The organism is Nocardioides zhouii, assembly GCF_004137345.1.
Classification (GTDB): Bacteria; Actinomycetota; Actinomycetes; order Propionibacteriales; family Nocardioidaceae; genus Nocardioides; species Nocardioides zhouii.
In genome coordinates, this window is record NZ_SDWV01000001.1 from 1 (window position 1) to 112056 (window position 112056).

Here is a 112056-nt window from a genome sequence, read left to right on the forward strand (position 1 = left end):
GCCAGCGTTCGTCCTGAGCCAGGATCAAACTCTCCATCGAAAACAAACCCCAACCCACCAAAGTGAGCCAAGGAATACCAATAAGAGCCACATCCCCTGACAAAAAACAAAACTGACACCAACCACCCCAAAAGGTGGCTGTTATACAGAATCATTGTCAAAGAAACCGCGACAACCACAACAACCCCCACCCAAAAGCAGAAGCCACCATGACCGTCAACGGGGCAAAACAAACTAATTCGTCGACTAATCAAACACACTGTTGAGTTCTCAAAAATCAGACGCACCCACATCGCGATCCGGTGAGGATCTCGGTTGCGTGAGGCAACTGGTGAAACCTAGCGAGCGACTTTCTGTCGTGGCAAATCCCCGACTGTTTCGCTCTGCCCGGTGGTGTCACCGTGACCGGTGACCGCTTCGGGCTGTCCGCCTGGGGCCGAGAGCCCGACCTGACCGGTCTTGCTCCCCGCCGCTCCCTGGCGACAAAGAGAACAGTATGCGTACTCTCGACACCGCGCAAATCGAGATGGTGTGACCGCGAGCACATCGACGTTTTCGCAGGTCAGAGGCCTGTTGTGACGCGTGGGGCGATCCGGGGTGCGTGTCGGGTGCCCGGTCAGGCCACCTCGACGCCGGCGAAGTTCTTCTTCCCGCGGCGCAGCACGAGCCACGAGCCGGCCACCAGATCGGCCTCGGTCGGGCGCAGGTCGGGATCCTCGACGCGCACGTTGTTGAGGTACGCGCCGCCCTCGGCGACCGTACGGCGGGCATCACCCTTGCTCTTCACCAGGCCCGCGGCCACGAGCAGGTCGAGGATGCCGGGGAGCTCGCCGGCCGGGACCGACGTACCTCCTGCCTCGCGCAGAGCAGAGGCCAGCGTCGCGGGCGCGATGGTGGCGAGGTCTCCCCCACCGAACAGCGCTGCCGCGGCCGCCTTCGCCTGCTCGACCTCGTCGTGACCGTGGACGAGCGCGGTCACCTCGTCGGCCAGGCGCTTCTGGGCGGCGCGGAGGAACGGCTTCTCGGCGGTCTGTTGCTCGAGGTCCTCGATCTCCTCGCGCGTGAGGAACGTGAAGACCCTGAGCAGCTCGCCGACCTTGGCGTCCTCGGCGTTGAGCCAGAACTGGTGGAAGGCGTACGGCGAGAGCATCTCCGGGTCGAGCCACAGGGCCCCGCCCTCGGTCTTGCCGTACTTGGTGCCGTCGGCCTTCGTCATCAGCGGCGTGGCGATGGCGTGCGCATGGGCGCCGTCCGCGCGCCGGATGAGCTCGACCCCCGCCGTCAGGTTGCCCCACTGGTCGGAGCCGCCGAACTGCAGGGTGACGCCGTGGTCGCGGTGGAGATTGAGGTAGTCCATCGACTGCATGAGGACGTAGGAGAACTCGGTGTAGCTGATCCCCGCCTCGAGCCGGCTCTTGACGACGTCGCGGGCGAGCATCCGGTTGACCGGGAAGTGCTTGCCGATGTCGCGCAGGAAGTCGATCACCGACATCGACGCGGTCCAGTCGTAGTTGTTCACCATCGTCGCGGCGTTGTCGCCCTCGAAGGAGAGGAAGGGCTCGATCTGGCCGCGGACGCGGTCGACCCAGTCCTTGACCGTGTCGAGGCTGTTGAGCGTGCGCTCCCCCGAGTCCCGCGGGTCGCCGATCATCCCGGTGGCGCCGCCGACCAGGGCGTACGGCGTGTGGCCCGCGTCCTGGAGCCGCTTCGCGGTGAGTACCTGCACCAGGTGGCCCATGTGGAGGCTCGGTGCCGTCGGGTCGAAGCCCACGTAGAACCTGACGCTCCCCTCGCCCAGCGCCGCACGGAGCGCGTCGCGGTCGGTGGAATGTGCGACGAGGCCGCGCCACTCCAGCTCGTCGAGGACATTCGGGCTCGTCACGGGGATTCCTTCGGGTGGGGTCGGGCTGGTGGTCGGCTACTAGCCTAGGGCGAGCACGGAGGAAGGACGGCACGTGATCGCAGGCAGGTACAGGCTCGGGCGGGAGATCGGCCGCGGAGGGTCCGGCACGGTCCACCTCGCGGTGGACGAGGTGCTCGGCCGGCAGGTGGCGATCAAGCGCATCGGCATGATCGCCGGCTCCGACGACGTCGAGCGGGAGCGGGCCGAGCGCGAGGCCCGGTTGGCCGCGGCGCTCAACCACCCGCACGTCGTCTCGGTCTTCGACCTCGTCGACGAGGCCGACGTCCGCTGGTTGGTGATGGAGTACGTCGACGGCCAGACGCTCGGCGAACGCGTGCGCTCGACCGGGCCCCTCGACGCCGCCGAGGCGGCGGCACTCCTCGGTCAGACCGCCGACGCGCTGGTCGAGGCCCACGCCCACGGGATCGTGCACCGCGACGTCAAGCCCAGCAACATCCTGATCGCCGGTGCCAACGCCAAGCTCAACGACTTCGGCATCGCCCGCTCGGCGGACGACGCCTCGCTCACCCAGACCGGCCTCGTGACGGGATCGCCGGCCTACCTCGCGCCCGAGGTCGCCTCCGGTTCCTCGGCGACGCCGGCGAGCGACGTGTGGTCCCTCGGCGCGACGCTCTACCACGCCGTCACCGGCGCGCCGCCGTACGACGTCGGCGACAACCTGCTCGGTGCGCTCTACAAGATCGTCCACGAGGACCCGCCGCGGCTACCCGACGACCACCCGATGGCCGGACTGCTGACGGTGATGATGACGCACGACCCCGAGCAGCGGTGGTCGATGCGGCAGGTACGCGACGAGCTCGGCAGGATCTCCCGCGGCGGGCGCTCCACCGTGGCAGCCGGCGCCTCGCCGTCCGTACGCGCGGTGGAGCAGGAGCCGACCGGGGTGCTGCCCGCCGTGCGACCCTCGCCCCTCCCGAAGGCAGCGCGGCCGCCGCGTCGGCACTGGGGCTGGATCGCGGTCGCGGCCGTGGCGGCTGTGGCTGCGATTGTGGCGGCGTACGTCCTGGCCGGGCGCGGTGCACCGGAGGCGAGCGGCGAGGATCCGTCGGAGTCGTCGCAGACGAGCAGCACCGACGAGCCGACCGACGCCACCCCGGCGGAGCCGTCCCCCGAGGAGGTCCGCCAGCAGATGGACGCCTTCATCACCTCCTACCTCTCGACCGTGACCAGCGACCCGCGCGCCGCCTTCGACCAGTTGACGCCGGGTTTCCAGGAGGCCAGTGACGGCTACGACGGCTACATCGCCTGGTGGAGCAAGGTGCAGTCGGCAGAGCTGACGAGCATCGACAGCAACCCGTCGGACAGCACGGTCGCCTACACCGTCAACTACCTGATGAAGACGGGCCGCACCACCACGTCGCGCGTACGGCTCCAGCTCCAGGCCGACGGCGACGGCTTCCTCATCGCGGGCGAGGGCTGAGCACAGGTCCCAACGGGTGAGGGCGCTTCGACCTGTCCTCATTACTGTGGAGCGGAGCCACGGGAAGGGTCCGAACACGTGATCGCAGGCAGGTACACCCTCGGCCGGGAGATCGGCCGTGGGGGCGCCGGCATCGTCCACCTCGCACACGACGAGGTGCTCGGACGGTCCGTCGCCATCAAGCGCATCGGGCTCGTGCCTGGCACGACGGGGCAGGACATCGCCCGCGCCGAGCGGGAGGCCCGGATCGCCGCGGGCATCAACCACCCCCACGTCGTGTCGATCCTCGACCTCGTCAAGGACGTCGACTGCTACTGGCTCGTGATGGAGCACGTCCAGGGCCGCACGCTCTCCGAGGTCGTCGCCGCGGACGGGCCGCTGAGCCCCGCCCGCGCGGCAGGCATCCTCGCCCAGGTCGCGGACGGCCTGGTCCAGGCCGCCCGGGCCGGCATCGTCCACCGCGACGTGAAGCCCAGCAACATCATGGTCGGCGACGACGACCACGCGAAGCTCGGCGACTTCGGCATCGCCCGCGGGTCCGGCGACTCCGCGCTCACCGTGACCGGTCAGGTCACCGGCTCACCCGCCTACCTCGCGCCCGAGGTCGCGTCGGGCTCGCCCGCGGAGGCCGCCAGCGACGTGTGGTCACTCGGTGCGAGCCTCTACCACGCAGTCGTCGGACGCGCTCCCTACGACGTGGGCGGCAACGTCATGGGCGGGATGTACCGGATCGTCCACGACGAAGCCCCGCGGCTGCCCGGCGACCATCCCCTGGCCGGGATGCTCGCCCGGACGATGGTGAAGGACCCCGAACGGCGGTGGTCCGCCGAGCGCGTACGCGACGAGCTCCGCCGCGTCGCCACGGGAGGTGCCCTGTCCGGGGTGGACACGACCACGGCTCCGCACCCGCCGCCTGCCCCGCCCGCACCGGCCAGCACCTCGACGATGCCCGAGGTCTCGCCCGACGCAACCGAGCGACCTCCCGCACCTCCTACGACGACCTCCCCGGCGCGACGCTCGTACTTGGGCTGGATCGCTGCGGTCGCCGTCCTCGTGCTGCTCGCCGGCCTCGGCGCCTGGCTCCTGTGGCCGGGGGACGGTCAACGCCCGGCCGGCACCGACGCGCAGACCGGGCAGTCGGACGAGCCTTCTGCCTCCGAGGAGCCGTCCGACGAGCCGTCCGACGAGCCGTCCGAGGAACCGTCCGAGAGCGCGACCGAGGAGCCCAGCGCCGAGCCGAGCCCGCCGGCAGGCGGGACGGAGGCGGAGGTGCGCACCTTCGTCCAGGACTACTTCTCCCTCGTGACGTCCGCCCCCGAGTCGTCGTACGTCATGCTCACGCCGGAGTTCCAGGCCGCGAGCGGCGGCTTCGAGCGCTACTCCGGGTTCTGGAGCACGATCAGCTCGGCGCGTCCGTACGACATCACGGTCGATCCCGACACCCTCGTCACGACGTACACGATCGACTACGTCACCACGTCGGGCCGGACCTCGACCGAGCGGAAGCAGCTGCAGCTGGTGCAGGACGGCGAGGACTACCTCATCGCCGGCGAGGGCTGAGCAGCGCCGGAACTGCCTGCGTGGGGCGGGTGGGGCTCGAACCCACGGCCCGAGTCACCTCCGTCCAGCACGGAGGGAGTCGCGGGCATAATGCCGGGGTGCGAAGCCCGCGAGACACAGTTGCGCGAGCACGTTGCCCCGTGCACCCAGGACCGTCGGTGTTCGTAGATCCGAGTGCGCACACCCTGCACAACACCGGGGACGCCGCCATGCTTCAGGTGGCACTCATGCGCATACGTGCCCAGTGGGCCGGCGCCTGTGTCACCGTTCACTTCTCGGACGCACCAGCACTGGCGCGATTGGACGGTCAGGCACATGTCCTGTCTCCGAAAGGGGTGCGCGCGTGGGCGCCGGACGCCGGACTCGCAGCGCCGGGACGGCCGCTCGCTCGCGCCCGGGCTCTGCTCGCCCGCGCTGGTCGAACCATGCGTCGCCGTTGGCCCGGCTACTGGCGCGTCGTCGCCCGCATGGTTGACCGCACCTCGGTGGACGCCTACCTCCGGACGGTGCAAGGTGCCGACCTCGTCCTGTTGACCGGAGCGGGCGCGTTGACGGACGCGTTTGCCCGCCACGCTGTCCAGCTGCTCGAGACGCTTGAGGTCGGTCAGGCGGCCGGGGCCGTCACGGCCGCGACGGGGCAGGGCCTCGGCCCACTCCACGAGCCGCTGCTCGTCGAGCGGGCCGCAGGTGCCGTGCGCGGCGCGGACCTGTTGGCATTGCGGGAGCCGCTCCTCGGTGTCCAGCTCCTGGCCGCCTGGGGGGTCGCTCCGCAGCAGTGGACCGTCACCGGGGACGACGCCTTGGCGCTCCTGGACGCGGGACTCGGTCCGGCAGCGGGGCCGGCGTTGGGCGTGTGCCTGCGGCGAGCGCCCTACGCCCGGATCGATGACGCGACACTGCACGAGACGCGAGAAGTCGTCCGCTCGTTCGCCGCCGCGGTGGCCGCGCCCGTCACGGGGCTCCCCGTCAGTCGCCATCTCCTCGAGGACGACGCGGATGCACTGGGCGGACTGGTGCAGCGCGATGACGGCCCGCGTTCGCCAGACGCGTTGATCGAGCGCGTCCGCGGCTGCCGCACCGTCCTGACCGGCAGCTACCACGCCGCAGTCTTCGCCCTGGGCTCCGGCGTGCCGGTGGTGGCGCTCGCAGGCAGTCCCTATTACCTGCACAAGTTCGCTGGTCTGGCAGCCCTATTTGGCGACGCCTGCCAGACCGTGGTCCCCGGACCGCTCCTGGCACGGGACCTTCGCGCAGCCCTGCTGGAGGCGTGGGAGCTCGCACCACCCGCGCGAGAAGAGTTGTGCGCCACCGCCCGGCGCCAGGTGGTGGCCGGCGACGCCGCCTACGCCGAGATCTTCCAGCTCGTCGAAGCCCGGGTTCGGCCGCGGTGAGCAGCCGTCCACGCAACACCACCCAGCTTCAGGGCCGCATGCGGAAGAGTGGCGGCAATCAGGACGGCGTACGGCAGCGCCGCCACCGGAGCGCCCTGCATGGCTTCACGCGCATGCCGCCTAGCCGCAGCGCGGTTGCCGCATCGCAGGGCAAGCTTGGCGCAGGCGAGGTGGTAGAGCGTCACCGAGGCCCACTTCGCGGGCGGTGACGCGAGCGGTGCAGGGGGGAGACCGTGACGCCGCCTCTCGGCGCTCACCAGCTGGTGGGTACGACGCGCCTGCTCCTCGGCGTGGGTGAAGCTGACCGCGGACCCATGTCGGCGATAGCGAAGCAGCGGGATCGGCAGGTTGGCGAGCAGGCCCTCCCTGCTCAGCCTCATCCACAGGTCCAGGTCCTCCGCCGGGTAGGACCCGACGCGGTAACCGCCGATACGGACGATGGCGTCATGACGCAGGACCACCGTCGGGTGGCACATGGCAGTCCGGCCCGAGAGCAGTGCTCGGCGGATGGCTTCGTCCTGCTGCGGCATCCGCACCCGCCCGACAGGCGCGCCGTTCTCGTCCACCACGTCCACGGCGCCGCCGACAGCGACCACGTCCGGGTGCCGGTCCAGGTAGGACATCTGAAGGCGCAGGCGACTCGGCAAGGAGACGTCGTCAGCGTCCATGCGCGCCACGAAAGCTCCGCGGGCGGCAGCGAGGCCGGCGTTGAGGGCTGCCACCAGGTCCGGAGCGGGCAGGCGCAACACCGTGACCCGCGAGTCATGCTCGGCCGCCGCGCGGCAGATCTCACCAGTGCGGTCGACTGAGCCGTTGTCGATCACCACCAGCTCCCAGTCGGGCAGATCCTGGTGGATAATGCTGTCGATCGCCTCCTGCAGATAGCGCTCGCCGTCGTGGACCGGGAGAATCACCGTCACGGCAGGGGAAGGCACGACGTGCATTATGCAGCAGCCGTCGCGCGCAGCCGGGTCGATGACGTTGTGGCCGTGGGTGACGTGTCCAGCGCCTCAGGGGTGCGCACATGAGGGGAGCCGGGATCCCACCCGTGACCCTGAGAGGCCAGGTCGCCACGGGGTTGGCGTGGACAGCCTGCGAGCGCTGGCTCACGCGGTTGGCGGGGTTGGCGACCCTTGTCGTGCTCGCGCGACTGCTCGACGTCTCTGACTTCGGCTTGATCGCTCTGGCGAGCGCCTCGACAGGTGTTCTCCAGGTGCTGGCGGAAGGAGGCTTCGGCGCCTACCTCATCCACGCGAGACGGGCCGATCAACGGATCACGAGCTCGGTCCACTGGTGGGCGCTCGGCATCGCGGCCGCCCTGGCGGCGATGCTCGTGGCTTCAGCGCCTCTCCTCGCCCAGGCGTTCAACAAGCCCCAGCTGAGTCTGATCGTGATGGCGATGAGTCCTCTCCTCGTGCTGAACGCGGCGTCGATCGTGCCCGTGGCGCTGCTCCAGCGCGATCTGCAGTTCAAGGTCCTGGCGATCCGGCAGGTCGCGGGAGTGCTTGCGGGCGGCACGGTCGGGGTCTCCACAGCGCTGGCAGGGTGGGGCGTCTGGGCGCTGGTTGCTCAGTTGCTCGTGGGTACGACGACGAGTTCCGCCATCCTCTGGATCCGATCTGCGTGGCGCCCCTCGCCGGTCTTCGACTGGAGAACCGCCAACGAGGCGACCCGCTACGGATCCAGGATCGTTGCCATCAATCTGGCTACTGCGTTGCGCGATCAGGGCGAGGCCTACCTGATCGGTGGCTTCGCTGGTACGACCGCCCTCGGCGCGTGGACGATCGCCAAGCGGCTCCTCTTGTTAGTGGTTGACCTGTGTGGCACGGTCATCTCGACCGTGGCGCTCCCGGCTTTCGCGCAGCTGCGCCACGACCGACCGCGACTCGTCCGCGCCTACACGACAGCTGTTGGTTCCTCGGCCCTGCTGATGCTCCCGACCATCGCCTTCCTCAGCGTCACCAGCTCTGCACTGGTCCCCCTGCTCTTCGGCGGTCAGTGGTCTGGCAGTGGAGACCTGGCGGCAATCCTGATGCTGGCGGGCGTATTCAGCGTCCTCGGCACGCTGGACAGGTCCGTCTACCTCGCGATCGGACGTCCGGGCGTCGAGCTGGGCCTGGTCACCATGATCGTTGCGCTCCACATCGTGACCATCGCGGTGTTCGTGGACTCCGGCCTGGTGGTGCTCGCCTGGGCGACGCTGATCCGCGCGGCCCTGCTGTGGCCGGTCCGAGCCGTCGTGCTGCGCCGGGTGGCCGCCGTGCCGGTCAATGCCTATGCGGTCGTGCTACCGCCCGTGGTGGCGGCCGCCGCCCAGGCCGCGGTCATGTACTACGTCGGCCGTGCCGTGCCCGTCGGCTGGGCTGCCCTGTCGTTGCAAGCGCTTGCGGGGGGCCTTGTCTACGTCGCAGCCATGACTGCGATCTCGCGCGACTTCAGGGTCCTGGCGAGACGAGCACCGGGGGTCGCCCGCCGCCATTGGTCAGCCCGTCCCTGACCCTGCGGGAGTGGCTGAATAGACAGGGTAGTACCTGTACCAGTCGCGGCCGGTCAGCACCTCGACCGCGAACTCATACCCACGTCCCACCAGCAGACGCTCCCATTCGCCGGCCGAGAGAAGGACATTGCGCCCGTTGAAGACGTAGCGGCTGATGAGGACGCGCTCTGCGTCCGTCAGCGCCTGGTCGCTGTCGATCTCTGCGAACAACCTCACATTGTCCAGGTGCTTCCCGTCCCAGCAACACCGCAGGTGCCCGAGCAGGCGCATGCCGAAACCGAACTCCGCCGGGTCGAGGCTCCCTTCCCGGTAGCGTGCCACGAGCCTAGGATGGGACTCAGCGTCGAGGTCGAGGCCTTCGGGGACCACCGGGTGACGAGTGACCAACCGTCCGCCGGGCCGTAGGACGTCGCGCACGCACGTGAGCAGCTCACCCATGCCGTCCACGTCGGAGCTGTTGGGAAAGCCCCCGTCGGTGAGCACGGCGTCGACTCCTCGGGCGTATCGCGGGAGATCCCGCCAGTCGGCCTGGACGATCTCTTCACGCTCACGTCCTTCAGGCCACTCCCCGAACGCGGCCACCGCCTCGGGGCTCATGTCGATGGAGACCACCCGTTCGAAACGAGAGAGAGCCAGCGTCCGCAGCTCGGGGGTCATGCCGAGGACGACCGCCGACTCACGGCGCCCGTCCGGGAGAGCGCGCGCATATGCCGCGATCTCGGGCGGGCACGGGCTACCCGCCTCGTGGCGGATGCGGCGTGCGGCGTCGTCGATGCGCGCGAGCAGGGTTTCCTTGTCCCAGCTCACGAGCTGGATCTCAACCGCCGCCGCACGGCACCACCCCATGACGTGCTGGCGCGGAGACTGCGACCGCGCCAAGATCGGCTTCGACGCAGCAGACGCTGCACGGCAGGGCCCAGGTCGTCGGGCAGCCCGTCGGCGGCCATCTCCTCCCAGACCACCGCAACTCCCGCAGGGAGGTGACGCAGAGCGTCCACCCGCCTGGGCAGATCGCGTCCATCGAAGGTCTTGAACTGGGCCAGCTTCTCGGCCTGCGCGAGGTAGCACATGGTCCGCAGGCACTTCTCGCACGCTGAGCAGTTTTGTCCCGGGCGGCGGTGTTCCCAGCACACCCGGAGGTGCTCCTGGACGAGGGGTTCGTCCGCGATGACACGCAGCTTCTCGCGCTTCCACAGCTCGGCCCCGATGTGCTGGACAGCGAGAGCACGCGAGGACCACAGGGGATCCAATGTCGGGTGCGTGCCCCAAGGGACGTCCAGCGCGGCGGCGTAGGAGGCAGAGATCCCGAACTTCCCCACGTGATCGATCAGCGTGTGACCGACCGCGGCGAGAGCGGCGCCGTGGGTGCGCCTCCAGTCCAGGGGCGCCCAGAGCGGGTGCGCCCGGAGGTTCGTGCTGACCACCACGGCGCGAGCCTCCAGCTTCGCCGCGATCGCGCGCACGGACGCCTCGGCGTGGTCCCCCCGCTCGACATCGGTGAGGGCAATGTCGAAGCCGCGCACGAATACCAGGTCGTCCCACGGACCGCTGCGCAGCAGCGACCAGAACGAGTCGACCCCAGCGCTGAAGCAGAGTGCGCGACCCGACTGCGGACCAGGGGCGTCCTCCCCTGCCTCGGGACGCGAGAGCTCGATCCCCCACCAGTCGCGGACCGTCTCGGCAATGACACCCACGCCCGCCGCAAACTGTGGGTCGACTCGTATACCGGCACCTGCGGCTCGTCCGCCGAAGGCGACGGCGGCCGCGTGCGCCTCGGGTGACGCCCGCAGCGTGAGATCCGGTGAGGTGAACCACAGCCCCTCGCCGAGGACGTCGAATTCGACCCTGCTCCAACGGTCGCCACACGGACCAGCGGCCCGACTCTCCGTCGCCATCCGCGCACCCTATCCACCGCGGGGCCGGCCTGACCTGGCGCAAGGACTTCGTGGTGGGGCGGGTGGGGCTCGAACCCACGACCCAAGGATTATGAGGACTGAGCCTCAAAACCCTTGTGCTACTAGGCAATTCACGTGGGAGGCTCCATCCCTCACACGTCGAATCCCCCTCTGTTTAGCGGGGTCCGCTGGCCGGTTGCAACGTCAGAGACAACCATCCCGCGAGAGGAACCACCATGACCACCACCGCAGTACCGATCACCCAGCGCCAGCCCTTGACGCCCGTCCGGTGTGCCTCCTGGTGCGCAGACGGATCTGGGCACGCACACCAGACGCACGTCGAGGATCAGTACTGCCACTCGATCATGCTCGACATGGCGGCCTCGCTGCACGTTCCCCAGGACGCCGAGCCGGTGACCGTCTATGCCCGCAAGGAACCGGGCGAGGACACGGCCTACGTAGTCGTCCGGACGCCCGACGACCGGGAGATGCGTTTAACCGTCGACGAGGTGCAGCGGCTGAGGGAATGCCTCGAACACATGGCGTGGGTGGCCGAACAGGACGCCGGCGCGCGCAACGCCTTCGAGATTGGTCGCGACGTCGGCCGGGACCGGGACGGGGCGTGACGCGCCGAGAGTGGATCGCGGCGACCTGGGCCGAATGGGCGCCGTCCTACCGCTCGGGGCGACTGGACATCGGCCAATTCGTGATCGTGAGCCGCAAGGAGCTGTCGCGGTGGTCCTGGGAGCACCACGCGAGCGGCGCGAATATGCAACGGGAAGATCCTGCCCATGCCGACCGCATTGCGCCGCTGGCAGAGCGTGAGTCCCAGCAGGCCGAACCAGTGGCCGTCGTCAGGCATCTTCACGCGGTGCGGGCCTGACCCTCAGCGCAAACAGCAGACCATCCCCGGCGCGGATATCGCCGGGGATGGTCTTGTCAGCCCTTCTGTCGCTCGAAGGTGATGAGAAGCCCATCGGTGCCGCCCGGACCGATGCGGCCCTTCACGTCAACGGCCGCCGTCGACTTGAGCTGCCAGCCCTTCGCCGCCCACTCGTTCAGCACGCGCTCCAGCTTGTCGCCCGAAAGGGCTCCGCCGAACATCTTGGATCGAAGCTCCACACACTTGTATTCGTACATGACAGCGACGCTATCGCGCGCGGACCGAACGCACCCCCATCGGACGGCCGAACCTGGTTCTTACGACGACACCGGGCGCGCGTGGACGTAGAGCGGCCAGTAGGACACAGACACGCTCGTGGTCGACGCCATGGCGCCCTGGGCGAGCAGCCAGATCAAGACGTTGGTCTTGCCGGGAACCAGCAGCGGGAAGCCGCCGACGTGCCCGAGCATCCCGGTCTTGCCGTCAACGTTCGCGGTGAACGGCGGTGAGCTGTCGACGTAGTAGGCGGAGTCTTGGACTGCGTCGATCACGCGGGTCGCGCCGACGCTGCCAACGGGCGGATTGATCACTGCCGTGCTGTCGGGCAGGCAGGTCATCAGCCAGTCCACGACGACGGTGGCCGTCCCGGATACCCGCTGAAGCTGGATGATTAGCTCGGGACCTGCCGATAACGCCGTGTCGAATCCGACCCCACCACCCGCTACGTGGACGAATCCGAGGTCGACGACCTGCGCTGTCGAGGTGTCCGAGAGTGTCGCATAGGCCGCGCCAGAGGGCGTCGGTACGGGCGTGCCGTTCACAAGCAGCCGCGCGCGCACGGTGCTGCCTGTCGTGGAGAGCTTCATCCGGGCCAGGGCGCGGTGCCTGCCCGCTGTGATGGGGTTCTGCTGCCCGAGGAAGTCGGAGAGGCGGGTCGTCATCGCGGCGTTGGTGGCGAACGAGACGCTGACACCGGCCCCGCTTGAGTACTCGGCGTTGGACACGTCGGCGGCGTCGGTGCCGTTGACGGCCAACTCGGCCTCGTAGAAGCGCACGGGGTTGGTCGTGGCGAGAAGCCACTGTTGGCTCGTGATGGCGGTTGTTCCTGTGAAGAGCACGGGCGGGGTTGCCACGTCGCCCTTCACCGTCGAGATGGTCACGCCGTAGGCCGTGGAGGAGGGCGCGACCGTTGCGGCCGCGATGTCCTCCCGCAGCCCCAGCGCGAACGGCTCGGCCAGTACCTCGACGGTGAAGGTCCGCATCGCAGCTTGAGCCATCACGTCCACCAACTGAGAGGTGTCCGAGCGGTAGGTGCGGAAGAAGACCGGCTTCGTCAGCCCGTTCGGCTGATACATCAGGAAGTTGCTCGCCCGGTCGAGCTCGCGCCACAGCTTCTGCATCTCGACGGCTGCAAGATCCTGCGTCGACTTGCGGCACTCGATCTCCATCGTCAGCGTCCGCGAGTCATACGACGACGACCCCACGTGGATCCCGTCGCGCATCGCATTGGACGCCACCGACCGACGCAGCCGCGGCGGAGGTGCCGAGAACGACTTCACCCAGAACGACGTCTCGTCGTTGAGGTCGAGGCGCGTGGTCGGGGAGGCGACGATGGAGTCCACGAATCGGATCAAGTCAGCCGGCATGCTCAGCCTCCTCGAGCCAGGCCAGAGCGTCAGCCAGGGAGTCCTCGAGCTGGGTCCGGCGCCAGTCTTCGGTCGCGGGGTCGTCGAGGGCCTTGCGGAAGCTCGCTACGTGCCCGCGGACCTCGGTCACGCGTTCGGGGGTGTAGATGGTGCTGGTGGTCACGGCGCTGTCCCTTCTGGGGAGGTTGTGCTGTGGCGGCGGCGCTGGGGTGTCTCAGCGTAAGAAGGGAACAAAGAGCGCTCGGCCCCATCCATCCCGTCCGCGGAGCGTGTCCGCGCGGGTGAGGTTCACGCCGCCTGCCACAGCGGTCAGTGGGTCAGATCACGGCCGGACGCCGGTGACGACGTCGAAAGCCTTCGGGCGGGCCGGGACCATGTCGCCGCGCCACCATGCGACGAAGCCGTACTGGCCGTTGTCGGGCATGAAGCGCTCGGTGAGCAGCGTGATCTGCAGCTCGGTGCGCACGCCGATCATCAGCTGGTTCCAATCAGCCGTGAACACGTCCGAGGTGTCGCTGCTCGTGCCGACCGTCAGGTTCGAGGGCACCTGGTTGGTGGTGTACCGCTCGATGTCGTCGAGGTAGGCCGGCGGCTGGACGTAGGAGCCGTCCGTCGCCGTGATGAGCGACAGGGTGCGCAGCGTGCGATCCGCGAGGATCTGCGCGTTGGGCTCCTCGTTGTTGTCCCGGATCCGTCCGACCGAGTTCACCAGGGCGGCCCACGTCGGGGTCGCGCCGTTGGTGGCGAGCGGGGTCTTGGTGACATTCGGGTCGGTCTTGATCCCCCGGGGCTGGACCGCGGTGGCGGTGCCGTCGCCAGTGCCGTAGAGCGCGGCGAGGTCGACGCTCAGCGCCAGAGCCGAGCCGAACGCGGCCTCGAGCTGGCCCTCGATGTCAGTGTCCTCGACGAGCTCGCGCGAGACCTTCGTGTAGGCAGCCAGGCTCTTGGCGATCAGCGTGACCTTGTCCATCGTGGGGTCGGTCTCAGCGATGGCCGCGTTCTCCGCACGCCAGGCGAGCGTCGGGTCAGTGAGCCAGCGGGCGACGTCGAGCGTCCTGCTCTCCATCGGGACGGTGGTCGCACCGGCCTGCATCACGCGGGTCTTCTTGCGGGCCAGGTCGATGATGCGCGTGGACAGCACCGTGGGCAGCATGACGCCGCCGGCACCGGCGGAGCCACCGGACAGAGCCATCTGGATGCGCTCAGCGTCCGCATCCCGCCAGTCGCCGGTGAAGGCGCCTCGCAGGTACTTGGTCAGGCTCAGGTCGGCACGCCCCGAATCCTCAAGCGCATTGCGGACCTCAGGCGGGTGCTCAAACCCGCGGGCCTGTGCGTAGCCAGCGAACGTCTGGCCCTTCGCCAGTGGGGCACCCTCGCGGTACTTCGCAGAGGCGGGGTCGTGCGTCGGAGCCATGACGCCAGTCCGGTTCACGGTGTTCGCCGCGATGATGTCGGTCAGCTCGTCGTAGACCGACTCGGCCTTCGAGTAAGCGCGCATGTCGGCCGCGCGCATCTTCTCGCCTTCCGGCGTCCGCTTCATGATTGTGTTCATGACGTCCCAGCAGTCCGCGCGCAGCGCCGTGGCGGAGTCGGCGGCGTTGAGACCGGACCAGCCCTGGCCGTTGCGCAGGGCGTTCATCTCGTCGTCGGTGGGCAGCTTCGGCGTGGTGGCCTTCGGCTGGTTCGGGTTGCTCGGTGTGGTGCTCATGTGGGCCTCCTAGAGGCAACGCAGTGGCAGAGGGGATGGTGCTTCTCTCCACCGCGGTGCGGGGCACTCACACGGGGCTTCGACGCATCCGCGGTGCGGGGCACTCGCACGGAACTACAACACGTCTCGAAGAGAATCCTACTCGGGATCACGGACATTCGCCTCGCAACTCGCGCAGGGCATCAGCGACAGGGTCATCGCCAGGACCGAGCAGCTTGCCCGGGCGGTCGTCGTTCATCAGCTCGGCCTCGGCCGTCAGCTCGAGAGAGCGTCGCTCCCGGATCACCCCGACCAGCGCGCGAGACATCAGGCCGGCGAACGCGGTCAGCTCGGAGTCCTCGAGCGCCACCTCGTCATACATCACGGCCAGCCGCTTCAGGGTCACGGTGTCGACCTGGGCGACGTCGTGCTGGGTGATGTTCACAAGGTGTCCGGATCGAACGGTGCGTCCGGGCCGACGCCCTCGATAGGCAGGTTCGTGCCGAATTCGGCCTCGAACTCCTCCCGCCGCGACCACCACTCGCCAGCCGCGGCGAGGTCGTCGACGGGATGCCAGTCCCGTGGCTCAAAAGAAACCAACCTGGACACGTCCGTGTTGGCATTCGGGTTCGGCTGCGACAGCTGGCGACCATCCGGAGCGGTGATCCCGTAGCCCAACAAGCGCAGCAGCCTGCGGCTTCTGATCTCCTCGACCGGGGTGCGGTCCACCGCGCTACCGAGATACGTCTTCTCGAGCTCGGTCAACAGTCGCCCAAGCTCTCGCGCGTGTTGGGCGCCGTTGCTCGGGTCCACGTCGAGTCGTCGAGCCAACTCGAGGGCAACCGCCGCCCGCAAGTCACCTTGCAAGTCTTCTGACAGCCGATCGAGCTGATCGCGTGTCGCCGTCTCGACGGCGCCCACAATCACCCCGCTCTCCTCGGCCAGCGCTCTCTCCAAAGCAATGCGGAGGTACTGCGAGGCGGTCACCTTCCGAGCCTTCGCGGCCGCGTCTATGCGCCCAGCTAGGACGACTGGGACTTTGGTGGAGATGACGGTCGTGTTCGTGCTCATTTGCGCTCCATGCTTGAGGTAGACCGAAGTCGAGGGTCAGTGGATGTATGGCGGCTGACTGAAGGGGTCACCTGCTCAGACGGGGGACTTCGTAGGGCCATACCCCCAGGGCCATCCGAGACTTGGTGGTCGACCGAGATGACCCCAACAGTCAATCTCGTCGCGGTGCGGGGCGATCTGGGACTTGATTCCGAACGCGTGGTGCGCATCCGGCAGGCGTCGCTGCACCATCGGCGCGCCCTTCCTCGGCGCCTGTTGCCGGCAGGTTGTCGCTCGACTTCGACGCCGCATCCATCGCATGACGTCACAAGCTCGAAGGTGGGGGCGACTGCGCGGCTCACCGGCTGTCCCTTTCGTCATGGCCGTAGAGGACGGCGACGACGGACACCACAGCAGACACCCGACTCAGGCGCATACTCATCACATCGGTCGGGATCAGGAGCATGTCGTCGGCCTGGGTGCGCAGCTCGTCGACCTCGGCCTTGATCCAGGCAAGCGCCTCGATGTCGTCGGCGAAGTGCAGCGGCTCGCGCCCGCGTCGTGCCCGGACGGTGACCAGGTCGTGCAGAGTGGCGCTCATGCGCTCGCCTCTCGGTCTCGAGAGGCACCGCGCCGCACGGTGCGTACGACCGGAGGTGCTGCCACCTTCTCGTCTATGCCGACGTCACGGTGGTCAGTGGCTCCGGGGAGGTCCGCTGTAGTAATGGTGGGACCCCCGTGTGTCCCGCTGAACGCCCGATTCGGCCCGTTCAGGGGGCGGGTTTCAGCATCATTCAGGGGGCTAGTAGGCGTCCCGCTGAACTTGCCCGGCTTCCTCCGATTCAGGGGGCGGGCATCCGTCCCGCTGACCGACTCGGGGAAGAGCCCCTGATAGACGGCCGTGATGCCCTTCTGACCTCGGACCTGGGTCCACAGCCAGCCACTGTCGTGCGCCTCGGTGATGCGCTCGGTGATCCTCCGTTCGGATCTTCCGAGCCCGGCGGCGATCTTGTGGCGCGGGATGCTGACACGTCGGTCCTGGCCCATGTGGTCGGCCAGGAACAGCAGCAGGACCTTCGTGCGGTCCGTCAGGGTGGTCGACCGGTAGACCGCACGCCGCCAGTCGGACAGGGTGTGACGGCTCATGCGACGTCACCCAGCTCGAGGGCCAGCAGCTCGGCCCACTCGTCGGCGTACTCCTCGCGGCAGCGAGTCGCCTTTGCATGGCACGCCGCGGCGATGATGTCGCAGCGCGCGTTGCCGACCTTGGCGAAGTCGTCGGCCCGCTTGAGCCAGTACGACTCCTGGGCGTTCAGCAGGATCTCGATGATCATGCTCGTGGCGAGTCGGTCGATCAGTTCGGGGCTCACAGCAGCATCCCATGGACCGCGGCGTGCGCAGCCTTGACCGCGGCGACCTCGTGACCGGCCAACCTCAAGAGGTGGACCTCGTCTACGACCTCAGTCGGCCACCGGCGCGACTCAGCAAGCGCCAGGGCCTCCGAGACGACTTCGGGGGTGCCGTACCAAGCGCGCAGACGAGAGCCGAACAGCGGGGGTCGTCCGCCGTTGCACTCCATCAGGAGATCGCGGGAGCCATGTCCCCGAAGGTAGGCGGCCGAGCGGTTGATGAACGCGGCCTGAATCAGGCGGGTGCTCATCAGGACACCGCCAGGGCGAGTCGACGGATGCGGCGGCGGCAATCCCAGCCGAGGCCCGCCCTGATGGACGATTCGGCCGTGATGAGGTGACCACACCGAAGACAGGTCGGCTCCGCGCGGCGGTCGGACGCTCCGCCTACACTGACAGGAGCAGTCTTGATCGCCGTCGAGATGCTTTCAGCCGGTCCGCTAGCCACGGACCGGCTTTCTCGTCCTTCAGGCAGCATCGCCACCACCGGCCCTCGCGACGCGGGCAGCCTTGGCCGCTCGCGTCATCCGGAGCATGTGGGCGCGCTGTAGATAGTCGACGCGGCGCTCGAGCTCAGCGGGGTTCGTTGCTGCGAGATGACCGTTGGGATCGATCTCGCGGGCGAACTTGGCACGAAGGCCAGCTCTAGCCGGCTCGGTTGCGGCCGTGCGGTCTGGGGTTCGGCCCCACCGTTCGGCCGCGGCGATCTGGGCGACAATGGAGCGGGATTCTGGGTCCCTGGCGGGCATGGCGCTTCTCCTTGGCAGGAGTGATCCGCCGGGTGATTACCCCGGCTTGGATCGCACGCCGTGATGCCCTGTGCGCAGACAGACGCCTTACGCGTCGTTCGTTAGCATAGTGGACCGAGCGGACACATCGATGCGAGACACACCATTGGCACAGAGGTCGTGGATAAGGCTGCGCATGCGGGGGCCGGAGATGGTGGGGACCCTCAGTCCGCAACTAGGGCAGGGGTCCAGTGTCCAGGTCGATTCGGCGGGATCCGCGCCCGGTGGGATCTCCTCGCCCCTCAACCTCTCTCGTCGTGCTCCTCCGCGCCGATCCAGCCCTCGAAGGTGTCCAGGCACGGTGTGGCTCATCCGAGACTGGTCGTAGAGAACCTGCCCTCGGTCATCCCCGTGACTGGCCCGCAGCGCGGCTAAGAGTTCGGGGTCGTGCGGACGCAGGAAGGCGTCGAGCAGCACCCTGGAGGCGTGTGTCCCGCGGCCGGTGCAGACCCACTTGACCTCCCACTCAACCCCGGAAACGGTCACAGCCGGTCCCCGATCGCCATGCGCCGGTGGGCGTCCCGTGCTCGTTCGTCAGCAGCACTGGCGGCATACCGCCCGACCATCTCGCGGGAGCGCCAGCCAGCTAGCCGCATGAGGTCGTTCTCCTGCCCGCCGTTGGCGAGCCACAGGTGGGCGAAGGTGTGCCGGAACATGTGCGGATGGATCGGGTCGAGGCCGGCATCCTTGCAACGACGTTCCAACATCTGCCGTACGCCCGAGTCCGTCATCGGGCCCTTCTTGCCGATCCACAGCCGCTCGGAGGTGCGGGCCATGGGATTGCGACCGCGGTCGCGGATGTAACGGCGAAGGGCGTCAGCCGTCTTGGCTCCGTAGGGGCAGGCGCGACCCCTGCCACCCTTGCCCATCACGAACGCCATCGACTGCTCGCGGTCGACGTCCTCAAGCTTGAGCCCAGCCAACTCGCCCGCCCGCATACCGGTGTCCAGGAAGAGTCGGATGATCGCGGTGTCCCGCCGGTTCTCGAACGTGTTGCCGCCGCAGGACTTGAGGAGCCTGGCGAGCTGCTCGAGGTCGAGCACCGGCACCGGCTGCTCTGGCACGCTCGGCGGACTCATCGTCTCCATGGGGGTGCGGTCGAGCTCGCCGTCGACCACGAGCCACCGGAAGAGCTGCTGGAGCGACCGGTAGTGCTTGGCGACCGTGGCGGGTGCGACCCGGGTGTGCATCTCAGCCAGGTACCGCTCAAGGATGGGTCGTGTGATCGCGGTGTGCCGGCTGTCGAGCCCCTTCTGGTCGAGCCAAGTGCATAGCGCCTCGCCCACGGTCAGGTACGACTCGATGGTGCCGCGCGCGCGATTTCTGGCACGCAGGTGCGTGCGCCAGTCGTCGAGGAAGCCGCGCAGCGGCTCACTTGGAGGGGGTTGACGATTACTCACAACGAGGACAATACTCCTCTGTGCAACCGTTGTGCGGGATCGAATCCCAATGTTTTGGCTGGTGGTGGGGCGGGTGGGGCTCGAACCCACGACCCAAGGATTATGAGTCCTCTGCTCTGACCGACTGAGCTACCGCCCCTCGGGCGGCACCCTATCCGCGAGAAGCGCGAGGTCGGCCTCCATCTCGTGCATGTGCTCCACGACGCGGAATCCCAGCGCGGTGTTGGTGCGGTGCATGGCCGTGTTCGACGGGGCGGTCCACGTGTGGACGAGGCCGATGCTCGCGGGGAGCTCGGCGTAGTTGACCGCCTTGAGCGCAGCCCCCAGTCGGTGGCCGCGGTGATCGGGCATGACGAGCGTGTCGTCCTGCCACGCGATGTCGGCCCCGTGCGGGACGAACAGCAGCGAGTAGCCGCCGAATGCTCCGTCGACCCGACGACGGGCCGTGGCCACACGCACGTCGTACGACCTCATCAGGCGCTCCTCCGACGAGGCGAGCCGGGCGTCGTCCAGCACCGTCGGCTCCAGGTCGAGCTCACCGGTCGGCACATCGGCGTTCATCTGGTTGCGCATCTCGAGGTACGCCTCGCGGTGCTCGTCGGGACAGCGGCCGCGCCAGGTGACGACCTCGTACGCCGGATCGACCACGGCCTGTGCAGCAGGGCCCAGCGGGAGGCCCAGGAGGAGGTGGTCCTCGCGGTGCTTCTCGACCGCCCCCACCGATGCGGCGAAGAGCATCCCGGGACCACCGTCGACCGGGGCCACGGACACCTCTCCCCCGACGCGGGCGCGTCCAGCCGCGCGGGCCTCCGCCACGACCGAGTCCCACAGCAGGCGACCCACACCGCGGCGGCGGTGCTCCGGCAGCACGTTGACCTCGCACCAGCCCACGTCGAGGTTCTCGGTCAGCGGCAGCTCGAGTTCCGCCACCCCGACCAGGGCGTCGCCGTCGCGGGCCTCGAACCGGATGCGGCGGGCGTGCTCCCCCGGCTCCGTGACGGTGAGCTCGAACGCGTCGAACGCCTCGAGCAGGGCGTGCGGGCGATCGGCCCGTGCGGAGCGGTCCATCACCTCGAACCACGCGCGTCGGGCGGCCGGGTCTGAGGCGTCGAGCTCGCGGATGTGCACACCGCATCCGACACCTGCACCGTCTTCCGATCAACCCGATTTCCCCTCCGGGCGCCCCGTGCGCGTGGGACAGTGATGCGCCTCGGGATGGGAGGACATCGTGGGCAAGGATCGTGCAGCGCTGCTGACCCCGTCGCAGCGGCACCTGGTGACGCGCTTCGGCTACGGCATCGACGCGACGCTCGCCCAGGACGTACGCCGTGCCGGTGGCGCGCAGGCGTGGTTCGAGCAGCAGCTCACCCGACCCGGCGCATTCCCCGACAACGCCGCCGACGAGGTGCGCCGGTGGTGGCCCGACCTCGACCGCAGGCCGACCGACCTCTGGCAGGGCCAGATCCAGGAGGTGCGCGGCGGCTGGGAGGTCATGGAGGACTACGGCCGCTGGCTGCTCGTCCGACGGATCCGTACGCGGCGCCCGGTGCTCGAGAAGATGACCGAGTTCTGGGAGGGCATGCTCCATGTGCCGGTGAGCGGCGACGCGCACTTCACCTGGCGTGCCGACTACGGCGAGACCATCCGCCGGCACGCGCTCGGCCGCTTCGACCACCTGCTCGCCGCGACCACGACCCACCCGGCGATGCTGATCTTCCTGTCGGCGGCGACGTCGACGAAGCGGGCGCCCAACGAGAACCTCGGCCGCGAGCTGCTGGAGCTGCACACCCTGGGCGCGGGCAACTTCAGCGAGGACGACGTGAAGGCCTCGTCGCGGATCCTCACCGGCTGGCACGTCGACCTCTGGGAGACGTGGGCGGCGTCGTACGTCAAGGAGGACCACTGGACCGGCACCGTGCAGGTCAAGGGCTTCAAGGACCGGAACCGCAAGGGCGACGGCCGCGAGGTCACCCAGGACTACCTCCGCTACCTCGCCCACCACCCGCTCACCGCCCACCACGTGTGCGAGCGGCTGGCGACCAAGTTCGTCCGCGACGACCCGCCGCAGTCCCTCGTACGTCGGCTCGCAAAGGTCTACCTGAAGCACGACACCGAGATCGCGCCGGTGCTGCGGGCGCTCGTGGCCAGCAAGGAGTTCCGGACTGCCGGCGGCCGCAAGCTGCGTGACCCGAGCGAGGACGTCGTGGCGACCTACCGTGCCCTCGGCGTCCAGGTCGGTCGCCCCAGCCAGGGCGACTCGGGTGCCAACGCGATGCTCTGGCAGGCCTCCGGGCTGGGCCTCTCGCCGCACGCCTGGCCACGACCCGACGGGACGCCGGTCCGCGACGACATCTGGGCCTCGCCCTCGCGCGCGCTCGGATCGATGAGCATGCACTGGGCGATGGCGGGCGGCTGGTGGCCCACCGCCGACCTGCGCTACCGCGAGCCGAGCACCTGGGTACCGGCGAAGAAGCCGATCCGCTTCAAGGACCTCGTCGACGCGGTCAGCCGCGACCTGCTCCACCGCCCCGCGTCGAAGCACCTCCTCGAGACCGCGTGCCTGGCCACCGGCTGCCGCGCCAAGGAGCAGATCGACCGCGACCACGGCCTCTACCAGTGGGGCTTCGCGCGGCTGCTGGCCGCGGTCCTCGACTCCCCCGACCACCTGGCGTGCTGACATGACCTCCCACGACACTCCCCCGCGCCCCACCACCGCGTGCGGCTGCCCCGACTACGACGAGGCGCGCCTTGCGCTCAGCCGCAGGGCCCTGCTCGGCACCGCCCTCGCCGGCGGCGCACTGGCGCTCGGGCCTGGTCTGGCCGGCAACGGTCCGCGGGCGTACGCCGTCACCGGCCGGACCGCGAACCGGCTGTCCACACCGCTCGGCTCGGTGCTCGTGCTGCTGTCTCTCCGTGGCGCCGCCGACGGGCTCTCGCTCGTCGTGCCGCACGGCGACCCGGCCTACTACGCCGCGCGCCCGCGCATCGGCGTACCCCACACGGCGCTGCTGGCGCCCGACACCATGTTCGGCCTGCACCCGGCGCTCGCGCCGCTGCTGCCGATGTGGACCGCCGGCTCGCTGGCCGCCGTGCACGCCACGGGGATGGCGGTCCCGAACCGCTCGCACTTCGCGGCGATGGAGGCCATCGAGGACGCGGCACCGGGGTCCACCGAGCGCAACGGCTGGCTCAACCGGCTGCTCGGCGAGCTGCCCGGCACCTCGCCCCTGCAGGGCACCGCGATGGGCAACCAGGTGCCGACCTCGCTCTTCGGGATCAACCCCGCGTTCGTGGTCGAGGACGTCGACCGGGCCGAGGTGGCCGGCACCGACGACGACGGCCGGCGCCTCCTCGCCCTCCAGCACGCGTGGAAGAACGGTGGCCTGATGGGCCGGGCCGTGCGCGACGCGATCTCGGGAGCGCAGACCTTCGGGGCTGCCCGCGACCTCCCCGCCCAGGAGTCGGCCACCACCCCCTACCCGCAGACCGACCTGGGCCGGGCGCTGTCGGACGTGTCGCGGATCGTGCGCTCGGGCGTCGGTGCCGAGGTCGTCACGGTCGACCAGGGTGGCTGGGACATGCACACCGATCTCGGCACGGTCGAGTGGGGCGACATGCGGCGCAACGCCGGCGACCTGGCCGCCTCGATCGCCGCCTTCTTCGCCGACCTGGGTCCTGCTGCCGACCGGGTCACGCTGGTGACGCTCAGCGAGTTCGGGCGGCGGGTCAAGGAGAACGACGGCTACGGCACCGACCACGGCTACGGCAACGTGATGTTCGTGGCCGGGGCCGGCGTCCGCGGCGGTCAGTACTACGGCTCCTGGCCCGGCCTCGCCGACTCGCTCGACGCCGACCTGCTGGTCACCACCGACTACCGCAGCGTGCTGACCGAGGTCGTGACGCGGCGGTTCGGGGTCTCGGTCGGCCAGGTGTTCCCGGGCTTCGCGCCGACGGCCGTCGGCGTGATGGCTTGACGCGCGACCGGACCAGTCAGGCGACCGTCACCGGGTGGCGTACGACGGCGTCGAAGAAGTAGCCCTGGCTGTTGACCGCCGCCACGAGGGGCTGCGTACGTCCCCGGTCGTCGGTGGCACGGGCCAGCAGCTCGTAGCGCCCGGGGCGCGGGTTGCCCCAGCGCACGGACCACTGCGTCCAGCCCTGGTCCTCGCGGGAGCGACGGTCGAGGACGGCGGGACGCCACGACTCGCCGCCGTCGAGGCTGACGGAGACCTTGCTGATCTGACCGGCGCCGCTCCACGAGCGGCCGGTGAGGGTGACCGGCCGGGCCGGGAGGACGGCACCGCTCGCGAGCTCCCAGGCCGAGCGCACCGGGTTGACGGTCAGCGGCGGTGAGTCGCCGGGCCAGCCGGTTTCGGTCATCCGGTAGAACGTGGTGTTCCACGGGGAGAAGAGCTGGGTCTTCGACACCTCGAGCGAGCCGAGCCACTTGATGCTGGCGATCCCGACCCATCCGGGCAGGACCAGGCGGAGCGGGTAGCCGTGGTCGGGCAGCAGGTCCTCCCCGTTGATGCCCCACGCGAGGAGCGCGTCGTCGAGCGCCTTCTCGATCGGGAACGGCCGGCGGACGCGGCCGTACGTGCTGAAGGGGTCGTCGAGCCCGGTGGCCTGGATCGAGAACGCGTCGGCCGACAGGCCGAGCGAGGCGAGCACGTCGCGCAGCAGCACGCCGCTCCACCGCACCGTGCCAACGGCACCCAGGGTCCACGCGGTGCCCGACACCGTCTGGTCCTGCTGCGACTTGAAGAAGCTGCGGCCGTTGCCCGTGCACTCGATGACCGAGGTGAGCTCGTGGTGCGGCAGGGCCTGGAGGTCCGCGAACGACAGGCTCAGCGCCTCGCCCTCGGTCCGCGGCGTGGCCAGTCCGTCGCCGTACACGCGCAGGGCGTAGGTCGTGCGGTCGATGGGCGGCGTGCTGGTGTGGTTGCGCACGAACAGCCGCGACTGGGGCGTCAGGTAGGCCTGCGGTTCGACCGAGCTCCACAGCATCTCGGCGTTGGTGCCGAAGTCCTTGAAGTACGCCGGCGGCGTCGGCTTGAGGATGAACGGAGCGGTGGCGGAGGCCGGGGCGGCGCGCCACACCGAGGCGGGGGCCAGGGCGGCGCCACCAACGGCGGCAGCAGCGGTGAGGAAGCCACGACGGGTGGGGGCGTACGAAGTCATGGCACGACCATATAGGAGTAAGTCAGCCGTTTCACTACACAACACCCTCGGTGCCATGCTCGGACCATGACGGACCAGCGGGCGACCCCTCCCTCCTTCGAGCCCCTCCCCGAGGACTGGCAGACCGCGCTCTTCGTGGTCGCCCACCCCGACGACATCGAGTACGGCGGCGCCGCGGCCGTGGCGCGCTGGACCGGTCAGGGCAAGCGCATCGTCTACTGCATGGTGACCAGTGGGGAGGCCGGCATCGACGGGCTCCACCCCGACGAGAGCGGTCCGCTGCGCGAGGGCGAGGAGATCGCCTCGGCGTGTGTCGTGGGCGTCGACGAGGTCGAGTTCCTGCGGCTGCCGGACGGCATCCTGGAGTACGGCATCGAGCTGCGCCGCGCGATCGCCGCGGTCGTACGCAAGCACCGCCCGGACATCGCGATGACGATCAACTTCCGCGAGACCTTCGGCGGCACGAACCTCAACCAGGCCGACCACATCGCGGTGGGCCGCGCGCTGCTGGACGCCGTACGCGATGCCGGCAACCGGTGGATCTTCCCCGAGCAGCTGACCGACGGGCTCGAGCCGTGGGGCGGCGTGCGGGCCGTCTGGTCGGGCAGCTCACCGCAGGCGACCCACGCCGTCGACGTGACGGACACCTTCCAGGCCGGCGTGGCCTCGCTGAAGGAGCACAAGGCCTACATCGACGGACTCGGCTGGGAGGGCTGGGACCCCGAGGAGTTCCTCGACGGCATCCTCCGCGGCGGCGGCCAAGGCCTCGGCGTGACCCACGCGGCGACCTTCGAGGTCTTCCCGCTCGGCTGGGGCTGAGTGGTCGCCCTCGGCCGTCGCGAGCGTCGTCCAACGCGTGCGATGGCAAGGCGGACGAGCGAAGGCGTGGCGGAGCCACGACGAGTCGAGGACAACGCAGCCAGCGTGCGGGGTGGGCGGCGCGCAGCAGGCCATGGGCGGCCGACTCAGCCCCAAGGCTGATCCCTCAGCGGTCGCGGCGCAGGCGCCGCGGCTTCTTCTCCTTCGGCTCCACGTAGCGGAAGCGCGCCCCGACGAGCGGTGCGGGAGCGGGCGTCGCCGGTGGGGTCGGCGGTGCCTCCTCGACCGCTTCCGGCTCGTCGGGGTCGAACTCGGTCGGCACGGTGAAGAGGTCGTGGTCGGCGAGGATCGCCCGGATCTCGTCGATCATCGCGACCAGCTCGTCGTCGTCGGCCGACGGGACCGACGCGACCAGCGCGTGACGCCCGAGGGAGGCACCGACGAGCGCGCCCTCCTCGAACCGCAGCCGGACGAACCCGGTCGCGTGCTGGTCCTGCAGCGAGCGGAGGATCGCGAGCATCCGGGTGCCCGCCTCGGCGAGGTGGTGGAGGTCCTGCCGCTCCCCCACCGCCCCGATGACCCGCGAGCTCGCGGTGATGACCGAGCACCACTCGACGCCCCCGACGCGCGAGAGCCGGTTCAGGCAGTGGGAGACGGCCGCGGCGGTGTCGACGGCCCCCACGACGGTGAAGGTGGGCACCGTGCGCGGGGCGAGCGGCATCACGACCGCTCGGAAGGTGCCCTCGCCCGCGGGCGTCCAGGTCACCGCGACGATGAGGTGCTCGGCGCCGAAGGCCTCGAGCACCCGGAGGTCACCGGCCTCGACGAGCTCGCCCATCCGCCGGGCCAGCCGTCCGGTGTAGGGCAGCGCCGCGGCCAACGTCCCGGAGAGCCCGTCGTCGCCCACCACCGTGCCGTCGGGTCGGACCAGGAACTGGCCCGCGTCGGGGGTGTCGGTCGATCGGTCCGCGGTCATGCAGCCAGCGTGACCCAGTGCGGGTCCGGCCACGTGCCGTGTTACCCACAGTTCACACGCCGATCCGAAGCGTTACGTCACCGCAATGACGAAGGGCCCGAGGCGTGGCGCCTCGGGCCCTTCTCAGTCGTCTCCCGACCCTCTGCCGCCTTTCAGCACTCCGACGTGGCGAAGTTGCCGGGGTACTCCGGGCTCTTCGCCGTGTTGGCGCTCCGGTCGGAGTTGTTGACCAGCCCCAGGTCCCAGAACCCGCCGAACAGCCGATCGCTCAGCTCCCGGCTGCCCGACGCGTCTGCCAGGGCCGTGAGCATGGCCATCATGTCCGGACTGCTCTCCCGGATGATCTTGCCCTGTCCGTAGGCGCCGTTGCAGACGTAGTAGACGTTGTGCGCACCCACCCAGTCGATCATCTGGTCCGCCGTGGTGTCCCGACCCACCGACCCGACGTCCGCCTGCATCTCGTCGGGGCCGTAGCCGCCGTAGATGAAGTCCTTGCCGTTGGTCGTGCTCGAGATGCCGTCCTCGTCGGCAGTGTCGCGGATCTCGGGCACGATGACCGGCTCCGTGTCGGTCTCGGACTTGTCCTTGAGGTCGAGGTCGTCGGCACCGTAGCCACCGAACAGGCGGTCGTGGTCGGCGCCACCCCACAGGATGTCGTCGTCGTCACCGCCGAACATGGTGTCCATCCCGACCTCGCCGTTGGCGATGTCGTTGCCGTTGCCCAGGAAGAAGGCGTCGTTGCCGTCGCCGCCGAGAGCCACGTCAGGGCCGCCGTTCTGTGCCTGGTTCTGGGGCACGTATGTCTCGGGCACGAACGAGCCGCTGACGTAGATCGCCTCCGCGATCGTGGTGCCCTTGACCGTCAGTGTCTTCGGCGGACCAAAGGTGCTGGCCAGCGTGTGCTTCACCGTCGCGAGGTCGCCGAGCATCGTGTCGTTCCCGGTGCCGCCCTCCAGCCGGTCACCCGAGCCCAGAGCCACACCGTCGTCGAGCTGGCCGTAGAGCGTGTCGTTCCCGTCCTCGCCCAGCAGCAGGTCCGAGCCGTACGACAACGCGTTGGCCGTGTCGGCCATCGCGACGTCGGGCACCGGGTGTCCACCGGACGTGGGTCGGGTGATCCGGCCGTTGTCGCCGAGCACGGTGTCGTTGCCGCCACCGCCGTAGACGGTGTCCAGCTCGTCGGCCAAGGTCGCCGCCGTGGGGTCGAGCCTGGGTGTCATGCCCTCGGAGAGTCGAGCTCCGTCGAGCCCGAGGGGCCGCCCGTTGGTGGCGGAGGAACCGCCGATCAGGTCGTCGTCACCGCTCCCGCCGTAGAGGGTGTCGGTCCCGCTGTTGCCCTCGACGTAGTCGGAGGCCGAGCCGGTGGTGACGCGGTCGTTGCCGCCCTGACCGAAGACCCGGTCCGACGCGCCGGCGCCCCCAGCGGGCGGACTGCCGCCCCAGATGGTGTCGGCACCGCTGGTGCCAGGCGCCGGCGTCGCCGCAGGTGCAGTCGAGATGGTCGCCACGTCGGCCAGCTGCGTGATCAGGCGTCCGGAGGTGAGGCGCAGCACCGTGGCGTTGTCACCGAGGATGAGGTCGCTGGCCACCGCCCCGGCACTCGACACGTCGCCGGAGATCACGTCGTTCCCGTCGAGCTGGGTCCGGGCACGCGAGACGGCGTCGTCGAGCGTGCCGCGGCCGTCGGGGCTCAAGGACGAGCCGCCGATGATCACGTCGGCATCAGCACCGCCGGTCAGGCCATCGGCGCCCTCGTTGCCCTCGACATGGTCCTCCCCGCTTCCGGCGTCGATGACGTCGTTGCCGCCCTGGCCGAAGAGCCGGTCTGCGTCCGTGCCGCCGGTGATCAGGTCAGCGTCGGAGACACCCGTCGTGCCTGCCTCGTCCGCCCGGGCGATGTGTCGTGTCATCGACGTCGGCCGGGTGATCCGGCCGTTGTCGCCGAGCACCACGTCCGCGCCGGCACCGGAGTCGATCACGTCGGTCCCGCCGTCCAGCAGCCCGGCCGCCGAGGCGTCGAGCGGCCCGGTCAGGCTCGCGGACAGGCGGCCGCCGGTGCCACCGAGAGGCATCGCGTCATTCGTGGAGGAGCCGCCGATGATGTCGTCGGCGCCGTCGCCACCCGTGATGGTGTCGCCACCGTCGTTGCCCTCGACGTAGTCGTCGCCGAGGTCGCCGCGGATGGTGTCCGCGCCGCCCTGCCCGAAGAGCCGGTCGGTGAGACCGCCGCCGTCGAGGATGTCGCCGCCACGGGTCGTGGCGCTGGGCGCCGTCGTGAGGGTCGCCACGTCGTGCAGCCGGAGCACGTAGTCGGGACCGACCAGGCCCTCGACCCGGATCGGCAGGGCGTTGTCGCCCGCCACCAGGTCGGAGCCGTCGATTGCGTCCGGACCGCCGTCGCCCCGCAGGACGTCGCCGCCGTCGGCAACGCCCGCGCTGTCACGGTCGGTCGTGAACGCGCCGTCCTCGGTCGCATCGAACGTGCTGCCGCCGATGACGACGTCGTCGCCGTCGTCGCCGTACCCGAAGTCGCTGCCCGGACCGCCCTCGACGAGGTCGCTGTCCTGGCCGCCGCGGACCAGGTCCCGACCGGTCGAGCCGATGACGACGTCACAGCCGAAGCCGCCGTAGAGCTCGTCGTAGGCGAGGTCGGCGGTGCCCGGCGAGGCCGCCGGCGTGCCGTCCACGCCGTCGCCGACCAGTGTCGTCAGCCAGCGGGTGGGCGTCGCGGAGCTGCACTGCACCGCACTGCTGTCGAACACCAGGTCGGAGCCCTCGGACACGGTCACTGCGTCCGGGACCCACGGGAGGTCATTCCACGGCACGGCGGCATCGGTCACGTCGTCGACGATCGCCCGGGACACGGCCACGCCGTTCTCGGCGACGAGGACGTCGTCCTCGCGGCCGCCGAGCAGGACGTCCTGGCCGTCGCCGGACTCCGAGGTGTCGCTGCCGCCGACCAGGTCGTCGTAGCCCTCGTTGCCGCGGAGCCGGTCGTCGCCGTTCTCGCCCTGGAGGTGGTCGTCCCCGAGGCCGCCCACGATCACGTCATGGTGCGGACCGCCGAGCAGGACGTCGGTGCCGTCGTCGCCCAGCAGCAGGTCGTTGCCGTCGCCACCGTCACCGAGGTCGGTGCCGTCACCGGCGCCGAGGTAGTCGGAGCCCGTGCCGCCGCGGAGCTCGTCGTTGCCCTCGCCGGCCAGGATGCAGTCACCCTGGCTGTTGCTGCCGGCGCCCGTTCCGGTGCCGAGCATCGAGGGCAGGTCGATGAAGCCCGTGTCGTCCGGGTCGCCGGTCGCGTTGCCGTCGCGGTCGAGGTCGACCTGACCCCCGAGCACGACCACGTCGCTGCCGAGCAGGCCCTCGTAGACCTCGCTCGAGCCCGGGGCCTGCAGAACGCCGTCCGTGACGTCGAGGCCGGCCAGCTGGCCAGTGTCGGCGGTGAGGCCGTCCTCCGCCTCGCCTGCGTAGAGGTCGCCATCGAGGTCGATCAGGCCCCGGACGACGCGGGTCGTCTGGTTGCACGCCAGCAGTCGCTGGTCGAGGGCAGGTGCCGCGCCGCCGTCGGCGGTCGTGTCCTGACCCTCGCCGTACGTCGCGTCGTCGCCGAGGCCGCCGACCAGGAGGTCGGAGCCGTCGCCACCGGCCACGATGTCGCCACCGTCGCCACCGTCGAGGAAGTCCCTGCCGTCGCCGTCGTGCTGGTCGCTGTCGCCGAGCGATCCGTCGAGGAACCGCTCGCCGCCGCGGACCAGGGTCACGTCGTCGCCGAACATCACGTCGTTGCCCGGACCGCCGTCGGCCCGGTCGTTGTCGGCGCCGCCGCGGATGACGTCGTCGCTGTCTTCGTCGTCGTCGGAGCTGTCGCCGGAGATCTGGTCGTCGCCGCCGCGGCCGCAGATCTCGTCGGGGCCGTCGCCGCCGTCCAGGGTGTCCGCGGCGTTGCCGCCCACCACGACGTCGCTCTCCGGGCCACCGGTCACGAAGTCGGTCGTGCCGGCACCCGTGATCTCGTCACCGGAGATGCACAGGTCGTCGAGCTCGGCAGGGGTCGGGGTCTTCGCCGTGTCGATGTCGACGTCCTCCTCCGAGAAGGTGTTCTCCTCGTCGGGGGTGATGGTGCCGTCGTCGTCCTCGACGCCCTCCACGAGGACGTCCACCCGCCGGGTCCCGGTCGTGAAGAGCGATCCCAGCGTGACGCCGGTCAGCGAGGCAGCCTCGCCACCGACCACCACGTCGCCACCGTCGCCACCGTCGACGACGTCGCCGCCGCCGCCACCGACGAGCACGTCGCCGCTGTCGAAGCCGAGGCGCACCTGCCGGGCGACCACGTCGTCGTCCGAGCCGTTCGGCAGCACCAGCAGGGCGCGTACGTCCCGTCCGGGCCCGCCGACGAGGCTGTCGCCGCCGGCCTCGCCGTTGACACGGTCGCCACCGGGGCCGCCCTCGAGCCGGTCGTCGCCGTCGCCACCCGTGAGGTCGTCGCGTCCCGCGCCACCGCCGACGACGTCGTTGCCGATGCCACCGTTCGCCACGTCGTTGCCGAGACCGGTCTCGATGCTGTCGTTGCCGTCGCCGCCGTCGATGCCGGAGTCGTTGCCCTCACCGGACACCAGGACGTCGTCGTCCACCCCACCCGTCAGACGGGTGACGCTGGTGGTGAAGGGCGTGGTGGCGAGGGTGAACTCCTTGGTGACCGTGTCCTGCTCGTACTCCTCGCCCGTGAGGAACGAGATCTTGTCCTTGAGCACGCCGCCGTCGGCCTCGAAGGTGGGTTCGCTTGTCAGGTCGAACGGTTCACCCTGCTTCTCGGTCGAGAGGGTGATGCCGGCCTGGTAGATCTGGACCGTCCAGATGCCCGCGTCCTCCGTGACCTCCACGTTCTGGACGCGCCCGAAGCCGGAGATCTCGTACGCGGTGTACGGAACTTCCTCTTCGTCCACTATGCGAACCCGGTCGAACTGCCGCACCTCGAAGTCGTCGGCCTTGTCGGTCTCGGCCGTGCCGGTCTCGTAGCGCATGCCGCTCTGGTCGCCGGACGTCAGCGTGAGGCTGTTGCCAGTCCGGTAGACCAGTCGCGGGGTGCGGTCGGGGCAGCCGTACTCGAACAGCGTGTAGGGCCCGAGTCGGAGGATGTCGAACTCGTACTCCAGGGAGGTCAGCAGCAGCTCGATCTCCACGAAGATCGAGATGAACGCCTCCAGCTCCGCGCTGGCGTCGAAGATGCAGGCCGCGTCACCCGAGAACACGTCCCGGATCTCCGCGGTGCGCAGCCGGCCGTCGTCGTCGGGGTCGTTGATATCGAGGTTGATGCTCAGCGTGATGCCGCCCTTGAGGCCGGCGGTCACGATGCCGATGCTGACGCCGGCGCCCGCCTCGAGCGTGGTCACCAGCGCGACCTCGGGTACGTCGACGCCGTCGGCGTCGAGGTCGTCGACGTAGAAGCCCTCGCGGATCACGTCTCCGCCGTCGAAGTCGTTCTTGTAGATGTCGATCAGCGCGCTGACGTCGCCCGGCGAGACCGAGCGTGCGGCCAGGGTCTGCGGGTAGGAGTCGAAGCCCATCGCGAGACGGCCCTCCACGGAGATGGAGCCGCCGACGAACGGCACGATCGGCACGGGGCCGGCCATGATCGGGCCGAACTTCGCCGAGTACGCCACCTGGGCGGCGAGCGTCCCGAGGTCGAGGCGGAAGTACGACACCTCGCCCTCGCCGGTCAGCACGTCGACGAGCTGGTCGGGGTCGGACAGGAAGGGCAGCGTGAAGCCCGGCAGCTGCCCGGTGATGTCGCGGGTGCTCTGCGCCACCTTCGCCCGCGTGTTGCGGGCGCCGGCGCGGTTGGCACCCGTGGTCTGGCCGGCCGCGCCGGCCTTCGCCGCGTCTTCGACGGCGGTCGCCTCGTCGGGGCAGGGCTGTGGTGCGGCCTTCTTGGTCGCGGTGGTCGTGCCGGTCGTCGTGGACGTGCTCACCGTCTCGGTGCACTTGCCGTAGAGGGCCACGTCCGAGGGTTGCACCGTGAGCAGTGCGCCCACGTCCGCGAGTGCCTCGAGCTCGACATTGCCCTCGGCGATCGGAGCGAGCGTGCCGATGATGCCGACGGCACCCTCCACCAGACCGATGACCCGGGTGGCCAGCTCGAGCTGCGGCTTCTCGGTCGCGGCCGCAAGGGTCTCGAGCAGGAAGAGGAGGGAGACCTCGTCGCCGCCGGCGAGCTCGGACAGGTCGGAGATGACCGGGATCGGCGTACGCAGCACGTCGATCACGTCGCGGACCGGCGCGAGGTAGGGGTCGACCACAGCGAACGGCGTCGCCACGGCAGCTGCCACGTCGCCGACGTCGAGCTTGACGCTGTTGTACGTGACGCCGATGACCTCGTCCTTGCCGTCGACCACCTCGGTCACGTCGAAGCCCTCGTCGGTGCTCCAGGGGATGTCGATGTAGCCGGAGAGCCCGAAGGTGCCGAGGCTCTTGTCGTCACGCTCCGTGATCGTCTGGAAGTCCAGGCTCAGGCCGGCCTCGTCGTCCGACGGCGCCCCGGGGCCCTTCTCCGACTCGGCGAAGGCCGGCAGGGCCTTGAGCTCGCCGTCGTAGAGGTCGAACAGGTCGTACGTCTCGGCGGCGGGCTCGATCACGATCGAGGTCGCGATGCCGCCGTCCGGGTCGGGCGGGGTGTCCTTCGGATCCTCGGGGTCCTCGTCGCGGCACGGCTCGCAGTCGTCGTCGCTCAGCGAGAGACGCGCGGGCAGGTAGCCGACGATCGCGTCGATGCCGTCCTCGGGCAGGCTCGCCTCGACATCCAGCAGGAGCTGGTCGCCCTCGCCGACCACGACCTGCGGACCGACGCCGCGCTTGAGCTGCAGGGTGACGGGAAGGGTCCAGTTCGTCGTGGTGTCGACCATCTCGACGGAGCGGACCTCGAGGCCCGCCAGTCCGGTCTGGAACGGTGTCTCGCCGACGATGGGCGCGTCGTTCTCGAGCTCGAAGCCGACCGTCACCGTCTCCCAACCGGTGGGCGTGTCGGTGGTGCAGACCTCCGGCTCGACCGGCTCCTCTCCCGGCAGGGGCTCCACCGGCGCGCATGGTGCCGGGTCGCAGTCCTCGCCCGTGCCGCAGGTGACCGTGACGGCAACGTCGGGCGCGTCGACGTCCGCAAGCCCATCAGTGTCGGTGATGGCGGTTGCGACGGCGACCTCGAGCGCCTCCTTGAGGGCGGCGCCGGTTGTCTGCTCGTCGATGGCCAGGTCGCCGAACTCGTCACGCAGGCTCGAGGTCAGCGTGGTGAGGGTGTCGGGGACACCGGCGCCGGCGTCGAGGTTGGTGCCGATGAGCGGCGCCGAGATCGGCGTCAGCGTCTCTGGGTCGAGGTTGCGAGGAGCGGCGCCGTCCATCGCCGAACCGAGGGCAGCGGCGAGGCCGTCGAGGCCCTCGGCCAGGAACCGGACCTGCATCGCGTCGGGGGCCGGCTGGGCCGCGCCCGCGCCACCGGAGGAGTCCGTGGCGTCGGCGGCGTAGCTGATCACGTCATCCACGCCGACGGGCAGGTCCGCCGTCGCCGCACGATCGGGGTCGCGGAGGTTGCGCCTCTGGGTCTGGAGCTGCTCGTTGGTGGCGTCGTAGTCGGTGAGGACCTGGACCCCGAGGGTGGCCGAGCTGCCTTCGCCGATGACGGCCAACTCGCTGACGCCGGCCGTCAGCGGGTGCTCGTCGAGGTCGGCGCCGGAGCGGTCGACCGTCGCCCGAGAGTCGGTGCCGGTCGCGGCCGCAACAACGGGACGTGCCGTGGTCCGGCTGACGTTGATCGCCAGGGTGGTCGTCGACACCACCTTCACCGGGACGGTCTGCTGGACGGTCTCGGCGTCCGTGGTGGCCCTGGTCGGGCCGCTCGCGACCTGGCCTCGGCCGCCCGGCACGGCATCGTCGAACCGCAGTGGTGCAGCGAGGAACGTGTCCGCCGGGGCGCTGGCCTCCAGCGAGATGCCGAGCGCGTTGCTGCCGAGGGAGTAGGTGAGCTCCGGCGTATAGCTGGCGGCCGAGCCGCTGGTCTTCACGAGCTTGGTCACGGCCCGGGCGAGCTCCTGGGCGCTGGAGACCGGTACGGCTGCGGTGCCCACCTCGTCCTCGGTGGCCGACCGGGCGAACGCGGCGATGCCCTGGCTCAGGGCCTCCCGCTCGACGGCCAGCTGGGCCGGGGTCAGGTCCACGAGCGGCAGGGTCGAGGTGTACTGGTCGAAGTCCAGCGAGGGCGTCTCGGTCACGTTGTCGCCGGCCAGCCGGTCGAAGCCGGCCAGCGTGGTGGCCAGGCCCTCGATCACGGAGTCGCGCATCGCGAACGGGTCACCGAGCACGATCGCGTTGACGGGCTGGCCGTCGGTGAAGGCCGGCTCGTCGTCGGGCGCGAGCTCCTGGCAGGTGAGGCTGTCGTCGTCGACGATGGTCACGTTCTGGCAGGCGGCGCCATCAGCGATCAGCCGGCGCGCGACCTCGACGCCCGGGTTGGCGGGCACGTTGAGGACGTCGTACAGCGTCCTGCCGTCAGGCCGCGGGCTCACGTCGATTCGTACGCCATTGCCGCTGACGGCGGCGGTGCCGGCGAAGAACGCGGCGGGGACCGGGTCGAACACGCGCAGCGGGATGTAGCCCTCACTGACGGTGACGGTCGGCAGGCCGGTCGGGCTCCAGGAGACTGTCGCCTCACCCTCTGCGGCATCCGGGCCGGTGGCGAACGTCGAGCCGGACAACGGCTCCTCGGTCGCGGTGAACGCGATGGAGGCGGTGACGGCGGAGGTGAGGTCGATCTGGTCGGTGTCGAGCGCGCCGTCCTCGGTCAGCAGGTCGGAGATCGGCAGCGCGGCGGTGGCCGAAGCACCGCCCGAGAGCACGCGCGTGAGCTCGACGGCCGGTCCGTCACCGACCTTCCCGAGTCCGAGCTCGGTGAGGTCTGCCTTGACCTGGAGGAAGCCGATCCGGGCCGGGAGGTCGGTCACACCGCTGGGGGGCGTGGCCTCGAGATTGGCGATGGTGAGCAGCGATGCGTCGTTCGGCAGCAGATACGTCGCACGCCCCTCGCCCTGCTCCAGGTCACCGGTCTGGATGCCGAAGCCGACGTCGAAGGTGCTGTCGAGGGCAACGGCCTCCGCCTGGGCGGGCGGGAGCTCCTTGTCGGGGTCCTCCGGGTCCCGCGGCGCGCGAAGACCGGTCAGGCCGACCAAGGCACCGACGGTGCCGGGGTTGCCGAGGTCGAGGTCCTTGCTGCCGGTAGCCTGCGCGATGCCGACCGACACGTCGAGGCGATCCGCCCCCAGCGAGGCCGAGGCGGTCGTCAAGCCGCCCAGCTCCTTGATCCGGGCAACGATTTCCTGCACGGTGTGCGGCATCGAGCGCGCAGTGAGCTGCTGGCCCTGGGCGGTGAAGCTCACCTGGAGGTCGGGCTCGCCGTCGGAACCCGTGATCTCGACGACCCCCGAAGGAGCCTGGCCGACGGCGGCGGCCGGCGGCGTGCCCACGATCGAGCCGGAATCCTTGAGGCTCCAGCTGACTCCCGTCAGGTTGCCGAGGCCCTGCGCCGTGGTCGCCTGGCAGTAGACGGTGTCGCCGGGAGCGGCGATGCCGATCGGCGGGTTCTCCGGGGACAGGCCGCAGACGACCTGGGCGGCCGCAGCGGTCGAGAGCAGGTCGAGCAGTCGGTCGCCCGGCGCGAACAGGTCGGAGGTGCCGCCGCCGAGGTTCGGGAACGGCACGTCGGCTGCGTCCTGCAGCGCGAGCACGGTGCCGGTGTACTGCGCGAGCGAGGTGAGTCCGTCGACCATCGACAGGTCGGTGGCCTGGGTGAGCTTGTCGCCGTAGTCGCGGTCGGCGTCGGATGCTGAGGGCCACACGCCGTCGGTCGGGGTGCTGGCGGCGTCGACGGCCAGGAGGCCGGTCCGCTCGGCGACGGTGCCCCCGCTGAGCGAGGTGGGCAGCGCGAGGTTGAAGCGGACGTCGATCGTGTTGGTGCCGGTCTCGACCCGGAACAGGTCGGGAAGCGTCGAGTAGCGCAGGTCCTCCAGGGTCAGCACGCCGCGCCCGTCGGGGTCGCGCATGGTGATGACCTGGTCGCGGTGGATCTGGTAGCGACCGCCGGTCACCCCGACGTCGGTGAATCCCTGGCGGGCGTCGAAGGCGGTGAGGCCGGTCTTGTCGATGTCGACCGAGAGGTCCATGACCGGCTGGCTGACCAGGGCGACCCGGAGCAGCGGGTCGGGCTCGTCCAGGTCGACGGCGACGACGAAGGGGTCGCTGGCCCGGGTCTCGAGGGCCACGGTGACGTTGCCGGCACCGTCGTTCCGGCCGAAGCGCAGGTCGCCGTCGTCGTGGACCAGCGCGAGCGGGGCGGTGACCGTACGCTCGTACGTGAACGCGATCGTGTCGGGGACGCCGTCGTCGACGACCGTGATCCCCTCGACGGCCTCGAGGGCGTCCTGGAGGTTCGTGCCCTGGAGCGCCTCGTCGAAGCTCTCGGTGAGACTGGCGTCGAGGCCGAGCACGTCGGCGAGCGAGGTGTCGGTGAACGGCAGCGGAGTCGTCAGCTGGGGCGTCTGGCCGACGGCGGAGATGGCTCCCGCCAGCGCGAGCACGCCGATCCGCTTCGCCGACTCGCCGTCGGCCGGGGCGGCTGCTGCCTGGGCGGCGGACGACAGCGCCGCCGGGCTCACCAGGACGACGGTCATGCCGCCGACGGCCAGGAGTGCGGTGACGCGACGACGAGTACCGGTGATGCTCACGATTGTCCCCCCGTGGCCCACGCACTATGCGAACCGGCCCCTTCACGGGAGTCAACCTCACGCTCGCCGTTTGCGATACGAAGCTGGCCGTTATGTGTGACGCGAGGCGCTTCCTAGAGAATTTGGTCTAGACCACCACGTGGAGAGTAGGCAGATCCTGCGGGTATCACGCGGATCCACCTGTCGTGCGAGCTCCTGGTCCGGACATGCAGACGGTGCCGCGCGATGCGCGGGTTGAGTGGCCCACCGAGAACATCGGTGTCTCGGGCGCTAGCGAGTGTCTTGACAGAAACGTGGACGCCCGCATCACGCCTCACGGCGCAATACTGCGTCCTAGTGGGCGTTGTGAGCGCCTCGAGCACACGGCCCATGTGCCGCGGACTCGGCGACCTAGCCGATGGCGGCCGAACTACCTCGACGGACCCGTCTTATGGGAAGCATCCTCGTCGCATTGGTACGCCGAGCGCATTCGCAGATCGTCGCGGGGATCCGCTGGCGCACAGCACCCGCGAGCGGGTTGTCCCCTTCGCGACGACATCCAAGTTGCCCCGACCACCACAAGGACGAACATCCCGAAGGCCAGATAGGCCATCTGCGTCTCCGCTCCCAAGCGTCGTGGTGGTTGGCGGGCACAGGCGGCAACTGAAACAAGCCGCAGATCAATCTACTTTTCGTGCGCTCATGGGGACCAGCGTGTCCAACGAGGTCGGGTCTGGGGCCGGCTGCATGGTACCGAGGTTGCGCCTCGGACCAATCCGGTGTGACGTGGGTCACGAATCCCAAGCGGGGGACCCCACCACCATCTAGGAGTTTCACATGTTCGACAGCAAGAAGAAGCGTTTCGCGATCGCTGGAGCGACGGCCGCAGCGGCCATCACCGCCGTCGTGGTTCCCATGGGCATGGCTGTCGCCGGCCACACCAACACCGTGCTCGAGGCCGACCTCAAGGGTCGCGCCGAGGTCGGCACCAGCAACCGGATCGCAGGTGACCCCAACGGCAGGGGTGAGGCCTACGTCTTCGGCGTCGACGGCGACCCCACCACGCTCTGCTACGTCCTGACGGTCGACAAGATCGGCACGGCCGCAGCGGCGCACATCCATGAGGGAGCCGCTGGAACCAACGGACCAGTAGTGGTCAACCTGGCTGCACCGGCCGACGGCAACGCAGCGGACTGCTTGACCGAAGGCGAGCCGGGCAAGTTCGTCGGGGACCAGACCGTCGCGGAGATCCTGGCCAATCCCAGCAACTACTACGTGAACGTGCACAACGCCGAGTACCCCGGCGGCGCGATCCGCGGACAGCTGATGGCCGAGCGCTGAGCTCAACTCCGCCCGACGCGCGCGGCCACGTTGCCGTCGCCATCAATGATCAGGCTGCTGGGGATGGCTGCGCTGGGGATCAAGGAGCCAAAGGGCAGTAGTACTTCTCCGACTGGATCGAAAACGCTCGGATACGGCACCTTGAACTTCTTCACGAAGGTGTTTGCCGACGCGCGGCTGTCGCGGGTGTCGATGCCGACGAACCGGACGCCTTGGGCGGCGGTGTCGTTAGCGACGCGGACGAGCCCGGGGGTTCGGCGCGGCACGGGCCGCACCACGATCCCCACACGTTGATGACGATGACCTGGCCGTCAGGTCGTCGGTGTTGAACGCGGCGTTGTCGAGGGTCCGTCCCTCAAGTGGTGGTGCGGGCTCGCGATCGCCTGCCGGGTAGAGGGTGAGGCCGGGTTCGGCGATGCCGCGGTCGGCGCTGGTGGGGTTGGAGCTCCACGGGGTGGTGCGGCCCAGCCACAGCACGAGGAGCACGGCTGCGATGCCGGCAGTTGCGGTGAGTGCGATGCGGGTCGGGCCGGCGGGGCGTCGTGGTCCCGTCAGGCTCGGTTGCTGGGTGTCCTCGGTGTCGGTCATGGGACGCTCAGCTCGATCTGCTGGTCGGGTTCGAGCAGGAGGTCGGCGGGATCGCCCGGCACGGAGGTGCCGTTGCTGGTGACCTTCACTTCCTCACCGCTTCCGGCCCGGACGCCACCGATCTGCGTCGGGGTGAGCGCTACGCCCCACTGGATGAACAACTGGCCGAGCGTGAACTCCTCGCCGACTGTGTCGGCTTCGATGTGGATGGTGCCGTCGCCTTCGTGGGTGTGGACTGCGGACATGGCACCCGTGGCGGGGTCGACGCCGATGTTGGGCGTGACCGGTACCGGTCGTCCGTCGATGATGATGCTCAGGCGGGGATGGTAGTGCTCAGCAGTGCCCATCGGGCCGAGGTCGAGGCCCGCGGCCGCGACCCTTTTCGGGACCTCAGTGGGTGCGGGCCACGGTGGGCCGGAAGTGTCGTCGGGCGCGACGCCTCCCGAGCCGAACGCGCCTGAGCTCGAGCTGGTCGAACTGGTCGGGGCCGGGTCGGTACTGCAACCGGCGACTGTGAGGGTCAGCGCTGCGAGGCCAGCGGCCACGACAAAGGTGGTGTTCACGTGGTGTGCTCCGGAGGGTCAGAGTTAGTCGGCTGTCGGTTGACGAAGTGAAGTCAGGTGGGGCCGTGCGGACGCCATCGCCGCCGATGACGTCCGTACGGCATCTCTCAGGACTCCAGGAGCCCCTTCATCGTCTCGACCTCAGCGGTTTGGGACGTCGCGATGTCGCCGGCGAGATCTACGGCGGCCTTGTACTGTCCGTCGCCCTGCTCGGACTTCGCCATCTCGATTGCGCCTTCGTGGTGCTCGACCATCATTTCCAGCCACATGGTCTGGAAGTCGGCGTCGGAGGCGTCTTCGAGTGCTCCCATGTCGTCGGAGGTCATCATCCCCGGCATGTTCTCGTCGTCCATGGAGCCGCCCATGTCGTCCATGTCGTGACCGGCGTTGGAGTGGTCGCGCACGGTCTCGGGGACTTCTTCGTCCCAGTCGGTGAGCCAGTCGGTGAACGTCTCAATCTCCGGGGCCTGTGCTTCGCGGATCTGTTCTGCCAGCTGCTGAACCTCAGGGTCAAGAGGTCGCTCGATGGTCAGATCCACCATCGAAAGTGCTTGGGCGTGGTGCTGAAGCATCTGGGAGGCGAACTCCACGTCAGCATCGTTGTGCTCGGTAGTAGACACCTCCGACGACGTGGCGGTGCTGGCGTCGTCGTTGCCGCAGGCGGCAGCGGTCAGAGCCAACGCGGCGGTGAGGGTGAGCGCGCCGAGGGCGCGGGTGGTGCGGTTGGTACGCATAGGGGTTTCTCCTGAGGGCAGGCGTGACTAAAGGGGCAGCGGCGTGCCGCCTCGCCCCGGGCTGGGCGGGGTGGCGGCGTGCTGCCTTTCAGCACCTGATGACGGAGAAGTTCCAGGCGTACGGTGGTCCGGTTCCGAGGCGGGCGGTGGCCCACGGGGTGCCGGCGGTGGGGACGGTAGGGCGATGCGCCCAAACGCGTGGCCTACGGCGTAGGCCGAGGAACAGGAGCAGAAGCGCACCGGCTGTGGCGGCAAGCATGGCGAAGCAGAGCATCACCATGCTGCCCAGGCTGTGACCGTTATCCCCATCCGGTGCAGTGCTGGACATGCCAGCGTCCGGCCCGGCTGCTGGGGTGGCGACCAAGCCAGTGGACATGTCGCTGTGCGCGCCAGCCATGGGGCTGGTCACCGCGCTGGTCATGGTGGAGTGGTCGGTGGTGCTCATGCCCATGACGCCGTGGCTGCTTAGGGCGTGCATTCCGATGATGCCGAGAACGATGGACGCCACGAAAGCGGTGAGGAGCGCGGGCACAGCCCTGCTCACCGTGTCGGTCCTTCGACGCATCGTGGTCATCTCTTCCAGCCTACGGGCGTAGGTGATGTCGGCCCAGTTGAGGTGGGGTGCGCCAATCGGGAGGGCGTGGTCAGTCCATCATCGCCTGGTGACCAGGCGAGGTCATCACGTGCTCGTGGCCCGGTGACGACATGAAATGCTCATGCCCCGGTGCGTTCATCATCACGCTCATTCCGGGGGGTGTGTCGCCGTTGCCCTGCGCGGCGAGCGCTGCGCCGGGAACGGCGAGCAGTGCGATGGCCGTGGCGCTGCCCACGATTGCTGACCGAAGGTGGATCTTCATCTTGGTTCCCTTCTAGGTGGTGCAGGTCATGCGAGGTGTTGGGTGCGCAGGCGGAGCGCGTTGGTGATGACGCTGACCGACGACAGGGCCATCGCGGCGGCGGCAATCATCGGTGAGAGCAGGAGCCCGGTGACCGGGTAGAGGACTCCGGCGGCAATCGGGATGCCTGCGACGTTGTAGGCGAACGCGAAAACGAGGTTCTGGCGGATGTTCGACATCGTGGCGGCGGACAGCTGCCGGGCATGGACGATGCCGGTGAGGTCGCCGTTGAGGAGCGTCACACCTGCGGATTCGATGGCTACATCGGTGCCAGTGCCCATGGCGAGGCCGACATCGGCTGCGGCCAGGGCGGGGGCGTCGTTGACGCCGTCGCCGGCCATGGCGACCACTCGGCCTTCGGCGCGGAGGCGTTGCACTACGTCAGCCTTGTGGTCGGGGAGGACTTCGGCTTCCACCCGGTCGATGCCCAACGAGCGGGCGACGGCCTCTGCGGTGACCCGGTTGTCACCGGTGAGCATGACCACCTCGATGCCCGCAGCATGCAACGCCTCAACTGCCGCGGGGGTGGTTTCCTTGACGGGGTCGGCGATGGCGAAGATTCCTGCCACGTGGGTGTCGACGCCGATGAAGATGGCGGTGGCACCGTCGCCCCGCAATCGGTCTGCTTCGGCGAGGAGTGCAGCCGGGTCGATGTGCCGGCTGGTCATGAAGTCGGCGCTGCCCAACGTCACGGTGTGTCCATCGACGACTCCTACTACGCCGCGCCCGACGGGTGAGTCGAAGTCGCTCACCTCCGGGATGGCCAGGCGCCTGTCGTTGGCTGCGTTGACGATGGCCTGAGCCAATGGGTGCTCCGAGGCACGTTCGACTCCGGCAGCCAGCCGCAGCAGCTCCGTCTCCTCGAAGTCTCCACCTGCAGCGACGGGAACGATGTGGGTGACCGAAGGCCGTCCTGCGGTGAGGGTGCCGGTCTTGTCCACCACGAGGGTGTCGACCTTCTCCATCCGCTCCAGCGCTTCGGCGTTCTTGATGAGGACACCCATCTGCGCGCCGCGTCCCACCCCGACCATGATCGAGACCGGTGTGGCGAGCCCAAGCGCACACGGGCAGGCAATGATCAGGACCGCGACCGCGACAACCAGGGCGTGCGCCAGTCGCGGGTCGGGGCCCACGGTCGCCCATACGGCGAACGCGACGACGGCGATGGTGATGACGATGGGAACGAAGACGGCGGCAACCCGGTCCGCCATCCGCTGGATGGGCGCACGGGAGCGTTGGGCTTCGGCGACCATCTGCACGATGCGGGCCAGCATCGTGTCGCGACCTACCTTCTCGGCGACCATGACCAGCGCCCCGGTCTGGTTGATGGTCCCACCGATGATCGCGTCGCCGATGGTCTTCGTGGTCGGCATCGACTCACCGGTCACCAAGGACTCATCAACCGAGGAGCGTCCTTCCTCGACCGCACCGTCTACCGGCACCTTCTCGCCCGGGCGGACCCGCAACCGGTCACCGAGTTGAACCTCGTCCAGGGCCACTTCCTCGTCGGTGCCGTCGGCACGGACGCGTCGGGCCGTCTTGGGGCTTAGGTCCAGCAATGCCTTGATGGCACCCGAGGTCTGTTCACGGGCTCGTAGCTCCAGCACCTGCCCCAGCAGGACCAAGGTGGTGATGACGGCGGCGGCTTCGAAGTAGACATCGACGGTGCCGTCCAAGCGGAACGCTTCGGGGAAGATGCCCGGTGCGATTGTGGCGACCACGCTGAACAGCCAAGCGACACCGGTGCCCATCGCGATCAGCGTGAACATGTTCAGGTGCATGGTCCGGACCGACGTCCAGCCCCGCTGGAAGAAGGGCCAGCCCGCCCACAACACCACCGGCGTCGCCAACACCAGTTGGACCCACGCCGAGGCTCGCGGGGAGATGAGGTCGTGGACTGCGGGGAACAGGTCTGCGCCCATCCCGAGGATGAGGACCGGGATGGACAGCACGACACCGACCCAGAACCGGCGGGTCATGTCGATGAGCTCCGCGTTTGGGCCGGTGTCGGTGGTGACCAGGACCGGTTCCAGTGCCATCCCGCAGATGGGGCACGAACCGGGTCCGGGCTGTCGGATCTCCGGGTGCATCGGACACGTGTACTCCGCCACCTCAGCCCCGGCCGGAACTTCGGCTGCGCCGGCCGCCGAGTGGTCGCCGTGCCTGGCGTGCTTACCGTACTGGTCGGGGTCGGCCTCGAACTTCGCCCGGCAGCCTGCGGAGCAGAAGTGGAACGTCTCCCCATCGTGCACCGCTGTCAGCGTGCTCGTCGCAGGGTCCACGTCCATCCCGCACACCGGGTCCTTGACCGTCAGGGTGGCGGGGCGTGCGTCGTGTTGGATCGGGTGGCTGTCCATGATTCGAGGATACCCCCTAGGGGTATATGGTCAAGGGCCGAAAGACCTGAGTCCCGAGATGAAGAAGCAGGGCGGTCAGAGGCGCTTGGGCTCGTCGGCTGAAACCGTCGTCTGTGTCGTCGTGGGCGCAGCGGGGGCGTTGCCGTGCATGCCACCCATGCCCTTCATCATGAAGAACATCATGAGCGGGCAGACCAGGAACAACAGGAACGCGACAGGCATCCCTGCCCACACCGCTAACGCGGCACCTGCGACGAGCGCAACGCCATAAAACGGGTAGTGGTCCTTGTTCATGACATCTCCCAACATCAACCGACGAGAGTATCCCGCCTACCTACAGCATCGGCGCGTGGACGGACCCTCGGCAGGGCACAAGGTCCCCGGACGCAGCCATAAGTCCCGCGACGCGCAAGCCGGGGTTGAGAGCACTCGCAGCGTGTCCTTAGAAGGCTCTGAGGACCGCGAACGATGCATAGACGATGCACGGGACATGCAAACGGCCCGTGATCTGCGCTTTCGCAGGTCACGGGCCGTTTTCCACTGCTCCCCCGGTTGGACTCGAACCAACAACCCTCCGATTAACAGTCGAATGCTCTGCCAATTGAGCTACAGGGGATCGCTTGTGCAGCGGGGCGCAACATTAGCAAGCCCGGTCGCGCGGGTGAAATCAGGGCAGGCCGACCTCCTGGCGCATCCCCTCGAGCGCCTCGCGGGCCAGGGTTCGGACGGCCGGGTCTTCCGGGTCGACACCCGCGTCGTACTCGTAGATCCACTGGACGCCACCCGCGCCGGAGGGTGCGCGCCGGGCGATGACGCGCAGTCCGCGGCGGCCGGAGACCGCGACGTGGCGCTGGAGGACGACGCTCGCGGTGACCCGCTCGCGCACCAGCTCGAGCAGCCGGCCGGGGTCGGCGAGCACCGCCGTGTGGACCGGGCGCTGCTCGCCCCAGCTGCCGACCTCGGACAGCCGGAAGGTGTCGGTGTCACGATCCCAGTCGGCGGCCTCGACCTGCTCCCACGGGACGCGCCGGGTCTCCTCGCCGGTCGCGATGTAGAAGGCGTCGCGCGTGCCAGCGATGAGGGAGCCGTCGTCGGTGGTGGCCGAGGCCAGCACCTTCTCCCCCGGCGCGACCGCGACGGACGGGGACGACGTACGCGACCAGAAGGGGCTCATGTCGCGGCGCCCGGCTGGCCGACCGCGCCCTCGCGCAGCTTGCGGCGGTGCTGCTCGAGCATCACCAGCTCGCCGAACATCCGGTTGTAGTCGAGGGCGTGCTCGACCGGGTTGGTGCGCTGCAGGCGCGCCTTGACGTCGGCGATGCGGCGGGACGTGGTGAGCTCCTGGAGTCGGTAGACGTAGGCCACGGCGAACGTCGGGTTGGGGTCGGACGTGCCGCGGATCGGCTCGACGCCGAGCTCGGTGATCGCCGCGATCACGGCCGGATCGGTGGCGACGCCACGCACCTTGTTGGCCCAGCCGGGGTCGTCGGCACCGCTGGCCGGGCCGCCCGCGGCCGTGACGGCCTCCCACACGCCCTGGAAGGTCGGGTGCGTGAAGTCGGTGGTCGAGACGTGCGTGGTCGTGCGCCCCACCCCGGACGGGTGCTGGATGACGAGCTTGAGCATCTCGCGCTCGATGAGGAAGCGCGGGTCGGACAGGCTCGGCAGGGCGGGCCGGGCCGGCTCGGGCTGTTCGGGCTGCTCGCTCGCACGGGTCGTACGCCGCTCGTCCGGTGCCTTGGCGGGGCGGCTGGCCGCCCGGCGCACCTCGCCGCGGACCTCGTCGACGTCCACGCCGACCATGTGGGCGAGCTCGCGGGAGAAGGACTCGACCTTGGTCTTGTCGCGGATGCCCGCGACGAGCCCCGCCGCGTCGCGCAGCGCATCGATGCGGCCGTCGGCGCGATCGAGGTCGTGGCGGAGGAGGATGTTGTCGAGGGCGAAGCGGTAGAGCGGCTGGCGCTTGGCGACGAGCTCACGGACCGCCTCGTCACCCTCCTTGAGCCGCAGGTCGCACGGGTCCATGCCCTCGGGCGCGACCGCGACGTAGGTCTGCGAGGCAAAGACCTGGTCGCTCTCGAGCACCTTCATCGCGGCCTTCTGTCCGGCCGAGTCGCCGTCGAAGGTGAAGATCACCTCGCCGCTGGTGGTGTCGTGGTCACCGAGGAAACGGCGCAGCACCCGCGCGTGGTCGGTGCCGAACGCCGTGCCGCACGACGCCACGGCCGTGCGCACGCCGGCGAGGTGGCAGGCCATCACGTCGGTGTAGCCCTCGACGACCACCGCCTGCTGGGCGTCCTTCATCGCGGTGCGGGCCAGGTCGATCCCGTAGAGGACGTGGCTTTTTTTGTAGATCGCGGTCTCGGAGGTGTTGAGGTACTTCGCCTCGATGCGGTCGTCGTCGAAGATGCGGCGGGCGCCGAAGCCGATGGTGTCGCCGTTGGCCTCGCGGATCGGCCAGACCAGTCGGCCCCGGAACCGGTCGTAGTGGGACCGGCCGTGCGCGACCAGGCCGGCGGCGACGGACTCCTCGTCGGTGAACCGGCGGCCCCTCAGGTGGCGGGTGAGTGCCTCGCCGTCGCGCGGCGCGAAGCCGACGCCGAACATCTGGGCGGCGGCCTGGTCGAAGCCGCGCTGGTCGAGGAACTGCCGAGCGACCACGGCGTCGGGCGACGCGAGCTGCTCGGCGTAGAACTCCTGGGCCACCTTGTGCGCGTCGATGAGCCGGCCCCGCGCAGGACCGCGGGGGCGTACGGGCTCGTCGTCGCCCTCCTCGCGGCGGAGCTGGACGCCGTACTTCTCCCCCAGTCGCTCGACGGCCTCGGTGAAGGTGAGGCCGTCGACCTTCATCACGAAGGCGATGACGTCGCCGCCTTCCCCACAGCCGAAACAGTGGAAGAACTGTCGCGCGGAGTTGACGTTGAACGAGGGGGTCTTCTCGTCGTGGAAGGGGCACAGGCCCTTGAGCGACCCGCCGCCGGCGCGCTTCAGCGTGACGTACTGCGACACGACGTCGTCGATCCGCGCCTTCTCGCGCACCTCGGCGATGTCGTCGTCGCGAATCCGGCCTGCCACGCCGGGGAGTCTACGGGCGCGGACCCACCCCCGCCGCCCGGTCTCCACAACGCCGCGGCACCCCTAGGGGTTGGCCGGGCTGGTGTCTGCCGGGCGCGTTTGGCAAGGTCGAGGACATGACTGCTCAGCAAGGAGCGCCAGAGGGTCAGACCCTCGGCGCCCTGGTCCACCAGCTCTCCCAGCAGATCCCCGAGCTCATCCGCTCCGAGATCCGGCTGGCCCAGGCCGAAGTGGCCGAGAAGGGCAAGCGCGCGGGTGTCGGGATCGGGATGTTCAGCGTCGCCGGGCTGCTCGCGTTCTTCGCGCTGGCGGCCCTCGTCACCACCGCGATCCTCGGCCTCGCCACGATCGTCGACGCCTGGCTGGCCGCGCTCATCGTGGCAGTCGTGCTGCTGGCGTTAGCGGCTGTCGTCGGGCTGATGGGGAAGAACAAGGTCGCCGAGGCGACTCCCGCGGTGCCGGCGCGCGCCATCCAGGGCATCAAGGACGACGTCGCGACCGTGAAGGGGGCCCACCGTGGCTGACCAGACTGACAACGCCCGTACGCCGGAGCAGATCGAGGCCGAGATCGAGGCGCAGCGCGCGCAGCTCGCCGGCACGGTCGACGAGCTCGCGGCCAAGCTCGACGTGAAGGCGCAGGCGAAGGACAAGGTCGCCTCGCTCAAGGACTCCGCCACGACCGACACCGGGAAGCCCCGCCCCGAGGTGCTGGCCGCGGCCGGGTCGCTCGTGGCGATGGGCCTGGTGCTGCTGCTGTGGCGCCGTCGCGCCGACTGACCAGACCGCACGACCAACCCAGGCCACCCAGGACACAGAGGGAGACACCATGAAGAAGCTCACGCTGCTCATCGCCGGAGGGATCGGCTACGTGCTCGGCACCCGCGCCGGACGCGAGCGCTACGAACAGATCAAGCGCGCCGCGACCCGGGTCAAGGACGACCCGCGGGTCCAGGAGAAGGCTGCCCAGGCCGCCGACCTCGCCAAGGAGAAGGCACCGATCGTCAAGGACAAGGTCGCCGCGGCGGCCAGCACCGCGGCCGACAAGGTGACGCCCTCGGGCAGCGGTGACCACCGCTCCGACCTCACCGACCAGCTCAACCCGGACAGCACCGCGCTGCAGGACAACCCCTACCCGCAGGGCGACCTGCCCTAGTTCTCCGAGGGGCGCGTCAGCGCCGCGTGCCGCGTGACGGCGCTGGCGTCGGTGAGCGACGCGACCTGGTCGATGACCACGCGTCGCCGGCCGGCGTCGTCCGCGGCGTCGTCCCAATCGGACACGAAGACCGGGTCGAGCGCATCGGCGCCGCGCTCCCACAGCGCCTCGACCAGCTCGGCGACCAGCGTGCGCTGGTGCTCCATGAGCGTCACCCGGTCGTCGGCCTGCATGACGTAGTGGGCGGCGATGCCCTTGAGCACGCCGATCTCGACCTCGGTCGCCGTCGGCACGACCAGGTCGGCCCGGTGGCGTACGAGCGGCTCCCCGCCCGTCGCGGCGAACGTCGACTCCTGCACGCTGCCGCAGAACCTGCCGATGAGGTCGCTGGTGAGGTTCTTGATCGCGGCCAGGCTCCTGCGACTGCCGTCGTACGACGACCGCGGCCAGCTGCCGACCGCCCGCAGGTCGGCGAGGGCGGCGTCGAGCGCGGCGTCCTCGATGCCGGGCAGGTACCACGACCGCACCGTCTCCCAGAGGGCGTCCCGGTCGAGGCGGGTGAGGTCGAGCCGGCCGGCGACGATGCCGTCCTCGACGTCGTGCACGGAGTAGGCGACATCGTCGGCGAGGTCCATCACCTGCGCCTCCAGGCAGCGGCCGCGGCCCTCGATCCCGCGGCGGAGCCAGTCGAAGACCGGTCGGTCGTCGTCGTAGACGCCGAACTTCACGACCACGCGCGGCGTGCCGTCGGCATGGACACCGTGCGGGCCGGTGGCCTCCGAGCGCAGCCAGGGATACTTCGTGCAGGCGTCGAGGGTGGCTCGGGTGAGGTTGAGCCCGACCGACCGCCCGTGGGCGTCAAAGGTCTTCGACTCGAGCCGGGTCAGCAGCCGCAGCGTCTGGGCGTTGCCCTCGAACCCGCCGCAGTCGGTGCTGAGCTCGGCCAGCGCGCGCTCGCCGTTGTGGCCGAACGGCGGGTGGCCCAGGTCGTGAGCGAGCGCGGCCGTCTCGGCGATGTCGGGGTGCGTGCCGAGCGCGCGCGCCAGGTCGCGGGCGATCTGCGCGACCTCGAGGCTGTGCGTGAGCCGGTTGCGGACGAAGTCGTCGGTCTGCGGGCCGACGACCTGGGTCTTCGCGGCGAGCCGGCGCGACGCGGCGGCATGCACCACACGCGCCCGGTCGCGCTCGAACGCCAGGCGTACGGGCGCGTCGACACGTTTGGGCGGCTCGGCGACGATGCGCTCGCGCGCCGCGTCGTCGTACAGGTCCTCGATGCTCATCGGCCGGTCAGCCTAGCGAGCGCCGGGGACACGCCACCCGTGGCGGCTCAGTCATCGGCCGTCGCCCCCTCCGGGGGCGCGGCGGGGCGAACGAGTCCCGACTCGTAGGCGGCGACGACGACCTGCGTCCGGTCCCGCAACCGCAGCTTGCGCAGGATGCTGGCCACGTGGGTCTTGACGGTCCACTCGCTGATCACGAGGTGCTGGGCAATCTCGGCGTTCGACATCCCGCTGGCAACAGCCCGTGCCACCTCGAGCTCGCGGCCGGTCAGGACGGCGAGGTCCGCAGGAGCGGGAGCGACCCCACCTCGACGGCGCCGGTCCTCGGCCTCGGCGAGGACCGCCGTCGCCGACGCGAGTCGATCCGCGAGGTCGCGGTTGTCGCCCGTCAGCCGGACGAGCTGCCCGGACCGCTGGGCGACCACGAACCCCATCAGCCACGCTGCTCCGAACACGATGGCCATGAACGCCTCGTCGCCGGACTCCCGACCCAGGAGGGCGATGCCGACCACGATCACGAGAGCGCTGACGACGTGGGTCCCGGCTCTGGCCAGCGCCGTGCTCGAGTACGCCGCGACCATCAAGGCGGTCAACGTCGCCAGCCCTTCGGGAGGCGTGGTGAACCAACCCTGGGCCGCGGCCGCGCCGAAAACGACGACGAGCACCGCGAGAGGCGACGTACGCCGCAACGCCAGCGGAAGGGTGATCGGAAGGGTCGTCACCCCCAGCACCACGACCGAGCCGACCACAGTGCCGACACCCGGCACCAGCGCGGGCGTCCAGATCTCGGCCTGCCCGGCCAACGTCAGCGCGGCCGCCAGCAGGAGATCCACGGCCGGGGGTCGTCGCGGGATGATCGACGTCATGCTCGACGGTACCGACGCAGCGGCCGCACCGTACTCACTCTTCAGAGCGAGATCGGCAACACCGCTCGTCGGAGCGATGCGTCGCAGGCGCCTCTCGACCGAGGCTGGTCATCCGCTCTTCGACACGGAGGTCACCATGTCCCGGTTCACATCCCGGCTCGTCCTCGCAGCCGCCCTGGGCCAGCTGGTCGCCCAGCTCGGCTGGATCGACCCGCTCTTCGTCCCGCTCGTGCTGGCAGGACCGCTCCTGACCGGAGCGGTCCTGGCGCAGAGGCGGGTGGGCTACGCGTGGGTGGCCACGCTCTGGGCCAGCACCGGGATCGGCATGACGTGGGCCGACTGGCTAGTGAACCGCGAGGACGTCATGTTCCACCTCGCGCTCGCCGTCGTCATGCCGCTGATCGCTGGCATCGGCTGGGGCGTCGTGAAGGTGACTGCGCGGCGGCCACGTGCCCGCGTGTAGCCAGGTCAGTCTCGCGGCGAGTCGGCGTCCGGTGCCGTGGTGCCACCACGTGCGACGTTCGTCAGCGTGTCGCCCTTCTACGCCCGCCGAGCCCGAGAACGCTGCCTACGAGTATCAACAACCCGGCGCCGAGCCCGAAGATGTCGTTGAGGTACCTCTTGGCAGGCGGCAGGTCGTTCGCCGTCAGGTTCGACGCAGTAGCGGCGCCCAGCAGCAGGATGACGAGCACACCGAGCACGAGCCCGACAAGGACGGCCGGGCGTCCCGTGGTCATGCGGTACCACGCGATCATGCCGACGGCGACACCCGCGATCAATCCGGAGAATGCCCAGGCCGACAGCCCGTTGGTGATCAGCGCGACCGCTGCGAACAGCGCCACACCAGTCCAACCAGCGACGAAGATCGGCGCCCCCTTCCGGGGCCTGGTGCGAGTCAGTGCCTGAGTCATGCCACGACCTTAGGAAGATATCTTCCCATAGTCAACCCCCGCTGTGCGGCCGAGCCCGCCAGAACGACTAGGTACAACAGCAGCCCCAGCCAGAACAACCCCCAGCACACTGCTCCGATGGGCTCGACGAACCCGAAGCGGAACACCGCTGAGCCAGCCCACGACACCGCCATGAATGCCGTCGCAGCTCGACGGAGCCGCTCGGCGCGCGACCTCGAGGGATACTTCTGGGCGCTGGCCACCGCCCCGGGCCGCACCCGCGCCCATGCCGCCCAGAGGACGAACGCGAGCAGGGCGACCCCCAGCGCCTCGGTCGCCGCCCACAGGGGCACGCGGTAGTCGACAAGGTGTCGCTCGCCGGGCCACGCCGCATCGGCCATCTGATTGACCGGAACCATCACGAGGAATGCGCTCGTCAAGGCCGTACTGGGGTTTCGCAGGTGCCAGGCGAGGCGCCCAGGGCGCGCCTCCAGACGAATGCGCCAGACGAGGTCGGCAGGCACTCCTCGAACAACGCGGCCGACAACGGATCGAGATCCGGCCGCCAGAGCGCCCCGGCCCGAGGCCTCTGCGAGCTGCTCGTGAACGTCGGACGCTATCTCGTCCCGGCGGTCCCGGCCGGCGGTTGGCTCAGCGGTTCGCGTGAGCGCGTGCACCCACCAACGAGCGATCCGGGCACCTGTCGTGTCCGTGAGGCTCATGCCGGAGATTCCCCGGCGTGAAACCCCGGTTGGACCAGAGCAGCGTCGGCCAGGACCTTGGCTCCGGCGGAAGTCACCCAGTAGACCTTGCGGCGTGGGCGCCCAGCCGACTCAGCCGCCTCGGCCTCTTCCCACTCGGCGGACAACAGGCCGCGGGTCCGCAGTCGGTCCAACGCCTTGTAGAGGGTGCCGTGACTCAGAAGAGCCTTGGCGCGACCATCTCCAGCGAGATCCTTGGCGACGGCGAATCCATGGGCGCCACGTTGCCCGTTGGACGCGATCACCCTCAAGATGTCGCCCTCGATGGGCAGCAACGTGCCGGGCTTGCGATACACCATGGCCCCACCTTAGGAAGATATGCACCTGGCGGCAACCACGGCCGGCGCAGAAACGCGCCGCCGTCCGCGGCGCCGGTGCTGACCCGGCGATCGCGTGCATCTCACGTCAGGGTCCTACGTCAGATGTAGCTTCCGACCTCTTCAGTAGACCGTGACGTGCACGTGGTCGTAGTGGTTGGCCGTGGTCGAGCCGCGGTCCGACATCCCGCGCCAGCCCTCGCCACCGCGCTCCACCGACCAGATGTTCTGGGAGAAGATGATGTACTCGATGCCCAGGGCGGAGTAGTTGGCGCGGAGGAAGTTGGCGACCGCCCAGCCGGTCTCACCGGTGGTCATGATGTCGATCGCGCGACCCTGGCCGTGCTCGCCGTCGCCGCGCCACGTGCCATAACTGGTGATCTCCGGCCAGCTGGCGCACACCACGTCGTGGATCTCGTAGAGCGAGGCGCGCCCGGCGTCGATCACCGAGCCGTTGGCGCAGACGCCGCCGAGACTCGGGCCGGCCGGCTCGGGCTCGGGCTTGTCCTGGCTGAGGTAGTCGGAGCTCACCCAGCGCGACTGACCGTCCAGGACGACCTGGGTGCGGCCGGCCTGCTCACGACCCGTGACCGCCACCTGCTTCACAGCGCCGAGCTCACCGAGCTTGTCGGACTTCTCCGACGGGCCCGACCAGAGGTTGAGCACGTCGGTGGTCCACATGGACGAGTCGACCTTCTTCGCGAGGCGTCGCGCCTGCTGGTCGACCTCGATGTCCTGGCGCGCGGCGGACTCGGCCTTCGCGGCGGTGCGGATGGTGGAGCGCGACACGACGTCGCCGCGGCGGCTCAGGGCCGACGAGGCGGCGCTGGCGAACGACTGGGTCCCGGACGAGGCGAGGAGGCTGTCGTCGGACGTCGCCGGCTCGGCCGCGAGCATGCCCATGGTCACCGCGGACAGCGTCGCCACGACGGCGATCGGTGCGGACACCAGGACGGAGCGGGGCACTCGGGGTTGACGGAGCGGACGGGGGGTAGCAGGGGCTTCCCGCTTGTGGCGATGCTGAGCCACAGCGCTGATCCTTTGCACTTGCTGACGGGGGACAGTGCGCCGATCCACGAGGGGGAACCCGTGCCCACGCCGACGCGATCATCGAGTAGAGCACAGGATTCTCTGCCTGTCCCCATCACCCCCGGTAAAAACGCACGTGTTCCCGCTCACCCGCGACGGATCCCTGCGTACGCCGAGAGGCTGGGGCCATCAGCCCCCTGTGGTCTCGTTCGCGTCCTCGCGGAGGTGAGATCCACGCCCGTCGGTGTCGTCGAGCCACCCGTCGGGGAGCGCCACCTTCTTGCGGGGCGCGCCCTGCCGGCCGCGCGGCGTGCCGAGCTCGCGCTCCGGGAACGTCGCGTCCGGGTCGAGTCCGTCGAGCAGGTCGTCGAGGGTGGCGAGGGAGTCGACGAGAGCGAGCTGGTGGCGCAGCTCGCCACCGGCCGGGAAGCCCTTGAGGTACCACGCGACGTGCTTGCGGAACTCCTTGCAGCCGCGCTCCTCCCCCATGTGCTCGGAGAGCAGCTCGGCGTGGCGGCGCATCATCGTGCGGACCTCACCGAGGGCAGGGAGCGTGGCGACGGCCTCGCCGTTGAACGCGGCGGCGAGGTCGCGGAACAGCCACGGCCGGCCCAGGCAGCCGCGACCCACGACCACACCGGCGGCACCGGTCTGCTCGACCATCCGGAGCGCGTCGGCCGCCTCCCAGATGTCGCCGTTGCCGAGGACCGGGAGGTCGACGTGCGCGACGAGGGCCGCGATCGCGTCCCAGTCGGCCTGGCCGGAGTAGGCCTGCTGGACCGTACGTCCGTGCAGGGCGATCGCGGCGACGCCGGACTCCTGGGCGATCCGGCCGGCGTCGAGGTAGGTCAGGTGGTCGTCGTCGAGGCCCTTGCGGGTCTTCATCGTCACCGGGACGTCGTACGGCGCCGCGGCGGAGACCGCGTGCTCGAGGATCTCGCCGAGGAGGCCGCGCTTCCACGGCAGCGCTCCCCCGCCGCCCTTGCGGGTCACCTTGGGGACCGGGCAGCCGAAGTTGAGGTCGACGTGGGCCACGCCGTGGTCGGCGCACAGGATCTCGACGGCCTTGCCGATGTAGACCGGGTCGGTGCCGTAGAGCTGCACGGAGCGGACGGTCTCGAGCTCGTCGAAGACCAGCATCTTCTGCGTGGTCTCGTCGCCCTCGACGAGTCCGCGGCTGGTGATCATCTCGGAGACGTACAGACCGGCCCCCTGCTCGGCGCAGAGCCGGCGGTAGGCCGCGTTGGTGATGCCCGCCATCGGCGCCAGCACCACCGGCGTCTCGACGCGCAGCGACCCCAGCGTCAGGGAGGTGGGGAGCGCGGACATGCCCCCATTGTCGAACCGGCTCGCTCGCCGCCCAAATCAGCCGCGCTTCCGCTTCTTCCCGTCCTGCTTCTGGTTCTTCTTCCCGTCCGCCTTCTTCTCCGGCGCCTGCACCTCACCGGACCAGGTGATCGGGTCGTAGCCCTCGGTCGGCTCGAACACCAGGTCCTCGATCCGGGCGCCGTCGGGCACCAGGTAGACCAGGCACATCCCCGCGTCCGTGCCCGCCCCGAACGGCGTGGGCAGTGGCCCGCTCTGGCACGCGGCGAAGTCGCCGCCCAAGGTCCACGGCGCGCCGAGCGTGCCGTTGTCGTCGCGGAGGTAGAGCGGGACGTCCTGCCCTGCGAGGTCGGACTCCCCCGCGTTGGTCAGTGTCACGGTGACGAAGTACGGCCGCGAGGCCGCCATCACGTCGTCGCGGATCCAGCCGTCGAACACCGACTGGCGCTGCTCGGCCACCGCGTCGACGCTCAGCTCGAGCACGCCGGTGAGGCTCGTTGCGGGTTGCCAGACCAGCGTCGCCTCGTCACCGAGCTCGAGGTCGGTGCCGGGATCCGTGGCCGCAGCCGTGTCGACGGCCCCGCTGGTCGTGGCGGGCGTGGGCGTCGTACCGGAGTCGCTGCCCGAGCAGCCGGTCGCCGCCAGCATGAGGGCCGTCGTGAGCACCACCGTCCGCCGCATGCCGACATCGTGGCACGCGGCGCTGCCGTGGATCAGCAGCCGACAAGCTTCTCCGCGAACCAGCGGGTGATCCCGTCGAGGCTGACCCGCTCCTGGCTCATCGTGTCGCGCTCGCGGATGGTGACCGCGTCGTCGTCGAGCGTCTCGAAGTCGACGGTCACGCAGAACGGCGTACCGATCTCGTCCTGGCGGCGGTAGCGGCGGCCGATCGCGCCGGAGTCGTCGAACTCGACGTTCCAGTTCTGGCGCAGCTCGGCGGCCAGCGCCTTGGCCTTGGGCGAGAGGTCAGCGTTGCGGCTCAGCGGCAGCACGGCGACCTTCACCGGCGCGAGGCGCGGGTCGAGCTTGAGCACGACGCGCTTGTCGACGCCTCCCTTGGTGTTGGGCGCCTCGTCCTCGGTGTAGGCGTCGATGAGGAATGCCATCAGCGAGCGGGTCAGGCCGGCGGCGGGCTCGATGACGTACGGCAGGTAGCGCTCGTCGGCGGCCTGGTCGTAGTACGACAGATCCTTGCCGGAGAACTCGCTGTGCTGCTTGAGGTCGAAGTCGGTGCGGTTGGCGATGCCCTCGAGCTCCTCGAAGTCACGACCCGAGAACCCGAAGCGGTACTCGATGTCAGTCGTGCCCTTGGAGTAGTGCGACAGCTTCTCGGCCGGGTGCTCGTAGTGGCGCAGGTTGTCGGGGTTGATGCCGAGGTCGACGTACCAGCGGGTGCGCTCCTCGATCCAGTAGCGGAACCACTCGTCGTCCTCGCCTGGCTTGACGAAGAACTCCATCTCCATCTGCTCGAACTCGCGCGTGCGGAAGATGAAGTTGCCGGGGGTGATCTCGTTGCGGAAGCTCTTGCCCATCTGGGCGATCCCGAACGGCGGCTTCTGCCGGCTGCTCGTCACAACGTTGGCGAAGTTGAGGAAGATGCCCTGAGCGGTCTCGGGCCGGAGGTAGTGCAGGCCGGACTCGTCCTCGATCACGCCGAGGTAGGTCTTGAGCATCATGTTGAAGTTGCGCGGCTCGGTCCACGCGTTGCGGGTGCCGCAGTTGGGGCACGCGATCAGCTCGTTGATGTCGACCGTGTCGGGGTCGATCGGCTTCTCGGGGGTGCCCTTCTTGGCGGCGTAGTCCTCCTGCATGTGGTCCGCACGGAACCGCTTGTGGCAGGACTGGCACTCGGTCAGCGGGTCGCTGAAGGTGCTCAGGTGGCCGCTGGCCTCCCACGTGCGGGTCGGCAGGATGACGCTCGAGTCGAGGCCGACCACGTCGTCGCGACGGGTGACCATGAAGCGCCACCACTGACGCTTGATGTTCTCCTTCAGCTCCACCCCGAGCGGGCCGTAGTCCCAGGCGGACTTGGTGCCGCCGTAGATCTCGCCGCAGGGGTAGACGAAGCCTCGGCGCTTGGCGAGCGAGACGACGTTGTCCAGGGCGGTCGGAGCAGGCTTGGCCACGAGGGAGTTCCTTCAGGATCAGGCGAGGCGGGCCGGCTGGCTGCCGGCCCGATCGGGCGAGCGCTCAGCCTAACGACCGGGGCTGGGCCTCGTTGAGGTCGGTCCCCTCCTCCACGACCTCGTACGCACTGGGCTCGTCGACCGCGTGCACCATCAGTGGCTGGATGTGCATCTTGCCCTCGTACGACCCCAGTGCCCGGCGGTACGAGCCGACGTTCTCCCACCGCGTGGTCAGCACCCAGAGGGTCGGGTCGTCGACGTTGCGCCCGACCTCGCCGCGGACGTGGCCGGGCTTGGCGGCCAGGATCGCGAGCGCGTGCAGCAGCCCGCGACGCAGCTCCTCCCCCGCGGTGGGGTCGGGACCGGGGGCGCGGAGGCGGGTGACGACGAGCACGGGCTCACCCTACGGCCGGGGTAGTCCACCGGGTTCTGGTCGTCCGGCTGCCGTCCTGACGACCATTTCCCGGTGGACTACCGCGAGTGTTTGACAATGGTTCTCAAAAGAGGTGAGAATCGTTCTCATGTTGTCTGCCGCTCGACCTGTTGCCCTCGCCACGGCCCTCGCCTCGGCCCTCCTCCTTGCGGGTTGCGGCGGGTCCGCCGACGGAGCCGGGAATGGTCGCTCGGCTGTCGCGGCGTTCTACCCGCTGGCCTGGGTGACCGGTCGGGTGGCAGGCGACGACTGGACGGTGGAGAACCTGACGCAGCCCGGTCAGGAGCCGCACGACCTGGCGCTGACCATCGCCCAGACCGCGGCCCTGGAGGACGCGGACCTCATCGTCGTCGAGGACGGTTTCCAGCCGGCGGTCGACGCCACCGTCGAGGGTGCCGACGCGCCCGTGCTGGACGCCGCCTCGGTCGTCGACCTGCTGCCCGCGAGCGAGGACGACCACGAGGAGCACGAGGGCGAGACCGAGGAGGAGCACGCCGAGCACGGCGACGTGGACCCACACTTCTGGCTCGACCCGTTGCTGGTCGCGGACTTCGCCGACGCGGTCGCCGACGAGCTGGGCGAGATCGACCCCGAGGCGGCCCAGACGTACGCCGACAACGCGGCTGCGCTGCGCGGCGAGCTCGAGTCGCTCGACGCCGACTACACCGCGGGGCTGGCCTCCTGCGAGCGGACCACGACGGTGGTCAGCCACCAGGCCTTCGGCTACCTCACGCGCTACGGGCTGGACTTCGAGCCGATCGCCGGGCTGTCCCCCGACGCCGAGGCCACGGCAGCCGACCTGGCCCGCCTCCAGGAGCTCATCACCGAGGACGGCGTGACCACCGTCTTCTCCGAGCGACTGGTCAGCCCGAAGATGGCCGAGACGCTGGCCGGCGACCTCGGCGTGTCCACCGCGGTGCTCGACCCCATCGAGGGGTTGTCCGACGACACGGCCGACGAGGACTACCTTTCCCTCATGCGCGAGAACCTCACCGCCCTCAAGCAGGCAAACGGTTGCTCGTGACGCCCACCGACACCAGCGTTCCCGTCGTCCTCGACCGGGTCTCCGTCGCGATCGGGGGACGACCGATCCTGCGCGACGTCGACCTGACCGTCCACGCCGGCGACATGGTGACGCTGCTCGGACCGAACGGCTCGGGCAAGTCCACCCTCGTCCGTGCGCTCACCGGGCTCCTGCCGGTGGCTCGCGGCGAGGTACGCCTCTTCGGGACGCCGCTCGACGACTTCGGCGACTGGCAGCGGGTCGGCTTCGTGCCGCAGCGCTCGACCGCGACCGGCGGAGTGCCCGCCACGGTCCGCGAGGTCGTCGCCTCCGGACGCGTCGGCCGGCGCCGCCTGCTGCGCCCGACCAGCGCGGCCGACCGGTCTGCCGTCGAGTCCGCGCTCGAGGTCGTCGGCCTCGCCGAGCGGGCGTCGTACGGCGTCTCCCAGCTGTCGGGCGGCCAGCAGCAACGGGTGCTCATCGCCCGGGCGCTCGCGGGCGAGCCGGACCTGCTCGTGCTCGACGAGCCCACCGCGGGCGTCGACCTCCCCAACCAGCAGGCACTCGCCGACGCGCTGCGCCGGCTCAAGGAACGCGGCGCGACCATCGTGCTGGTGGCGCACGAGATCGGCCCGATGATGCCGCTGATCGACCGGACGGTCGTGATGCGCGACGGATGGGTGGCGTACGACGGCCCGCCGCTCACGCAGGAGGTCGCCTCGCACGCGCACCACCACCACGACCATGACGTGCCGGGTGGGCACGACCACGCACCCCACGTCTCCTCCCCCTTCGACTGGGAGCGGAGGAACCGATCATGACGTTCCTCGACCTTCTGTCCCTCGACTTCATGCAGCGCGCGCTGGTCGCGGCCCTGCTCACCGGGCTGGCGGCGCCGGCGATCGGCACGTTCATCGTCCAGCGCCGGCTGGCACTGCTCGGCGACGGCATCGGGCACGTGGCCGTGACCGGCGTGGCCCTCGGCCTGCTGACGGGCGCCTCCCCCACCTGGTCCGCCATCGTGGTCGCGGTGCTCGGCGCGGTGCTGATGGAGGTGATCCGCGAGCGCGGCCACACCAACGGCGACGTCGCGCTGGCGCTGCTCTTCTACGGCGGACTCGCTGGAGGCGTGCTCATCACCGGCATCGCGGGACAGGGCGCGGCGACGCTGCAGTCCTACCTCTTCGGCTCGCTCAACAGCATCTCGTACACCGACGTGGTCTTCACCGCGGTCCTCACCGTGGTGGTCCTCGTCCTGACGCTCGGACTGTCGCCCCAGCTCTTCGCCGTGGCCAGCGACCAGGACTTCGCCCGGGTGGCGGGCCTGCGGGTCCGCGGCTACAACCTGCTGATCGCGGTGCTGGCCGCCGTCAGCATCACGGTCGCGATGCGCACTGTCGGCCTGCTGCTGGTCTCGGCGCTCATGGTGGTGCCGGTGGCGACGTCGCAGCAGCTCGCGCGCTCCTTCCGGGCGACGTTCGTCGGAGCGATGCTCGTCGGCTGCGTGGCCTCCGTCGGTGGCCTGCTGGTGAGTGCCGCACTCTCCTTCCGCGTGGACGTCGCACCCGGTCCGACGATCGTGCTGCTGGCCCTGGCCATGTTCACCGCCACCTGGCCGATCGGCGTCTGGCTGCGCCGCCGCAGCAGGCTCATGGCCCCCTTCCCCGAGGTCGCCGCGGCTCCGCACCGCTCCGCCGACGTACACCCCCACGAGCACGGCGAGGACTGCGGCCACCCGGCAGTTCCCCACGCCGACCACGTCGACTACGTCCACGACGGCCACCGGCACGCCGTACACGGAGAGCACTATGACGAGCACTGACCAGGGCCGGCGCGCGGTCCGGCCCACCCGACAGCGGCGAGCGGTCGCGGCCGCGCTCGCGGGGTTCGACGACTTCCGCAGCGCCCAGGAGATCCACGACCTGATCTCGCAGCAGGGCGACTCGGTGGGCCTCGCGACGGTCTACCGCACGCTGTCGGCGCTGGCGGACGCCGGCGAGGTCGACATGCTGCGCAACGAGGACGGCGAGGCGATCTGGCGCAGCTGCTCCGACGCGCACCACCACCACCTCGTGTGCCGCACCTGCGGGGCGACCGTCGAGGTCGAGGGGCCGGCGGTGGAGCGGTGGACCAACGCCATCGCGTCGGAGCACGGCTTCGCCGACATCAGCCACACGCTGGAGATCTTCGGGACCTGCCCGGCCTGCCGCTAGTTCTGGGGCGCCTGGTTGGGCAGCGCCCCGCCGTAGCGGCGGTCGCGGCTGGCGTACGTCTCGACGGCCGCCCACAGGTGGCGCCGGTCGACGTCGGGCCAGAGCACGTCGGTGAAGACCAGCTCGCTGTACGCCGCCTGCCACAGCATGTAGTTGGAGAGCCGCTGCTCGCCCGACGTACGCCAGATCAGGTCGGCGTCGGGCAGCTCGGGGACGTAGAGGTGGCGGGCGAAGGTCTTCTCGTCGATCTTGTCCGGGTTGAGCCGGCCCGCCGCGACCTCGCGGCCGATCGAGCGCGCGGCGTCGGCGAGCTCCGCGCGACCGCCGTAATTGACGCACATCGTGAGGGTCAGGACGTCGTTGTCCTTGGTCATCTCCTCGGCGACCTGGAGCTCCTTGATGACCGACTTCCAGAGGCGCGGGGCGCGGCCGGCCCAGCGCACGCGTACGCCGAGCTCGTGCATCTCGTCGCGGCGGCGGCGGATCACGTCGCGGTTGAACCCCATCAGGAAGCGCACCTCGTCTGGTGAGCGCGACCAGTTCTCGGTGGAGAAGGCGTAGGCGGAGATCGCCTTGACGCCGATCTCGATCGCGCCCTCGACGACGTCGAAGAGCGTGCTCTCGCCCTCCTCGTGGCCCTTCGTACGCGGCAGCCCACGCTGCTTCGCCCACCGGCCGTTGCCGTCCATGACAATCGCGACGTGCTCGGGGACCAGCTCGCGCGGCACGGGCGGCGGTGTCGCGCCACTCGGGTGCGGGGTCGGCGGCCTCACCTGTCGCTTCACGGTGGACAGCCTAGGACTCGGCGGCCCGCAGCCACTGTCGGAGGCCGCGACTAGGGTCGCCGACCATGGACATGCTGCGTGGCGCACAGATCGCCGAGGCCGACCTGACCGACTGGCGCAAGCTCGCGCAGGGGCTGCACGCCCGCTACCTGGTCGACGACTTCGGCGCCGCGGCGCGGTTCGTCACGGCCGTCGGTGAGGCGGGCGACGAGGTCAACCACCACCCGCGCGTGGCGATCGGCCGGGGCCACGTCGACCTCGAGCTGGTCACCGCGGACGCGATCTACCGCGACGACGACGGCACGGAGTACGTCGTCGAGTGGCCCACTCAGCAGGACGTCGACCTGGCCCGCCGGATCACGGAGATCGCGGCCGAGCACCGGCTCACGGCCGACCCTGCCGCGGTGAGCGAGCTCGAGCTCGGCCTCGACACCACGGACTCGGCGACCATCGCCCCGGTCTGGGCCGCCCTGCTCACCGGCAGCGCCGACTCGCAGGGACGCGGGTCACCGAGCGACGAGGTCCGCGACGCCACGGTCCGCGTGCCGAACCTGTGGTTCGGGGAGGACGAGCCCGACGGGCAGCGGTTCCACGTCGAGGTCTACGTCGCGGCCGAGGTGGTCGAGCAACGGATCGCCGCCGCCGTGGCTGCCGGCGGGACCGTCGTCGACGACACCCAGTCGCCCGGGCTGACCGTCATCGCCGACCAGGACGGCAACAAGGGCGTCCTCTGCGCGGACATGTCCGGCGTGGAGCAGGACTGACCCGCCGCGGTCAGCGCTCGACGTACGCCATCGAGCGCAGGCCGCGCTCGAGGTGCCAGGAGAGGTACGCCGTCACCAGGTTGCTCGCCTCGCGCAGGTGGCGCGGGTCGGCGGCGTGGACGACCGGCCAGTCGCCGACGAGCAGGGCGCCCAGCAGGACCACCGTCTCGGAGGCCGGGGTCGCGGAGCCGGGCAGCCGGTCCGACGCGCAGAGCACGCCACCGGCGGACGGGTTGAAGAACCGGTGTGGCCCCTCGATGCCGCACTGCACGCAGTGGTCGAACGACGGCGCATAGCCCGCGACCGACAGCGAGCGCAGGAGGTAGGAGTCGAGCACCTGCTTGGCCGGGTGCTCCCCACCGGCCATCGCGCGAAGGCCGCCGACGAGCAGGAGGAACTGCTGGACCGCGGGCTCCTTCTCCTCGGTGACGAGCCGCTCGGCGGTCTCGAGCATCACCGTGCCGGCGGTGTAGCGGTCGTAGTCGAGGCCGAGCCGCGCGTTGAACGGTTCGAGCGTCTCGGCCTGGGTGATCACGTCGAGGCTGCGCCCCTCCGCGAGCTGCAGGTCGACGTGGGTGAACGGCTCGAGGCGCGAGCCCCAGCGCGACGTCGTACGCCGCACGCCCTTGGCGACCGCGCGCACCCGCCCGTGCTGACGCGTCAGCAGGGTGATGATGCGGTCGGCCTCACCCAGCTTGTGGGTGCGCAGCACGACCGCCTCGTCGCGGTAGAGGGGCACCCGACCATTGTCCCCCACGGGTGGCGCGAAGCCCCGCAGCGCGCTCCGGTCCCGCTGTCGTTCGCCGGCCGTTCGCCTGAGTGAGCGGCGGAGTCCATCCGGGGCTCCTAGCGTCACTCGACGGAGGGGCGCTCGGGCTCCTCCGTACGACCTCGATCTCGGGATGGAGGTGGGTCATGTCTGCCCTTGCTGTGCGGGTGCGCGACCTCACCAAGCGGTTCGGCGACGTCATCGCCCTCGGAGGCGTCGACCTCGACATCCCCACGGGGCAGGTCCACGGCCTGGTCGGGCCCAACGGCGCCGGCAAGACCACCCTCCTCGGACTGCTCCTCGGCCTCTCCCGGCCGACCTCGGGCACGCTCGAGGTGCTGGGCAATGGCGTCGGAGCGACCGTGCCGGACGGCGTCGCCGGCTTCGTGGACGCTCCGGGCCTCTACCCCAGCCTGACCGCACGCCAGAACCTGACCGCGCTCGCGCGCCTCCGGTCCGGCCGGACCGCCCCGGACGTCGACGCGCTCCTGGACCGCGTCGGCCTCCTCGATGTCGCGGCCGACCCGACCCGCGGGTTCTCCCTCGGCATGCGGCAGCGGTTGGGGCTTGCCGCAGCGCTGCTCGGCGACCCGCGGCTCCTCGTCGTCGACGAACCGGCCAACGGCCTCGACCCCGCGGGCAAGCACCAGGTGCACCGGATCCTCACCGACCTCGCGGCCGACGGCGCGACCGTGATCCTCTCCAGCCACCGGATGGACGACCTGGCGGCGCTGTGCGACGAGGTGACCCTGCTCGCCGAGGGCCGCGTCGTGTTCACCGGACCGATCCACAAGCTCGTCACCGAGAGCGGCGAGCTGGACTACCGGCTCGTGACCGCCGACCCCGTCGCCGCCCATCGGCTCGCAGCGGGTACGCCGTCTCTGCGGGTGGTGGCACGCCACGGTCACCCTGTCGACGACCGGGCCATCGTCGTGCGCGGTCCGGAACCGGCCGTCGACGACCTCGTCCGGCGCCTCGTCGCCGACGGCGTCGCGATCCGCGAGCTCGGCCCTGTCGTGCCCCCGCTCGAGGCGGCGTTCCTCGCGCTCACCGGCTCCGGGGGTGCGGCATGACTGCCGCCACCCTCGGCGCGCCGACCGTGCGCGAGACCACGGCCGTTCCGTGGACCAGCGTCTATCGCTTCGAGCTGCTCAAGCTGGTCTCGCAGTGGCGCCTGAGGTTGGTGCTCGTCGCCTGCCTCGTCGCGCCCGCGGCCTACACCGCCGTCATCAGCGGTCAGACCTCGTTGCCTGCCGATGCGCTGTACGGACGCTGGATGGGGCAGTCCGGGTGGGCGGGTTCGCTCGCGGTGCTCGTCTTCATGGGCACGCTGGTGCTTCCGCTGCTCACGGCACTGGTCGCGGGCGACGTGTTCGCGGTCGAGGACCGGCTCGGCACGTGGCGACACCTCATGGTCGCTGTCCGCTCGCCCGGGATGATCTTCGCCGCCAAGGCGCTGGCCGCGCTCACGGTGGTGCTGGTGCTGGTGGCGGCCCTGGCGCTGTCGTCGGTCGCAGGCGGGCTGGCGGTGGTCGGCAGCCATCCCCTACCGGGCCTCGACGGGCACGCGATGACCTCCGGCGAGGTGGCCCGGACCGTCCTGCTCGCCTGGCTCAGCGTCGTACCCCCGACGCTCGCCTTCGCCGCCGTCGGCCTGCTCGGATCAGTGGCCCTGGGCCGCTCACCTCTCGGGCTGCTGCTCCCGGTCGTCGTCGCACTGGTGCTCCAGGGCGTCGCCCTGATGCCGGTGCCGGTCGCCCTCCGCGTCGTCCTCCCCGTGAGTGCCTTCACCGGCTGGCGCGGGCTGCTCACCGATCCCGGGCAGCAGGGACCACTCTGGATCCCCCTCGCTGCCAGCCTCGCCTGGATCGTGCTGGCGACCTGGCTCGCCCACCGGCTCTTCGTGCGGCGCGACTTCACCGACCTGGCGTACGACGGCTCCGGGCGCCGCTTCCTGCTGGGCGGCATCGCCCCCATGGCCGCCCTGGTCGCCGTGAGCACGGGGGCCGTCCTTGCCACGACCGGGGCGACGGGCTCGGGCATCGACAGGTCCAAGGTCGAAGCCGCGATCTCCACGTCGTTCTCGCACCTCTACGTCCTCCAGACCGAGCAGCTCGGTCGGCCGGCCGTGACGGAGGCCGACCTGCAGAGCACCGCGCGCTGCGACAAGGGCGGCGACCGCGTGGTCGACGAGGGGCCGGGCTCCGACTGGCGGTGCGTCGTGAGCTGGACGCTCCCCGGGTCGACCGCGACGGGCAGCGCGATCTACCAGCTCGACGTGCTCGCCGACGGCAAGTACGTCGCCGACGGCGACGGGCCCAAGGAGGTCAACGGCTACTTCCAGGTGCGTACGCCGGCCGGTGACGCGCCCAACCCGCTGTGGCAGCTCGACGGCTCGCTCGACCTGCTCGCCCCGACCGATCAGCAGTCTCCGCAGAAGTACCCCTAGCGCCACTCACCACCCACCAGGAGGACCACCATGAACGTGACCCGCAACCGTGTGGAGAGGCCCGTACGATCGCGCCTGCTCCGCACCCGGCCGATCGGCGTGATCGCCGGCGTGGTGACCCTCGCTGTCACTGGTGGAGTCGCCTACGGCACCACCGTCGGCTTCGCCGACCACCAGGTCGGCACCGAGTACGCCGAGGGCCTGCAGATCTCCTCCGACCAGGTCCTCAAGCCGCTCGGCGAGCGGCTGGTGACGCCGTACGGCAAGTTCATGGGCTCCACCGTCAGCCCGGACGGCCGTTTCCTCGCCGCGACCTCGAACGACCGCTCGGTGTCGATGCAGGTCTTCGACCTCTCGACCTACCGCCTGATCTGGCGCGCCGGGACCGCCGCGGGGGTCGACCTGCGGCTCACGGACAACACCGTCGGGCAGGAGGGCCCGCTCTACTCCCCCGACGGCACCGTCCTCTGGATGCCCAACGCGACCGGCCTCACCCGGTTCCCGGTGAACCCGGACGGGACGCTCGGCGCCCCGACGAAGGTCCCGGTCCCGGCCCTCGCGGGCCAGCGGGCCCTCACCTCGGGTCTCACCTACTCCCCCGACGGCGCCACGCTCTACGCCGGGCTCAACGGCCAGAACGCGGTCGTTGCCATCGACCCTGCGAGCGGCGCGATCACCCGCACCTGGCAGGTGGGCATCGCCCCGCGCCAGCTGCGCTTCGTGGGCTCCAGGCTCTACGTCAGCAACGAGGGCGGGCGGCGCGCCGTCGCCGGCGACGCGACCCAGGACTCGTACGGCACCGCAGTGCCGGCCGACCCGGTGCGCGGCACATCGACCACCGGCACCCTCAGCGTCATCGACCCCCAGACGTCGGGTGCACCCGTCGGCAGCGTCCCGGTGGGGCTCCACCCGACGGCCATGCAGGAGCACGACGGTGCGCTCTACGTCGCCAACACCAACGACGACACGGTCTCCGTCGTCGACACCGCCACCGACCAGGTCGTGCAGACCATCGCCACCACGCCGTGGCAGGGGTCCGACGTCGGGTACGCACCCGACGCGATCACCGTCCACCGGGGCAAGCTGCTGGTCAGCCTGGGCCGCGCCAACGCGATCGCCGTCTACACCCTCGGCGAGAGCGCGCTCGACCCCGTCGGGTACGTCGGCCTCGTCCCGACCGACTACTACCCCGAGGACGTGTTCTCCGTCGGCGACGGGCTGGTCGTCGCCAACCGCCGCGGCATCGACGCGCGCGGTCCGCTCATCACGTTCAACCAGGGCTACGGCACCACCCCCGCGACGGGCCGTGGCACGCATGGCACGACCGCGTCCCTGACGCGGTTCACCCTGCCCGACGACACCGAGATCCGGGAGACCCTCACCCCGCAGGTCTTCGCCCAGAACGGCTGGGGCCCGGCCGACACCGACACCAAGCACGCGACGGGCAACCGCGCCAAGGCGGTGCCGGTGCCCAAGCGGATCGGCGACCCGTCGACGATCAAGCACGTCTTCATGCTGGTCAAGGAGAACCGCACCTACGACCAGGTCCACGGCGACATGCCCGAGGGCAACGGCGACCCGTCGCTCGCGCAGTTCGGCGAGCAGGTCACGCCCAACATCCACGCGCTGTCACGCCAGTTCGGCCTCTACGACAACGTCTACGACACCGGCACCAACTCCGCCGAGGGCCACAACTGGCTGATGCAGGGCGACAACCCGGAGTACACCGAGTCCAGCGCGGGCGAGTACGTCCGCAGCTACGACACGGAGGAGGACGTGCTCGGCCACCAGCGCTCGGGGTTCCTCTGGACTGCGGTGCAGGCGGCGGGCCACAGTGCGAAGAACTACGGCGAGTTCATCTACACCGAGGGCAAGCCGGCCGGCACCTGGCAGCAGTACTACTGCGCGAGCCAGAGCGTCGAGGCAGGCGGCGACCCCGCCCAGCTGACGGCGCCCGCGCTCGCGGGCAACTACGGCTCGGTGATCCCCTCGCTCAACGAGATCACCCACCCGCTCTCGCCGCCGTTCGACATGTCGATCCCGGACCTCTACCGCTACCAGATCTGGAAGCAGGACTTCCAGAAGTCCGGCCCCCAGGACTTCCAGATGATCTGGCTCTCCGACGACCACACCGGCGGCCCGGTCTCGGCGCGCTCCAACGTGGCCAGCGGCGACGTCGCCGTCGGCAAGATCGTCGACACCATCTCGCACAGCAAGTGGTGGAAGGACTCGGCGATCTTCGTGGTCGAGGACGACAGCCAGAACGGCGCCGACCACGTCGACGGACACCGCGCACCTGTGCAGGTGATCAGCCCCTGGGCCACCCACGGCAGGACCGTGTCGACCTACTACACGCAGATGAACATGGTCCGCACGATCGAGCAGATCCTCGGCGCGGAGCCGCTCAACCAGAAGGTCGCCGCCGCGACGCCGATGTTCGACGCCTTCACCAAGAAGCCGGACCTCGCTCCCTACACCGCCCGGAAGAACCGGATCTCGTTGACGGAGAACATCAAGACGGCGCCGGCGTGCGGTCTCGACACCCCGACCGGGGCCCGGGCGGCGGCCAAGGCTCCCGCCACGCCCGCGGCGTACGTCTCATACGTCGTGGAATGGGAGAAGTGGGCGGACCAGCAGCACCTGAGTGGCGAGCAGGCCCGCGCCGACTACGCCAACCCGGAGCTGATGAATCGCTACACCTGGTACGACGCCCACCACTGGGACCTGCCCTACCCGGGCGACGCCGAGATCTACCTCCCGAGCGAGGTCCCGGGCGCGGCACTGCCGGGCTCGGACACCGACTGAGCGAGACCGATCAGGTCGCTGAGCGACCCCGGGCCGACCGGCCCGGGGTCGCCCAGCAGTCGAGCGCGAAGTCGGCGGCGGCAGTGGTGAGGCGCTCCGGACGGAAGCGCCACTCGAGGATCGAGGTGGCCCGCTCGAACCGCACGTGGGGCAGCTCGGCGGCCAGCATGTCGGCGTCGACGAAGGGGTGGATCGGGTCGATCGGGTGGCCGACCACCAGGGCAGGAGCCTGGATCCGGCGACGCAGCCGCGATGACGGGGCGAGCCGGCCGAAGATCACGCCGTGCAGGAGCGAGGCGATCGAGTCGGCGCGGTGGTCGATCGTGTCCAGCCCGATGCCCGCCCAGAACGGCACGAGCCCGCGGGGCACCGAGCGGGAGACCTTCTGGAGCGCGTTGGCCGTGAACGGCAGGTAGCGCGCGGCCAGCATGATCGGCACGAAGGACAGGATCCCGGCCACCAGTGCGTGGTTGAGCACCGGCATCTCGACGATCAGTCCCTTGACCCGCTCGGGTGCGATCACCGCGACCTCGAGCGAGACGTTGGCGCCGAGCGAGGTGCCGCCGACCACCGCCTGTTCGGCGCCGAGGTGGTCGAGCAGCGCGACGACCTGCCGACCGAACGCCGTCATCGAGTAGACGAGCGGGTCAGCCGGCTGGTCAGACCGGCCGTGCCCGAGGAGGTCGAGCGTGACGACGTGCAGACCCTGGGCCGCCATCGCCCGGGCGAGCGGCTGCTGCATCCGGCGAGGCATGAGGAGGCCGTGCAGGAGCACGACCCACTGGTCGCCCGAGCCGTACTCGGTGTACTCCAGGCGGTCGCGCCCGCCGTCGGACTCGACGAAGAACTGGCCGATCCGCTCGCTCACCAACATGACGGGAATCTATCCGCTCAGGCGCGGTTCACGGCGCTGATCACGGCCTTCAGCGAGGCGGTGACGATGTTGGCGTCGAGCCCGACGCCCCACAGCACCTTCTCGCCGACGGCACACTCGACGTACGCCGCCGCGATCGCGTCGCCGCCCGCGGAGAGCGCGTGCTCGGCGTAGTCGAGCACCCGGACGTCGTGTCCGAGGCCGGAGATGGCGTCGACGAAGGCGGCGATCGGGCCGTTGCCCTCGCCGGAGAGCTCCTGCCGCTCGCCCTCGACGTACACCCCCACCGTGAGCTGGTCCTTCTCGCCCGCGGCGCTGGAGGTGTGGACCGAGTTGAGCTTGAGCGGCGTCTCGCGGTCGAGGTACTCGGCACGGAAGACCGACCAGATCTCCTCGGGCGTGATCTCGCCGCCCTCGGTGTCGGTGTGCTGCTGCACGACCCGGCTGAACTCGATCTGCGCGCGGCGCGGCAGGTCGAGCTTGTGCTCGGACTTGAGGACGTACGCCACGCCGCCCTTGCCGGACTGGCTGTTGACCCGGATCACGGCCTCGTAGGTGCGCCCGACGTCCTTCGGGTCGATCGGGAGGTACGGCGCCTCCCACGGCAGCTCGCCGACGGGGACGCCCTGCGCGGCGGCCTGCCGGTCGAGGTCCTCGAGACCCTTCTTGATGGCGTCCTGGTGGGAGCCGGAGAACGCGGTGTAGACGAGGTCGCCGGCGTACGGGTGGCGCGGGTGGACCGGCAGGTTCGTGCAGTACTCGACCGTGCGCCTCACCTCGTCGATGTCGCCGAAGTCGACCTGCGGGTCGATGCCTTGGCTGAACAGGTTCATGCCCAGCGTCACCAGGTCGACGTTGCCGGTGCGCTCGCCGTGGCCGAACAGGCAGCCCTCGACCCGGTCGGCGCCGGCCATCAGCGCCAGCTCCGTGGCTGCGACCGCGGTGCCGCGGTCGTTGTGCGGGTGCAGGCTGATCGCGGAGTGCTCGCGACGGGTCAGGCCGCGGCCGAAGTACTCGATCTGGTCGGCGTACGTGTTGGGCGTGGACATCTCGACCGTGGCCGGCAGGTTGAGGATGATCTCGCGACCGGCCTCGGGCTGCCACACGTCAGAGACCGCCTCGCAGACGCTCAGCGCGAAGTCGGTGTCGGACTGGGTGAAGATCTCGGGGCTGTACTGGTAGCCGAAGTCCTGGCTGCCGACGATGCTGCCGAGGCGCTCCTCGGCGTACTTCATCACGATCTCGGTGCCGCGGACCGCGATGTTGCGGCACTCGTCGGGACTGACGTGGAAGACGACGCGCTGGAAGAGCGGCGCGGTCGCGTTGTAGAGGTGGATGGTGGCGCGCGGCGCCCCGACCAGCGAGTCGACGGTGCGCTCGATGAGGTCCTCGCGGGCCTGCGTCAGCACCGAGATCTGTACGTCGTCGGGGATCCGGTCCTCCTCGACGAGCTTGCGCACGAAGTCGAAGTCGGTCTGGCTGGCGCTCGGGAAGCCGACCTCGATCTCCTTGTAGCCCAGCTTGACCAGCAGCTCGAACATCGTGAGCTTGCGGGCGGGCGTCATCGGGTCGATGAGCGCCTGGTTGCCGTCACGCAGGTCGGTCGAGAGCCAGCGCGGGGCCCTCTCGACCTTCCTGGTCGGCCAGGTGCGGTCGGGCACGTCGACGGGCACGAACGGCGTGTAGCGACCGAACGGCATCGGGCTGGTGCCCTGCTGGTTGGTGGTGTTGCTCAGGTGGGTCATGAGGTCCTCGCTGTGGCTGAAGGGCGACCGGCACGCGCGACTCCGCAACGAGGGGGCCGGCTCAGCGTTGGATTACTGGGGCCTCGTTGCGGCTGCGAAGGAGGAGCAGGCTGCGCATCATGACTCAGTAACGATAGCCCCGCCCATCTCGATCGGGTACGGGATCGGCCATACCGTGGACACATGAGGGGGACTCCGGGCGCAGTGCTGCTCGCCGGATGTGCGCTCGCCGGTCTCCTCGTGGGGTGCGGCGAGACCGACTCGGGGGCCGCGCCGCGTGCCGATGGTCCGCCGTTGACCCGGGTGGAGAACGAGCTCCTGGTGAGCTGTGGCGGTGATCCCGGCTGGGTGCCTTCGGCGATGGTGAACGGCATCGAGCCCGCGATCCCCCGCTCCGAGATCGAGGCAGCACTCGACGCGATCGCCACCGAGCCGAAGCTCTCCGTGGAGACCTCCCGCGTCCTGCCCCAAGGCGGGCGTACGCCGTGGAAGTTGCTGGCCGAGGACGACGACCACCTGACCATCGCGCTGGGTGACTGGACCTTCGAGGGCCCGGCGAGGGACGCGATGACCATGTCGCTGGAGCGTGAGGGTGAGGGCTGGAAGTGGACGGGGCACGGCAACTGCTGGCACCTCGCACCCGTGCTCGACGACGGCACGTGGGTGAACCTGTCGTCCACGAAGCCCCTGGACACCACGTCCACGACCGTCACGGTCGACGTGACGGAGCTCGCGTGCACGGGGTCCCGGGACCCCGTGCCCCACCTCGACGAGCCGTCGATCGTCACCACCTCGCACGACGTCACCGTCTACTGGACCAGCCGACCGCCCCAGGGGGCGCAGGAGTGCCCGGGCAACCCGACCGTGTCGCAGCAGCTCACTCTCGACGAGCCGCTGGGCGACCGGGTGCTCCTCGACGGGTCGAGGTGGCCGCCGGTCCCGATCGGGTGACGTACTCAGTCAGGCGCGGCCGCGGGCGGCGTACGCCACGGCGGTGAGGTCGAACGGACCCTCACCGAGGTTGCGTCGCAGGACCTGCTCGAGCCCGGCGCGGTCGTCGGCGCCGAGGGCAGCGATGGCCACGCCGGCCGGTCCGACACCGTGCTGGTAGGGCTCCCACCACTCCTCGAAGGTCGGGTGGGTGACGGTGACGGCGAGCTCTACCGACTCGACGTCACGTAGTCCGGCACCCTCGAAGATGTTGACGAGGCTGTCACGGGAGCCACCCTGGAAGTCGCTCTCGTCGGGGTGCTCGGGCGCCACCTCGGCCATCGCCGTCCAGAGGGGCGCCATCGGCGCCCGGGACCCGGCGAGGTCCCAGACCGTCGCCGCCACCCAGCCGTCCCCGCGGGTCACGCGGGCCATCTCGGCGACGCCGCGGACGGGGTCGGACATGAAGTGGACGACGAGGCACGCGGCTGCCACGTCGAAGGTGTCGTCGTCGAACGTGAGCAGCTCGGCGCCGCCCTGGCGTACGTCGACGCCCGGGTGGCGATCGCGGCACGCGGCGACGAACGGCTCGCTCGGGTCGACCGCCGCGACGTGGTCGGCGCCCAGCGAGTCCACGAGCACGCCGGTGAGGGCGCCCGGTCCGCAGCCCACGTCGATCGCGCGTTGCCCTGCCGACAGCTCCAGCCAGTCGGCCAGCTGCCGGGCGAGCGGCTGGGAGTAGCGACCCATGAACCGGTCGTACGCCTCACCCGCCACCTCGAAGGTCACGTCTCGCGACGCTACTCCCCCTCGTAGGCTTCCGCCATGCCCCGCTTGCTGGTGGTCCACCACTCGCTGACACCGTCGGTCACCGCGTTGACCGAGGCCGTGCTCGCGGGCGCCTCGGACGACGCGATCGAGGGCGTGGAGCTGGTGGTCCGCGCGGCGCTGGAGGCGGACGCGGACGACGTGCTGGCGGCTGACGGCTACCTGCTCGGGACCCCCGCCAACTTCGGCTACATGAGTGGCGCGCTCAAGCACTTCTTCGACTCGATCTTCCTGCAGGCCGGCGGGTCGCTCGCCGACGACGGCTCGGCCGCCTCCGCGGACGGCGGCCCCAAGCCGTACGGCCTCTATGTCCACGGCCGATACGACACGACCGGCGCGGTGCGCTCGGTGCAGTCGATCGTCGGTGCCCTCGGCTGGCGCCAGGCGGCGCCGGTGCTCGAGGTGCTGGGCGATGTCGGCGAGGCGGACCGGGAGTCGGCGTACGACCTGGGCGGGACGCTCGCGGCCCTGGTGATGGGATGAAGGCACTCGCTGGGTTGGCCGTACTGGTCCTCGCCCTGACGGCGTGCACGGCGTCGCCCACGAATCCGGTGAGCGACACGACGCCCTCGGCCTCACCGAACCCGACCGAGACCGCACCTCCACCCGACCCCGGCCCCCGTCCGCGCATCGGCGAGTGCCACCTGCTGTCCTTCGGCCAGGCGGTCGCCGTGGTCGGGCGGACCGAGCCGGTGAGGTGCAAGCGCAAGCACACGGCCGAGACCTACTTCGTCGGCCGGCTCGACCTCGAGACGAAGGCCGGTCACGTGCGTCGGGTCGACTCGCGCGCCGCCCAGCGCCAGGCACGCTCGACGTGCACCGCACGGCTCCCGAAGCACCTCGGACGTACGCCGCGCGAGCTGAGGCTGAGCCTGGCGCAGTCGGTCTGGTTCACGCCGAGCCCGCAGCGGGCCGAGGCCGGTGCCGACTGGTTCCGCTGCGACGTCGTCGTCGTGGCCGGACCGAAGCGGCTGCTGCCCCTGCCGCGGAGCACGAAGGGCTTCGGCGACGCACCGGTCGTCGCGATGTGCGCGACCGCCGCCCCCGGCACGAAGTCGTTCCGGCGCGTCGGCTGCGGGGCGAAGCACGCCTGGCTCGCCGTCTCCACCGTCGACATCCCCGGCAAGAAGCTCCCAGCCAAGGACGCGGTGGCCGACCGCATGGAGGGGCCGTGCGGCGACGCCGCCCGCTCGCGCGCCGCCGACCCACTGGACTTCACCTGGTCGCAGGAGAGCCCGACGCAGGAGCAGTGGGACGCGGGCCAGCGCTACGGGATCTGCTGGGTGCCTGCCTGAACCTCGGGGCGTCCAGCACCATCACAGCGCCTCGGTGCGTACGTTCTCCAGCACGACGGCGAGGCCCTGCCCGACGCCGATGCAGATCGCGGCCACGCCCCAGCGCTCCCCCGTCTCCCGCAGCCGCTTGGCGAGGGTGCCGACGACCCGTGCTCCCGAGGCGCCGAGCGGGTGGCCGATGGCGATGGCGCCGCCCTTCGCGTTGACGAGACCGGCGTCCGCCAGGCCCTGGTCCAGCCACGCGTCGACGCAGGCCAGGGACTGGACCGCGAACGCCTCGTTGAGCTCGACCGCACCCACGTCGGACCAGCCGATGCCCGCGCGTCGCAGCGCGATGGCGGCGGCCTCGACGGGCGCGTAACCGAACAGCTGCGGGTCGAGGGCGAAGGAGCCCCGTCCGGCGATCCGCGCCTGCGGATCCAGTCCCAGGGTGCTCGCCGCAGCGCCTGAGCCGAGCAGGAGGGCGGAGGCGCCGTCGTTGAGGGGCGAGGCGTTGCCGGGCGTGATCGTGCCGTCCGGGCGGAAGCTGGGCCTCAGGCCGGCGAGCTTGCCAGCGCTGCTGCCGGGCCGGATCCCCTCGTCGCGGGCGAGGTCGACGCCGGGCACCGCGACGGCCAGGTCGTCGTAGAAGCCGGCGTCCCACGCCGCAGCGGCGAGGTTGTGCGACTGCGCCGCGAACTCGTCCTGGCGCTCGCGCGTGATGCCATACGTGTCGGCGAGCTGCTCGTTGGCCTCGCCCAGCGAGACCGTCCACTCCGCCGGCATCCGCTCGTTGACGAGCCGCCAGCCGAGGGTGGTGGAGACCGCCGTGACGTTGCCCGCCGGGAACGCTCGCGAGGGCTTGGGGAGCACCCACGGCGCCCGCGTCATCGACTCCACACCGCCGGCGACCACGACCTCCGCGTCGCCGGTCTCGATGGCGCGGGACGCCATCATCGTGGCGTCCATGCTCGACCCGCAGAGCCGGTTGACCGTCGTCGCGGGCACGCTGGTGGGCAGGCCGGCGAGCAGCACAGCCATCCGGCCCACGTTGCGGTTGTCCTCCCCGGCGCCGTTGGCGTTGCCCCACACGACCTCGTCGACCCGACCACGATCCAGGCCGGGCGCCCGCTCCAGCACGCCGGCCAGGGCGACCGCGGCCAGGTCGTCCGGGCGGACCTCGGCCAGCGCGCCCCCGAACCGGCCGAACGGCGTGCGCGCCGCGGCGTACAGGTAGCAGTCGGTCATGTGTCTGGCTCCTCTTCGCGGGCACGGTTGCGGGGACAGCAGTCTGGCCGATGTCTCGGGCATGATCAGACCATGGCCGACGAACCGCAGGAGCGACCTGGCAGGAGCGCCCAGCGCACCGACGTACGCCGGCTGCCCGAGAAGCAGGTCCGCGACGTCGCGGCCCTCCACGCGATCCTCGACGAAGCCGTGGTCGCATCGGTCGGCATCGCGGTCGACGGCCAGCCGTTCGTGCTGCCCATGGCGTGCGCCCGCGACGGCGACCACCTGCTCCTCCACGGTTCGACCGGCAGCCGGTTGATGCGCGCGATCGCGGCCGGAACGCCGATCTGCGTCAGCGTCACCCACCTCGACGGACTCGTGTACGCGCGCTCGGCATTCGAGTCGAGCATGCGCTACCGCAGCGCCACCGTCCTCGGGGTCGCCACGGCGGTGCCTGCCGACGAACGACTCCACGCTCTCGAGGTGCTGACCGAGCACCTGCTGCCCGGCCGCTGGGCGGAGCTGCGCGCGCCGCACGCCAAGGAGCTGGCGGCCACGTCGGTGCTGCGCGTCCCCCTCGCCGAGTGGTCGGTCAAGGTCGGAGCGGGTTTCGGCGACGATCCCGACGAGGACCTCGACGAGCCCGTCTGGGCAGGCATGCTGCCGATGCGGGTGACGTACGGCGATCCGGTGGACGCACCCGACCTCGGCCCGGGCCGTCCCGTGCCCGGCCACGTCACCGGGCTCCCCGACCCCGGCCAGGGCTAGAAGACGTCGAACTCGTTGCCCTCCGGGTCGAGCATCGCCACGGCGTACTGGTCCATCCCCTCGGGCGCGTTGGTGCGTACGCGAGTGGCACCGAGCGCGACCAGCCGCTCGGCCTCGGCCTCGACGCGCACCCGGCGTACGTCGATCGCGTGGACGCGGCCGCCGCTCGCGTTGACGTCGAGGTGGAGCCGGTTCTTGAGCGACTTGAGCTCGGGCACCACCTGGAACCACACCATCGGCCCCTCACCGTGCGGGTCGACGATCCGGTCCGAGCCCTCGCCGAGCTCCTCCTCGGGCACGCCGAGCGAGCGGTAGAAGTCGTCCCACGACGCGTGTCCCTCCGGAGGTGGGGCGACCACGTAGTGCAGCGCCTCGGCCCAGAACCGGGCCAGCAGGTCGGGGTCGGCGCAGTCGACGGTGAGCTGGAACGTCACGGGCATGGGGACCTCCTGGTCGGTCCTGCGCAGGATGTCAGGCGCCGCCGACACCGGGGCGTGCCACAGTGGCTCCATGACCAAGGTGTCGATCGTCGGCGCGGGCGCCGTCGGCACCGCCATCGCCTATGCCGCCCAGATCCGCGGGGTGTGCCGCCAGCTGAGCCTGTACGACCTGAACGCAGACAAGGTGCGGGCCGAGGTCCTCGACCTGAACCACGGGATGCAGTTCACCCCGATGGCCGAGATCACCGGGAGCAACGACCTCGCCGTGTGCGCCGACGCGGACATCATCGTGATCACGGCGGGCGCGAAGCAGGACCCGGGCCAGACCCGGCTCGACCTGGCCGCTGCCAACGTCGCGATGTGCCGCGACCTCGTGCCGGCTCTCGTGGCCCTGGCTCCCGATGCGTTGCTGCTCGTGGTGACCAACCCGGTGGACGTGGTCACCATGGCCGCCCAGGAGTTCTCCGGCCTGCCCGCAAACCGGGCGTTCGGGTCCGGGACGGTCCTGGACTCCTCTCGCCTGCGGTTCCTCATCGCCGAGCACACGCACGTGGCCGTGCAGAACGTCCATGCCTACATCGCCGGTGAGCACGGCGACTCCGAGGTGCCGCTCTGGTCGACAGCCACGATCGGCGGGGTCCCGGTGACGGACTGGCGCTCGTCGGGCGCCAGCCCGCTGGACGCCGACGCGCGGGCGGCGATCCACCAGCGGGTGGTCAGTGCGGCCTACGAGATCATCGCGGGCAAGGGCGCGACGAGTCTCGCGATCGGCCTCGCCGTGTCGCGCATCCTCGAGGCCGTCCTCAACGACGAGCACCGGGTGCTTCCGGTGACCTCGCGCCTCGACGGGGTGCACGGGCTGGCGGACGTGTGCCTGTCGATGCCGTCCGTCGTCGGGCGGGCGGGGGTCGAGAGCGTCCTGGCCACGCCGCTCAGTGCGGAGGAGCTCCAGCAGCTGTCCGCGTCGGCTGACGCCGTGCGGACGACGGCTCGGAGCCTCGGCCTCTAGAAGCCGAGCTTGCGCAGCTGGCGCGGGTCGCGCTGCCAATCCTTGGCGATCTTGACCTGGAGGTCGAGGTAGACCGGGGTGCCGAGCAACGCCTCGATCTGCTTCCGCGCGGCCGTGCCGACCGAGCGGAGCCGGGCGCCCTTGTGGCCGATCATGATCCCCTTCTGGGAGTCGCGCTCGACGTAGAGGTTGGCGACGATCACCAGGAGCGGCTTGTCGTCGGGGCGGCCCTCGCGCAGGCCCATCTCCTCGACGACGACGGCGATCGAGTGCGGCAGCTCATCGCGTACGCCCTCGAGCGCGGCCTCGCGGATCAGGTCGGCCGCAAGTGCCTCCTCGGGCGCGTCGGTGAGGTCGCCGTCCGGGTAGAGCGGGGGGCCCTCGGGCAGCTGTCCCACGAGCAGGTCGGCCAGGAGCTGGACCTGGTCGCCGGAGACCGCGGACACCGGTACGACCTCGGCCCACACGGTCGAGGTCTCCTCGCCGAGCTTCTGGATGTCGAGCAGGTGCTGGCCGAGCTGCTCGGGGGTGACGAGGTCGGTCTTGGTCGCGACGGCGATGCGGGTCGTACGCCTCACCTTGGACAGCTCGCTGACCAGGTAGCGGTCGCCGGGCCCGATCTTCTCGTTGGCCGGGAAGCAGACCGCGACGACGTCGACCTCCGCCCACGTCGTACGGACCAGGTCGTTGAGCCGCTCGCCGAGCAGCGTGCGCGGGCGGTGGAGGCCGGGGGTGTCGACGAGAATCAGCTGGGCGTCCTCGCGGTGGACGATGCCGCGCACTACGTTGCGGGTCGTCTGCGGCTTGGACGAGGTGATGACGATCTTCTGCCCGACCAGGACATTGGTCAGCGTCGACTTGCCCGCATTGGGGCGCCCGACGAAGGACGCGAAGCCGCTGCGGTAGCCCTCCGGAGCCTGGTAGAACGCGCTCGCCGGGGCGACCCCGGACAGGTCGAAGTCGCCGTCGAGCTCGTCGTCGAGGTCGTCCTCGTCGAGGTCCTCGACCTCGTCGGTGGTGTCGTCCTGCTCGTCAGCCATCGCTCGCCTCTCGTGCCGCGTCGTACTCCGCCCAGATCTGCTCGTCACTCTTCCCTGCCGCCTTGCCGGCGCGCCAGATGGGGCCGGGATCGACCGCGCGGGGCTGCCGGCCGGCGGTGGCGCGCCAGTAGCCCATCACGTCGTAGTGGCTGGTCGGCAGGCCGATCTCGCGCATCAGGTGCTTGCGGATGGCGCGCATCTGCGCGGACTCCCCCGCCATCCAGAAGTAGCCCTCGCCGGCCGGCCACTCGATGCCCTCGACCACCTCGGCGAGCGCGCTCTGACCGGGCGCGGGGGGCGCCAGCCAGGTGACGTCGGCGTGGTCCGGGAGATAGCCGGCGAGGTCGTCGGGCACCTCGGCCAGGACGTACGTCGGCAGGTCGTGGTGTGCCTCGAGGATGCGGGCGATGGCCGGCATCGCGGTCAGGTCACCGACCAGCAGCAGCCAGGCAGCATCGGCCGGTGGCGCGAACGACGACTTGGGCTCGGTGATCGTCACGGTGTCGCCGACGCAGTCGCGCATCGCCCACTCGGTGACCAGCCCGGTGTCGTGGACGACCACGTCGAGCACCACCTCGCCTCCCGAGAAGCTGCGCACGGTGTAGTAGCGGACCTGGAACTGACCGGGCACCACGAGGCCGACCCACTCGTCGGCCACCCCGGTGCTCTCGAACCCGTCGAGGCCGTCGAGCACCAGGCGGACGAGGTGGTCGGTCAGCGGCTCACGGCGCGTGACCCGCGCACTGAACTGGGCTGCCCGCGTGCTCATCCGTCGAGGCTATCGGTGGCTCACCAGTCGGGGCGCATCGGGAAGCCGGAGCGTCCGTCGTCGTGGTTGCGGGTGGCCAGCACCTGGTGCAGCTCCACCTCGTCGCGCTCGAACCCGACCCTCGACCCGGCGAGGTAGATCCCCCACACGCGGGCCGTGCCCTCGCCCACCTCGGCCACGCACTCGTCCCAGTGCTCGACCAGGTTGCGGTTCCAGTCGCGCAGGGTGGAGGCGTAGTGGAGCCGGAGGTTCTCGGAGTGCTGCACCTCGAGCCCCTGGTCCTGCGCGGCGGAGATGATGGTGCCCGAGCCGATGAGCTCGCCGTCGGGGAACACGTAGCGGTCGATGAACGCACCGGTCTCCTGGCGGCCGTTGTGCGGACGGGTGATGGAGTGGTTGAGGAGCCGGCCGCCCGGCACGAGGCGGTCGCGCAGGTGGGCGAAGTACGCCGGGTAGTTGCGCACGCCGATGTGCTCGGTCAGGCCGATCGAGCTGACCGCGTCGAACCCGGTCTCGACGACCTCGCGGTAGTCGAGGTGACGCACCTCCGCGAGGTGGCCGAGCCCCTCGCGCTCGATCGCGGCCTGGGCCCACTCGGCCTGCTCGAGCGACAGCGTCACGCCCAGCGCGCGTACGCCGTACTCGCGGGCGGCGTGGCGCACCATCGCGCCCCAGCCGCAGCCGACGTCGAGGAGCCGCTGGCCGGGCTGCAGCGCGAGCTTGCGGCAGACGAGGTCGAACTTGGCCGCCTGCGCCTCCTCCAGCGTCGCGTCCACCGGCTCGTAGAGCGCGCAGGTGTACGCCATGGACGGCCCGAGGACCAGCTCGTAGAAGCGGTTGGAGACGTCGTAGTGGCGCGAGATGACCTCGGCGTCACGCGTCATCGAGTGCCGCAGGCCTTCCACCGCACGGCGCCACCGGGGCAGGTGCTCCTGCGGCGGGGGCGGCGGCGGGCGCAGGTGGGACAGGCCGAGGCCGCGGACGATCTGCAGCGCCTCGGCCGGCGTTGGCACCCGGAACTTCGTGTGGTCCTTGAGCAGCACGAGCGCGTCGTATGGGTCACCCGGGTGCACGCCCGTCAGGTCGAGGTCGAGGCTCGTGTACGCCCGCGCCAGGCCGAGGTCGCCGGGGGCCGTCATCAGGTAGGCGAGACCGCGCTCGGTGCGCAGGTCCATACCGATCTTCGCATCCGGCGGGCCTGCGCTGCTGCCGTCGTACGCCGTGAACCGCAGCGGCACACCGCCGCGGACGAGCCGGTCCACGGCCTCGCCGATGGACACGCGTCGTGCGGTCCGCTCGGAGCCGGAGTCGAGCTTGTAGCTCATCGTCGTCGCACCACCTTGTCGTAGAGGGAGGTCAGTCGGTCGTCGGGGTCGTGGAGCGCCTTGACCCGGGCCAGCTCGGCGCCGCCGTAGAGGCGGTCGAAGTCGTCGCGGTCGTAGAACGCCTCGGAGTAGAGGCTCTTGTGGCCACCGAGCTCGGTGACCTTGTCCTCGATCGCCCGGTTGAGCGGGGACTGCGACGCCTCGGGACCGACGTTGACCACGCCCCAGAAGCCGACGTTGACGTAGGTCGTGCCGCTGGTCAGCGGGTAGCCCGGCCACTCGCGGTCGCGCAGCCGGAGCGGGCACAGCCACACCGGGCGCATGCCCACCTCGCGGTCGAACCAGCCGAGGAACTCGGCGAGCCGGTCGACCGGCACCTCGACGTCCTGGACCACCCGCTCCCCCTGCGGCCGGCCGGCCCGCCGGTCGAGCCGGTCGCCGATGCCGAACCGGCGGTCGAGCGCGACGAGCTTCCAGTAGACGTCGGAGCGACGCAGCCGGCGCGGCCACACCCGGCGTACGAGCGGGTGCTGGGCGCCGAACGCGCGCGAGCACCAGAACCAGTCGGTGTCCCAGCGCCACAGGTAGTCGAGCATCGTCAGCCTGTCGGGCGTGCGCTGCTGGATCGAGCGGTAGAAGACCTGCTGGCCGGCGTAGTCGCTCGTCGGCCCCGGCTCGTCGGTCCAGCGGGCGAGGGTGAGGTAGAGCTCGCCGGGGGCGAAGGCGACACCGTCCAGTCCGTCGACCCGCTCGCCGTCCCACGCGCCCTCCTCGACGATGCAAATCACGGCGTCGCACAGGGCCTGGGCATCGGCGAACCGCACGTGCCGCAGCGCGACGTACGCCGGCACCTGCTCGAGCTCGATCCGCAGCCGGGTGGCGTAACCGAGCGAGCCGTAGGAGTTGGGGAAGGCATCGAAGAGGTCGTCGCCGGGCTTGGTGGTGACGAGGTCACCCGACCCGGTCAGCACGTCCATCTCCAGCACCGACTCGTGGGGCAGCCCGCTGCGGAAGCTGGTCGCCTCGATGCCGAGGCCGCTCACCGCGCCGCCGAGGGTGATCGTGCGCAGCTGCGGCACCACCAGCGGGATGAGCCCGTGGGCCAGGGTTACCTCGACCAGGTGCTCGTAGGTGCACATCCCCTGCACCTCGGCCACGTCGCCATCGACCTCGATGACGCCGTCGAGGCCCGAGACGTCGAGGCCGGTGGAGAACGCGGCGCGGCCGCGGAAGAGGTTGCTGGTGCGCTTCGCGAGCCGCACCGGGGCAGCCAGAGGCAGGGCGGCGTAGGACTCCCTGAGCCTCGCCTCCCCGGCGGAGTGCTGTTCCCAGCCCACCGGCGTGCGCACGTCTCCACGCTAGCGACAGCGTCGGACAGTCGCGAGCGACTATCTGCTTCGTCACACATGGTTGCACTGCACAACCACATGTGTCAGGCGGTGCGGGTGACCTGCCGCGTGTGGATGCTCCCCTGCGGGTCGCCGACCAGGACGGGTACGCCGGCCCCCGCGAAGTCCGTCGTGGCGGCCAGGTCGGGCTGGTCGCCGTCGGTCAGCACCACCGCCGCCTCCAGGCCGGTCGAGCCGGACGACAGCGCCATCGCGACGCAGACCTCGAGCGCGGACAGGCTCAGGTGCTCGAGGCGCACGCTCGCAGCGGCGTACGTCCGACCGTCGAGGTCGCGCACCGCGGCACCCTCGGTGGCCCGCGCACGCGCCCGGGTCGCCCTGGCCAGGGTGACCAGCTTGGCGTCCTCCGGGCCGAGGTCGGCCGTCTGCTCGCTCATGCGGGAAAGCCTAGTGAGCGGGCTGATTGGCCGCGTCGTCGACGTCCTCGTCGGCGGAGAGCACCGACACGAGCACGGTCTCGATCTTGTTGCGCCGGCCGGTGGCCCGCTCCGCCTCGAGGCGCAGGCCGTGGCACTCCACCACGGACCCGGGGATCGGCACCTTGCCGAGGTGCTTGGCCATCAGCCCGCCGACGCTGTCCACGTCCTCGTCCTCGACGTCGAATCCGACGATCTCGTCGAGGTCGTCGACGGGGTAGCGCGACGAGACCCGGATGGCGCCGCCCTCGAGGTGCTCCACCTCGACCTCGTCGACGTCGTACTCGTCGGTGATCTCGCCGACGATCTCCTCGAGCACGTCCTCGATCGTGATCAGCCCGGCCGTGCCGCCGTACTCGTCGACGACGATCGCGATGTGCTGGCGGCGGGCCTGCAGCTCGGTGAGGAGCGCGTCGACGGGCTTGGACTCGGGCACGTAGTGGACCGGGCGCATCACCTCGTCGACCCGCTGGGTGAACTCGACGTCCGGAGCCTCGAAGTCACGGCGGACGAGGTCCTTGAGGTAGGCCATGCCGACGATGTCGTCGAGGTTCTCGTCGATCACCGGGATCCGCGAGTAGCCGCTGCGCAGGAAGAGGGAGAGCGTCTGGCGGATGTTCTTGTGGCGCTCGATGTAGACCATGTCGGGGCGCGGGACCATCACCTCGCGGGTGCTGGTGTCGCCGAGCTCGAAGACGGAGTGGATCATCCGGCGCTCGCCGGACTCGATCACCGCCGAGGCCTCGGCGAGGTCGACGAGCTCGCGCAGCTCGGTCTCGGTGGAGAACGGTCCCTCGCTGAAGCCGCGGCCCGGCGTGATCGCGTTGCCGAGCAGGATCAGCAGCGCCGGGATCGGCCCCAGGATGGTGGTGACCAGCGACAGAGGGCCGGCCGAGAGGAGCGCGACCTTGGCGTCGTGCTGGCGACCGAGCGTGCGCGGCGCGACACCGATCACCACGAACGAGACGACCAGCATGACCCCGACCGTGGTGAGCACGCTCGGCAGGAGCGAGTCGTGGTAGGCGTCGCGGGCCCAGGTGCTGACCAGCACAATGGCGCTGATCTCACTGAGCAGGCGCAGCAGCAGCGCGGTGTTGAGGTAGCGCGGCGGGTCGTCGAGGATCTGCACGAGCCGCTTCGCACCGGGCCGGCGCTCGGCGCGCAGCTCCTCGGCGCGGGCGCGCGAGAAGCCGTTGAGGGCGGCGTCGGCCGCCGAGAAGAGCCCGGCGAGGAACACCAGGAGTGCCGCCGAGCCGAGCTGCCAGATGTCGGCGGTCATGCGTCAGCGGGGGCGGAGCGCCACTTCTCGAGGAGCTCGCCCTGCAGGCCGAACATCGCCGCGTGCTCCTCCGGCTCGGCGTGGTCGTAGCCGAGGAGGTGGAGGATGCCGTGGACGGTGAGCAGGTCGATCTCGGCCTCGCGGCCGTGACCGGCCTCCACGCCCTGTCGCTCGGCGACGGACGGCGCCAGGACGAGGTCGCCCAGGACGCCCTCCTCGGGCTCCTCGTTGACCAGGCCGGGGCGCAGCTCGTCCATGGGGAAGGCCAGCACGTCGGTCGGGCCGTCCTTGTCCATCCACTGCCCGTTGAGCTCGGCGATGGTGTCCTCGTCGACGGCCTTGATGCACAGCTCGGCCTGCGGGTGGACGCGCATCTCCTCCATCACGAAGCGCGCCAGCCGCGAGAGGCGGCGTACGTCGAGCTCGAGCCCCGATTCGTTGAGGACCTCGATGCTCACCGGTTGGCCCTGTCTGCCTTCGTCGGCGCGGTGCGCGGACGCTGGCCCTGCGGCTCGGGCTGCGCGTCGAAGGTCTCGTACGCCTCGACGATGCGCCCGACGAGCCGGTGGCGTACGACGTCGGTGGGCGTCAGGCGGCAGAAGGTGATGTCCTCCACGCCGTCGAGGATGCCCTCGACGACCCGCAGCCCGGACTTGGTGCCCGACGGCAGGTCGACCTGGCTGGTGTCGCCGGTGACGACGATCCGCGAGCCGAAGCCGAGCCGGGTCAGGAACATCTTCATCTGCTCGGGTGTCGTGTTCTGCGCCTCGTCGAGGATGATGAAGGAGTCGTTGAGCGAGCGGCCGCGCAGGAACGCCAGCGGCGCTACCTCGATGGTGCCGGCGGCCAGGAGCTTGGGGATCGTCTCGGGGTCGACCATGTCGTGCAGCGCGTCGTAGAGCGGACGCAGGTAGGGGTCGATCTTCTCGCTGAGGGTGCCGGGGAGAAAGCCGAGCCGCTCCCCCGCCTCGACGGCCGGCCGGCTCAGGATGATCCGGTTGACCTCCTTGTTCTGCAGCGCCTGCACGGCCTTGGCCATCGCGAGGTAGGTCTTGCCGGTGCCGGCGGGGCCGATGCCGAAGGTGATCGTGCTGGTGTCGATCGACTCGACGTAGCGCTTCTGGTTCAGCGTCTTGGGTCGGATCGTGCGGCCGCGGTTGGACAGGATGTTGAGGCTCAGCACGTCGGCCGGGCGCTCCTGGGTCTCCGCACGCAGCATCTGGATGATCCGCTCGACGGTCTCGCCCGTCACGCCCTGACCGGTGCGGACGAGGGTGACGACCTCGTCGAGGAGGCGCTCGGCCATCGCGACCTCGGCGGAGTCGCCGGCCAGCGTGATGCGGTTGCCGCGGACGTGGATGGTCGCCTCGAAGGCCCGCTCGATCAGCCGGAGGTGCTCGTCGCCCGGACCCAGGACGGAGACCATGTCGATGCTGTTGGGGACCACGACGGTGTGCGTCGGCTTGTCCTGCGGGTTGGTGCGGGTCGTGTCAGTCATGGATGCCCGTGACGGGCGGCCTTCCGGGTCGGTGGCGGAGCACCTCCATGCTACCGAGCGGGCGGCGCCGACCACACCCGAGTAACGCTCAGGGGCGGGTGACCTGCAGCATCCCCAGGCACATCTCGTCGGTGGTGCCCTCGCCCCACACGACGTAGCGGTCGGGCTGGCCCTCGAAGGACGGGAGCTTGTCGCGCAGCCACTGGACGTGGGTGCACGTCACCTTCACCTGCTCGAAGGGCTGGAGCGTGATCGGCTCGATCGGCCGGCTGCCCTGGTCGTCGAAGTCCCAGACCGGGATGTCGAGGATGGTCTGCGCCTGCGGCGTGCCGGGTCGGACCTCGATCTTGATCGAACGTCCGAGCAGGTGCATGTGGCCCGCCACGCCATGGATCGTGATCGGCTCGGACAGGGTGCGCAGGCACGTCTGCGTGTTCCCCGGATCGGGCTTGCCGCCGCAGAGCAGGTGGAGGAGGTCGGCGGTGTTGCCCTCGGCCCCGAAGCGCTCCTTGACGTCGGCCAGGGCCGCGGCGCGGTCGCACAGCTCGCCGTCGGAGTGCTTCGGCCGGCACGGGAGCTCGACCGGCGCGGGCAGGAGCATGGTGCTGAGTGACTGGTAGCGACGCGTGGCCGGAGCGAGCCGGAGCTGCGCGGCCGAGGTGTCGGGCTGCTGCCCGGCGAGCAGGTTGTAGTGCACCTGCATCACGACGCGGCTGCCCTTGGCCAGGCGGATGCCGAAGCCGGGCTTGATCACCGACTCCTCACCACCGGGCGCCCACGCGCCGATCCACGGCGAGTTGTTCACGTTCTGGAAGGGGTCGAGACCGGTGCCGCCGAAGCACGTCCACCCCTCGCCCTCCTCGGTCGCGTCCTTGGCCTCGGCCGCGGCCACCTGCTCGGGCGGCACCTGGAACAGGATCACGTGGTGCACGACGTCGGGGTTGCCCGGCAGCACCTGGGTGCCGGTCAGCCACGCGGCCTTGTCGAGCTCGGGGTCGAGGAGGAAGCACCGGTAGTCGTCGGTGCCGGTGCCGTAGGGCGCGGACGGCGTGTAGGTGCCGGGCATCGCGATCGTCGTACGCGTCTCTCCCGCGCGCAGCGGCTTGGACTTCGCAGGCTCGGCGTAGTGGCCGGTGTGTCCCTGGGCTGCGGCCTCCTCGACCGCGGCCGACGAGGACGGCAACGCGTCCGGCGGCTGGGTCGCGCTCCTGTCCGAGGTGGCGTTGCCACCGCAGGCGGCGAGCGTGAGCAGACCCGTGGCGAGGGCGGTGGCGAGGAGGGAGCGGGTGCGGCGCATCGGGGCTCAGATCAGGGACTCGGTCATGCCCGGCGCGGCGCCGAGCACGTGGACGTGGGTGTGGAAGACGGTCTGCCCGGCGCCCGCGCCGGTGTTGGCGATCAGCCGGTAGTCCGCATTGCCGGAGCCGCGCGCGACCTCGTCGGCCAGCGCCACCAGGTGGCCGATGCTCGCCGGATCGGCGGCGGCCGAGGCGGCCGCGTTCTCGTGGTGGTCGAGCGGCGCGACGAGCACGTGGAACGGCGCCTGCGGATGGAGGTCGCGGAAGGCGATCGCGTGCTCCGAGCGGCCGAGCACCTCGGCCGGGATGTCGCCCGCGACGATCTTGCAGAAGACGCAGTCGGGCGCGGGCGTGCTCATCGACCCAGCGTAGTGCGGCGGGCACCCGGCGTGGGACCGATTGGACGGCGCGCTCGTCCAACTACCGTGAAGAACATGACCGTCCCCACTCGCCGCCCGACCGTACGACGCTGGGCGGGCGCCTCCGCCGTCGTCCTGCTCAGCAGCCTCACGCTGGTCGCGTGCAGCGACGACGACCCGGTGCCGACGTCCGGGGAGACCCGCGAGCCGGGCGGCTCGAAGAAGTCACCGAAGCCGACCGAGGAGCCGACCGCGGAGCCCACCGCCTCCGAGTCGCCCACCGACGACGGCACCACCGTCCCGATCTACTGGGTCGGCGACGGGCCCGGTGGCCAGCCGCGGCTCTTCCGCGAGTTCCACCGGGTCGAGGGCAACCCGCTGACCGAGGCCGCACGGTTGGTCATGGGTGGCGGCCAGCCCGACGACCCCGACTACCGCACGCTCTGGCCCGAGGTCGAGGTCGCCGACGTCGGTGCCACCGACGGGATCCTGCTGGTGCAGGTGCCGGGCGACGGCTTCACCGACCGCCCCGACGGCATGTCGAAGCGCGACGCCGAGCTCGCGCTGCAGCAGCTCGTCTACACGCTGCAGGGCGTGCAGCAGGAGCGGGTGCCGATCCTGATCAAGCGTGGCGGCAGCGACTTCCGCCTGTTCGGGCTGCCGACCGACACTGAGTTCGCCCAGGCCAGCGCGCTGGAGACGCTCAACCTGGTCAGCATCACCTCCCCCGTCGAGGGCGCCACCGTCACCGGCGACACCCTCACGGTGACCGGTGTCGCGAACTCCTTCGAGGCCAGCGGTCCGTGCCGGCTGCTCGCGGGCGAGGACGAGCTGGCGGTGGTCGGCTACCAGGCCGAGGGCTGGATGGAGGACAAGCTCTTCCCCTTCGAGGCCGAGATCCCGCTCGACGGCGTCACCGGCGAGGTGGTCCTCCAGTGCGAGACCGACGACCCGAGCGGCGGCGCCGAGGGCAACGGCCCGAGCATCGACACCAAGACGATCACCGTCCAGTAGCCGTCAACCAGGTCGGCGGCTGGCGCGTCCAACTGCGTGACCATCCAGACCAGGCCTCGTCGAGGGAGGGTGCCCGTGGCCGAGCACCTCAGCCTCCGTGGTGCCGACGCCGACGCGGCCGTCGAGCAGCTCTACGCCGCCCACTGGCGCCAGCTGGTGCGGTTGTCGGTGCTCCTCGTGCACGACCAGGCCGCGGCCGAGGACGTCGTGCAGGACGCCTTCGTCGAGATGCACGGCAGGTGGTCGCGGCTGCGCAACCCCGACAAGGCCCTCGCCTACCTGCGCCAGGCCGTGGTCAACCGCTCGCGGTCGGTGCTCCGGCACCGCGTGGTGGTCGAGAAGCACGCGCGTACGTCGCCGTCCGGTGAGGGCTTGGTCGACGGACCGACCGTGGGCGGCGCCCGGCGCGACGCCGTACGAGCAGCGCTGCTCCTGCTCTCCGAGCGGCAGCGCGGGGTGCTCGTGCTGCGGCACTACCTGGACTGGTCGGAGGCGCAGATCGCCGACGCGCTGGACATCTCGCCGGGCTCGGTCAAGGCGCACGCACACCGAGGCAGCGCCGCCCTGCGCGAGCTGCTCGGCGACTGGTGGGAGGACGAGTCATGAGCGACCGGATCAAGGACCTGCTCGGCGAGGTGGCCGACGGCGTCGAGCCGGGCGACCGGCTGGACGCGATCCGCGCCGCCACTGCCGATGACGGTCGACGTACGGGCCGGGGGTGGTGGGCCGCCGGCGGCGTCGGCCTCATCGCCGCCTCGGTGGTGACGGCGCTCGCGCTATCGACGGGTGGTACGCCGCAGGGCAACGACCCCGAGCCCGCCGGACCCGCGCCGACGACCCCGACGGGCGCGCCGACCACCATCACCGACGGACCCCTGCCCGGCGACGTCGCAGGGGAGGTGCCGGTCTACTTCATCGGTGACACCCCCAACGGCCCCCGGCTCTACCGCGAGGACCGCTACGTGGACGTCGGGTACGGCGAGAGCACGCTGGCCGGCGTGATCGGCGTGGCGCTGGGCCGCTCGCGGGACGGGTCCCCGCGCCCCCCGCTGGACCCGGACTACCGCGTGGTGTGGCCCGCCGACACCTTCGGCACCGCCGCCCTGGACAAGGAGACCGGCGAGATCGGCATCACCGTCGGGAGCACCAACGGGGACTCCGCGTCGCTGCGGGAGCGCGGCGACCTCAGCGCCGAGGAGGCCTCGCTGGCCGTGGAGGCGCTGATCCGCACCGCCCAGGGGGTCGTCGACCGGGAGGCACCCGTCCGCTTCTACCTCGACGGCGAGATCACCGACCAGATCCTCGGCGTGCCGACCTCGGAGCCGCTGGCCGCGGGGCCCGACCTGGACGTCCTCGCCCACGTCTCGCTCGAGTACCCGTCGGAGGGCCGCTTGGTCGACAACGACGCCCCGTTCACCGTGCGAGGCCTCGGCAACTCGTTCGAGGGCAACATCGTCACCCGCATCCAGCGGTGGGAGGGCACCGCCGTGGTCGCGGAGGTGCCGACCATCGCGGGCTGGATGGACGATCGGCTCTTCCCCTTCGAGGTCACCTTCGACCTCACCGACGTGCCGCCGGGCGAGTACGTCGTGATCTCGCGCACCGACGACCCCTCGGGAGCCGGGAACTTCGACACCGACACCCGACGGATCACGCTCGTCGACTAGGCCCAGCGACTCGTACGTGCCAGCAGCGCCGCGACCGCGACGACCCCGGCCGTCGAGGTCCGCAGCACCTCGGCGCCGAGGCGTACGGACACGGCGCCGGCGGCGACCAGCGCCTCGAGCTCGTCGGGCGCGATGCCGCCCTCGGGCCCGACGACAACGACGATCCTCCCGGAGGCGGGTACGTCAACCGCGCTGAGCGGTGCGGTCGCGTCCTCGTGGAGCACGACGGCGAGGTCGGCGTCGGCGATGATCGCGGCGAGCTCGGCGGTCGTGGTGAGCGGCGTGACGGTGGGCAGCCACGAGCGGCGCGACTGCTTGGCGGCCTCCCGCGCGGTGGCCTGCCACTTCGCGTGGGACTTCGCGGCGCGCTCGCCCTTCCAGACCGCCACGGAGCGCGATGCCGCCCACGGCACGATCCGGTCGACGCCGACCTCGGTCAGCACCTCGACGGCGAGCTCACCGCGCTCGCCCTTCGGGAGGGCCTGGACGACGGTGATCGCCGGGTCCGGCCGCTCGCCGCGCGACACCGATTCGACGGTGACGGCGAAGACCCGCTTGCCCGTCGACGCAACCGGACCGGTGACGGAGGTGCCGAGGCCGTCTGTCAGCACCACGTGCTCACCCTCGCGGAGACGGCGTACGGCGACCGCGTGGTGCGCCTCGTCGCCCGTCACCTCGACGAGCGCACCGGGCGACACCCCGGCCAGCGACTCGACGAGGTGGACCGGGAGGGACATCAGCCCTGGAAGGCGTCGCGGAGCCGGCCGAACATCGACCGGGTCGGCGCCACGTTCTGGCCGTCCGGCGACTCCTCGCCACGGATCGCGGCCAGCTCGCGCAGCAGCTCCTCCTGGCGCGGGTCGAGACGCGTCGGGGTGTCGACGGCGATGCTGACGACCAGGTCGCCGCGGCCCCCGCGCAGGCTCGGCACGCCGAAGCCGCGGATGACCTGCTCGCTGCCCGACTGGGTGCCGGGGCGCACGTCGAGGTCGTACGTCGTCACCGGTCCGGAGTCGGAGTCCTCGGACTGCTCGACGTCGGCCTCGAGCAGCGGCAGTGTCAGCTGGGTGCCGAGCGCGGCGGCCGTCATCGGGAGCGAGACCGTGGTGTGGAGGTCGTTGCCGTGACGGGTGAAGGTCGGGTGCGGCTCCACATGGATCTCGACGTAGAGGTCGCCGGCCGGACCACCGCCGGGGCCGACCTCGCCCTGGCCGGTGAGCTGGACGCGGGTGCCGTGGTCGACGCCCGCGGGGATCTTCACCGTGAGCGTGCGGCGCGAGCGGACGCGGCCGTCGCCGGAGCACTCGCGGCACGGGTCGGGGATGACCGAGCCGTAGCCGCGGCAAGCCGCGCACGGGCGCAGCGTGCGGATCTCACCGAGGAACGAGCGCTGGACGACTGCGACCTCGCCCTGGCCGTGACAGGTCTCGCACGGGATCGGCGAGGTGCCGGGCGCCGTGCCCTGGCCCGCGCAGGCCTCGCAGGTCATCGCGGTGTCGACCTTGAGGTCGCGCGTCACGCCGAAGGCGGCCTCGGCGAGCGCGACGTCGAGCCGGATCAGCGCGTCCTGGCCGCGTCGGGCGCGCGACCGCGGGCCGCGCTGCTGGCCTCCGGCAGCCGCTCCGCCACCGAAGAACGCGTCCATGATGTCGGTGAACGAGAAGCCCTGGCCGGCACCGCCGAAGCCCTGGCTGAAGGCGTCGCCGCCACGGTCGTACGCCGCTCGCTTGCCGGGGTCGCTCAGCACCTCGTACGCGCGGGAGACGTCCTTGAACCGCTCCTGCGTCTCCGGGTCCGGGTTGACGTCGGGGTGCAGCTGGCGGGCCAGCTTGCGGTAGGCCTTCTTGACGTCGTCGGCGCTCGCGTCCCGGGACACGCCGAGGATCTCGTAGGGGTCCTGGGTCACTGGTTTCCTTCATCGAGGATCCGGGAGACGTAGCGCGCGACGGCGCGTACGGCTGCCATGGATCCGGGGTAGTCCATGCGGGTCGGTCCGACCACGCCGAGGGAGCCGAGGTGGTGCTCCTGGGGTCCGTAGCCGGTGGTCACGACGCTGGTCGCGGCGAGCTCGGAGTAGGGGCCTTCGTGCCCGATGCGGACGGTGACGGCGTCGACGCCCGACTCCCCCAGCAGCTTGAGCAGCACGACGTGCTCCTCCAGCGCCTCGAGGAGCGGGCGTACGGCTGTGTCGAAGTCGCCGTAGCGGGCCAGGTTGGCGGCGCCGCTCACGGCGACGCGCTCGTCGTTGCGGTGGTCGGACATCGCCTCGGCCAGCACGCCCACGACGGCGCGGGTGTGCTCGGCCTGCTCGGGGCGTACGGCGTCGGGCAGGTCGCCGAGCGCGGCCGCGGCGGCGGCGATCTGCACGCCGGAGGTGGCGCGGTTCACGGCCACCCGCAGCTCGGCGAGGTCGGCGTCGGCCAGCGGCGAGTCGAGCTCGACGAGGCGCTGCTCCACCCGGCCGGTGCTGAGGATCACGATCACCATCGCCCGGGTGGGCGTCAGCGCGACCAGCTCGACGTGGCGGACGGTGGAGCGCGAGAGCGTGGGGTACTGCACGATCGCGACCTGGCGGGTGAGCTGGCTGAGCAGGCGCACCGACTTCTGCACGACGTCGTCGAGGTCGACGGCCCCGTCGAGCAGGGTCGAGATCGCGCGCCGCTCGGCGGTGCTCATCGGCTTGAGGGTGGCGAGCTTGTCGACGAAGAGCCGGTAGCCCTTGTCGGTCGGCACCCGACCGGCGCTGGTGTGGGGCTGGTGGATGTAGCCCTCCTCCTCCAGCACGGCCATGTCGTTGCGGACCGTCGCGGGAGAGACGCCGAGGTGGTGCCGCTCGACCAGCGCCTTGGAGCCGACGGGCTCCTCGGTGGCGACGTAGTCCTCCACAATCGCGCGGAGCACGTCGAGCTTGCGGTCGTCGACCACGGATGAACCTCCTCGCTGGCACTCGTTTGCTGGGAGTGCCAAGCGTACTAGGAGTCCGTAGGCTCACCGACATGCCCGACTTCACCGAGGTGGCACCGCGGGTCTGGGTGGCGCACTACGACTGGATGCACGTCAACATCACCCTCATCGGCGGCTCCGACGGCCTGCTGATGGTCGACACGCACGGCTCTGCCGAGCAGGCGCGGGTGGTGGCCGACGACGTACGACGACTGGGCGCGGGGCCGCTCACCGGGCTGGTCAACACCCACGAGCACTGGGACCACCACTTCGGCAACGCGACCATGGTCGAGCAGTTCGGCGACCTGCCGATCCACGCCACCGAGTGGGCGCGCGACCATGTCGAGGAGTCGGCCGCGCGCACGTTCGAGCACTACGAGGGCGCCACCGACCACCCGCGCCGCGAGGAGATCCTCGCGACGACGCTGCACCTGCCTACCCACCCGTTCTCCTCGGCGGTCCAGCTCGACCTCGGCGACCGCGCCGTCGAGCTGATCCACCCTGGCCGGGGCCACACGGCCGGCGACCTCATCGTGCGCGTGCCCGACGCAGACGTGCTCCTCGGCGGCGACCTCATCGAGGAGTCCGACCCGCCCTTCATCGGCGACGACTCGTGGCCCCTGGAGTGGCCGACGACCCTCGACCTGGTGCTCAGCCTGATGACCGACGCCACCGTCGTCGTCCCCGGGCACGGGCAGGTGGTCGACCGGGACTTCGTGCAGGACCAGCGCGTCGAGCTCGGCGTCATCGCCGAGACGATCCGCGACCTCGCCTTCCGCGGTGTGCCGCAGTCACAGGCGCTGGCCGAGGGCGAGTGGCCCTGGAAGCGCGAGCTCCTCGAGAGCGCCGTACGCCTGGGCTACGAGCACCTGCCCCGCAGCCAGAAGCAACTCCGGCTCATCTAGGTCGGCCAGGGTGGACGTCTCGTGGCTGGACGACGCCGGCGGTCACTCGCAGCGCCTGGACTTCCTCCGGACGGTCTCGTCGCCCGAGGAGCTCGGTGCCGCCCTCCGCTCGCACCTGCACGCAGGCATCTGCTGACCGGCACACCCGGAGGGGGCTGGTCGGCCGGGTGCCACCTCGGTAGGACTGGAGCATGAGCGACCACGAGTCACAGCCCGAGTCCGACGACACCGAGTCGACCGACACCCCGCAGGCCAGCAGCGGCACCAGTCCGGCCGACGCCGACCACGTCGGCGGCATCTCCGACGACCAGCTGCCCGAGGACCTCCAGCCCGGCGAGGACAACCCGCTGGCCGAGCCCCTCGATCCCGACGCCGAGGAGACCAAGAGCCGCGAGGAGCTCGAGATGGACGCCACCCAGGAGGACCTGGGCAACGACGACGGCGCGAGCACGGCTCCCGACCAGGACGGCGACGCCGCGAGCGGCGGCGGCGCCGGTCAGGCGGACGAGGACTCCGAGCACTGAGGTCAGCGCGTCAGCGCCAGCACCGCGATGAAGGCGGCGAACCCGCCGACGAAGACCAGCACGATCAGGGCGGCCAGCAGGATGTCGTACGACGGGAGCAGCCGGCCGACCCGCAGCCGGTTCTCGTCCTCGTACTCCTCGTAGTGGTTCGACGCGTCGTCCCACGACTGCCGGGCGGCCGACCGCTCCCAGCGACTCATCGGCTGGCTCGGTCGCCCGCGGCTGTCCAGCTCCTCGGAGACGAAGCCACTACGGCCGCCGAAGGCCTTGCCGATCGCCGACTGCTGCGTCGGTCGTGCTCTGTTTCCCACGGCGTGGCCTCCCCCGAGATCGTGTGGTGGTCCTTAACGTAGTGCGGTGCCCCTCGATCGCTACTCGACCGACGTCCTTTCGGGTGATTGGAAAGCCCCGCGCAACGGCCGTGCCGTGGAGGTGCCGACCGAGATCGGGATGGTCGTCGAGGAGGTCACGGCCGACTGGTGCGGCGAGGTCGTGGCCGTTGACCGCGACATCGACACGCTCACGCTCGAGGACCGGCGCGGCAAGCGGCGTACGTTCCCGCTCGGGCCCGGCTTCCTCCTCGAGGGCAAGCCCGTGATCCTCACCCGGCCGGTCCGCGCCGGCGCTCCGGCGGCCCCCACGCGTACGGCGTCGGGCTCGGTCGCGGTGCAGGGCGTCGGGGCCCGCGTCGCGCGGGCCAGCCGGATCTTCGTCGAGGGACGGCACGACGCCGAGCTCGTCGAGAAGGTCTGGGGCGACGACCTGCGGATCGAGGGCGTCGTCGTGGAGTACCTCGGCGGCGTCGACGACCTGGCCGACCACCTCCGCGACTTCAAGCCCGGCCCGCAGCGGCGGGTCGGGGTGCTGGTCGACCACCTCGTGCCGGGGTCGAAGGAGGCGCGCATCGCCCAGGGCATCGCCCGCTCCCCCGTCGGCAAGCACGTGCTGGTCGTCGGACACCCCTTCATCGACGTGTGGCAGGCGGTCAAGCCCGACCGCCTCGGCATCCCGCGCTGGCCCCACGTCCCCAAGGGCATCGACTGGAAGACCGGCACCTGCCAGCAGCTCGGCTGGCCGCACCGCAACCAGGCCGACATCGCCCGCGCGTGGAAGCACGTCCTCGGCCGGGTCTCCTCCTACGCCGACCTCGAGCCGGCGCTCCTCGGCCGGGTCGAGGAGCTGATCGACTTCACCACCGCCCCCTGACGGGCGCGCTGGCTCAGTCGACGAGGTCGCGGACGATGCCGTCGGCGAGGAGGCGGCCGCGCTGGGTGAGGACCAGACGCTCGGCCACGAGCTCGACGAGGCCGTCGGCGACGAGGCGGGCGACCTGGGAGCGGCCGGTGGCGTCGAGCACGGTGACCGGTAGGCCCTCGACGAGTCGGATCTCGAGCAGCACCCGCTCGACCTTCTGGTCGCGGTAGCCGAGCACCTCGCGGGCCAGGGCCGGCGAGACGCCGCGGCCCAACCGTTCGGCGTACGCCGCGGGGTGCTTGACGTTCCACCAGCGCGTGCCCCCGACGTGGGAGTGGGCGCCGGGGCCGACGCCCCACCAGTGGGCGCCGGTCCAGTAGAGCTGGTTGTGGCGGCAGCGGTGGTCGGGCGAGGTGGCCCAGTTGGACACCTCGTACCACTCCATCCCGGCCTTCGAGAACCGCTCGTCGGCGAGGAGGTACTTGTCGGCGAGGTCGTCCTCGTCGGGCATCGGCAACTCGCCGCGCTTGACCTGACGACCCATGGCGGTGCCCTCCTCGACGATGAGGGAGTACGCCGAGATGTGGTCGGGGTGGCAGGCCAGGGCCGCGTCGACGGAGGTCTCCCAGTCGGCGAGCGACTCGCCGGGCGTGCCGTAGATGAGGTCGAGGCTGATGTCGTCGAAGCCCGCCTGACGCGCCCAGTCGACGACGGCGGGCACCCGCATCGGGTCGTGGGTGCGGTCGAGGGTGCGCAGGACGTGGTCGACCGCCGACTGCATGCCGAAGCTGATCCGGTTGAAGCCGGCCGTCCGCAGCTCCTGGAGGTCCCACGCGGCGACGCTGTCGGGGTTGGCCTCGGTGGTGATCTCGACGTCGTCGGCCAGGCCGAACTCGGCCGCCGCGCTCGCCACGATCGCGCCGAGGTCGGCGGGCTTCAGCAGCGTGGGCGTGCCTCCGCCGAAGAAGATCGTCTCGATCTTGACGTCACGGTGGCCCAGGACGTGGCGGGCGAAGCGGATCTCGCGGATCGCCGCCTCGGCGTACGACGACCGGCCGGCGCCGACCTCGTCGCCGAGCTCGAGGGCGGTGTAGGTGTTGAAGTCGCAGTAGCCGCAGCGGACCGTGCAGAACGGGACGTGGACGTAGAGGCCGAACGGCTTGCTGCCGAAGGTCGCCCAGGCCTCGTCGGGGAGCAGGCCGTCCTCGGGCGCGACGTCGCCGTCGGGTTGGGCGGGGGGCACGTCGCTCATCCAACCACGCGTACGGCCCCCTGCTGTGCAGCCTCAGATCGGCACGTTGAGCGTGGCGGTCAGGCCGCTGCCGACCGATCCCTTCATCGTCGCCATCTGGAGGGAGTAGCCGTCGCTGAAGATGCCGTCGGAGTCCAGGCTCACGCCGGCCAGGTTGCCCACGGACGCCTCGTAGCCGGATGTGGCGTAGACCTGCTCGCACACGTCCTGCGGGAAGGCCAGCTGCGAGGTGCGCAGCTTGTTGTTGTCCGTCGCGCTGGTGGCCGCGTCGAGCGACTCGTACACCTCGAAGTGTACGTGCGGCCAGCGGCCGGAGTAGCAGCCCGGGAAGATGGTGGTGAACTCGACCCAGCCGTCGGCGTCGGACTCCTGCACCCCGCGCAGGTAGTTCTCCGTCGCCGCGTCGCCGTCGTACATCGAGTACGCACCGCCGCGGTCGCAGTGCCACGCGTAGACGGCCGCGCCGGGCAGCACCGCGACGTCGTCCCCGGTGAGGTCGTAGACCTTGAAGCGCAGCGTCAGGGGTACGCCGTCGGCGACTCCGGAGGCCGTGCCGATGCTCGTGGTGATGTCGCTGCGCACCACCCCGCTCTCGGAGAGGACGTCGGGGCCGTTGGAGCCGTCGCCCGGGAAGGGACCGGCGGTCTCCTCGGGGATCTCGCCGTCGGCGACCTCGACCGAGGAGTCGCCCCCCATCCCGCCTCCGGGCGGGGCACCGGTCGGGGTGGTGGCGTCGCTCGCGCAGCCGGCCACCGCGGCGACCCCGAGCCCGCCGAGCACTCCCAGGACTCCGCGGCGACCCATGCCGCGCGTGAAGCCTCGGCGCTGGAGGGTGCCGAGGTCGTGCTGGAGGCCGAGGTCGTGCTCGTGCACCTCGTCGGCCGCGTGGGAGTGGTGGTCGTCGGTCATGGGCGCTCCTGGAGCAAGGTCTGCGGAAATGGCGAACGGGTGCCGGTGGTCTCCCACCGGCACCCATTCGAGCCGAACCTGCTGTGCGTCTCCTGTGAGCCGCCTCCGAATCAGGCGTGCGTCAGGCGTACATCGAGTCGATGACGGCCTTGTGGTTGCCCTCCACGACGTTGCGCTTGACCTTCATCGAGGGGGTGAGCTCGCCGGACTCGACCGTGAGGTCGTGGTCGAGCAGCTCCCACTTCTTGATGGTCTCCCAGCGGTTGAGCTTGGTGTTGAGCTCGTCGACGTAGCCGGCGACCATCGTCTTGACCGCGTCGCTGCGGACGAGCTCGGTGTAGGACTGGCCCTCCATGCCGTTCTCCGCGGCCCAGCCGACCATTGCGTCGGGGTCGAGGGTGACCAGGGCGACGACGTAGTTCTTCTCGCTGCCGAAGACCATGAACTGGCTGGCGTACGGGCAGATCGCCTTGAACTTCGACTCGATGGCCGGCGGGGCGATGTACTTGCCGCCGGAGGTCTTGAAGAGCTCCTTGATGCGTCCGGTGATGGTGAGGAAGCCGTCGGCGTCGAGGGAGCCCTTGTCGCCGGTGTGCAGCCACCCGTCGGCGTCGAGCGCCTTGTGGGTCTCCTCGGGCAGGTTGTGGTAGCCCTCCATGACGTGCGGGCCGCGCAGCAGCACCTCGTCGCCCTCGCCGATCTTGACCTCGGCGCCGGGCAGGGCCCGACCGACGGTGCCGATCCGGTTCTCGTCGGGGTGGTTGACCGTGCCACCGGCGGAGTTCTCGGTCATTCCGTAGCCCTCGAGGATCACGATGCCGGCGGCGTTGAACCACTCGGCGATCTCGCGGTTGAGCGCGGCGGCGCCGGAGATGAAGAACCGCACGCGTCCACCGAACCGCTCACGCACCTTGCTGAACACGAGCTTGTCGAAGAGACCGTGCTGGACCTTCAGGGGCAGCGGGACGGACTTGCCCTCGCGCTTGAGCTGCTCGACCTTGAGGCCGACCTCGAACGCCTTGTGGAAGATCTTCTCCTTGGCGCCACCCTCGGCGGCCTGCATGGTCTGGATCCGGCCGTACGCCTTTTCGAAGATGCGCGGCGCGGCGCCCATGAACGTCGGCTTCACCGCGGCGCAGTTGTCCACGATCTTGTCGACGCGGCCGTCGACCGCGGAGGCGAAGCCGCACGCGAGCTGGGCCGAGAGGAGCACCTTGCCGAACGAGTGGGCCATCGGCAGCCACAGGAACTGCAGGTCGGTCTCGTCGAGGATGTTCTGGACGCGGATGGCCTCGCCCTCGAACACCCAGGACTTGTGGCGCAGGCGTACGCCCTTGGGGCGACCGGTCGTGCCGGAGGTGTAGATCAGCGTCGCGAGCTGGTCGGGCGAGATCGCGTCGGACGTGGTCCGTACGACGTCGGGCTGCTCGGCGAGCTTCGCCGCACCGAGCTGGGCCAGGTCGTCGAGCGAGATGATCCAGTCGCCGTCGGTCGCGCCGTCGAAGGTCACGACCTTGCTCACGTGGGGCAGCTCGGCGCGGTGGTCGGTCAGCTTCTTGAGCTGCTCGTCGTCCTCGGCGAAGACGACGTGGCTCTCCGAGTCGGCGAGGATGTAGACGGTGTCCTCGGCGTTGGTGCTCGGGTAGACCGTGGTGGTCGCGCCGGCGGCGCACATCACCGCGAGGTCGGCCAGGATCCACTCGTACCGGGTGCCGGAGGCGATGCCGACGCGCTGCTCGGGCTGGACGCCCAGCGCGATCAGGCCGGCGGCCAGCGCCTCGACCTTCTCGCCGACCTGCTTCCACGTGACCGACTCCCATGCCTCCCCACGGGGGAAGCGGAACGCCTCGCTGTCGGGGGACGTGGCGACGCGGTCGAAGAACTGGACGGCCACGTTGGCCGGCATCGTGTCGAGGAAGGCCGTGTCGAAGTTGGTCGGCATCTGTTACCTACTCATTCGTCGGAGCGTGACGCGGCGGCGCCACACAGCGGGGGGCAAGGCTGCGAAGACTTGGGCTGTAACCTAGATCACTATGTTTACCGAGCGGTAGCAAACCCGCCGAATTGTCCGTACCACGGACCTCCGGACCCGCTGAACTTCATCCTTTGGTCGGCTTCAGGGCCATGATGGCGACGTGACGAGCGTCGTCGTTGCCTGCGTCCTGATCGCCCTCTGCTGGTGGATCTCGCGGTGGGACCTGCGCCGGCCGGACGCCGTCGCGGCTCGCGCGCGCTACCCGTACGCCCGTCCGCGACCCTCGGTGCGGCGGCTCGCGGTGATGTGCGTGGCGGCGGTCGCGGTCTGCCTGCTGTCGATGGCGGTCCTGCCCTACCTCGACGCCTTCCGCTTCCCCTAGGTCGGCGGCTGGCCCGCACTAGTCCTGCACGGCCTTGGTGATCGCGATGCAGCGCGTGATCCAGTCGCGCTCGTCGGCGGTCAGCGCGCGGTCGGCCTCGCGGGCGTCCTGGACCGACCACCCGGCGTTGACGACCATCCGTACGACGACCCAGTCGCGGGCGCGGTCCTCGTCGAGCCCGCCGGCGTCGACGAGCGCGTGGAAGCGCCGCCGCAGGCCGTCGCGGACCGAGCCGACGGCACCGGGACCGGAGAGCTCGTCCATCCGGTTCCACAGCATCGGCGCCGGCTCGTAGTGCGGGTCGCCGGCCATCGGCTTCGGGTCGATGGCGCGCCACTCCCCCGCGTCGTCGGCCATCACGTTGGCGTAGTGGAGGTCGCCGTGCACGACCACCGGCGCGCCCGCGTCGGCCAGCAGGTCCGGGCCGAGCGCGAGCGCCTGGTCGACGTACCTCCGCGGGACGGGGATGTCGCGTCCCAGGTCGTCGAGCTCGCGCAGCCACCGCTCGACGTACGACGCCACGCTCGCGAGCTGCGGCAGCGCCGGGATGTGCAGCCGCGGGTAGAGCCCGCCGACCACCTCGCATGCCTCGACGTCCCAGGTGTCGCCGAGGTCGGGGCCGGGCAGCCAGTCGAGCAGCAGGGCGCGACGGTGCGGGTCGGAGCGCCGCAGGCGTACGGCGCCGCGCCCGCCCCAGTGCTGGAGCGCCAGTCCCTCGTGCAGCGACTCCTGGTCGCCGTCGAAGGTGACCTTGAGGCCGCCGCTGACCCCGTCGGCGTCGACCACCGGCACGACGAGCGAGCAGTAGCCGTGGAGCGCGGTCGCCACCGGCGTCAGCCGCCACTCGTCGAGCAGCTCGGCCGTCCGACGCGGCAGCCGCTGCAGCCACCCGGCCCAGTCCTCGCCCAGCTCGCTCTGGGACAGGAGTCCCGGAGGGATGGTGACGGGCATGGCTCGACCCTAGGCTGACGTGCATGAGCGAGCGCCGTGAGCAGCCGTGGCGGGACGAGCCGGTCCAGCGCGGCCGGATCCTGGTCCTGACCGACAACCCCATCGCCCGGTCGATCGCCGTGATCGCGTCGACGGTGGGCCGCACGGTCCTCCTCGAGTCGGCCGACGACGGCGGCCCGGGGCTGGACGCCCGCGCGGGCGACGCGGTGGTGTTGTGCGACCACGACGCCCCGGACGCCCCGGCGGTGCTGCGCGCCGCCCTCGCCTCGGAGGCGTCGTACGTCGCCATGATGGCGAGCCGCCGACGCGCCGCCGGCCTGGTCGAGGAGCTCGAGGCCGAGGGGGTCGACGTCAGCACCCTCCACGTGCCGGCCGGTCACGACCTCGGCGGGAAGGCGCCGGGCGAGATCGCGCTGTCCGTGGTCGCCGAGATCGTCGCCGAGTCGTACGGCCGCTCCGGCGGCGCGATGCGCGGCTAGGACGTTTGCGGAGCCAGCAGGGCCCGCTCGATCTCCTCGAGCGCCTGTCGCGCGTAGCCCTGCCACATCCGGCCGAAGGCTGGCATCACGAGGGCCCCGGCACGCGTGGGCGTCACGCTCCAGTGCCACGACACCTCGACCCCGGCTCCCGCGGCGGCGAACGCCCACAGGCCGGCGGCGCTTGCCACCAGGGGCTTGAGCGGGCCACTGAGCGGCTCGATGTCGTAGCCGAAGCTCGCGCCGGGCGTGACGGACGTGAGGGTCTCGCGCATGGTGCCGCGATCGGCCAGCACGATCGTGCGGGTCTGACCGACGCTCCCCCACACGCCTGCCTGGTCGCGCACCTCCCGGATCGGCGGCAGCGCCAGGAAGCGCCGGCTGAAGATCTGGGGCAGCGGCATCGGCAGCACCGCGTCGTACGCGACGCCCACATCGACGGGGATGCTGCGACGGGCATGGAGCTCGATGGGTGACGGCATGGTGTCAGTCAAGCGCACTACGGTGCGCCTGTGCGCAGCTCGTGGGAGGACCTCGGCGGTCTGGCGCTCGCGCGCCAGTTCCCACCGGCCGGGCCGGACGTGGCCGCGCGGATCGACCGCATCGGTCCGGTCCAGTCGCAGACCGCTCGCTCGCCGTTCCTCGCGCTGGCGGCGCGCTTCCCCGGCACCACCCGCGACGAGGTCACCGCGGCCTACGAGGACGGCACGATCGTGCGCGGCAGCACCATCCGGGGCACGGTCCACACGTCGACGTCGGGCTCGTTCTCCCACCTGGGCGCGGTCACTGCCGTCGGTCAGCGGACGCTGTGGGACCGGCTCCTGCGACTCGAGCAGTCACGCGTCGACGACCTGTGGCTGGCGACCGAGGCGTTCGCCTCGACCTGGCGGACCACCGACGAGCTCCAGGAGCACCTGCACCGGTGGCTGATCGAGCACGAGGGCCGTGACGACATCACGACGCAGCAGGTCGGGCGCTACCTCGCCTTCGGCCACGGCGGCCTCGTCCGCCGGCCCGTCAACGGCGACTGGGCAGGGCAGGGAGCGCCGGAGTACATCCACCTGCCGGGCACCGGGGCCATCGAGGACGCCGTCGAGCTGCACCTGCGCTCCCACGGGCCCGCGTCGCGCCACGACGTGGCGTGGTGGTCCGGCCTGGGGCTGCGCGTCGTGGACGCCGCGCTGGTCGCCCTCGAGGCCCGCGTCGGCCTGGTGTCGACGGAAGGTCCGGACGGGAGGACGTACGTCGACCTGCCCGACGCCCCGGAGCCGCGCACCGTCGAGGGGGTGCGGCTGCTGCCTGAGTTCGACGCGCTGATGTGCGCGTACGACCCCGCCGGCCGGGTCCGCTTCGCAGAGGCCCCGCACCTGGCGCGGCTGTGGACCGGCGCCAACGGCCTCGTGCTGCCACCGCTGCTCGTCGACGGCCGGATCACCGGCTACTGGCGCGCGGCGGGCACGGCACGGCGCCGACCGCTCGAGGTCGTCTGGTTCGCGCGCACCCGCCGGCCGCGGAAGGGCGAGCTGGACGAGCCGGTGGCGGCGCTCGAGGCGGTGCTCGACATCTCGGTGACCGACCTGACGATCACCCGCGAGGCCTAGCAGCGATCAGCCGGCGTAGCGGATCTCGTCGGCCACCATCGCCATGGTCGCCCGGGCGCGCACCGGGTCCTCGGTGAGGAAGTAGTGGTCGACGTCCGGCGTGACGTCGTGGATCACCCGGACCCCCGCCGCGCGCAGGCGGTGGGCGTACGCGTCTCCCTCGGCGCGCAGCACGTCGCGCTCAGCCGTGAGCACGATGGCCGGCGGCAGCCCCTTGAGGTCGGCGGCGAGCAGGGGCGAGGCGTACGACTCGAGGCGGCTGGCCGGGTCGGGCACGTAGACGCGACGTACAAGCCGGCGCAGCTCCGGCGAGATCATGCCGGGATCGTCGTCGCGTGGCTCGGCGGACAGGTCCAGGGCCGGGATGCCGAGCACCTGCAGGGTCGGGGCGAACGAGCCGGAGTCGCGCGCCTGGAGCGCGACGGAAGCCGCCAGCCCGCCTCCCGAGCTGAACCCGCCGACCGACACCGGGGTGCCGTCCGCGGCCAGGGCGGCGGCCACGTCGTGCGCCTGGTGCTGGGCGACCGGGTAGGTCACGCGCGGCGCGACCTCGAAGTCCACGTTGGCCACCAGCACGTTCGAGGTCGCCGCGATGTAGCGGCACCACCAGTCGTCCATCGCCGGGTAGCGCATCAGGAACGCTCCCCCGTGCAGGTGCACGTGCACCGGGAGCGGCCCCGGCGCAGGCCGGTAGAGCCACACGCTCACCTTGCCGTGGCGGGTCTTGATCCGCACCCGCTTCGGGGCCGGGAGGTCGCTGCCGGCGAACCGCAGGTTGTCGCCGTAGGAGACGGTGAAGGGGGCACTCGCACGCATCAGCTCGACCCGGAGCCGGTCAGCGAGGTGCATGCTCCGGCTTCGCCACGGAGGGCCTCGCTGGATTGGTCAGGCGCGCTCGAGGGTGACGACCGCGATCGTGCACCGGCCGGCGACCTCGCCCGGACCGGAGACCAGCGACCTCGCGCCGTCGCCGGTGAGGACGTACGCCGCCTGGTCGCCGGCGAGCGGCAGGACCGAGGTCCGGCCGAGCTCGAGCACCGTGACGTGCGGGGTGACGAGAGCCGGGTCGACGACCACGTTGAGCACCCGCACCGGGCCCTCGGCCACGGTGGCGACGACCACGGCGTCACCGGAGAAGGCGAACGGCCGCTGCGGCTCGACGACGTGCGTCTCGCCGTCGACCTCCAGGCCCAGGACCGGGCCCTCGACGACGGTGAGCAGGCGCCGTCGACCGGGGAAGGCCGAGAACGGGCCGTCGGTGTCGACGTCGGCCAGGCTGATCCGCCACGACCCGTCGTCGGCCCGCGCCAGCTCGCGCGTCGTACCGCCTCCGTTGGCCCACGGCTGCGGGGCGACGTCGTCGACCCGCACGACGGGGGCCACGGCTACTTCTTGCCCGACTTGTCCGTGGGCTGCGTGGTCGAGAGCGCGGCGACGAAGGCCTCCGGCGGCACCTCGACGGAGCCGATGCTCTTCATCCGCTTCTTGCCCGCCTTCTGCTTCTCCAGCAGCTTGCGCTTGCGGCTGATGTCACCGCCGTAGCACTTCGCGAGGACGTCCTTGCGGATGGCGCGAATGGTCTCGCGGGCGATGACCCGGGCACCGATGGCTGCCTGGATCGGCACCTCGAACTGCTGGCGCGGGATCAGGTCCTTGAGCTTGCCGGCCATCATCACGCCGTAGGAGTAGGCCGTGTCGCGGTGCACGATCGCACTGAACGCGTCGACGGGCTCGCCCTGCAGCAGGATGTCGACCTTGACCAGGTCGGACGCCTGGTCGCCGTCGCGCTCGTAGTCGAGCGAGGCGTAGCCCTTGGTGCGGGACTTCAGCTGGTCGAAGAAGTCGAAGACGATCTCGCCCATCGGCAGCGTGTAGCGCATCTCCACGCGGTCCTCGGAGAGGTAGTCCATCCCCTGGAGGTTGCCGCGCTTGGACTGGCACAGCTCCATGATCGTGCCGATGTAGTCGGACGGCGACAGGATCGTGGCGCGGACGACCGGCTCGCGGACCTCGGAGATCTTGCCCCCATCGGGGTACTCGCTGGGGTTCGTGCACTCGATGACGGTGCCGTCCTCCATCGCGACCGAGTAGACGACGTTCGGGGCCGTCGAGATCAGCTCGAGGTTGAACTCGCGCTCCAGCCGCTCGCGGACGATCTCCATGTGGAGCAGGCCGAGGAAGCCGCAGCGGAAGCCGAAGCCCAGCGCTCCAGAGGTCTCCGGCTCGTACGCCAGTGCGGCGTCGTTGAGCTGCAGGCGCTCGAGGGCGTCACGCAGGTTGGGGTAGTCGTCGCCGTCGATCGGGTAGAGACCGGCGAACACCATCGGGTTGGGGTGCTTGTAGCCACCCAGCGACTCGGTCGCCCCGTGGTGCTGGCTGGTGACGGTGTCACCCACGCGGGACTGGCGGACGTCCTTCACACCGGTGATGAGGTAGCCGACCTCGCCGACGCCGAGGTCGCTTGCCTTCATCGGCTCGGGGCTGATCACGCCGACCTCGAGCATCTCGTGGACGACGCCGTTGGACATCATCTTGATCCGGTCACGGTGGCTGAGCTTGCCGTCGATGACGCGGACGTAGGTGACGACGCCGCGGTAGATGTCGTACACCGAGTCGAAGATCAGCGCCCGCGGCGGCGCGTCCGCGTCGCCGACCGGTGCCGGGGTCTGCTTGACGATCTCGTTGAGCAGCGTCTCGACGCCCAGGCCGGTCTTGGCCGAGGTCATCAGCACGTCGGACACGTCGCACCCGATGATGCCCGCCAGCTCGGCGGCGTACTTCTCCGGCTGGGCGTTGGGCAGGTCGATCTTGTTGAGCACCGGGATGATGTGGAGGTCCGCGCCGAGCGCGAGGTAGAGGTTGGCGAGCGTCTGCGCCTCGATGCCCTGCGCCGCGTCGACCAGCAGGACCGCGGCCTCGCACGCCTCGAGCGAGCGGGACACCTCGTACGTGAAGTCGACGTGGCCGGGTGTGTCGATCATGTTGAGGACGTACATCCCGGGCTCGGCGCCCTCGGCGTTGCCGACGGGGACGGTCCATGGGAGGCGTACGGCCTGGCTCTTGATGGTGATGCCGCGCTCGCGCTCGATGTCCATCCGGTCGAGGTACTGCGCGCGCGACGAGCGCTCGTCGACCACGCCGGTGAGCTGGAGCATGCGGTCAGCCAGCGTCGACTTGCCGTGGTCGATGTGCGCGATGATGCAGAAGTTGCGGATGATCGACGGGTCGGTCGAGCCCGGCTGCGGCGCGTTCTTGAGGCTCACGGACTGCTTTCAGGTGTACGACGGCGGTGAGGGGTCATTCTTCCACGCGGGGCGTGCCTCACCGAACCGGCGACGGCGCAGTGCGATCGGGTGGCTAGCGTGCTCGGGTGACCCCTCGGACCGGATCGACGCTTCCCCTGGTCCCGGCAGCAGCCTTCGTGCTGGTCTGGTCGTCGGGCTACATCTCCGGCCCCGCTGCGGTGGATGCGGCCGCGCCGTTCGCAGTACTGGGGTGGCGCTTCGTCATCGCCGCCCTGCTCGGCGCCGGGCTCGCCCTCGCGCTGAGGCGCCCGACGCGGATGGACCGGGCCACGCTCGGTCGCGTCGCGGCCGTCGGCCTGGTGATGAACGCGTTGCAGTTCGGCCTGATGTACGTCGCCTTCGACCTGGGCCTCGGCGCCACGCTGGCCTCGTTGTTCCACGCGCTGAGCCCCGTGCTCACCGCACTCCTCGCAGCGGCGCTGCTGGGCGAGCGCGTCTCGATGCTGCAGGTGCTCGGCTTCGTCGTGGGGGTCGCGGGGGTGCTGATCGTCCTCGGCTCCGACCTGGGGCACGCCGGCGGGCCGATCGCCGTGCTGGTCGGCGGGCTCAGCATGCTCACCCTCAGTCTCGGCACGCTCGGTCAGCGGTGGATCGGCGCGCAGCCCGACCTGCTGTGGTCGGCCGCGGTGCAGTTCGCCGTCTCCGCGCCGCCACTGCTGGTGCTCAGCTGGCTCACCGAGGGCGCGTGGCCGGTGACGGACACCGGCCAGGCGGTCGGCTCCGTGCTGCTCCTGGCGATCGTCAACTCGATCGTCGGGCTGATGCTGCTCGCGCTGCTCGTGCTGCGCGGCGGCTCGGGCGCGGCGGCGAGCCTGTTCTTCCTGAGCCCGCCGGTGACCGCCGTGCTCGCCTGGCTCGTGCTCGACGAGACGCTGTCGATCACCCAGCTCATCGGCCTGGTGGTCGCCGTGGTCGGCGTGGCCGCGGCGACCCGCACCCGGCGTACGCCCGTGCCGGCTCAGGAGGTCGGGACCCAGTAGCGGCGCTTGATCCCCCGGACGTCCTCGAGCACCCCACCGGCAGCCTCGATCACCCCGATCGAGCCGATGTTGTCGTCGTCGCAGGTCACCAGGGCCGACTCGATCCCGAGGCCACGCGCCCACGCGAGCGAACCGACGAGCATCGCGGTGGCGTGCCCTTCACGCCTCCGCGTGGGGCGTACGTCGTAGCCGATGTGGCCACCGACGTCGAGGAGGAAGTCGTTGAGGACGTGGCGGATCGCGATCCGGCCGAGGTAGGTCTCCCCGTCGACCCACCAGAGCGTCGTGCAGGGCACGTGCCAGTCCGGGCGGGACGTCTCGAGCAGCGCATCGGCCTTCACGGCCTCGACGAAGACCTCGAACGCCGTCGGGTCCTGCCACTGCGGCGCGTTGTGCTCGATCCACGCGGCGGTCTGGCTGTTCTCGGCGCCCTCGGCGACGAACTCGTCCATCGCCTCCAGGAAGGACTCGTGGACGGACGTGGTCGGCAGGACGAGCTCGGGCATGGGCACCGTTCTACCCGGTTCCACGCGGGGTCTGCACGCGATATCGGGTCGTCGCCCACGCGACCCGTGGGGAAGGATGCCGCCATGCCCCCGCCTCCCGTCGCGCCCTACCCCGCTCCGCACGGGAAGACTGCGCGGCGGCTCGAGTGGGCGTTCCTCCCGCCCCACCTCCGGGCGTGGATCGAGCGCCGCTGCGGATCGCCCGTCGTCTCGGCCATCACCCAGAACAGCGGGTTCACGCCGGGCTTCGCGTCCGTGCTGGTGTGCGAGGACGGCTCGCGCCACTTCGCCAAGGCCGCCTCGGTCAAGGCCCAGCGGATGTTCGCGGACTCCTACCGCGAGGAGGCGCGCAAGCTCGCCGCCCTCCCGGCGACCGTCCCCGCGCCGCGGCTGCTGTGGCACCTCGACGACGACTGGGTGGTGCTCGGCACGGAGTACGTCGCCGGCCGCTCGCCGGCGCGGCCGTGGCGCCGGCCCGAGCTCGACGCGCTGCTCGACGCCCTGGAGCAGGTCGCCGACGCGCTCACACCGCCGTTCGCCGACCTCGCTCTCGACAGCGCCGAAGACGACTTCGTGCCCCTCCTCGACGGTTGGGCCGGCATCCGCGCCGCCCGGACCGACCTCGACCCCGCCCACCTCGCCCAGGCCGAGTCGCTGGCCCATCGCTACACCGAGGTGGTCGGCGGCGACACCCTCGTGCACACCGACATCCGCTCCGACAACGTGATCATCGACGCCGACGGCCGGGCCCTGATCTGCGACTGGAACTGGCCGGTGCGCGGTGCCGCGTGGTTCGACTCGCTGGCCGCCCTCATCGCCCCGCGCGGTGAAGGGATCGACGTCGAGGAGGTGATCGCCGGGCGGCGGCTCTTGCGCGGCCTCGACCCCGAAGCGATTGACATCAACCTCGCGCTCTACGTCGGCTACTTCCTCCACCAGTGCGAACTGCCCGTGCCGCCGACGTCGCCGCACCTCCGCGACCACCAGCGCTGGCAGGGCGAGGTCTGCTGGGACTGGCTGGCCGAGCGCCGGGGCTGGACGTGACCGCACCACGCGCGGTGGGCGTACGCCTGCCGTACGCCGCCGTCCCCGCCGCCGTCCGCGACTGGGTGGAGCAGTCGCTCGGCTCCCCCGTCGTGGCGACCGCCGAGCAGGTGGGCGGCATGTCGCCCGGGTGTGCGACCCGCGTGACGTGCGCCGACGGGACGCGGGCGTTCGTCAAGGCCGTCGGCGACGAGCTCAACCCGGACACGCCCGGCCTGTTCCGGCGCGAGGTCGCTGTGCTCGGCCACCTCGGTGCCCACGAGCTGTGGGCCGGGCTGCTGGCGTCGTACGACGACGGCGCGTGGGTCGCGCTGCTGATCGAGGACGTGGAGGGGCGCCACCCCGACTTCACGCACGACGCGGAGCTGGAGGAAGTGCTCGAGGGGACCGACCGGCTTTCCGAGCTGCTCCGCGAGCGGGATGTACCGGCGTCGGTGGACCTCGTCGATGTCGCGCGGGTCTTCGGCAAGTGGGCGGACTCGCTCGACACGCTCGCCGACGCCCCGGCGGCGACCCCCGTGCCCGGCTGGCTCCGCAGCGACCCGTACGAGTGGGCGGGGCTCCTGCGCGAGCACGCCGCCCGGCCGATGCCTCACGTCGCGCACTGGGACATCCGGGTGGACAACCTGTTGCGCCGACCCACGGGTGAGGTCGTCTTCGTGGACTGGGGCATGGCCGCTCGCGGCCCGGCGTGGGTCGACCCGCTGCTCGCCCGGCTCGAGCGGGTGGACGATCCGTGGTTCGACGCCTCGATCGGCTCGTCGCCGGCCCTCTCCGAGGCGGGCGACGAGGTCGTCACGGCGTTCCTGGCCGGCTTCGGCGCCCACCTGGCCGTGCGCTCGGTGGTCGCCGTGGACGTCAACCTGCCGACGCTCAACGATTTCCGGATCCGGGAGTCGCGCCGCATGCTGGGCGGAGTCGCTCGGCGCACCGGCCGCTGAGCGGGGAACGATTTGGGCGGTCGCGACGCCTGACGGTAGTGTTTCTCCCTGCGTGTCCGGCACCCGACCCTCACCGTCGTTCGGTGGGTGTTGCCAGGCAGCCGACAGGCACCAGACTTCCATCAGACCAGTTCGAGCATTTGAGGATCCACACGTGGCGAACATCAAGTCCCAGATCAAGCGCAACAAGCAGAACGAAAAGGCGCGCCAGCGCAACCAGGCCGTGAAGTCGCGCCTGAAGAGCGCCGTGCGCAAGTTCCGCGAGGCTGCTGACGCCGGTGACAAGGACGTCGCCGTGGCCGCCGGTCGCGACGCCATGAAGGCGCTCGACAAGGCCGCCTCGAAGGGCGTCATCCACGGCAACCAGGCCGCGAACCGCAAGTCCTCGATCGCCAAGAAGGCCGCTTCGCTCTGACGCGACACCTTTCTGCCTGACACCCGCCCACGTGGCGGGTGTTTCGCATTTCAGGGGTGGGTCAGCGGATCTCGCGCAGCGACGCCACCGTGAGCACGAGCCGCTCGAGCGTGTACGACGCGTCGTGGGCCTGGCCCTTGATGTCGGCGTCGGCGACCGCTACGGCTCGTACGGCAGCACCGATGCCGTCGGCGCTCCACGCGCGGGACTGGTCGCGCACGGTGCGCACCTTCCACGGCGGCACGCCGAGGTCGCGGGCGAGATCGGCGTCGCGGGCGCCTCGCGAGGCACCCAGGTAGCGCGCCAGGCTGCGCGCCGAGGCCGCCATGGCCGAGGTGACCAGCACCGGGGAGGTGCCCGAGTCGAGCGCCCAGCGCAGCTCCTCGAGCGCCTGGGCGCGCTTGCCGGCGAAGGCGGCGTCGGCGACCGTGAACGACTTGGCCTCCGCCCGCCCGCCGAAGTAGCGCTGGACCTTCTCGACGGTCAGCGCCTCGCCGGGATAGTCGTTGGTGAGCTGGTCGGCCGCCGCCGCGAGCGAGCGGAGGTCGTTGCCGACGGCCTGCACGAGGAAGGTCGCAGCCTCGGGGTCGATCTTCGCGCCGTGGGTCGCGACCTCGGAGGTCACGAAGCCCGGCATCTCGTTGGCCCGGATCTCCTCCGACTTCACCTCGGTGACCGCCGAGAGCTTGCGGAGCTTGGCCAGCACGCCGCTGCCCTTCGGCCCGCCGGAGTGCACCAGCACGAGGGCGACGTCGTCGGCCGGGGCGGCGCAGTAGCCCAGGAGGCCGTCGACGGACTCGTCGGGCAGGTCCTCCAGGCCGCGTACGACCACGCACCGGATCGAGGAGAACAGCGACGGCGCGGCCATCTCCCCGAGCGAGGCGAGCGTGAGGTCGCCGGCCGTCGACTCGGCCAGCTCGGCGTCCGCATCGTGGGCGCGTACGGCGTCGCGCACCGACGTGACGGTGCGGGCGGAGAGGTACTCCTCCTTGCCCGTCACGAGGATGACGTGGCCGAGGACCTGCGCGGCGGAGGGGGTGCGTGCCATGGTCCGGCAACTCTATCCGTGGGCGACGACACCGATCTCGCCGTCCCGCTCGACCACGACCACGTCGCCGGAGAGGTCCGTGCGCCAGACCCGCATCCCCGCTGCGGTCAACGCAACGAGAAGGTCGGGCGCGGGGTGGCCGTAGTCGTTGTCGGCACCGACCGAGACCAGCGCGAGCCGGGCGCCGAGGGACGTCAGCCAGTCGAGGTCCTGGTGCCGGCTGCCGTGGTGGGGCACCTTCAGCACGTCGACCTGCAGGCCGGCCAGGTCGCGGGCCAGCGCCGCCTGGGCGGACGGCTCGACGTCGCCGGTCAGCAGGATCCGTACGCCCGCCACCTCGGCCACCAGGACGACGCTGGCGTTGTTAGGCGCGCTCTCGCCGGGGTCGGTGCTGGCGCCGGGCCGCGGCCAGACTGCCTGGATCGTCACTTCGCCGATCATCCGGGCGACGCCGTACGCCGCCGGGCCGGGGTCGCGGCCGACGACCTCCTCGACCGTGCGTACGCCGTCGGGCGGGTCGAGCAACGCGGTGCCCTCGATCGCTCCCACGTCACGGCCCTCGAGCACGCCTGCCACGCCGTCGACGTGATCGGCGTGGAAGTGGGTCAGGAGCAGGAGCGGAACCGACTCGACCTCGAGGCGGTCGAGGCAGGCGTCCATCAGCGTCGGGTCGGGGCCGGCGTCGACCACGACGGCGGCGTGCGGTCCGGCGCGCAGCACCAGCCCGTCGCCCTGCCCGACGTCGCAGGCCGCCAGCACCCACCCGTCGGGCGGCCAGCCGGGTGAGGGTGGTCGCACCAGCATCACCACGACGAGCAAGCCGGTGCAGGCCAGCGCCGACCCGGGTCTTCGCAGCACCCGGGGAGCCAGCGGCACCGACGCCACGCAGGCGATGGTCAGCAGGGTGAGCGGCACTGGGCCGGTGCCCCAGTCCACGGAAGCCGTCGGCACGTCCGCACCCCACCGCGCGACCGCGATGATCCACTGCGCCGACCAGGCCGCCGGCGCGGCGACCACGACGCCCAGGGGCGCCCAGGTGAGGCCGGCGAGGCCGCCGGTCAGGCCCAGCACAGTGGCCGGCGCGACGGCGGGCGCGGCGAGCAGGTTCGCCGCGACGGCGACAAGGCTGACCTGCCCCGAGAGCGCCGCCACCACCGGTGTGCACGCGACCTGCGCCGCCAGCGGCACGGAGACCGCTTCGGCGACCCAGCGCGGCGTCCAGCGCATCAGCGCATCGCGCCAGACCGGCGCGAGGAGCAGGATCCCCGCAGTCGCCAGCGCGGACAGCGCGAACCCCGCAGTCACCGCCAGCCTCGGCCACAGGAGCAGCAGGCCGAGCACCGCCACCCCGAGGCCACGGATCCCGCGCGAGCGGCCGTTGCGCCCCATCCCGATCAGCGCGACGGTGCCCATCGCCGCTGCTCGTACGACGCTGGGCTCTGCCCGCGCCGTGATGACGAACCCGACGATGCCGGCCGCGGCCAGCGCGTGCAGCCACCGCCCGCGCACCCCCAGCCAGCGACCGAGGATGAGCACGAAGCCGACCACCAGCGTGAGGTTGGTGCCGCTCACGGCCAGCAGGTGCGTCAGGCCCGTCGTACGGAAGTCGTCGGCGAGGGCGGGTTCGAGCCCGCCGTCGTCGCCCACCACGAGCGCCGGCACCAGCTCGCGCGCGTCGGCGTCCCGCCCCGCGACCGCGGCGCGCACCGAGCGGCGTACGGCAGCGGCGGCGTCCCACCACACGT

At 70.7% G+C, this 112056-nt stretch carries 112 protein-coding genes and 2 tRNA genes (1 of these 114 only partly in view); 41 read left to right on the forward strand and 73 right to left on the reverse strand.

All coding sequences use genetic code 11. The features are described 5' to 3' along the window. Positions 1-616 precede the first annotated feature (616 nt). Positions 617-1882: a tyrosine--tRNA ligase gene (tyrS, locus tag EUA94_RS00005; RefSeq protein ID WP_129423443.1), complete on the reverse strand. Its 1266-nt coding sequence runs from the start codon at positions 1880-1882 to the stop codon at positions 617-619. Positions 1883-1955: 73 nt separating this feature from the next. Between tyrS and EUA94_RS00010 the strand changes: the two genes are divergently transcribed. The 3 genes from EUA94_RS00010 to EUA94_RS00020 all read left to right on the forward strand — a co-directional run bounded on the left by EUA94_RS00010 (position 1956) and on the right by EUA94_RS00020 (position 6295). Further along, positions 1956-3344 carry a serine/threonine-protein kinase gene (locus EUA94_RS00010; protein ID WP_129423445.1) on the forward strand — a complete coding sequence of 463 codons (1389 nt, stop codon included), beginning with the start codon at positions 1956-1958 and terminating at the stop codon, positions 3342-3344. A gap of 78 nt (positions 3345-3422) precedes the next feature. Next, entirely contained in the window at positions 3423-4904 is a 1482-nt protein-coding gene (locus EUA94_RS00015; RefSeq protein WP_129423447.1) for a serine/threonine-protein kinase, read from the forward strand. A 158-nt stretch (positions 4905-5062) separates the two neighbouring features. Then, a complete protein-coding gene (locus EUA94_RS00020) occupies positions 5063-6295 on the forward strand; it encodes a polysaccharide pyruvyl transferase family protein (protein ID WP_129423449.1) in 1233 nt (410 codons plus the stop codon). On the opposite strand, the gene EUA94_RS00025 is transcribed toward EUA94_RS00020, so the two are convergent. Continuing rightward, entirely contained in the window at positions 6247-7230 is a 984-nt protein-coding gene (locus EUA94_RS00025; RefSeq protein ID WP_165356738.1) for a glycosyltransferase family 2 protein, read from the reverse strand. The two genes, EUA94_RS00020 and EUA94_RS00025, sit on opposite strands and share 49 nt — an antisense overlap. Before the next feature lie 113 nt (positions 7231-7343). Here EUA94_RS00025 and EUA94_RS00030 point away from each other — a divergent pair, with 113 nt between their 5' ends. Continuing rightward, on the forward strand, positions 7344-8792 hold the full coding sequence (locus EUA94_RS00030) for a lipopolysaccharide biosynthesis protein (RefSeq protein WP_165356739.1): 1449 nt from the start codon (positions 7344-7346) through the stop codon (positions 8790-8792). Here the strand turns inward: EUA94_RS00030 and EUA94_RS00035 are convergent. Beyond that, positions 8778-9599 (reverse strand): class I SAM-dependent methyltransferase, encoded by an 822-nt coding sequence (locus EUA94_RS00035; protein ID WP_129423455.1) that lies wholly within the window; start codon positions 9597-9599, stop codon positions 8778-8780. The two genes, EUA94_RS00030 and EUA94_RS00035, sit on opposite strands and share 15 nt — an antisense overlap. Next, positions 9596-10486, reverse strand: coding sequence for a hypothetical protein (locus EUA94_RS00040; protein ID WP_129423457.1), 891 nt, complete (start codon positions 10484-10486; stop codon positions 9596-9598). Before EUA94_RS00040 ends, EUA94_RS00035 begins: the two co-directional genes overlap by 4 nt. A 437-nt stretch (positions 10487-10923) precedes the next feature. Here EUA94_RS00040 and EUA94_RS00045 point away from each other — a divergent pair, with 437 nt between their 5' ends. Further along, positions 10924-11313: a DUF6907 domain-containing protein gene (locus tag EUA94_RS00045; protein ID WP_129423459.1), complete on the forward strand. Its 390-nt coding sequence runs from the start codon at positions 10924-10926 to the stop codon at positions 11311-11313. Next, on the forward strand, positions 11310-11570 hold the full coding sequence (locus EUA94_RS00050) for a hypothetical protein (RefSeq protein ID WP_129423461.1): 261 nt from the start codon (positions 11310-11312) through the stop codon (positions 11568-11570). Before EUA94_RS00045 ends, EUA94_RS00050 begins: the two co-directional genes overlap by 4 nt. 56 nt (positions 11571-11626) lie before the next feature. On the opposite strand, the gene EUA94_RS00055 is transcribed toward EUA94_RS00050, so the two are convergent. From EUA94_RS00055 to EUA94_RS00110, 13 genes are all read right to left on the reverse strand, one after another. Next, on the reverse strand, positions 11627-11827 hold the full coding sequence (locus EUA94_RS00055) for a DUF4177 domain-containing protein (RefSeq protein WP_129423463.1): 201 nt from the start codon (positions 11825-11827) through the stop codon (positions 11627-11629). A 60-nt stretch (positions 11828-11887) separates the two neighbouring features. Next, positions 11888-13072: a hypothetical protein gene (locus EUA94_RS00060; RefSeq protein ID WP_129423465.1), complete on the reverse strand. Its 1185-nt coding sequence runs from the start codon at positions 13070-13072 to the stop codon at positions 11888-11890. A 133-nt stretch (positions 13073-13205) separates the two neighbouring features. Then, the gene (locus EUA94_RS21980; RefSeq protein WP_165356740.1) at positions 13206-13379 is read right to left on the reverse strand and encodes a hypothetical protein; all 174 of its coding nucleotides are present in this window, start codon (positions 13377-13379) and stop codon (positions 13206-13208) included. A 159-nt stretch (positions 13380-13538) separates the two neighbouring features. Next, positions 13539-14924, reverse strand: a complete 1386-nt coding sequence (locus EUA94_RS00065; protein WP_129423467.1) for a phage major capsid protein — start codon at positions 14922-14924, stop codon at positions 13539-13541. 148 nt (positions 14925-15072) lie between these two features. Next, the gene (locus EUA94_RS00070) at positions 15073-15348 is read right to left on the reverse strand and encodes a hypothetical protein (RefSeq protein WP_129423468.1); all 276 of its coding nucleotides are present in this window, start codon (positions 15346-15348) and stop codon (positions 15073-15075) included. Then, entirely contained in the window at positions 15345-15890 is a 546-nt protein-coding gene (locus EUA94_RS00075) for a hypothetical protein (protein WP_129423470.1), read from the reverse strand. Before EUA94_RS00075 ends, EUA94_RS00070 begins: the two co-directional genes overlap by 4 nt. Positions 15891-16311: 421 nt before the next feature. Beyond that, entirely contained in the window at positions 16312-16554 is a 243-nt protein-coding gene (locus EUA94_RS00080; RefSeq protein ID WP_129423472.1) for a hypothetical protein, read from the reverse strand. Next, positions 16551-17099: a helix-turn-helix domain-containing protein gene (locus tag EUA94_RS00085; protein WP_129423474.1), complete on the reverse strand. Its 549-nt coding sequence runs from the start codon at positions 17097-17099 to the stop codon at positions 16551-16553. Before EUA94_RS00085 ends, EUA94_RS00080 begins: the two co-directional genes overlap by 4 nt. Then, positions 17096-17323 (reverse strand): hypothetical protein, encoded by a 228-nt coding sequence (locus EUA94_RS00090; protein ID WP_129423476.1) that lies wholly within the window; start codon positions 17321-17323, stop codon positions 17096-17098. The genes EUA94_RS00085 and EUA94_RS00090 overlap by 4 nt, the downstream gene beginning before the upstream one ends. Further along, the gene (locus EUA94_RS00095; RefSeq protein WP_129423478.1) at positions 17320-17613 is read right to left on the reverse strand and encodes a DEAD/DEAH box helicase family protein; all 294 of its coding nucleotides are present in this window, start codon (positions 17611-17613) and stop codon (positions 17320-17322) included. The genes EUA94_RS00090 and EUA94_RS00095 overlap by 4 nt, the downstream gene beginning before the upstream one ends. Positions 17614-18632: 1019 nt before the next feature. Further along, entirely contained in the window at positions 18633-19550 is a 918-nt protein-coding gene (locus EUA94_RS00100) for a tyrosine-type recombinase/integrase (protein WP_165356741.1), read from the reverse strand. 62 nt (positions 19551-19612) lie between these two features. Continuing rightward, positions 19613-19689: transfer RNA gene (locus EUA94_RS00105), tRNA-Ile, on the reverse strand. After that, positions 19680-20678 carry a GNAT family N-acetyltransferase gene (locus tag EUA94_RS00110; protein WP_129423482.1) on the reverse strand — a complete coding sequence of 333 codons (999 nt, stop codon included), beginning with the start codon at positions 20676-20678 and terminating at the stop codon, positions 19680-19682. Before EUA94_RS00110 ends, EUA94_RS00105 begins: the two co-directional genes overlap by 10 nt. Before the next feature lie 100 nt (positions 20679-20778). Here EUA94_RS00110 and EUA94_RS00115 point away from each other — a divergent pair, with 100 nt between their 5' ends. Together EUA94_RS00115 and EUA94_RS00120 are read left to right on the forward strand one after the other, a co-directional pair. After that, positions 20779-22227, forward strand: coding sequence for a DUF1800 domain-containing protein (locus tag EUA94_RS00115; RefSeq protein WP_165356742.1), 1449 nt, complete (start codon positions 20779-20781; stop codon positions 22225-22227). 1 nt (position 22228) lies between these two features. Then, on the forward strand, positions 22229-23524 hold the full coding sequence (locus EUA94_RS00120; RefSeq protein WP_129423486.1) for a DUF1501 domain-containing protein: 1296 nt from the start codon (positions 22229-22231) through the stop codon (positions 23522-23524). A 16-nt stretch (positions 23525-23540) separates the two neighbouring features. On the opposite strand, the gene EUA94_RS00125 is transcribed toward EUA94_RS00120, so the two are convergent. Beyond that, positions 23541-24731 (reverse strand): sulfite oxidase, encoded by a 1191-nt coding sequence (locus tag EUA94_RS00125; protein ID WP_165356743.1) that lies wholly within the window; start codon positions 24729-24731, stop codon positions 23541-23543. Positions 24732-24797: 66 nt separating this feature from the next. Between EUA94_RS00125 and EUA94_RS00130 the strand changes: the two genes are divergently transcribed. Then, positions 24798-25550, forward strand: a complete 753-nt coding sequence (locus EUA94_RS00130; protein ID WP_129423490.1) for a PIG-L deacetylase family protein — start codon at positions 24798-24800, stop codon at positions 25548-25550. Positions 25551-25716: 166 nt separating this feature from the next. On the opposite strand, the gene EUA94_RS00135 is transcribed toward EUA94_RS00130, so the two are convergent. After that, entirely contained in the window at positions 25717-26526 is an 810-nt protein-coding gene (locus EUA94_RS00135; RefSeq protein WP_129423492.1) for a hypothetical protein, read from the reverse strand. 152 nt (positions 26527-26678) lie between these two features. Continuing rightward, entirely contained in the window at positions 26679-37286 is a 10608-nt protein-coding gene (locus tag EUA94_RS00140) for a hypothetical protein (RefSeq protein ID WP_129423494.1), read from the reverse strand. A gap of 816 nt (positions 37287-38102) precedes the next feature. On the opposite strand from EUA94_RS00140, the gene EUA94_RS00145 reads away from it, so the two are divergent. Further along, on the forward strand, positions 38103-38606 hold the full coding sequence (locus EUA94_RS00145; protein ID WP_165356744.1) for a CHRD domain-containing protein: 504 nt from the start codon (positions 38103-38105) through the stop codon (positions 38604-38606). Positions 38607-38608: 2 nt separating this feature from the next. On the opposite strand, the gene EUA94_RS00150 is transcribed toward EUA94_RS00145, so the two are convergent. The 11 genes from EUA94_RS00150 to dnaG form a co-directional block, all read right to left on the reverse strand. Next, positions 38609-38872, reverse strand: coding sequence for a TlpA disulfide reductase family protein (locus EUA94_RS00150; protein WP_165356745.1), 264 nt, complete (start codon positions 38870-38872; stop codon positions 38609-38611). Continuing rightward, positions 38835-39194: a hypothetical protein gene (locus tag EUA94_RS00155; RefSeq protein ID WP_129423498.1), complete on the reverse strand. Its 360-nt coding sequence runs from the start codon at positions 39192-39194 to the stop codon at positions 38835-38837. Before EUA94_RS00155 ends, EUA94_RS00150 begins: the two co-directional genes overlap by 38 nt. Next, the gene (locus EUA94_RS00160) at positions 39191-39757 is read right to left on the reverse strand and encodes a hypothetical protein (protein ID WP_129423500.1); all 567 of its coding nucleotides are present in this window, start codon (positions 39755-39757) and stop codon (positions 39191-39193) included. The genes EUA94_RS00155 and EUA94_RS00160 overlap by 4 nt, the downstream gene beginning before the upstream one ends. 107 nt (positions 39758-39864) lie before the next feature. Then, entirely contained in the window at positions 39865-40491 is a 627-nt protein-coding gene (locus EUA94_RS00165) for a DUF305 domain-containing protein (protein WP_129423502.1), read from the reverse strand. Between the two features lie 88 nt (positions 40492-40579). Next, complete coding sequence (locus EUA94_RS00170; protein WP_129423504.1) at positions 40580-41065, reverse strand: hypothetical protein; 486 nt, start codon at positions 41063-41065, stop codon at positions 40580-40582. Between the two features lie 70 nt (positions 41066-41135). After that, positions 41136-41348: a hypothetical protein gene (locus EUA94_RS00175; protein ID WP_129423506.1), complete on the reverse strand. Its 213-nt coding sequence runs from the start codon at positions 41346-41348 to the stop codon at positions 41136-41138. A gap of 26 nt (positions 41349-41374) precedes the next feature. Then, positions 41375-43744, reverse strand: a complete 2370-nt coding sequence (locus EUA94_RS00180; RefSeq protein WP_129423508.1) for a heavy metal translocating P-type ATPase — start codon at positions 43742-43744, stop codon at positions 41375-41377. Positions 43745-43819: 75 nt separating this feature from the next. Further along, on the reverse strand, positions 43820-44038 hold the full coding sequence (locus tag EUA94_RS00185) for a DUF2933 domain-containing protein (protein WP_129423510.1): 219 nt from the start codon (positions 44036-44038) through the stop codon (positions 43820-43822). Between the two features lie 249 nt (positions 44039-44287). Beyond that, positions 44288-44360, reverse strand: a tRNA-Asn gene (locus EUA94_RS00190). A 51-nt stretch (positions 44361-44411) separates the two neighbouring features. Next, the gene (locus EUA94_RS00195; RefSeq protein ID WP_129423512.1) at positions 44412-44918 is read right to left on the reverse strand and encodes a hypothetical protein; all 507 of its coding nucleotides are present in this window, start codon (positions 44916-44918) and stop codon (positions 44412-44414) included. Beyond that, complete coding sequence (gene dnaG, locus EUA94_RS00200) at positions 44915-46819, reverse strand: DNA primase (protein ID WP_129423513.1); 1905 nt, start codon at positions 46817-46819, stop codon at positions 44915-44917. Before dnaG ends, EUA94_RS00195 begins: the two co-directional genes overlap by 4 nt. 116 nt (positions 46820-46935) lie before the next feature. On the opposite strand from dnaG, the gene EUA94_RS00205 reads away from it, so the two are divergent. From EUA94_RS00205 to EUA94_RS00215, 3 genes are read left to right on the forward strand one after another with little or no spacing between them, the layout of a single operon-like run. Further along, positions 46936-47343: a phage holin family protein gene (locus EUA94_RS00205; RefSeq protein WP_129423515.1), complete on the forward strand. Its 408-nt coding sequence runs from the start codon at positions 46936-46938 to the stop codon at positions 47341-47343. Next, a complete protein-coding gene (locus EUA94_RS00210; protein WP_129423517.1) occupies positions 47336-47596 on the forward strand; it encodes a DUF3618 domain-containing protein in 261 nt (86 codons plus the stop codon). The genes EUA94_RS00205 and EUA94_RS00210 overlap by 8 nt, the downstream gene beginning before the upstream one ends. 49 nt (positions 47597-47645) lie before the next feature. Beyond that, positions 47646-47972 carry a YtxH domain-containing protein gene (locus tag EUA94_RS00215; RefSeq protein ID WP_207210361.1) on the forward strand — a complete coding sequence of 109 codons (327 nt, stop codon included), beginning with the start codon at positions 47646-47648 and terminating at the stop codon, positions 47970-47972. Here EUA94_RS00215 and EUA94_RS00220 read toward each other — a convergent pair. Then, the gene (locus tag EUA94_RS00220) at positions 47969-49252 is read right to left on the reverse strand and encodes a deoxyguanosinetriphosphate triphosphohydrolase (RefSeq protein WP_129423519.1); all 1284 of its coding nucleotides are present in this window, start codon (positions 49250-49252) and stop codon (positions 47969-47971) included. The genes EUA94_RS00215 and EUA94_RS00220 overlap by 4 nt on opposite strands. Before the next feature lie 47 nt (positions 49253-49299). Then, positions 49300-50118 (reverse strand): helix-turn-helix transcriptional regulator, encoded by an 819-nt coding sequence (locus tag EUA94_RS00225; protein ID WP_242494600.1) that lies wholly within the window; start codon positions 50116-50118, stop codon positions 49300-49302. A 136-nt stretch (positions 50119-50254) separates the two neighbouring features. Between EUA94_RS00225 and EUA94_RS00230 the strand changes: the two genes are divergently transcribed. Further along, positions 50255-50581 (forward strand): hypothetical protein, encoded by a 327-nt coding sequence (locus tag EUA94_RS00230; protein WP_129423521.1) that lies wholly within the window; start codon positions 50255-50257, stop codon positions 50579-50581. A 61-nt stretch (positions 50582-50642) separates the two neighbouring features. Here the strand turns inward: EUA94_RS00230 and EUA94_RS00235 are convergent, their stop codons facing one another. From EUA94_RS00235 to EUA94_RS00270, 8 genes are all read right to left on the reverse strand, one after another. Further along, positions 50643-51029, reverse strand: coding sequence for a hypothetical protein (locus EUA94_RS00235; RefSeq protein WP_129423522.1), 387 nt, complete (start codon positions 51027-51029; stop codon positions 50643-50645). After that, complete coding sequence (locus EUA94_RS00240; RefSeq protein ID WP_129423524.1) at positions 51026-51730, reverse strand: hypothetical protein; 705 nt, start codon at positions 51728-51730, stop codon at positions 51026-51028. The genes EUA94_RS00235 and EUA94_RS00240 overlap by 4 nt, the downstream gene beginning before the upstream one ends. Next, entirely contained in the window at positions 51727-52068 is a 342-nt protein-coding gene (locus tag EUA94_RS00245; protein WP_129423526.1) for a PadR family transcriptional regulator, read from the reverse strand. Before EUA94_RS00245 ends, EUA94_RS00240 begins: the two co-directional genes overlap by 4 nt. A gap of 141 nt (positions 52069-52209) precedes the next feature. After that, positions 52210-53034 (reverse strand): VldE C-terminal domain-containing protein, encoded by an 825-nt coding sequence (locus EUA94_RS00250; protein WP_129423528.1) that lies wholly within the window; start codon positions 53032-53034, stop codon positions 52210-52212. A 270-nt stretch (positions 53035-53304) separates the two neighbouring features. Further along, positions 53305-54444 carry a tRNA dihydrouridine synthase DusB gene (gene dusB, locus EUA94_RS00255; protein WP_129423530.1) on the reverse strand — a complete coding sequence of 380 codons (1140 nt, stop codon included), beginning with the start codon at positions 54442-54444 and terminating at the stop codon, positions 53305-53307. Positions 54445-54480: 36 nt separating this feature from the next. Further along, positions 54481-55122 carry a hypothetical protein gene (locus EUA94_RS00260; protein WP_129423532.1) on the reverse strand — a complete coding sequence of 214 codons (642 nt, stop codon included), beginning with the start codon at positions 55120-55122 and terminating at the stop codon, positions 54481-54483. Positions 55123-55154: 32 nt separating this feature from the next. Then, positions 55155-56567, reverse strand: coding sequence for a glycine--tRNA ligase (locus EUA94_RS00265; RefSeq protein WP_129423534.1), 1413 nt, complete (start codon positions 56565-56567; stop codon positions 55155-55157). 64 nt (positions 56568-56631) lie between these two features. Further along, the gene (locus tag EUA94_RS00270; RefSeq protein ID WP_129423536.1) at positions 56632-56961 is read right to left on the reverse strand and encodes an antibiotic biosynthesis monooxygenase family protein; all 330 of its coding nucleotides are present in this window, start codon (positions 56959-56961) and stop codon (positions 56632-56634) included. Positions 56962-57088: 127 nt separating this feature from the next. Here EUA94_RS00270 and EUA94_RS00275 point away from each other — a divergent pair, with 127 nt between their 5' ends. From EUA94_RS00275 to EUA94_RS00290, 4 genes are read left to right on the forward strand one after another with little or no spacing between them, the layout of a single operon-like run. Beyond that, entirely contained in the window at positions 57089-58024 is a 936-nt protein-coding gene (locus EUA94_RS00275; protein ID WP_129423538.1) for a metal ABC transporter substrate-binding protein, read from the forward strand. Further along, positions 58021-58824 carry a metal ABC transporter ATP-binding protein gene (locus EUA94_RS00280; RefSeq protein WP_242494601.1) on the forward strand — a complete coding sequence of 268 codons (804 nt, stop codon included), beginning with the start codon at positions 58021-58023 and terminating at the stop codon, positions 58822-58824. Before EUA94_RS00275 ends, EUA94_RS00280 begins: the two co-directional genes overlap by 4 nt. After that, positions 58821-59825, forward strand: coding sequence for a metal ABC transporter permease (locus EUA94_RS00285; RefSeq protein ID WP_129423540.1), 1005 nt, complete (start codon positions 58821-58823; stop codon positions 59823-59825). The genes EUA94_RS00280 and EUA94_RS00285 overlap by 4 nt, the downstream gene beginning before the upstream one ends. Then, complete coding sequence (locus EUA94_RS00290) at positions 59812-60216, forward strand: Fur family transcriptional regulator (RefSeq protein ID WP_129423542.1); 405 nt, start codon at positions 59812-59814, stop codon at positions 60214-60216. Before EUA94_RS00285 ends, EUA94_RS00290 begins: the two co-directional genes overlap by 14 nt. Here EUA94_RS00290 and EUA94_RS00295 read toward each other — a convergent pair. Then, the gene (locus EUA94_RS00295; protein WP_129423544.1) at positions 60213-61001 is read right to left on the reverse strand and encodes an isoprenyl transferase; all 789 of its coding nucleotides are present in this window, start codon (positions 60999-61001) and stop codon (positions 60213-60215) included. The two genes, EUA94_RS00290 and EUA94_RS00295, sit on opposite strands and share 4 nt — an antisense overlap. Before the next feature lie 65 nt (positions 61002-61066). Here EUA94_RS00295 and EUA94_RS00300 point away from each other — a divergent pair, with 65 nt between their 5' ends. Continuing rightward, positions 61067-61765, forward strand: coding sequence for a 4a-hydroxytetrahydrobiopterin dehydratase (locus EUA94_RS00300; protein WP_129423546.1), 699 nt, complete (start codon positions 61067-61069; stop codon positions 61763-61765). 10 nt (positions 61766-61775) lie between these two features. Here EUA94_RS00300 and recO read toward each other — a convergent pair whose 3' ends face one another. Beyond that, positions 61776-62504, reverse strand: coding sequence for a DNA repair protein RecO (gene recO / locus EUA94_RS00305; RefSeq protein ID WP_129423548.1), 729 nt, complete (start codon positions 62502-62504; stop codon positions 61776-61778). 176 nt (positions 62505-62680) lie between these two features. Here recO and EUA94_RS00310 point away from each other — a divergent pair, with 176 nt between their 5' ends. The 3 genes from EUA94_RS00310 to EUA94_RS00320 are packed head-to-tail and all read left to right on the forward strand — an operon-like array spanning position 62681 to position 67788. Further along, a complete protein-coding gene (locus EUA94_RS00310; protein WP_129423550.1) occupies positions 62681-63607 on the forward strand; it encodes an ABC transporter ATP-binding protein in 927 nt (308 codons plus the stop codon). Further along, a complete protein-coding gene (locus tag EUA94_RS00315) occupies positions 63604-64983 on the forward strand; it encodes an ABC transporter permease (RefSeq protein ID WP_129423552.1) in 1380 nt (459 codons plus the stop codon). Before EUA94_RS00310 ends, EUA94_RS00315 begins: the two co-directional genes overlap by 4 nt. A gap of 30 nt (positions 64984-65013) precedes the next feature. Continuing rightward, a complete protein-coding gene (locus EUA94_RS00320; protein ID WP_129423554.1) occupies positions 65014-67788 on the forward strand; it encodes a bifunctional YncE family protein/alkaline phosphatase family protein in 2775 nt (924 codons plus the stop codon). A 10-nt stretch (positions 67789-67798) separates the two neighbouring features. On the opposite strand, the gene EUA94_RS00325 is transcribed toward EUA94_RS00320, so the two are convergent. Both EUA94_RS00325 and leuA read right to left on the reverse strand, forming a co-directional pair. Continuing rightward, a complete protein-coding gene (locus EUA94_RS00325) occupies positions 67799-68662 on the reverse strand; it encodes an alpha/beta fold hydrolase (RefSeq protein ID WP_129423556.1) in 864 nt (287 codons plus the stop codon). A gap of 17 nt (positions 68663-68679) precedes the next feature. Next, a complete protein-coding gene (gene leuA / locus EUA94_RS00330) occupies positions 68680-70407 on the reverse strand; it encodes a 2-isopropylmalate synthase (protein WP_129423558.1) in 1728 nt (575 codons plus the stop codon). Positions 70408-70590: 183 nt separating this feature from the next. Here leuA and EUA94_RS00335 point away from each other — a divergent pair, with 183 nt between their 5' ends. Then, on the forward strand, positions 70591-71358 hold the full coding sequence (locus EUA94_RS00335) for a hypothetical protein (protein ID WP_129423560.1): 768 nt from the start codon (positions 70591-70593) through the stop codon (positions 71356-71358). 9 nt (positions 71359-71367) lie between these two features. On the opposite strand, the gene EUA94_RS00340 is transcribed toward EUA94_RS00335, so the two are convergent. Next, positions 71368-72126 carry a class I SAM-dependent methyltransferase gene (locus EUA94_RS00340; RefSeq protein ID WP_129423562.1) on the reverse strand — a complete coding sequence of 253 codons (759 nt, stop codon included), beginning with the start codon at positions 72124-72126 and terminating at the stop codon, positions 71368-71370. A gap of 36 nt (positions 72127-72162) precedes the next feature. On the opposite strand from EUA94_RS00340, the gene EUA94_RS00345 reads away from it, so the two are divergent. Both EUA94_RS00345 and EUA94_RS00350 read left to right on the forward strand, forming a co-directional pair. Continuing rightward, a complete protein-coding gene (locus tag EUA94_RS00345) occupies positions 72163-72648 on the forward strand; it encodes a flavodoxin family protein (protein ID WP_129423564.1) in 486 nt (161 codons plus the stop codon). Further along, entirely contained in the window at positions 72645-73460 is an 816-nt protein-coding gene (locus EUA94_RS00350; protein WP_129423566.1) for a septum formation family protein, read from the forward strand. Before EUA94_RS00345 ends, EUA94_RS00350 begins: the two co-directional genes overlap by 4 nt. 21 nt (positions 73461-73481) lie before the next feature. On the opposite strand, the gene EUA94_RS00355 is transcribed toward EUA94_RS00350, so the two are convergent. After that, entirely contained in the window at positions 73482-74687 is a 1206-nt protein-coding gene (locus tag EUA94_RS00355; RefSeq protein WP_129423567.1) for a thiolase family protein, read from the reverse strand. A gap of 72 nt (positions 74688-74759) precedes the next feature. Here EUA94_RS00355 and EUA94_RS00360 point away from each other — a divergent pair, with 72 nt between their 5' ends. Beyond that, on the forward strand, positions 74760-75437 hold the full coding sequence (locus EUA94_RS00360) for a pyridoxamine 5'-phosphate oxidase family protein (RefSeq protein WP_129423569.1): 678 nt from the start codon (positions 74760-74762) through the stop codon (positions 75435-75437). Here EUA94_RS00360 and EUA94_RS00365 read toward each other — a convergent pair. Next, positions 75434-75877 carry a VOC family protein gene (locus EUA94_RS00365; protein WP_129423571.1) on the reverse strand — a complete coding sequence of 148 codons (444 nt, stop codon included), beginning with the start codon at positions 75875-75877 and terminating at the stop codon, positions 75434-75436. The two genes, EUA94_RS00360 and EUA94_RS00365, sit on opposite strands and share 4 nt — an antisense overlap. 70 nt (positions 75878-75947) lie before the next feature. On the opposite strand from EUA94_RS00365, the gene EUA94_RS00370 reads away from it, so the two are divergent. Next, positions 75948-76886: an L-lactate dehydrogenase gene (locus tag EUA94_RS00370; RefSeq protein WP_129423573.1), complete on the forward strand. Its 939-nt coding sequence runs from the start codon at positions 75948-75950 to the stop codon at positions 76884-76886. Here the strand turns inward: EUA94_RS00370 and era are convergent. The 10 genes from era to EUA94_RS00420 all read right to left on the reverse strand — a co-directional run bounded on the left by era (position 76883) and on the right by EUA94_RS00420 (position 86279). Next, complete coding sequence (gene era / locus EUA94_RS00375; RefSeq protein WP_129423575.1) at positions 76883-77926, reverse strand: GTPase Era; 1044 nt, start codon at positions 77924-77926, stop codon at positions 76883-76885. The two genes, EUA94_RS00370 and era, sit on opposite strands and share 4 nt — an antisense overlap. Continuing rightward, entirely contained in the window at positions 77919-78695 is a 777-nt protein-coding gene (locus tag EUA94_RS00380) for a siderophore-interacting protein (protein WP_129423577.1), read from the reverse strand. Before EUA94_RS00380 ends, era begins: the two co-directional genes overlap by 8 nt. Positions 78696-78715: 20 nt before the next feature. After that, positions 78716-80020 (reverse strand): class I SAM-dependent methyltransferase, encoded by a 1305-nt coding sequence (locus EUA94_RS00385; RefSeq protein WP_129423579.1) that lies wholly within the window; start codon positions 80018-80020, stop codon positions 78716-78718. Further along, entirely contained in the window at positions 80017-81369 is a 1353-nt protein-coding gene (locus EUA94_RS00390; RefSeq protein WP_242494602.1) for an FAD-binding oxidoreductase, read from the reverse strand. The genes EUA94_RS00385 and EUA94_RS00390 overlap by 4 nt, the downstream gene beginning before the upstream one ends. Before the next feature lie 83 nt (positions 81370-81452). Continuing rightward, the gene (locus EUA94_RS00395; RefSeq protein WP_129423581.1) at positions 81453-81806 is read right to left on the reverse strand and encodes a cytidine deaminase; all 354 of its coding nucleotides are present in this window, start codon (positions 81804-81806) and stop codon (positions 81453-81455) included. Positions 81807-81816: 10 nt separating this feature from the next. Then, positions 81817-83124, reverse strand: a complete 1308-nt coding sequence (locus EUA94_RS00400; RefSeq protein ID WP_129423583.1) for a hemolysin family protein — start codon at positions 83122-83124, stop codon at positions 81817-81819. After that, positions 83121-83582 (reverse strand): rRNA maturation RNase YbeY, encoded by a 462-nt coding sequence (gene ybeY, locus EUA94_RS00405; RefSeq protein WP_129423585.1) that lies wholly within the window; start codon positions 83580-83582, stop codon positions 83121-83123. Before ybeY ends, EUA94_RS00400 begins: the two co-directional genes overlap by 4 nt. Beyond that, positions 83579-84622 carry a PhoH family protein gene (locus tag EUA94_RS00410; RefSeq protein ID WP_129423587.1) on the reverse strand — a complete coding sequence of 348 codons (1044 nt, stop codon included), beginning with the start codon at positions 84620-84622 and terminating at the stop codon, positions 83579-83581. Before EUA94_RS00410 ends, ybeY begins: the two co-directional genes overlap by 4 nt. Positions 84623-84710: 88 nt before the next feature. Next, on the reverse strand, positions 84711-85919 hold the full coding sequence (locus EUA94_RS00415) for a hypothetical protein (protein ID WP_129423589.1): 1209 nt from the start codon (positions 85917-85919) through the stop codon (positions 84711-84713). Positions 85920-85925: 6 nt separating this feature from the next. Further along, entirely contained in the window at positions 85926-86279 is a 354-nt protein-coding gene (locus tag EUA94_RS00420) for an HIT domain-containing protein (RefSeq protein ID WP_129423591.1), read from the reverse strand. Between the two features lie 75 nt (positions 86280-86354). Here EUA94_RS00420 and EUA94_RS00425 point away from each other — a divergent pair, with 75 nt between their 5' ends. The 3 genes from EUA94_RS00425 to EUA94_RS00435 all read left to right on the forward strand — a co-directional run bounded on the left by EUA94_RS00425 (position 86355) and on the right by EUA94_RS00435 (position 88960). Continuing rightward, positions 86355-87293: a Gmad2 immunoglobulin-like domain-containing protein gene (locus tag EUA94_RS00425; protein WP_165356746.1), complete on the forward strand. Its 939-nt coding sequence runs from the start codon at positions 86355-86357 to the stop codon at positions 87291-87293. 75 nt (positions 87294-87368) lie between these two features. Continuing rightward, positions 87369-87899, forward strand: coding sequence for a SigE family RNA polymerase sigma factor (locus EUA94_RS00430; protein ID WP_207210341.1), 531 nt, complete (start codon positions 87369-87371; stop codon positions 87897-87899). Further along, entirely contained in the window at positions 87896-88960 is a 1065-nt protein-coding gene (locus tag EUA94_RS00435; RefSeq protein ID WP_129423595.1) for a Gmad2 immunoglobulin-like domain-containing protein, read from the forward strand. Before EUA94_RS00430 ends, EUA94_RS00435 begins: the two co-directional genes overlap by 4 nt. Here the strand turns inward: EUA94_RS00435 and EUA94_RS00440 are convergent. The 3 genes from EUA94_RS00440 to hrcA are packed head-to-tail and all read right to left on the reverse strand — an operon-like array spanning position 88957 to position 91885. After that, positions 88957-89697: a 16S rRNA (uracil(1498)-N(3))-methyltransferase gene (locus EUA94_RS00440; RefSeq protein WP_129423596.1), complete on the reverse strand. Its 741-nt coding sequence runs from the start codon at positions 89695-89697 to the stop codon at positions 88957-88959. The genes EUA94_RS00435 and EUA94_RS00440 overlap by 4 nt on opposite strands. Next, positions 89697-90866 carry a molecular chaperone DnaJ gene (gene dnaJ / locus EUA94_RS00445; protein ID WP_129423598.1) on the reverse strand — a complete coding sequence of 390 codons (1170 nt, stop codon included), beginning with the start codon at positions 90864-90866 and terminating at the stop codon, positions 89697-89699. Before dnaJ ends, EUA94_RS00440 begins: the two co-directional genes overlap by 1 nt. Further along, a complete protein-coding gene (gene hrcA / locus EUA94_RS00450; RefSeq protein ID WP_129423600.1) occupies positions 90863-91885 on the reverse strand; it encodes a heat-inducible transcriptional repressor HrcA in 1023 nt (340 codons plus the stop codon). Before hrcA ends, dnaJ begins: the two co-directional genes overlap by 4 nt. 71 nt (positions 91886-91956) lie before the next feature. Between hrcA and EUA94_RS00455 the strand changes: the two genes are divergently transcribed. The 3 genes from EUA94_RS00455 to EUA94_RS00460 are packed head-to-tail and all read left to right on the forward strand — an operon-like array spanning position 91957 to position 93332. Continuing rightward, entirely contained in the window at positions 91957-92808 is an 852-nt protein-coding gene (locus EUA94_RS00455) for an MBL fold metallo-hydrolase (protein WP_165356747.1), read from the forward strand. A 10-nt stretch (positions 92809-92818) separates the two neighbouring features. Next, positions 92819-92944 carry a hypothetical protein gene (locus tag EUA94_RS22840; RefSeq protein WP_277986067.1) on the forward strand — a complete coding sequence of 42 codons (126 nt, stop codon included), beginning with the start codon at positions 92819-92821 and terminating at the stop codon, positions 92942-92944. Between the two features lie 55 nt (positions 92945-92999). Further along, complete coding sequence (locus EUA94_RS00460) at positions 93000-93332, forward strand: hypothetical protein (RefSeq protein ID WP_129423604.1); 333 nt, start codon at positions 93000-93002, stop codon at positions 93330-93332. A gap of 2 nt (positions 93333-93334) precedes the next feature. Here EUA94_RS00460 and EUA94_RS00465 read toward each other — a convergent pair whose 3' ends face one another. Next, on the reverse strand, positions 93335-93643 hold the full coding sequence (locus EUA94_RS00465; protein WP_129423606.1) for a hypothetical protein: 309 nt from the start codon (positions 93641-93643) through the stop codon (positions 93335-93337). Between the two features lie 46 nt (positions 93644-93689). Between EUA94_RS00465 and EUA94_RS00470 the strand changes: the two genes are divergently transcribed. Continuing rightward, positions 93690-94538, forward strand: coding sequence for a DUF3097 domain-containing protein (locus EUA94_RS00470; protein ID WP_129423608.1), 849 nt, complete (start codon positions 93690-93692; stop codon positions 94536-94538). Positions 94539-94551: 13 nt separating this feature from the next. Here EUA94_RS00470 and hemW read toward each other — a convergent pair whose 3' ends face one another. From hemW to EUA94_RS00485, 3 genes are all read right to left on the reverse strand, one after another. Then, the gene (hemW, locus tag EUA94_RS00475) at positions 94552-95769 is read right to left on the reverse strand and encodes a radical SAM family heme chaperone HemW (RefSeq protein WP_129424093.1); all 1218 of its coding nucleotides are present in this window, start codon (positions 95767-95769) and stop codon (positions 94552-94554) included. Between the two features lie 42 nt (positions 95770-95811). Beyond that, on the reverse strand, positions 95812-96687 hold the full coding sequence (locus tag EUA94_RS00480; RefSeq protein WP_129423610.1) for a dioxygenase family protein: 876 nt from the start codon (positions 96685-96687) through the stop codon (positions 95812-95814). 121 nt (positions 96688-96808) lie between these two features. Beyond that, positions 96809-98629: an AMP-dependent synthetase/ligase gene (locus EUA94_RS00485; protein WP_129423612.1), complete on the reverse strand. Its 1821-nt coding sequence runs from the start codon at positions 98627-98629 to the stop codon at positions 96809-96811. Positions 98630-98822: 193 nt separating this feature from the next. Here EUA94_RS00485 and EUA94_RS00490 point away from each other — a divergent pair, with 193 nt between their 5' ends. After that, complete coding sequence (locus EUA94_RS00490) at positions 98823-99044, forward strand: hypothetical protein (RefSeq protein ID WP_129423614.1); 222 nt, start codon at positions 98823-98825, stop codon at positions 99042-99044. Positions 99045-99062: 18 nt separating this feature from the next. Here EUA94_RS00490 and EUA94_RS00495 read toward each other — a convergent pair whose 3' ends face one another. Next, positions 99063-99995 carry an aminoglycoside phosphotransferase family protein gene (locus EUA94_RS00495; protein ID WP_129423616.1) on the reverse strand — a complete coding sequence of 311 codons (933 nt, stop codon included), beginning with the start codon at positions 99993-99995 and terminating at the stop codon, positions 99063-99065. 23 nt (positions 99996-100018) lie between these two features. On the opposite strand from EUA94_RS00495, the gene EUA94_RS00500 reads away from it, so the two are divergent. Beyond that, positions 100019-100474 (forward strand): XdhC family protein, encoded by a 456-nt coding sequence (locus tag EUA94_RS00500; RefSeq protein WP_129423618.1) that lies wholly within the window; start codon positions 100019-100021, stop codon positions 100472-100474. Here the strand turns inward: EUA94_RS00500 and EUA94_RS00505 are convergent. Beyond that, positions 100471-100953 (reverse strand): SRPBCC family protein, encoded by a 483-nt coding sequence (locus EUA94_RS00505; protein WP_129423620.1) that lies wholly within the window; start codon positions 100951-100953, stop codon positions 100471-100473. The genes EUA94_RS00500 and EUA94_RS00505 overlap by 4 nt on opposite strands. A gap of 30 nt (positions 100954-100983) precedes the next feature. Here EUA94_RS00505 and EUA94_RS00510 point away from each other — a divergent pair, with 30 nt between their 5' ends. Further along, on the forward strand, positions 100984-102072 hold the full coding sequence (locus EUA94_RS00510) for a winged helix DNA-binding domain-containing protein (protein ID WP_129423622.1): 1089 nt from the start codon (positions 100984-100986) through the stop codon (positions 102070-102072). Between the two features lie 6 nt (positions 102073-102078). On the opposite strand, the gene EUA94_RS00515 is transcribed toward EUA94_RS00510, so the two are convergent. The 3 genes from EUA94_RS00515 to lepA are packed head-to-tail and all read right to left on the reverse strand — an operon-like array spanning position 102079 to position 105335. Next, the gene (locus EUA94_RS00515) at positions 102079-102921 is read right to left on the reverse strand and encodes an alpha/beta hydrolase fold domain-containing protein (RefSeq protein ID WP_129423624.1); all 843 of its coding nucleotides are present in this window, start codon (positions 102919-102921) and stop codon (positions 102079-102081) included. A 36-nt stretch (positions 102922-102957) separates the two neighbouring features. Beyond that, a complete protein-coding gene (locus EUA94_RS00520) occupies positions 102958-103455 on the reverse strand; it encodes a HutD/Ves family protein (protein WP_129423626.1) in 498 nt (165 codons plus the stop codon). Positions 103456-103457: 2 nt separating this feature from the next. Continuing rightward, positions 103458-105335 carry a translation elongation factor 4 gene (gene lepA, locus EUA94_RS00525; protein ID WP_129423628.1) on the reverse strand — a complete coding sequence of 626 codons (1878 nt, stop codon included), beginning with the start codon at positions 105333-105335 and terminating at the stop codon, positions 103458-103460. A gap of 107 nt (positions 105336-105442) precedes the next feature. On the opposite strand from lepA, the gene EUA94_RS00530 reads away from it, so the two are divergent. After that, positions 105443-106357, forward strand: a complete 915-nt coding sequence (locus EUA94_RS00530; RefSeq protein WP_129423630.1) for a DMT family transporter — start codon at positions 105443-105445, stop codon at positions 106355-106357. Here the strand turns inward: EUA94_RS00530 and EUA94_RS00535 are convergent. Beyond that, a complete protein-coding gene (locus tag EUA94_RS00535; RefSeq protein ID WP_129423632.1) occupies positions 106336-106863 on the reverse strand; it encodes a GNAT family N-acetyltransferase in 528 nt (175 codons plus the stop codon). The two genes, EUA94_RS00530 and EUA94_RS00535, sit on opposite strands and share 22 nt — an antisense overlap. 84 nt (positions 106864-106947) lie before the next feature. On the opposite strand from EUA94_RS00535, the gene EUA94_RS00540 reads away from it, so the two are divergent. The 3 genes from EUA94_RS00540 to rpsT all read left to right on the forward strand — a co-directional run bounded on the left by EUA94_RS00540 (position 106948) and on the right by rpsT (position 109263). Next, complete coding sequence (locus EUA94_RS00540) at positions 106948-107907, forward strand: phosphotransferase (protein ID WP_129423634.1); 960 nt, start codon at positions 106948-106950, stop codon at positions 107905-107907. Further along, entirely contained in the window at positions 107904-108848 is a 945-nt protein-coding gene (locus tag EUA94_RS00545) for an aminoglycoside phosphotransferase/kinase family protein (RefSeq protein ID WP_129423636.1), read from the forward strand. Before EUA94_RS00540 ends, EUA94_RS00545 begins: the two co-directional genes overlap by 4 nt. A 154-nt stretch (positions 108849-109002) precedes the next feature. Beyond that, complete coding sequence (rpsT, locus tag EUA94_RS00550; RefSeq protein ID WP_129423638.1) at positions 109003-109263, forward strand: 30S ribosomal protein S20; 261 nt, start codon at positions 109003-109005, stop codon at positions 109261-109263. 61 nt (positions 109264-109324) lie between these two features. On the opposite strand, the gene holA is transcribed toward rpsT, so the two are convergent. Together holA and EUA94_RS00560 are read right to left on the reverse strand one after the other, a co-directional pair. Further along, positions 109325-110311, reverse strand: a complete 987-nt coding sequence (holA, locus tag EUA94_RS00555; protein ID WP_129423639.1) for a DNA polymerase III subunit delta — start codon at positions 110309-110311, stop codon at positions 109325-109327. 12 nt (positions 110312-110323) lie between these two features. Then, positions 110324-112056, reverse strand: partial view of a ComEC/Rec2 family competence protein gene (locus tag EUA94_RS00560; protein ID WP_129423641.1) — the 3' portion only. It continues 532 nt past the right edge of the window; only the last 1733 of its 2265 coding nucleotides appear in the window; its start codon lies beyond the right edge, outside the window — the gene reads right to left on this strand; its stop codon occupies positions 110324-110326.

Excerpts from the sequence above, each read along its gene's own strand:
- EUA94_RS00045 (WP_129423459.1), top strand. The coding sequence starts at position 10,924 with ATGACCACCACCGCAGTACCGATCACCCAGCGCCAGCCCTTGACGCCC.
- EUA94_RS00055 (WP_129423463.1), bottom strand. The coding sequence starts at position 11,827 with ATGTACGAATACAAGTGTGTGGAGCTTCGATCCAAGATGTTCGGCGGA.
- EUA94_RS00060 (WP_129423465.1), bottom strand. The coding sequence starts at position 13,072 with ATGCGCGACGGGATCCACGTGGGGTCGTCGTCGTATGACTCGCGGACG.
- EUA94_RS00065 (WP_129423467.1), bottom strand. The coding sequence starts at position 14,924 with ATGAGCACCACACCGAGCAACCCGAACCAGCCGAAGGCCACCACGCCG.
- EUA94_RS00080 (WP_129423472.1), bottom strand. The coding sequence starts at position 16,554 with ATGAGCGCCACTCTGCACGACCTGGTCACCGTCCGGGCACGACGCGGG.
- EUA94_RS00085 (WP_129423474.1), bottom strand. The coding sequence starts at position 17,099 with ATGAGCCGTCACACCCTGTCCGACTGGCGGCGTGCGGTCTACCGGTCG.
- EUA94_RS00095 (WP_129423478.1), bottom strand. The coding sequence starts at position 17,613 with ATGAGCACCCGCCTGATTCAGGCCGCGTTCATCAACCGCTCGGCCGCC.
- EUA94_RS00120 (WP_129423486.1), top strand. The coding sequence starts at position 22,229 with ATGACCTCCCACGACACTCCCCCGCGCCCCACCACCGCGTGCGGCTGC.
- EUA94_RS00125 (WP_165356743.1), bottom strand. The coding sequence starts at position 24,731 with ATGACTTCGTACGCCCCCACCCGTCGTGGCTTCCTCACCGCTGCTGCC.
- EUA94_RS00130 (WP_129423490.1), top strand. The coding sequence starts at position 24,798 with ATGACGGACCAGCGGGCGACCCCTCCCTCCTTCGAGCCCCTCCCCGAG.
- EUA94_RS00135 (WP_129423492.1), bottom strand. The coding sequence starts at position 26,526 with ATGACCGCGGACCGATCGACCGACACCCCCGACGCGGGCCAGTTCCTG.
- EUA94_RS00145 (WP_165356744.1), top strand. The coding sequence starts at position 38,103 with ATGTTCGACAGCAAGAAGAAGCGTTTCGCGATCGCTGGAGCGACGGCC.
- EUA94_RS00155 (WP_129423498.1), bottom strand. The coding sequence starts at position 39,194 with ATGACCGACACCGAGGACACCCAGCAACCGAGCCTGACGGGACCACGA.
- EUA94_RS00165 (WP_129423502.1), bottom strand. The coding sequence starts at position 40,491 with ATGCGTACCAACCGCACCACCCGCGCCCTCGGCGCGCTCACCCTCACC.
- EUA94_RS00170 (WP_129423504.1), bottom strand. The coding sequence starts at position 41,065 with ATGACCACGATGCGTCGAAGGACCGACACGGTGAGCAGGGCTGTGCCC.
- EUA94_RS00175 (WP_129423506.1), bottom strand. The coding sequence starts at position 41,348 with ATGAAGATCCACCTTCGGTCAGCAATCGTGGGCAGCGCCACGGCCATC.
- EUA94_RS00180 (WP_129423508.1), bottom strand. The coding sequence starts at position 43,744 with ATGGACAGCCACCCGATCCAACACGACGCACGCCCCGCCACCCTGACG.
- EUA94_RS00185 (WP_129423510.1), bottom strand. The coding sequence starts at position 44,038 with ATGAACAAGGACCACTACCCGTTTTATGGCGTTGCGCTCGTCGCAGGT.
- EUA94_RS00195 (WP_129423512.1), bottom strand. The coding sequence starts at position 44,918 with ATGAGCCCCTTCTGGTCGCGTACGTCGTCCCCGTCCGTCGCGGTCGCG.
- EUA94_RS00205 (WP_129423515.1), top strand. The coding sequence starts at position 46,936 with ATGACTGCTCAGCAAGGAGCGCCAGAGGGTCAGACCCTCGGCGCCCTG.
- EUA94_RS00215 (WP_207210361.1), top strand. The coding sequence starts at position 47,646 with ATGAAGAAGCTCACGCTGCTCATCGCCGGAGGGATCGGCTACGTGCTC.
- EUA94_RS00220 (WP_129423519.1), bottom strand. The coding sequence starts at position 49,252 with ATGAGCATCGAGGACCTGTACGACGACGCGGCGCGCGAGCGCATCGTC.
- EUA94_RS00225 (WP_242494600.1), bottom strand. The coding sequence starts at position 50,118 with ATGACGTCGATCATCCCGCGACGACCCCCGGCCGTGGATCTCCTGCTG.
- EUA94_RS00230 (WP_129423521.1), top strand. The coding sequence starts at position 50,255 with ATGTCCCGGTTCACATCCCGGCTCGTCCTCGCAGCCGCCCTGGGCCAG.
- EUA94_RS00235 (WP_129423522.1), bottom strand. The coding sequence starts at position 51,029 with ATGACTCAGGCACTGACTCGCACCAGGCCCCGGAAGGGGGCGCCGATC.
- EUA94_RS00240 (WP_129423524.1), bottom strand. The coding sequence starts at position 51,730 with ATGAGCCTCACGGACACGACAGGTGCCCGGATCGCTCGTTGGTGGGTG.
- EUA94_RS00245 (WP_129423526.1), bottom strand. The coding sequence starts at position 52,068 with ATGGTGTATCGCAAGCCCGGCACGTTGCTGCCCATCGAGGGCGACATC.
- dusB (WP_129423530.1), bottom strand. The coding sequence starts at position 54,444 with ATGTCCGCGCTCCCCACCTCCCTGACGCTGGGGTCGCTGCGCGTCGAG.
- EUA94_RS00260 (WP_129423532.1), bottom strand. The coding sequence starts at position 55,122 with ATGCGGCGGACGGTGGTGCTCACGACGGCCCTCATGCTGGCGGCGACC.
- EUA94_RS00275 (WP_129423538.1), top strand. The coding sequence starts at position 57,089 with ATGTTGTCTGCCGCTCGACCTGTTGCCCTCGCCACGGCCCTCGCCTCG.
- EUA94_RS00285 (WP_129423540.1), top strand. The coding sequence starts at position 58,821 with ATGACGTTCCTCGACCTTCTGTCCCTCGACTTCATGCAGCGCGCGCTG.
- EUA94_RS00290 (WP_129423542.1), top strand. The coding sequence starts at position 59,812 with ATGACGAGCACTGACCAGGGCCGGCGCGCGGTCCGGCCCACCCGACAG.
- EUA94_RS00300 (WP_129423546.1), top strand. The coding sequence starts at position 61,067 with ATGGACATGCTGCGTGGCGCACAGATCGCCGAGGCCGACCTGACCGAC.
- EUA94_RS00310 (WP_129423550.1), top strand. The coding sequence starts at position 62,681 with ATGTCTGCCCTTGCTGTGCGGGTGCGCGACCTCACCAAGCGGTTCGGC.
- EUA94_RS00315 (WP_129423552.1), top strand. The coding sequence starts at position 63,604 with ATGACTGCCGCCACCCTCGGCGCGCCGACCGTGCGCGAGACCACGGCC.
- EUA94_RS00320 (WP_129423554.1), top strand. The coding sequence starts at position 65,014 with ATGAACGTGACCCGCAACCGTGTGGAGAGGCCCGTACGATCGCGCCTG.
- EUA94_RS00325 (WP_129423556.1), bottom strand. The coding sequence starts at position 68,662 with ATGTTGGTGAGCGAGCGGATCGGCCAGTTCTTCGTCGAGTCCGACGGC.
- leuA (WP_129423558.1), bottom strand. The coding sequence starts at position 70,407 with ATGACCCACCTGAGCAACACCACCAACCAGCAGGGCACCAGCCCGATG.
- EUA94_RS00335 (WP_129423560.1), top strand. The coding sequence starts at position 70,591 with ATGAGGGGGACTCCGGGCGCAGTGCTGCTCGCCGGATGTGCGCTCGCC.
- EUA94_RS00345 (WP_129423564.1), top strand. The coding sequence starts at position 72,163 with ATGCCCCGCTTGCTGGTGGTCCACCACTCGCTGACACCGTCGGTCACC.
- EUA94_RS00350 (WP_129423566.1), top strand. The coding sequence starts at position 72,645 with ATGAAGGCACTCGCTGGGTTGGCCGTACTGGTCCTCGCCCTGACGGCG.
- EUA94_RS00355 (WP_129423567.1), bottom strand. The coding sequence starts at position 74,687 with ATGACCGACTGCTACCTGTACGCCGCGGCGCGCACGCCGTTCGGCCGG.
- EUA94_RS00360 (WP_129423569.1), top strand. The coding sequence starts at position 74,760 with ATGGCCGACGAACCGCAGGAGCGACCTGGCAGGAGCGCCCAGCGCACC.
- EUA94_RS00365 (WP_129423571.1), bottom strand. The coding sequence starts at position 75,877 with ATGCCCGTGACGTTCCAGCTCACCGTCGACTGCGCCGACCCCGACCTG.
- EUA94_RS00370 (WP_129423573.1), top strand. The coding sequence starts at position 75,948 with ATGACCAAGGTGTCGATCGTCGGCGCGGGCGCCGTCGGCACCGCCATC.
- era (WP_129423575.1), bottom strand. The coding sequence starts at position 77,926 with ATGGCTGACGAGCAGGACGACACCACCGACGAGGTCGAGGACCTCGAC.
- EUA94_RS00380 (WP_129423577.1), bottom strand. The coding sequence starts at position 78,695 with ATGAGCACGCGGGCAGCCCAGTTCAGTGCGCGGGTCACGCGCCGTGAG.
- EUA94_RS00385 (WP_129423579.1), bottom strand. The coding sequence starts at position 80,020 with ATGAGCTACAAGCTCGACTCCGGCTCCGAGCGGACCGCACGACGCGTG.
- EUA94_RS00395 (WP_129423581.1), bottom strand. The coding sequence starts at position 81,806 with ATGAGCGAGCAGACGGCCGACCTCGGCCCGGAGGACGCCAAGCTGGTC.
- EUA94_RS00400 (WP_129423583.1), bottom strand. The coding sequence starts at position 83,124 with ATGACCGCCGACATCTGGCAGCTCGGCTCGGCGGCACTCCTGGTGTTC.
- EUA94_RS00410 (WP_129423587.1), bottom strand. The coding sequence starts at position 84,622 with ATGACTGACACGACCCGCACCAACCCGCAGGACAAGCCGACGCACACC.
- EUA94_RS00415 (WP_129423589.1), bottom strand. The coding sequence starts at position 85,919 with ATGCGCCGCACCCGCTCCCTCCTCGCCACCGCCCTCGCCACGGGTCTG.
- EUA94_RS00420 (WP_129423591.1), bottom strand. The coding sequence starts at position 86,279 with ATGAGCACGCCCGCGCCCGACTGCGTCTTCTGCAAGATCGTCGCGGGC.
- EUA94_RS00425 (WP_165356746.1), top strand. The coding sequence starts at position 86,355 with ATGACCGTCCCCACTCGCCGCCCGACCGTACGACGCTGGGCGGGCGCC.
- EUA94_RS00435 (WP_129423595.1), top strand. The coding sequence starts at position 87,896 with ATGAGCGACCGGATCAAGGACCTGCTCGGCGAGGTGGCCGACGGCGTC.
- EUA94_RS00440 (WP_129423596.1), bottom strand. The coding sequence starts at position 89,697 with ATGTCCCTCCCGGTCCACCTCGTCGAGTCGCTGGCCGGGGTGTCGCCC.
- EUA94_RS00455 (WP_165356747.1), top strand. The coding sequence starts at position 91,957 with ATGCCCGACTTCACCGAGGTGGCACCGCGGGTCTGGGTGGCGCACTAC.
- EUA94_RS00460 (WP_129423604.1), top strand. The coding sequence starts at position 93,000 with ATGAGCGACCACGAGTCACAGCCCGAGTCCGACGACACCGAGTCGACC.
- EUA94_RS00480 (WP_129423610.1), bottom strand. The coding sequence starts at position 96,687 with ATGACCGACGACCACCACTCCCACGCGGCCGACGAGGTGCACGAGCAC.
- EUA94_RS00485 (WP_129423612.1), bottom strand. The coding sequence starts at position 98,629 with ATGCCGACCAACTTCGACACGGCCTTCCTCGACACGATGCCGGCCAAC.
- EUA94_RS00495 (WP_129423616.1), bottom strand. The coding sequence starts at position 99,995 with ATGCCCGTCACCATCCCTCCGGGACTCCTGTCCCAGAGCGAGCTGGGC.
- EUA94_RS00500 (WP_129423618.1), top strand. The coding sequence starts at position 100,019 with ATGAGCGAGCGCCGTGAGCAGCCGTGGCGGGACGAGCCGGTCCAGCGC.
- EUA94_RS00505 (WP_129423620.1), bottom strand. The coding sequence starts at position 100,953 with ATGCCGTCACCCATCGAGCTCCATGCCCGTCGCAGCATCCCCGTCGAT.
- EUA94_RS00515 (WP_129423624.1), bottom strand. The coding sequence starts at position 102,921 with ATGCACCTCGCTGACCGGCTCCGGGTCGAGCTGATGCGTGCGAGTGCC.
- EUA94_RS00535 (WP_129423632.1), bottom strand. The coding sequence starts at position 106,863 with ATGCCCGAGCTCGTCCTGCCGACCACGTCCGTCCACGAGTCCTTCCTG.
- EUA94_RS00540 (WP_129423634.1), top strand. The coding sequence starts at position 106,948 with ATGCCCCCGCCTCCCGTCGCGCCCTACCCCGCTCCGCACGGGAAGACT.
- holA (WP_129423639.1), bottom strand. The coding sequence starts at position 110,311 with ATGGCACGCACCCCCTCCGCCGCGCAGGTCCTCGGCCACGTCATCCTC.